Genomic DNA, 113,707 nt, shown 5'->3' on the forward strand with positions numbered 1-113,707 from the left:
CCCCTGAGACGCCGCGTCCGCGGGCTCGGGCCAAGCCCGCGAGGCCGAAGCGCAACGGCTTCTCCCTGGCCTCGCCCGGGGCCGCCCTCGGGCTCGCCGTGCTCGGCGGACTCGGTCTCGCCGTTCTTGGGCGGGCCACGGTGGTGCGGGCGATGCCGCAGAGCGCCGGCCTCTATGCCCGGGTCGGATTTCCGGTGAACCTGCGTGGCGTCGAGTTCCGCGACGTCGTGGCATTCCAGAGCCCGGGGGAGGGCGCGCAGGGCCAGCTCGTGGTGGAGGGGGATCTCGTCGGCGTCGCCGCCGAGGCCGCGGTACCGCCGATCGAGGTGGAGGTCCGGGACGGGCGCGACCAGGCGCTCTATCGCTGGCGCATCGCGCCCCCGCGCGCCGGCCTCGAGAAGAGCGAGACCGCGCGCTTCCGCGCGAGCCTGTCGGCGCCGCCGGCGCAGGGCCGCTCGGTCCGCGTGCATTTTGCCGCCGCCGAGGCGGGCGAGACCATGCCGAAGGCCGATGCCAGCGCCCCGGCCCCGTGATAAGGAACGCGGATGACCAGTGCTTCCCGACGCGTCCGCGTCCTCTTCGACGAAACCGCCATCGCCCGGCGCACCGAGGAACTCGCAGCGGCCATCGCCGCCGCCAATCCCGAGAACCTGCTCGTGGTGGCGGTGCTCAAGGGCAGCTTCATGTTCGCCGCCGACCTCCTGCGCGCCCTGCACCGGGTCGGGCTGGAGCCGCAGGCCGAGTTCGTCCACCTGTCGAGCTACCGCACCGCCACGGTCTCCTCGGGGCAGGTCGAGATCCTGCGCGACGTGGAGAGCGAGGTGCGCGGACGCGACGTCCTCCTGGTGGACGACATCCTCGAATCCGGCCGCACCATCGTGTTCGCCAAGGACCTGCTGATGGCGCGGGGCGCCAAGCGGGTGCTCACCGCCGTGCTCCTGGAGAAGCCCGGCAAGCGCGCCGTGACCATTGATGCGGATTTCGTCGGCTTCACCTGCCCGGACGTGTTCGTGGTCGGCTACGGCATGGATGTCGCCCATGCCTACCGCCAGCTGCCCTTCGTCGGCCTCGTCGATTACGAGAGCCGGGAGCCCGACCTGTTCGGCGGCACCTGAGGCGCGCCCGCTCACGATCCGCAGAATTTGCCGCGCGCGCGGAATTCGTCGTGCGTGCCGGAGAATATGAAACGATCTGGCTCTTAAAGAGCTTGCTGTGTCCGACGATCCCTTGACAGGGCGCGTCGGCGCTTGCGTGACTGAGCGCTCGGATCCGAGAGAGATACAGACGCACGATGGCCCGCATCCTCCTGGTGGATGACGAAGAGACGGTGCGGGGCTTCCTCAAGCGGGGCCTCGAGATCGACGGTCACGCCGTGGTCACGGCCACGGACGGCAGCGACGGCCTCGACCGGCTGACCGAGGCGGACGGCGCGTTCGACCTCATGCTCACCGACATCCGCATGCCGCTGATGGATGGGATCGCCCTGGCGCTCGCGGCCAAGCGCGACTTTCCCAATCTCACCATCCTGCTGATGACCGGCTTCGCCGACCAGCGCGAGCGCGCGCGGGGCCTCGATGCCATCGTGACCGATGTCCTGACGAAGCCGTTCTCCCTGGCCGACCTGCGCTCCACGGTGAATCGGGCGCTCGCCGCCTGAGACGCGCCGGGTCCGCCGCCTCGTACCCGGAAGCCCGCGCATGATCCTCCATTCCGACCGGCACTTGCCCGACCGTCCTCTGCCCGACATCCTCTCGGCCATCGGCGCCACGCCCCTGATCCGCCTGGCGCGCGCCTCCGAGGAGACCGGCTGCACCATCCTGGGCAAGGCGGAGTTCCTGAATCCCGGCCTCTCGGTGAAGGACCGGGCGGCGCTCTCCATCGTGCGCGATGCCGAGGCAAGGGGCGCCATCCGGCCCGGCGGCACCATCGTGGAGGGCACGGCCGGCAATACCGGCATCGGTCTGGCACTCGTGGCCTCGGTGCGCGGCTACCGCACGGTCATCGTGATCCCGGAGACGCAGTCGGCCGAGAAGAAGGAAACCCTGCGCCTGGCCGGCGCCCGCCTGGTGGAAGTGCCGGCGGTGCCGTTCGCCGACCCCAACAACTACGTTCACGCCGCCCGCCGGCTCGCCGAGCGCTTGGCCGAGACCGAACCGGCCGGAGCCTTCTTCGCCGACCAGTTCGACAACGTCGCCAACCGGCAGGCCCACGTGGAGACGACGGGCCCGGAGATCCTGGCGGCGACCGGTGGGGCAGTCGACGGCTTCATCTGTGCGGCCGGAACCGGCGGCACCCTCGCGGGGACCGCCGAGGCCCTGCGCGCCGCGCGCCCCGACGTGCGGATCGGCCTCGCCGACCCGGAGGGGTCCGCGCTGTACGCCCACTACACCACCGGCACCCTGAAGGCGGAGGGCTCGTCGATCACGGAGGGCATCGGCCAGGGACGGATCACCCGCAACCTCGCGGGCTTCGCCCCGGACGTCTCCTTTCGGATTCCCGATGCCGAGGCCCTCGAGATCGTCTTCCGGCTGATGCGGGAGGAGGGCCTGAGCCTCGGCGGCTCGTCCGGCATCAACGTCGCCGGGGCGATCCGGCTCGCCCGGGAACTCGGGCCGGGCCACACCGTCGTGACCATCCTGTGCGACGGCGCGGCGCGCTACGCCTCGAAGCTGTTCAACCCCGCTTTCCTGGCCGAGCGGGGCTTGCCGGTGCCGGATTGGCTGGGACCCGCATCGGAATCGCTGCCCGATTGGCGGGCCTGAAGTCGATCGGCGGAAAAACTCTGCCTTTGTGGGATTATGCCGCACGGACCGTTGAACGGAATCGCCACGGCGACGTTTGTACGGTCAAGCTCAAGCAATTCTGGTTGGGCGCGTGACGGAGTTCCCATCCATGACCCTGACGACCATTCTCCTCATCCTCCTGATCCTGATCGTGCTTGGCGGCGGTAACTTCCTCGGCGGCGGTGCTTACCGTGGACCGAGCTTCGGACTTGGCGGCCTGCTCGTCATCATCCTGATCGTCCTCCTCGTCACCGGGCGCATCTGACGATTCCGCTCACGGCTGGCACGTGACGGCCACCACCGCGCCCGCCAGGGCTGCGGCGGCTGCGCCCAGCGTGCCGGCCTCTTGGGGGCCGGCCCCGCTCGCGCCGGTTTCGCGCGGCGACGGGGCCCGGATGCCCGCCGCACCGAGAAAGGTCGCCAGCGCGGCCCCGGTCACGAGGCCGTAGCGCGCCGGCGGCACCACGCCCGCCACCTGCCGAGGCTGTGCCGAGACCGTCGGGACCAGGCCGACCACCGCGCCCGCGCGATCCAGGATCGGAGCGCCCCCCGCACCGGGCTGGAGCGGTGCCGTGATCCGTGCGCTCCCCACCGCCCCTCCTGTTCCCGCCTGATCCATGCCTGCCTGATCCATGCCCGTCTGATCCATGCCCGTCTGATCCATGCCTGCCTGTCCCGGCGCCACCGCGACGCCGCCCTCGCCATCGATGACGAGGGCCGCCACGGCCTCGCCCTCGGTCAGGCCGCGTCCGCGGACCGGCGGTGTGATCGCGGTCCGGCCCGCGAGGGGCCCCGTCTCCAAGAGCATCAGATCGGCCGTGGCGCCGGCGCCGACGCGCGCCGCTTGGCCCGCGACCAGGGGCACCCGGCATCCGGCCAGGGCCGCTGCGCTCGTCAGCACGCGCCCTGGCGCCACGAGGAGGCCGGTCGCAAGCGGCGCCGGACGGGTCCCGGGCAGGGGCGGCGGCGCGGGAGCCGGAACGGCGGTTGCCACCGGCGCCGCGACGGCGGCCGGAGCTGCATCGGGGAAGGGCACGAAGCTGTTGGCGATGGCGATGGCGAGGCGGTCGACCTCGCCGGCCAGGGCCTTGTCGTAGCCGAGGGTGAGGCCGCGCAGGCCCGCTTCGCCGGCGGCGTAGCGAATGTAGGACTTCCCCGTCGCGGTCTCGGCAGTCACCACCAGGAAGTCGGGCCGCAGGAGCTTGTAGGTCACTCGCCGGTCGGGGCTCGGCGCCGTAACGCGTGCGAAGACCGCCTCGAGCCCTGTCTCGCCGGCGGGAGAGGACTTCGTCTCCAGGGTGATTCGTCCGTCGGCGCTCTGCCAGCGGGTGCCGCCCGGCTGCGCCGCGCGCTTCGGCAGCACGCGTTCGGGCACGCCGAGCACCACGCCGCTGGCCGGGTCCGGCTTGACGACGAAGCGGGCGGCTGCGCGCGCCGCCGCGCCCTCCCTCAGCAGCGCGGCGCGTCCGGTCGCGTCCGGCAGGCCGGTCCCGCCGCTGCGCTCCGCATAGGCCTGGAGCGCCTCGAAGCTGCGCCGCCCGAAGGTGCCGTTGACCACGCTGTTGTAGTCGCCGGTCCAGACCAGGGCGTCCTGCAGGCCCTTGCGCTCGCCTTCCGGCAAGGCCTCGAACGCGGTCCGCGCCGCCTCGAAGGCCGGATCGGGCGCGGCCGGCTTCGTCCGCCCGGGGGCGGGTGCGGAGGGCGGGGGAGTGGATGGCAGGGGAGCGGCGGGCCCCTGGGCCGAAGCGACCCCCGCCATCATCCCCAGCATGAAACCGGTTGCGCTCCAGATGGACCGATCGCGTCGCGTCATGGTCGGGTCGCGCCTCTCCGCGAGAACCTGTCCGGTGTGGCAGAGCCCGTGCCCGAATTCCAGGCCGTTGCGGGCCATGCGCGAAGTGCTACGGTTCCGTCGGGCGCGCCGCATCGGCGTCCGGACGACGGGGTGGAAGCATGTCGGGATCAACCGGACACGGGCGCTCGCCCCGATCCGCGATCGGCGTCTCGGGCATTCTGCAGGCCCTCGCGCTCGCCGGGCTGCTGGCGTTCCCCGCCTCCGTCCAGGCGCAGGCTCCCGCCCCCCGCGCCGCGGCCAAGGTCGTGTCCACGCCCTCCGCTTCCAAGGCGGGCGCTGCCAAGACAGGGGCTCCCAAGACCTTCGTGCGCGAGGACCTCGCCAGCGACGGCGTGCGCCTCGAGGCCACGCTGAAGAGCGAGGCCGGCGCGGCGAAGCCCGACGCGAAGGTCGCCGCCAAGGCCCGCGCCGAGGGCGAGGCCCTGATCGAGGCCGAGAAGCCGGCCGACGCCCTCAAGCCCCTCGGCCTCGCCGTGGCGGGCGAGCCCGGCGAGCCGGCCAACTGGCTCGCCTATGCCCGGGCGGCGAATACGGTCGGCAACGACGGTCGGACGGGCGACTATGCCAACCGCCTGCGCCTGCGCCGCAACGCCCGGGCCGCCGCCTACCAAGGCTACCTGCGGGCGGGCGCTGCGGCGGCCGAGGCCGCGGCGCTCACCGTCCTCGGCGAAGTCTATGCGGCCGAGTCGGAGTGGCGCCCGTCGCTGGAGGCCTACCGTGCCAGCCTCGCCCTGGCCGACGACACGGAAGTGCGCGAGACCTATGAATCCCTGCGGGCCGAGCACGGCTTCCGCATCCTCAACTACACCGTCGATTCGGATGCCGCGGCCCCGCGCATCTGCTTCCAGTTCTCCGAAGGCATCGCGGCCAAGACCGATTTCACGCCCTACATCGCGGTCTCGGGTGCGGCCAACGCCGCCGTCACCGCCACCGGCCAGCAGGTCTGCGTCGATGGCCTCAAGCACGGTGAGCGCTATGCCTTCGTGGTGCGCTCCGGCCTGCCCTCGGCGGCCGGCGAGGGCCTGCTGAAATCGGCCGATTACGAGGTCTACGTCCGGGACCGCTCCCCCCAGGTCCGTTTCACGGGGCGCAACTACGTCCTGCCCCGCACGGGCCAAGCCGGCGTGCCCCTGGTCTCGGTGAACGCGGCCAAGATCGACGTCGAGGTGCTTCGGGTCGGCGACCGCGGCCTCCTGCCGTCCCTGCGGGCCGAGGACTTCCTGTCCCAGCTCACCGGCGCCACCGCCCGCACCATCGCCGACCAGAAAGGCCAGCGCGTCTGGAAGGGCGTGCTCGACACGGCCAAGGCCGAGTTGAATCAGGAGGCCGTCACCGCCTTCCCGGTCCTTCAGGCGGTCGGCAAGCTCGAACCCGGCATCTACATCATGCTGGCCCAGGCCAGCGGGGCTTCCGCCGCGTCCGCCGACGAGGAGGGCGGCTTCGAGACCCAGGCCACGCAATGGTTCGTGGTCTCGGATCTCGGCCTCACCGCCTTCAAGGGCCGCGACGGCGTCCACGTCTTCGCCCGCTCCCTGGCCTCGGCCGAGACCGTGCCCGGCGCCGAGATTCGGCTTGTGGCGCGCAACAACGAGGTCCTGGCCACGGCAAAGACCGACGGCCAAGGCCACGCCGCCTTCGCGTCGGGCCTCGCCCGCGGGGAGGGGGGCGCCGCACCGGGCCTCGTGGTGGCGCAGATCGGCGACGATTACGGCTTTCTCGATCTCGGCCAATCGGCCTTCGACCTCACGGATCGCGGCGTGAGGGGCAGGCCCCAGCCCGGGGCCGTTGAGGCCTACGTGTTTCCCGAGCGCGGGGTCTACCGCTCGGGCGAGACCGTGAACCTCACCGGGCTCCTGCGCGACGCCACCGGCCTCGCGGTGCCGGAGATTCCGCTCACCCTGGTGGTGAAGCGCCCGGACGGCGTCGAGTACCGGCGCGCCCAGCTGCCCGATGTGGGCCTCGGCGGGCGGGCCCTGGCGCTCCCCCTCCTGGCCGGCGCGCAGCACGGCACCTGGCGGGTGGCGGCCTATACCGACCCCAAGGCGCCCGCCATCGGCGAGGCGAGCTTCCTCGTGGAGGACTACGTCCCCGAGCGCCTGGAGGTGACCCTGGAGAGTGCGACGCCCAGCCTGACCCGGGGCGCGCCCGCCACCATCGACGTGGCCGCGCGCTACCTCTACGGCGCGCCGGGAGCCGGGCTCGAGGTCTCCGGCACCGTCCTGGTGCAGCAGGCCTCCGGCAGCGGCATCAAGGGGCTCGAGGGCTACTCCGTCGGCCTCGACGACGAGCGGGTGGAGGCCGCCTCGGCGGAGATCGACGCCCGTGCCATCACCGATGCGGCCGGCAAGGCCCGGCTCGTGGTGCCCGTGCAGGCGCTCGCCGCCCCGCGCCCCACCGAGGCGAAGATCACCCTGCAGGTCGGCGAGCCCGGCGGGCGGGCGCTGAGCCGCAGCCTGACCCTGCCGATCCTGCCCGAGGGGCCGGTGCTCGCCATCCGCAAGGGGTTCGGCGGCGATCTGACCGAGGGCAGCGTCGCCGGCTTCGACGTGGTCATGGCCGCGCCCGACGGCCGACGCCTGTTGCAGGGGAACGTCGCCTGGACGCTCCAGCGCGTCGAGAAGACCTATCAATGGTACCGCGAGGGTGGGCGCTGGTCCTACGAGCCGGTCACCAGCACCCGCCGCATCGCCGACGGCCGCCTCGACCTGACGCCCGACGCGCCGGGCCGCGTCAGCGCCACGGTCAGCTACGGCACCTACCGGCTGGAGGCGAGCGTGCCGGGCCGCCCGGCCGCTACGGCGAGCGTGACCTTCACGGTGGGCTGGAGCGGTGGCGAGACCGCGGACGTGCCCGATCTCCTCGACCTGCGCCTGGACAAGGCGGCCTACGCCACCGGCGAGACCCTGCACGCGCGCCTGCAGCCGAAGTTCAAGGGACAGGCGACGCTGGCCGTCGTCAGCGACAAGCTGCACGCGCTCCTTACCGTCGACGTGCCGGCGGCCGGCGCCACCGTCGACATTCCCGTGAAGGCCGAGTGGGGCTCCGGCGCCTACCTCGTGGCCACCGCCTACCGGCCCCTGGACCAGGCGGCCAAGCGCCTGCCGGGCCGGGCGCTCGGCGTCGCATGGTTCGGGGTCGACCGGGACAGCCGCACCCTCGGGGTCACCCTGGAGGCGCCGGCCAAGACCCGCCCGCGCGAGACCCTGACCCTGCCGATCCAGCTCGCCGGCCTCAAATCCGGCGAGGAGGCCCGGGTCAGCGTGGCCCTCGTCGATGTCGGCATCCTCAACCTGACCCGCTACGAGGCGCCCAACCCCTTCGGCTACTTCTTCGGCCAGAAGGCGCTCGGCCCCGAGATCCGCGACCTCTACGGATACCTGATCGACGGCATGCAGGGGACGCTCGGCGCCATCCGCTCCGGCGGCGACGGCGGCGCGGCCGAACTCGCCGATTCGCCCCCGACCCAGGCACCGCTGGCGCTCTATTCCGGACCTGTCACGGTGGGCCGTGACGGCCGGGCCAGCGTCAGCTTTCCCCTGCCGGCCTTCAACGGCACGGCCCGGGTGATGGTGACCGCCTGGAGCCGCGCGAAGGTGGGGGCGGCCCAGGCCGACGTCGTCATCCGCGATCCCGTCGTGCTCACCGGCACCCTGCCGCGCTTCCTCAATGTCGGCGACCGCTCGCGCGTCCACGTCGCCCTCGACAACGTCGAGGGACAGGCGGGCGATTACACGGTGGACCTCGACCTGGCCGGGTCCATCCTGGTCGGCGCCGAGGCGATGCACCGGACCCTGCGGCTGGAGACCGGGGCCAAGGGCGCCCTCGTCATTCCCATCACCGCCGCCGGGCCGGGCCTGTCACGAATCGACCTGACCCTGCGGGGGCCCGGCCTGCCCGAGGGCGTCGGTCAGAGCTTTGCCCTCACCATCGGTCCCGGCACGGGGGCGCTCGCCCGCCGCTCCCTGCAGGCGCTGGATCCCGGCGCGAGCCTGAAGCTCTCGGGCGAACTCCTGGCCGACATCCTGCCCGGCACCGGCACGGTCTCGCTCTCCGCCTCGAATCTCGCCGGCATCGACGTCCCGGCGCTGCTCCAATCCCTCGACCGCTATCCCTACGGCTGCTCCGAGCAGACGGTGAGCCGGGCGATGCCGCTCCTCTACGTCAACCGCCTCGCCGCCCTCGACAAGCTGGGTCTCGACGACAAGGCCGACGAGCGCGTGCGGCAGGCCATCGAGCGGGTGCTCGGGCGCCAGAACGCGGCGGGCGATTTCGGCCTGTGGTCCACGGATTCCGCGAGCGACACCTGGCTCAACGCCTACGTGACCGACTTCCTGACCCGGGCCCGGGAGCGCGGGTTCGCCGTACCCCAGACCGCCTTCGCCAATGCTCTCGACCGCCTGCGCAACGCGGTCGCCAACACCACCGAGGTTGGTGAGGGCGGCATGGACATCGCCTACGCCGCCTACGTGCTCGCCCGTAACGGCCGGCCCGTGATGGGCGACCTGCGCTACCTCGCCGACACCAAGCTCGCGGCCTTCGCCACTCCGCTCGCGCGGGGCCAGATCGCCGCCGCCCTGGCGCTCCTCGGCGACCGTGGTCGGGCGGCGAAGGCCTTCGACGCTGCGATGGCCAGCGTCCGGGAGACGGCCGCGAGCCCGGCCTACCGGCCGGATTACGGCTCGCGCCTGCGCGACGGCGCCGGCCTCCTGGCGCTGGCCGCCGAGACGGGGCTCGCCCGCGACAGCATCCAGCCACTGGGCGCCCTCATCGCGGCCGAGCGGGCCGGCGGCCGGCCGACCAGCACCCAGGAAGAGGCCTGGATGGTGCTCGCCGCGGAGGGCCTGAGCGCGGACTCCGACAACCTCCGCTTCACCCTCGACGGCCAGCCCGTGAGCGGCGCCGTGGCGCGCAGCTACCGGGCTGGCGCCCTGGAGGCCCGGCCCGTCACCCTGGTCAATGCGGGCAGCCAGCCCGTGCAGGCCGTGGTCAGCGTCAGCGGCAATCCGATCGCGCCGGAGCCGGCCGAGGCGCGCGGCTACACGATCGAGCGGCGCTACCACCGCCTCGACGGCACCCCGGTCGACCTCGCACAAGGGGTCCGCCAGAACGATCGCCTCGTGGTGGTGCTCACGGTGACCGAGGCCAAGGCCAGCGCCGGGCGTCTCCTCCTCGTTGACCGCCTGCCCGCCGGCCTGGAGATCGACAACCCGAAGCTCCTCGACGCCGACGCGCTCAGCGGGCTCGCCTTTGCCAAGTCGGAGGTGGCCCCCGTCCATACCGAGTTCCGCGATGACCGCTTCGTGGCGGCCTACGAGCGCAGCCCCGAGCAGTCGGCTTTCTTCCGGGTCGCCTACACGGTGCGGGCGGTCTCCCCCGGCACCTACGTCCACCCGGCCGCCACCATCGAGGACATGTATCGGCCGGAGCGCTTCGGTCGCACCGGCTTCGGTTCGATGACGGTGAGCGCGAAGTAGGATGGATCGTCCACGCGCTTCGCTGCCCCCCTCGGCGGAAGCGGGCGACCCGCGTCGCGGGTCGGGCGAGGGGACGACTGCTCCGGAGCCGGCGCAGGCCGCCCCGGCCCGCGCCGCAGGGACCCGCCGCCGCAGGCGGGGGAGGGGGCTTGCCGGCCTTGTCCTGCTCCACCTCGCCGCCCCGGTCGTTGCCCTCTGGCGCTTCGTCGACGCCCTGCCACCCCTCGACCTCGCTCCGGCCGGGCTCCGCTCGACGGTGGTGCTGGACCGGGACGGGCGGCTGCTGCGCCCCTTCGCCACCGCCGACGGGCGCTGGCGCCTGCCGGTGACCGGGGCCCAGGTCGATCCGCGCTTCCGCGCCATGCTCATGGCCTACGAGGACCGGCGCTTCGCGCGTCATCCCGGCATCGATCCGGTGGCGACCCTTCGGGCCGCGGGGCAGTGGCTGGCGGCGGGCCGCATCGTCTCGGGCGGCTCGACCCTGTCGATGCAGGTGGCCCGCCTCGTCGAGCCGCGGGCCGAACGCTCGCTCGCCGCCAAGCTGCGCCAGATGGTGCGGGCGGTGCAGCTGGAGCAGCGGCTCGGCAAGGACGGTGTGCTCGACCTCTACCTGGCGCTCGCTCCCTATGGCGGCCCGGTGGAGGGTCTGCGGGCCGCCAGCCTCGCGTATTTCGGCCGCGAGCCGGCCCGGCTCTCCTTCGCCGAGAGCGCGCTCCTCGTAGCCTTGCCGCAGGCACCGGAAGCCCGGCGGCCCGACCGCTTCCCCGGGGCGGCCCGGCGCGCCCGCGACCGGGTCCTCGCCATCGCCACCGCACAGGGCGTCGTCACCGCGGCCGAGGCGGAGGCCGCCCGGACCGAGCCCGTGCCGTCGGCGCGGAAACCCTTCCCGATGCTGGCCGCCCACGCGGCGGAGGCGGCCCACGCCGCCGACCCGGGCGCCCATGCGATCCGCCTCACCCTCGACGGCCGCCTGCAGGCGAGCCTCGAAACCCTGGCCGCCGAGCGCGCGGCCGCCCAGGGCCCCGGAATCTCGGCCGCCCTCCTGGCACTCGACAACCGCACCGGCGCGGTTCTGGCCCAGGTCGGCAGCCCCGGCTACCTCGATGCGAGTCGCGCCGGCGCCATCGACATGACGGGCGCGATCCGCTCGCCGGGCTCCGCCCTCAAGCCCTTCATCTACGCGCTGGCCTTCGAGACCGGCCTCGCCCATCCCGAGACGCAGCTCGACGACCGGCCGGTGCGCTTTGCCGGAGCCTACGCCCCGGAGAATTTCGACCTGGGCTACCAGGGCAGCGTCACGGCGCGGCGCGCCCTCCAACTCTCCCTGAACGTGCCGGCGGTGGATCTGCTGGAGGGGGTCGGCCCCGCCCGCCTCATCGCGCGCCTGCGGGCCGCCGGCGCCCGCATCGACCTGCCCCGCGACACCGCGCCGGGGCTGCCCGTGGCGCTGGGCGGTCTCGGGATCACCCTCACGGATCTCGCCCGTCTGTTCGCCGGCCTCGCCCGGCAAGGACTCGTGCCGAACCTCACCCGCCGTGTGGGCGACGCGTCGGGCGGAGTATCGGGCGAGGGGACGGGCGCGCCGCCGCAGGAGGCCCGCATCACGGAGGCCGTCGCCGCCTGGTACGTCGCCGACATCCTTCGGGGAGCGCCGCCGCCCGAGAACGCTCTGGCGGGCCGGATCGCCTACAAGACGGGCACCTCCTATGGCTACCGGGATGCCCTCGCGGTGGGGTTCGACCGGCGCGTCACCCTCGCGGTCTGGGTCGGGCGGCCGGACGGCAATGCGGTGCCGGGCCTCGTCGGTCGGGTGGTGGCGGCCCCGATCCTGTTCGATGCCTTCGCCCGCTTCGGCGGCGAGCCCGACCCCGTGCCGATGCCCCACGACGCCCTGGTGACCACCACGGCCGGCCTGCCGCCGCCCCTGCGCCATATCCGGCGCGACATCCCCAAGACCTTGTCGGCGGCACTGGGAGGCGCGCTCAAGATCGCCTACCCGCCCGACGGAGCCCGCATCGATCTGGGCCTGTCGGAGCCCGAACCCGCTCCGGCGCCGAGCCTCGCCCTGAAGGCGCTCGGCGGCGTGCCGCCCCTGACCTGGATGGTCGATGGACTGCCGGTGGCGGGGGGCGCGCGCCGGCAATCGGCCTGGGCTCCGGACGGTGCCGGCTTCGCGCGGATCTCCGTGATGGATGCCACGGGCGCCAGCGACAGCGTCATGGTACGCCTCGAGTGACGCCCCCGCCCGGGGTTCAAGCCGGAGAGCGGCTGGGCCCCTGGTCGGGCGGACGGCCGCCCCTACCTGCGAGCGGCAGAGCGAACCTTTGCCGTTGTCGGAGAACCTGCCCGTGGTCCACGAGGAACCCCGTTCGGGACGGCCGGCCCTGCGCCCGGCGGTGATGCTGGGCGCCCTCGGTATCGTCTACGGTGATATCGGCACCTCGCCCCTCTACGCCTTCAAGGAGGCGGTCCGCGCCGCGAGCGCCGGTGCCCCGCCGACCCCGGTCGCCGTCACGGGCGCTGTCTCGCTCATCCTCTGGTCGCTGATCCTGATCGTCTCCATCAAGTACGCCGTGCTGATCCTGCGCGCCGACAACCGCGGCGAGGGCGGCATCGTCGCCATGCTGGCGCTGCTCGGAGCCCGGAACGCCAAGCCCGGCTCCTGGGCCGGCATTCTCCTCGTGGTCGGCCTCGTGGGCGCCGCCCTCCTCTACGGCGACGGCGCGATCACGCCGGCGATCTCGGTGCTCAGCGCCGTGGAGGGCCTGAAGGTCGAGGCACCGGCCCTGTCCCGCTTCGTCGTGCCGATCACGGTGGTGATCCTGGTCGGGCTGTTCCTGGTCCAGAGCCGGGGTGTGGCCTTCATCGGCCGCATCTTCGGCCCGGTGATGTTCGTCTGGTTCGTCGTGCTGGCGCTGCTCGGTCTCGGCGGCATCTGGCACGCGCCCCAGATTCTCGCTGCGCTCAACCCGCTCAAGGCCGTCGAATTCCTGACGCATGCCGGATGGCACGTCAGCTTCGCCATGCTGGGCGCGGCCTTCCTCGCGGTCACCGGCGGCGAGGCGATGTATGCCGATCTCGGGCATTTCGGGGCCGGGCCGATCCGCGCCTCCTGGTTCGGCCTCGTGCTGCCGGCCCTGGTGATCCACTATTTCGGACAGGGCGCGCTGCTGTTGGTCGAGCCCGACGCCATCGAGAACCCGTTCTATCGCCTGAGTCCCGACTGGGCGCATTATCCGCTGATCGGCCTCGCCACGGTCGCCACCGTGATCGCCTCGCAATCGATCATCTCGGGTGCGTTCTCGCTCACCCAGCAATCGATCCAGCTCGGCTTCCTGCCGCCGATGCGGGTGGTCCACACCGCCCGGCACGAGCGCGGACAGATCTACGTGCCGATGGTGAACTGGCTGCTCGCCGCTGCGACCCTGAGCGCCGTCCTGGTCTTCGGCTCCTCGGATGCCCTGGCCGGCGCCTACGGCATCGCCGTCGCCTCCCTGATGGCGATCACCACCCTGCTCGCCGCCCTGGTGGCGCTGAAATGGGGCTACAACCCCGTGGCCGTGCTGGCGGTGAACGGGTTCTTCCTCCTCATCGACTTCGTGTTCCTCGGGGCCAACACGGTGAAGCTGTTCGAGGGCGGCTGGTTTCCCCTGATGCTGGCAGCCCTCGTGGCGTTCCTGATGCTCACCTGGCGCAAGGGCAACCAGCTCGTCGAGTCGGCCCGGGTCGCCCTGCGCCAGCCAGAGGTCGAATTCCTCGAGCAGCTCCGGCGCGATCCGCCGATCGTCCTGCCGGGCAACGCCGCCTTCCTGTCCTCGGCCACCAGCGCCATTCCCCTGCACCTGTCCCGCTTCGTCGCGCGCAGCCATGCCCTCCACAAGCGCATCCTCATCGTCACCGCCCGCTACGAGGAGGAGCCGACCGTCACCCGCGACCAGCGCGCCGAGGTCATCGTGATCACGCCCGACATCACCCGCGTGATCCTGCGCTACGGCTTCATGGAGGATGCCTCGGTGCCCGACGGCCTGCGCTGCGCCGTGGAGGCCAAGCGCCTGCCGGCCGAATGCCTCGAGGATCTCACGATCTTCATCGGGCACGAGACCATCATCCCGAAGAGCGACCAGCGCGGCATGGCGACGTGGCGGGAGGAGATCTACGCGTTCCTCCTGCGCAACGCGGAGCGCACCGGCGCGCATTTCTGCGTGCCGACGCGGCAACTGGTCGAGGTCGGCACCGAGATCGAGATCTGAGCCGGGCGCCGGCCATCAACTCTCGCGCAGACCGTGCCGTATGGCCTTGCGGGCAGCGCTCCGGGTGTCGCACAAGGAGGCCACGCGGGCGGGCGGCCCGGCCGCGCCGAATCCGGGACGTGTAGCGTAGCGATGACCGAACTGGCGCCGAAGGCCCTGGCGATCCGCCTGCGGCAGCAGGCGATCCTCTCCGATTTCGGGGTCGAGGCCCTGCGGGCCACCGAGCTGCTGCCCCTGCTCCAGCGCGCCACCGAACTCTGCGCCGAGGGCATGGAGGCGCAGTTCTGCAAGGCCCTGGAATACAAGCCCCACCAGGACTGCCTCCTCGTCTGCGCCGGTGTGGGCTGGGCCGAGGACGCGGTGGGCACCACCATCATCGGCGCCGACCTCGCCTCGCCGGCGGGGTATGCCCTGAAGACCGGCCGGCCCGTGATCTCGAACCACCTCGAGAACGAGACGCGCTTCCGCACCCCGAAGCTGATGGCCGACCACGGCATCCGCCGGGCGATCAACGTGCTCATCGCCAACCGGGACGGCAATTACGGCGTGCTGGAGGTGGACGACACCCGCGAGGGCCAGTTCGAGGAGGCCGACATCGCCTTCATGCAGGGGTTCGCCAACCTCGTCGGCGGCGCCATCGAGCGCCAGCGGGCCGAAGCACGGCTGAAGGCAGCCCTGGAGCGCCAGGAGCTCCTGTCCCGGGAGATGAGCCACCGGGTCAAGAACAGCCTCGCGGTGGTGGCGGGCTTCCTGGGTCTGCAGGCCCGGGGCTCCGACAACGACGACGTGAAGAGCGCCCTCGCCGATGCCCGCACCCGGGTCGAGGCGGTGGCCCAGGTGCACGACCAGCTCTGGCGCCAGCCGAGCCTCGAAGCGATCGACGTCGCGGGCTTCCTCGAGGCTCTCTGCGCCAAGCTGCAGGAGAGCGCACCGCGCCACCGCCTCGTCTGCCGCGCGGCCCGGATGAACATCCCCGCCGACCTCGCGATCCCCCTCGGCCTCTTCGTCAACGAGCTCGTCACCAACGCGATCAAGTACGCCTACGCGGACGGTGAGGGCGAGATCCGGGTCGAGGCCCGTCCCGACGATGCGGGCGGCCTGATCCTCGCGGTGGAGGATGACGGTGCCGGGCTGCCGGACGGGTTCGATCCCACGGCGGCGCGCAGTGCCAGCCTCGGCATGCGCATCATCAACAGTCTCGCCCGCCAGCTCGGGGGCGCCCTCGCGGTCGCCCCGGATGTGCAGGGTGCGCACTTCTCCCTGCGGGTGGGACCCGTGGCGTGAGGCGGTGCGCCCGAGAAGGGGCTTTCCCGTCCGCGCCTCAGGTCTCGGCCCGCGGCGTCGCGTTCATCTCGGCCCAGTCGAACTCCTCCTCCAGCACGTAGTAGGCGTCGTCGCCGATATCGCCCGAGCGGCGCAGGGCCAGCACCCGGTCGCGGGCCGCCTCGATGGCGCGCCGGCGGGCGGCATCGGCGGGCAGCGTCTCGGAGGCGAAGCCGGTGTCGCGGGCCTCGGCCTGCTCCAGAGCGATGCGGAACTCCTCGCGCAGGGCCTCGGAGGGGGCATCCTCGGCATCCTCCAGGGTCTTCAGGGCGGCCCGGTAGGCTTCGGTCCGGCCGTGCCCGACCTCGCGCCCGACGGGGTCGTTGTCCTCCAAGCCGAGCCGGCCGAGCAGCAGGCGCAGGGTCAGGCCCTGCACCGTCAGCGTGCCGATGATGACGCAGAAGGCGGTGAGCACGATGAGGTCGCGATAGGGAAAGCCCGGATCGCCATCGGGCAGGGCCAGGGCCGTCGCGATAGTGACGATTCCCCGCATGCCCGCCCAGGATACCGCGATTCCGGCCGAGAGGCCGCGGTCGCGGGTCTCGGTCCCGTCGGCTCCCAGGCGGGCGAGGTGGGCCGTGGGCAGGACCCAGAGGAAGCGCACCACCACCACGGTGAGGAACACCGCCGCGCCGACCAGCGCGTAGGAGATCTGCTGCTCCCGGGTCAGGCGCTCCAAGATCGGACCGATCTGCAGGCCGATCAGCACGAAGGCGAGCACGTTGAGCACGAACACCGCCGTATCCCAGACCGCGTAGGAGACGATGCGGGTCCGCGGCGGGGTATGGCCCGGGGCGATCCGCGCCACCGTGATGGCGAAGGTGACCACGGTGAGCACCCCGGACAGGTGGACGTGCTCCGCCCCGATCCAGATGCCGAAGGCGGCCACGAACTGCAGCACGATGACGCTCGGCGCGTCGGCCACCGGGCGCGTCGCGGCGCTGTAGAGGAGGGCGAGGACCGGCCCGGCGACGAGGCTGCCGAGGATGCCGACGACGAAGGTCGGCCCGATCTCGGCGGCCGAGAAAGTGCCGGACACCGCCGCCGTGACCCCGAGGCGGTAGATCAGCAGGGAGCCCGCATCGTTGAGGAGGCTCTCGCCGCGCAGGATCGTGGTGAGGCGGTGCGGCAGGGAGACGTGGCGCAGCACCGAGAGGGCCGCCACGGCGTCGGGGGGCGCCACCACCGCGCCGAGGACGATACAGGCGGCCCAGGGCATGTCCGGCACGAGCCACTTCACCACCACGGCCACGGCGGCCGTGGTCGCCACCACCGCCCCGAAGGCGAGGCCGGCGATCGGGCGCCAGTGGGTCCGCAGGTCCCGCACCGAGGTGTCGTAGCCGGCATCGAGGAGGACGGGCGCCAGGAACAGGGCCAGCGCCAGCTCCGGGTCGAGCACGAGGTTCGGCACGGCCGGGATGAAGGCGAGGCCGATCCCACCCAGCGCCAGGAAGACCGGATAGGGGGCCCCCACCCGGCGGGCGAGCCCGGCCAGGAGCACGGCGCCGAGAAGGACGCCGACCGTCCATTGGAAGATCATCATGTCGAGGGGAACGCACCATCACGGCGCCGGGATCAATCGCCCCGGCACGAAACCCGGCGCCGCCGGTCAGCCCTGCGCGAGGGTGACGGCCAGCTCCGGCTTGTGGTTCAGGGTCTGGAACACGACGCAGTAGCGTTCGGTCAGCTTCAGGAGCTGGTCGAGCTTGTCCTGGGGGGCGTCGGTGTCGAGGGCGAAGGCGAGGCGGATCGCGCGGAAGCCCACGGGCGCCGCCTTGTCGACCCCCAGGGTGCCGCGGAAGTCGAGGTCGCCCTCGGCGCTCACCGTGCCGGACCGGAGCTCGACGCCGATCGCGGTGGCGACCGCCTTCAGGGTGACGCCGGCGCAGGCCACCAGGGCTTCGAGCAGCATGTCCCCCGAGCACAGTTCGGCGCCGGAGCCGCCGGTGGCCGGGTGCAGGCCTGCCACCGCCAGGGCGCGTCCGGTCTCGACCTTGCAGGCGATCGCCGTGTCGTCGAGGCTGCCCCGGGCCCGCAGGGTCACCACGGCCGAGTCCGGGGCGTTGCGGTAGCGGTCCTTGATCGGGGCCTGGAGCGAGCGCAGGGTATCGGCGTCCATGGGCGTTTCCTTCTCCCGTCTTCCGGTTCTTCTTCTCCGGTCCTATCTAGGGCGCCCCGTCGGCGCGGCGAATGCGGACGGGGGTGAACGAACCTCGCGCCGGTCCGCGGGGTGCCCTATCTGAGGGCGTCGGCGGGGCCCTCGTCCTCCGGCCCCGTCCTGTCAGGAGAGTCCATGCGTCGTCCCAGCGTGAGTGCAGCCGCCCTGAGGGCGCGGATGGCCTTCCCCGGCATCGCCGTCGGTCTCGTCCTGTTCGCAACCGGAGCGGGGGCCGCCACGCCGATCACCCTCGCCAACCACCGGGCCGTCTACGATCTCTCCCTCGCCGAGAGCAGCGGCACGCGGGCTGTGGAGAGCGCGCGGGGGCGGATCGTCATCGATTTCACCGGGGATGCCTGCAAGGGCTACACGATGCAGACCCGCCAGGTGACGGTGCTGGAGAGCGGCGAGACCGGCAGCCGCACCTCGGACCTGCGCAACAGCACCTTCGAGAGCGGGGACGGGCGCAGCTACCGCTTCAAGACCAGCACGGTGCTCAACGGCACGCCCGGCCAAGCGGTGGACGGCACCGCCGAGTCAGGCGCCGACCTGCTGAAGGTCAAGCTGAAGGAGCCCAAGCGCGACCAATTCCAGGACGCGGGCGAGGTCCTCTTTCCCACGGTGCACATGCGGCGCCTGATCCAGGCGGCCCGCGACGGACAGACCACCGTCTCCGTCAAGGTGTTCGACGGCTCCGACGATGGGCACAAGGTTTATGACACCCTCGCGGTCATCGGCCGTCAGGTCCCGGCACCGGCGGCCTCCGACAAGGCGGCCGAGCGCGACAAGCCCCTGCGGGACGGGCCGATGGCGACCGTGCCGCGCTGGCCCGTCACATTGAGCTACTACATTCCCGGCGAGGGCGAGCGCACGCCGATCTACGTCCTCAGCTTCGACCTCTACGAGAACGGCGTCAGCGGCGCGCTGCGGCTCAACTACGGCGAATTTGCCGTGGTCGGCGACCTCACCCGCCTCGACACCCTGCCGTCGAGCACCGACTGCCATCCCTAGCCCATCCGACCGGGTCTGCGGCGGGTCCGCACCGATGCGGCGGACAAAATGTCCGAGCACGGACTTCTGCACGGAAATTGTGCATTCCGGGCCTTCCGGGGAGCCGTTGAATCAAATTCTCGACGTTCGGGTAAAGGAATGTCGGGAAGCGCCCCGTTTCATGACATCCGCAACCTCAGGATGGTCATGGGCGAATCCCTCACAGCAACGCAGACGAGACTGATCCTGCCTGCGCTCTGCTGGAGCCGGTATCGCGCCGATTTCTATGCCGTCACCGCCGATCTCTCCGTCACGGGTCTTCGCTTCCGTTCGTCCGTTGTGCCGTCTCTGGGCGAAATCCTGTCCTGCAGCATTCGGCATGCGGGCTCGATGGAGGCCCAGGTCATCGAGGGCGGCAAGGAGCAGTTCATCACGCGGGTGATCCGCGCCGAGGCCCCGCTGCCCGTCATCGTGCGTCGCCTGCTCGACCTCGCCGCCGAGCAGAACGGCGCCGAGGTGCCCCAGCGCGTCCATCCGCGCTTCGTGCCGGATTCGCCCGACATCCTCGTCACGATGTCCTGCGGCACCCGGATCCCGGCCCGCCTCCTCAACGTCTCGGCCTCGGGCGCGGCTCTGCGGATCGACATCCGCTTGGAACCCGGCACGCAGATCACCCTGGGTCGAACGCCGGCAACGGTCGCGCGCTGCTTCGACGACGGCATCGGCGCGGCGTTCCTCCAGCCCCTGCCGGCGGAGGATCTCGGGCCCCACGTCCTGTTGTGATGGGGTAGGTCGCTCGCGGGATGCGGGATCTCTCCGGTCTGTCCGAGGGCGGTCCGGTTCCTCCCGCGATCCGAGGAGGCGACGAGCTGGGCGGGGATATCCAGAGCCGCAATCGCGGCGGAACCACCCGCAAGGCTACAATTAAGTTTCTATCAAATGATCAGGACTAGCCTACGGCCTCGCCCTCCAGTCGGAGACTTGACGATGCGGTTCGCGGACGATGCGACCATCCCGGTTCCGTCGGGGCCTGTCCCATCGAGTCGATCCGGCAGGTTTCCACTGCTGGCGATATCCTGAAGATCGCCTCGCTGATGCCGCGTCCGCCCGATCCTGTCCTCGCCGGCCCTTCCCACCTGTCCGGAGCGCGCGTCTCACCCGCCGCCGGATCGCGAGCGCCCGAAGCGACGTGGGGACGCCGGGCGGGGGATCGCGTGCGCGCCGCGGCACCGAGCAGCCCGGAGCCGGCGTCGGAGGGGGCGCCGGCCCACGCGGCCGGCCGCAACACGAACCGCTACGATCTGGAGGCCCGGGCCGGCCATCTCGACGAGGTGCTGCAATTCGCGCCCTACCTGGCCCTGACCCATACGCTGGTCGTCGGGGCCGTGCTGCTGCTCTTCTGGAGCGAGGCGCACCGAACCTACCTGCTGGTCCTGTTCGCCAGCGTCGCCGGTCCCATCACCCTCGCGGCCATCGGGGCGCAGCGCTACCGCCGCCGGCGCCTGGGAGCGCGCGAGATCGTCACAGGGCATCGGCTCGCGGCCTTGTTCTCGCTGATTCTGGGGTTGGCCTGGGCCAGCATGCCCCTGGCCATCCTCCCGCCCGCAGGCACCCAGGACCAGACCTTCGTGGTGGCCATCGGGGTCGGCCTGATGGCCACCACCTACACCTTCGGGTCGCTCGCGCATCTCGGTCTGGTCTATTCCGCGCCGATCGCCTTAGGCAGCCTCGCGGCCCTGTTCCTCGTCGGCGGCCCCGCCAACTGGTGGCTGGCGATGCTGATGGGCATCTATTCGGCCTTCGTCGCCTTCACCGCCGGGCGGATGGGCCGCCTCTCGGAACAGCGGATCATCGATCGCGTCCGGGTCGGCGAGCAGAACGAGACGATCAGCCTGCTGCTCCACGATTTCGAGGCGAGCACCAGCGACTGGCTCTGGGAGACCGACCCGCTGGGACGGCTCCAGCACGTCTCCGAGCGCATCGGCCAAGTGTCGGGAGAGGACCCGGCGGTCCTGCACGAGGCGCCGTTCGCGGCCCTCTTCCTCGGCGTTCGCAAGCCCCGTCCGATGACCCCGGAACTCGCCGAGATCCTGGCCCTCGTCGCCGAGCGCAAAGCTTTTCGCGAGCGCGTCGTCGAGGTCACCATCGACGGACTCACGCGCTGGTGGCGCCTCAGCGGCAGGCCCATCACCGACGGCGCCGAGACCTTCCTGGGCTTTCGCGGGGTCGGCTCGGACATCACCGATACCCGGCAGTCCGAAGCGCGGATCGCCTATCTGGCGAGCTACGACCCGCTGACGGGCCTGGCCAACCGAACCCAGTTCCAGGGCGTGGCGACCCAGCTCTGTGCCCGGGCGCAGACCGGGGGCGAGGCCTGCGCGCTGCTCTACCTCGACCTCGACGGCTTCAAGTTCGTCAACGACACCTTCGGCCATGCCCTGGGCGATGTCCTGCTGGTCCGGGTGGCCCAGCGCCTGACCGGCACGGTCCCGCCCCAGGGGCTGGTCTCGCGCCTCGGCGGCGACGAGTTCGCCATTCTCCTGCCCGGCGGCGACGAGGACGCCCTGATCGGCTTGGCCCGGCGCCTCATCGCGGCCCTGAGCATACCCTACACCCTCGACGGGGTTCAGGTGGAGATCGGCGCCAGCGTCGGCCTCGCCCTGGCGCCGCGCGATGCCCACACCCCCGAAGGCCTCCTCAGCAAGGCCGATCTCGCCCTCTACCGGGCCAAGGCCACCGGCCGCGGCAACGTTCGGGTGTTCTCGCCCGACCTCGAGGCGACGATGCGCCTGCGGCGCGAACTCGAGGTCGATCTCAAGCGGGCGGTGGCGCAGGGCGAATTCAGCCTGCACTACCAGCCCCTGGTGAGCCTGGAGGACGGTCGGGTCCGCACCTTCGAGGCCCTGCTGCGCTGGACCCGGGGCTCCGGCGGCCCGGTCTCCCCCGCGGATTTCGTCCCCGTCGCTGAGGCCTCGGGCCTGATCACCGAGATCGGCCGCTGGGTCCTGATGCAGGCCTGCCGAGAGGCCGCGCGCTGGCCCGACGACATCCGGCTGGCGGTGAACCTCTCGCCGATCCAGTTCCGGAACACCGACCTCGTCGCCGACGTGACCCAGGCGCTGGAGGCCAGCGGGCTGAGGCCGGAGCGGCTGGAGATCGAGGTCACCGAGTCGGTGTTCTTCGAGATGAACGCGACGACCATCGCCAATCTCAACGAGTTACGCGCCCTGGGCATCCGCGTGGCGCTCGACGATTTCGGCACCGGCTACTCGTCGCTGAGCTACCTGATCCGGTTTCCGGTGGACAAGATCAAGATCGACCGCTCCTTCATCAAGGACATGGGCAGCCGGCCCGAATGCCTGGCGATCATCGAGGCGATCCTGACCCTCGCGCGCAAGCTCTCGATCACCGTCACCGCGGAGGGCGTCGAGACGATGGAGCAGGCGCAGATGCTCAGGGCGAGTCGCTGCGACGACATCCAAGGCTTCCTCTTCAGCCCAGCCCGACCGGCCGACGAGATCCCCCGTCTCATCGCGTCCCTGCCGGTGCGCTTCGGCGAGATTTTCCCCCTCCTGCCGCTCACGTTCCGCCGGGCGCCGGCGTGACGAGGCCGTCCGAGCTGCGCAGGCGCTCGGCCACCGCGGCGGCGGCCCGCGTACCCTCCTCGTACGCGCCCCCCGCCGTGCCCCATTGCAGGCGCGACAGGGCCTCGCCGGCGAACCAGACCCGGTCTGCCACGGGTGCCTGCAGGCGGGCCCGGGCGCCGGCATGGCCCGGCGGCACCACGGCCCAGGATCCGCGCGCCCAGGGATCGTGGCGCCACGCGCTCACCGCCGGGATGCTCAGGTCATGCAGGGCGCGGGCGCCGAAATGTGCGGCGAGCGCCGTCCGCACCAGGCGGCGGACCCCGTCCGGCCCGGCCCCGCGGGCGTCGAGGGCGGCGGCCATCGGCGCATCGAGCTCGAAGAAGTGGAACGGCGTGCCGTCGATCCGGGTGAGGAGGCCCGGACTCGGCTCGCGCCCGCCGACCAGGCTCGCGAGCCGGTCCGCTCCGCGGAACGGGCAGGAAGGCCAGTGCAGCACCGCGTGCTCGTAGATGCCGGTGGCGAACCCCGTGATCGCGTCCGCGACCTCCGGGGGGAGGGCGGGGGTGAAGAGCGGCGCGGCCCGAAGCACCATGGTGGGAATCGTGACGATGACGGCCCGGGCCGTGAAGCTCCGGGGGCCCGCCTGCACCCGCACGTCCGGGCCCGACCAGTCGATGCTGGTGACCGGCGTCCCGAGGGCGATGGGCAGCCCCTGGGCGAGGCGGGCGAGATAACCGCCGTAGCCACCGGCGATGAAGCGGTTGTCGCCGTACTCCATGCTCGGAAAATCCTGGAGCGAAACGCGGTCCAGCGACTGCCCCGAGACCAGGCCGTGGACGCGCTCGACCCGCCGGCCCCAGGGCCCGAGGCCCGGCGGCAGGGCGGTGGCGGCCGGCCGGTCGGGCCCCGCCCAGCCGGCCTGGGTGCTCATGGCCCGGTCGGCCACCGCGAAGGCCCGGCCGAGGGCCGCCGCCTCCGCCGGCCGGCCGCGCCGGCGCCCGACCCAGAGATGGCTCTCCTGCGCCGCCACCCGCAGGGGCTCCCCCCGCTGGGTGCCGAGCCGCACCAGCGGGTTGATCGGCCCCGCATGCAGCCAGTGCCCGCCGAGGTCGACGGGATGGCCCCTCAGGGCGACGGTGACGAGGCGGCCGCCGACCCGATCGCGTGCCTCCAGGACCGCCACCCGGACGCCCCGGGCCGCGAGGCCGCGCGCCGCCGCCACGCCGGCGGCGCCCGCCCCGACGACGATGACCTCCGGATCGTCGGGCAGGGGGGCCAGGCGCGGCGCGACGCTCGGGCGCCAGCGTTCATGGTCGGGGCGGGACGTCCTCATGGATGACGGTCTCGTTCCTGTCGGCGAAGGGTGGCGACGGGCCTAGCAGAGGGCGGTGCCGGGCGACACCGCGCCTCCGGTCGCAATCCGGTCACACGCCAGAAAACTCTGGTGTCCAGGATCGGCGCCGCGAATCGCCCATCCGCCGCCCGGCGGGACGGGGGGTGCAGCGATGGTCCGCACTTGCGCCGGCGCATCGCCGTAGCCAGAACCTCGGGACACGGCGCGCGCGGGGGCGACGCAGGCCGGGTCCTCGCGAACGGATCGATCCACGACCACGGGATTCCCAGGTATGCTCATCCAGGCCGCCTTCGCCGCCGTCCGGCAGGTGTTCTCAGCCCCCTTGCGCGCGATCCTGTGGAAGTCCCTCGGACTGACCGTGGGTATCCTCGTCGTCGTCTGGTTCGGGCTGACGCGGGCGATCAACTGGTTCCTGTCTCAGCACCATCTCTCGGTGGACTATCCCTTCCTCGATACCCTGGCGGTGTTCTTCGCCGGGGCCGGCCTGTTCGTGGGCCTCGCCTACGTCATGCCGGCCGTATCGATCCTGGTGGCGGGCTACTTCCTCGACGACGCGGCCGAGATCGTCGAGCGCACGGATTTTCCGGACGAGCCGCCCGGTCTCGCCCTGCCGCTCGGCACCGCGATGTTCTACGCCGTCCGCTTCGCCGGCCTCGCCCTGCTGGTGAACCTCGTGGCGCTGATCCTGTTCTTCGTGCCGGGGGTGAATCTGGTCGCGTTCTTCGGGGCCAACGCCTACCTGCTGTCGCGGGAGTATTTCGAACTGGCCGCCGGGCGCTTTCGGCCGATGGCGGAGGCCGGCGCCATGCGCCGCCACTACGGCGGCACCACGCTCCTCGCCGGCGTGCTCCTCGCCGGGCTGATGGTGGTGCCGGTGCTCAATCTCGTCACCCCGCTCTTCGGCATCGCCCTGATGGTGCACGTTCACAAGGGCCTCAGCCGGCGTACCCCGGTCGCCGGCCCGCAGCCCCAGCCGCGCCTGCGCTGAGGCCATCGGAACAGCCGGGTCCGAATTTCACCAGGCGGCCTCCCGTCTGGCCTGGAAGTGGTCTAGATACGCTGCACCTGGCTCAAGGACCGGCGCCGATCCATGCCCCGCAAGGGGCCGGACGGGCGCGGGCGCCGCTTTTCGAGACGCACGAGCGATGACCGGCTTCGAGACCCTCCCCCTGACCCGCCCCGCCGCGCAGCTCGTCACCGTGTTCGGCGGATCGGGCTTCCTCGGGCGCCACGTGGTGCGGGCGCTGGCCAAGCGCGGCTACCGGATCCGGGTGGCCGTGCGCCGGCCCGATCTCGCCCTGTTCCTGCAGCCCCTCGGCAAGGTCGGCCAGATCGTCGCCGTGCAGGCCAACCTGCGCTACCCGGAGTCCATCGCCCGCGCGGTCCAGGGGGCCGACATCGTCGTGAACCTCGTGGGCATCCTGCAGGAGACCGGCAAGCAGAGCTTCTCGCAGCTCCAGGCCGAGGGCGCGGGCGAGATCGCCCGGGCGGCGGCCGCCGTCGGCGCGCTCCTGGTCCATGTCTCGGCCATCGGCGCCGACGTGAACTCGCCCTCGCACTACGCCCGCACCAAGGCCCTCGGCGAGGCCCGGGTTGCCGAGGCCGGCGGTCCGCACGTGATCCTGCGGCCCTCGCTGGTGTTCGGCCCCGGCGACAGCTTCTTCAACCGCTTCGCCGCCCTGGCCCGCGCCCTGCCGGTGCTGCCGCTGGCCGGCGCCGCGTCGCGCTTCCAGCCCGTCTACGTCGCCGACGTGGCCGAGGCGGTGGCTCGCGCCGTGGAGGGCCAAGTGCCCGCCGGAAAGGTCTACGAGCTCGGCGGCCCCGAGGTGGAGACCCTCGAGGCGCTGGTGCGCTACATGCTCAAGGTGACGATGCGCAAGCGCGTGGTCCTGGGCCTGCCCCAGCCCGCGGCGCTGCTCCAGGCCCGCGCCCTGGAGGTGGTCGACACCCTCACGCTCGGCCTTCTGCCGGACAGCCTCAAGCTGACCCGCGACCAGGTCATCCTGCTCCAGAACGACAACGTCGTCTCCGAGGCGGCCAAGGCGGAGGGGCGCACCCTGGAGGGCATCGGCCTGCAGCCCACCGCCATGGAGGCCGTGGTGCCGGGTTACCTCTGGCGCTTCCGCAAGGCGGGCCAGTTCGCCAAGATGCAGGAGCACGAGAGCGCCATCCCCGAGACCCTGGCCCCGAAACCCTTCGTGCCCCGCAGCGGCAGCGGTCCGGCCCTGGGGCCGGATTCCAACGCTCCGAGCCGGATGGGCGTCCGCTGGGGTACCCGGGGCTGACGCATCCGCGCGTCACCGGAGTCCTCAGGCCCGTCGAAATGGGCTAGAGGGCGACCATGACCCAAGCCTCTCCACCCGAAGTCGCGTCGCCTGAAGTCGCGTCGTCCCGAGTCCCGTCGCCCGAAGCCGGCGCACCCCTGGTGCGCTTCGCGCCCTCGCCCACCGGCTACCTGCATATCGGCAATGCCCGGCCGGCGCTCCTCAACGCGCTCTTCGCCCGGGCGCGGGGCGGGCGCTTCCTGCTGCGCCTCGACGATACCGACCGGGAGCGCTCGACCGCGGAATTCGCCGCCGCCGTCTCCGAGGACCTCGCCTGGCTCGGGATCGTGCCGGACCTGTTCGCCCGACAATCCGACCGGGTGGCGATCCACGACGCGGCCGCCGCCCGCCTGAAGGCGATGGGGCGGCTCTATCCCTGCTACGAGACGCCGGAGGAGTTGGAGCGTCGACGCCGACGCCAGCTCGGGCGCGGCCAGCCGCCGATCTACGACCGGGCCGCCCTGACCCTGACGGAGGCCGAGCGGGCCGCCCTGGAGGCGGAGGGGCGCAAGCCGCACTGGCGCTTCAAGCTCGAGGCCCGCACGGTGGCCTGGGACGACCTGGTGCGGGGCGAGGCCCACGTGGATTGCGCCTCGCTCTCCGATCCGGTGCTGATCCGCGCCGACGGCAGCTATCTCTACACCCTGCCCTCCGTGGTCGACGACGCCGAGATGGGCATCACCCATGTCATCCGCGGCGAGGACCACGTCACCAACACGGGCGTGCAGGTTCAGATCTTCGAAGCCCTGGGCAGCGCGATCCCGGTCTTCGGCCATCACAACCTCCTGACCACCGTGGACGGGGAGGGGCTCTCGAAGCGCCTCGGCCACCTCTCGCTCCGAGGGCTGCGCGAGGCCGGCTACGAGCCGGGGGCGGTGCGCTCCCTCGCCGTCCTCACCGGCTCGGCGGAATCCGTCCGGGCCGTGGCGGGTCTCGACGAACTCGCCGGCCTCGTGGACCTGGCGCAGATCTCGCGGGCGCCGGCGAAGTTCGATCCGCACGAGCTCGACGGGCTCAACGCCCGCCTCGTCCATGCCATGGAGTATGCCGAAGTCGCGGACCGCCTCGCGGCGCAAGGGGTCGCGTCCGAGCGCGCGGCGGCGTTCTGGGAGGCGGTGCGGCCCAACCTCGCCAAGGTGTCGGAGGCGGGAGACTGGTGGCGCGTGGTCACCGGGCCCGTGGCCCCGGTCATCGCCGATCCGGCCTTCATCGGGGCCGCCGCCGCGCTCCTCCCGGCCGAGCCCTGGGACGCAGAGACCTGGAAGGCCTGGACGGGCGCCGTGAAGGCGGCCACGGGTGCCAAGGGCAAGGCGCTGTTCATGCCGCTGCGCCTCGCGCTGACGGGCCTGGAGCACGGGCCGGACCTTGCCGGCCTGCTGCCGCTGATCGGGCGGGACGTCGTCCTGCGCCGGCTGGCGGGAGAGGGCTGACGCCGGGTCCCTGCGGTGCATGCAGGCCCGACCCACCGGCACGGGTGACTGTCCCTGGCCGGGTGGCACGCCTATATGCGGGCCCGACGCCGTTTTCATCCCGAGCCCCAGATCCGAATGAGCACCGATCCCGCCCCGGCGGCACCGGCCGTGGCCGCGCCGCCCGCGCGCCCCGGCCTCGTCGCCACCTATCGCCGCCTCTGGCCCTATCTCTGGCCCCACGGCCGGCCCGACCTGCAGCGGCGCGTCTTCCTCGCCTTCGGCCTGCTGATCGTCGCCAAGTTCGTGACGATGGTGACGCCCTTCACCTTCAAGTGGGCCACCGACGCCCTGGTGGCGATGACGGATCCCAAGGCGGCCAGCGGCGTGCCGGGCGCGGCCGTGCCCACCGGCCTGCTCGCCGCCCCGATGCTGCTCATCGGCCTCTACGGCCTCTCGCGCATCCTGATGGCGGGGCTGACGCAGGTGCGTGACGGGCTGTTCGCCAAGGTGGCGATGCATGCGGTGCGCCGCCTCGCGCTCCAGACCTTCGAGCACATGCACCGGCTCTCCCTGCGCTTCCACCTGGAGCGCAAGACCGGTGGCCTGACCCGCGTGCTGGAGCGTGGGCGCGGCGGCATCGAGGAGCTCTCGCGCCTGATGGTGCTCACCCTGGTGCCGACCATCGTCGAGTTCCTGCTCGTGATCGGCGTCCTCGCCTACGAGTTCGACTGGATCTACTCGGTGGTCGTGTTCGTGATGGTGGCGGCCTACCTCGCCTTCACCTGGAAGGCGACGCAGTGGCGCATCGAGATCCGCCGGCGAATGAACAATTCCGACACCGATGCGAACACCAAAGCGGTGGACTCGCTGCTGAACTTCGAAACGGTGAAGTATTTCGGTGCCGAGTTGCGCGAGGCCGAGCGCTACGACGTCTCGATGGCCAAGTACGAGAAGGCCTCGACGCAGACCTACGTCTCGCTCGCGGTCCTCAACGCCGGTCAGGCGGTGATCTTCACGATCGGCATGACCGTCGTGATGTGGTTGGCCGCGCGCGACATCATGGCCGGGCGCACCACCCTCGGGGGCTTCGTGCTGGTCAACACGATGCTGGTGCAGCTCTCCATGCCGCTCAACTTCATGGGCATGATCTACCGCGAGATCAAACAGGCGCTGATCGACATCGACGACATGTTCCAGATCCTGCACCGCAACCCGGAGATCGCCGACAGGCCGGATGCGCTGCCCCTCGCTGTCTCGGACGGCGTGGTGCGCTTCGAGGACGTGCGCTTCGCCTACGACCCGGCCCGGCCCATCCTCAAGGGCGTCAGCTTCGAGGTCCCGGCGGGCAGGACGGTCGCCATCGTGGGCCCCTCGGGGGCGGGCAAGTCGACCCTGTCACGCCTCCTCTTCCGGTTCTACGAGCCGCAGGGCGGCCGTATCCTCATCGACGGCCAGGACATTTCGCGGGTCCGGCAGGCCAGTCTGCGGGCGGCCATCGGCATGGTTCCGCAGGATACGGTGCTGTTCAACGACACCATCGGCTACAACATCCGCTACGGCCGCTGGGACGCCACCCCGGCCGAGGTGCGCGCCGCCGCCGCCCTGGCGCAGATCGACCGCTTCATCTCCGCCCTGCCGGAGGGCTACGACACCCCCGTGGGCGAGCGTGGCCTAAAGCTCTCGGGCGGCGAGAAGCAGCGCGTCGCCATCGCCCGGACCATCCTGAAGGGACCGCCGATCCTCGTCCTCGACGAGGCGACCTCGGCCCTCGATTCCTTCACCGAGCGCGAGATCCAGGACGCCCTCGACACCGTGAGCCAGGGCCGCACCACCCTGGTCATCGCTCACCGCCTCTCCACGGTGGTCAATGCGGATGAGATCATCGTCCTCGACAAGGGCGTCATCGTCGAGCGCGGCGACCACGCCACCCTGCTGGAGCGAAACGGCGTCTATGCCTCCCTGTGGAGCCGTCAGCGCGAAGCCGATGCCGCCCTGGAGATCCTCCAGCGCAGCGAGGCGGCGCTGCCGTTGCCCAAGGAGCGACCGGCCCTCGTGCCGGAGCCGGTTCCCGCCGCGTAGGGGCCGCGCCGTCAGCCCCGCTTGTCGGGCTGCGGCACCGCCGCGGTCCCGTCGGTGGGCAGGACGAAGATCTGGCCCGGATAGATCAAGTCGGGATTGCGGATCTGCGGCTGGTTGGCGTCGTAGATCACCGTGTAGCGCGTGCCCTTGCCGTAGATGCGCCGACTGATCTGCCACAGGCTGTCGCCCCGGATGATCGTCGCGGTCCCGATCTCCGGGACGAAGACCGTGGGACTCCGCTCCGCCAGAGCCGGGGCCTGCATCCGGGCGGGTGTCTGGGCCGTCTCCGGACCAGGGCTTCGCAGCGCGGGCGCCTCGACTTGGGCGGGGGCGAGCGGCGTGATCGAAGCGGGGCGCGGTAGGGCCGGCGGCGTCGGCTGCTGCGACGAAGGCTGTCGCGAGGGAGATTCTCGTGAGGAAAGGGTTTGTGACGGAAGGTCTTGTGACGGAAGGTCTTGTGACGTCCGTGCTTGCTGCCCCGGCGTGAGGGTGGGGGTCGGGGCCGGTGGCAGTCCGGCCTCGGAATTCGCAGGGGGGAGCGCGGCTGGCGCCTTGGGGGCCGCTGCCCGGGGCGCGGCCGCCGGGGGCAGCGTGGCCGGGTTCTCCGGCGTTCCCAGGCGTGCGACCGGGCCCGGCACCGAGGCCACCGGCGGCGGATTGCCTTGCTGTGCGACCGGGGCCGCGCCCTCGGACGACCGGCCCGCCCCCGGTGCCACCGGCTTGGTCACGGCCGCGGGCACGTTGAAGGCGACCTCGGAGCGGGTCTTCACCTTGCCGGAGACGGGATCGACCTGATCCACCCGGACCTTGTAGTCGCCCGGCCGGACGCCGCGCCCGATGGTGAAGGCCACGCGCCCGTCCGCGCCGGCACTGCCGGGTGCCACCAGGGCGTCGTTCAGATAGAGCCGCACGGTGGCCCCGGGCGGGGCCTGACTCGTGACGTAGAGCCGTCCACCCTCTTCCGCCTCGACGCTGACGATCTTCACCGGCCCGGTGCGGTCCGCGTCGGCCTTGGCGGGGCCGGCCTCCGCCGTCGGGACCGGATTCTGGGGAGCGCGGCCGTCGGGCATGGTCGTTGCGAGGCCGCCATCGGCCTCGGCCGGGAGCTTCCTGCCCGAGACACCTTTGCTCGGGGCAACCTTGTCTGGATCGGTCTTGCTGGGGTCCGTCTTGCCGGCGTCCGACTTGCCGGGTTCGATGTTGCCTGAGGCGGGTTTTCCCGCCCCGCTCCTGCCCGCATCGGCAAGGGTGGTCCCGGGCGGCGTCGGAATCGGATCCGGCTGCGACAGCACGATGGTGGGCTTGCCGGGGGAGGTCAGGGCGATGAGGGGCTTGGCATTGCGATGGGGCGAGACCACGACCGCCACGCTGTCGCGCGAGATCCGGGCCTGACCGTCGGCGCCGAGCACCCGCAGGGTGATCTCACTGTTGCCGGTGGGCAGGGCCGGAGGCACGATGGCGAACTGGCCGGAGGGATCGACGAGCGCACGGGCAATCGGCTCGTTGTCGCGCAGAAGCTCGACGGTGGTGTTGGGCGCGGCCCGCCCGGCGATCACCGCTTCGCCATTCGGCTCGATCCGGATGATGTCGAAGGTTGGCGCCTCGCTGACCGGCGGGGTGCCGGAGGCCTGCCCCGGCGGTTGGCCCGGCTCCAGGGCCGCCAGGGGCTTTCCCGTCGGCGCCGCCCCCTCCCCGGGGCTCGCATCCCGCCGCACCGGCGGAGTCGGCTCGGCCGCACCGTCCGTCCGGACGGGGGGCTTGCCGGCGGGAGCAGCGCTCTCCTCGGTGGCACCGGAGCCCGCCGGGGACCCGAGGCCGCGCTTGAACAGGGTGCCTGCGCCGTAGAGGGTGACCACGAGGGCAAAGCCCGCCAGAAGCCCCACGCAGGCGAGGAAGATGCTCCGTCGCAACTCCGCCCTCATGACACGCCACTCCTTCGTCCACCGGCACGGCGGCCGAAATTCCATCGCCGCGGGATCGGGCCCGTCGACAAACCGGCGATTGATGGCGACATATTAGCGAACATGACCGGATCACCAAATCACACCCGCCGGATCGCGGCCGGATCCTCCGTAAAATCAGCAGTTTGGCGCGTGGACCGCGGCGTACGGGTCCTGTCCGCGGCGCATCAGGGAGGTCCGGCATGGCTCCGGTAAGGACGGTCTGCGTCTATTGCGGCTCGGGCTTCGGCGGCGATCCGGCCTTCACGGCCGCGGCCGTGACCCTCGGCAAGGCCCTGGCGGAGGCCGGGATCGGCCTCGTCTATGGCGGCGGCAATGTCGGCCTGATGGGCACCGTCGCCCGGGCGGTCCTCGAGAACGGCGGCCACGTCACCGGCATCATCCCCGACTTCCTGAAATCGCGCGAGCGCATGCTCGACGAGATCCAGGAGACCATCGTCGTGGACGACATGCACACCCGCAAGCGGCTGATGTTCGAGCGCTCCGACGCCTTCGTGGCCCTGCCCGGCGGCATCGGCACCCTGGAGGAGCTGGTGGAACAGCTCACCTGGGCGCAGCTCGGCCAGCACAACAAGCCGATCCTGCTGCTCTCGGTAGCGGATTTCTGGACGCCCCTCCTGACGCTCCTCGACCACATGCGGGGCCAGGGTTTCATCCGCGAAGGGCTCGACCTGAGCTACCTCGTGGCCAGCGAGGCGGCCGACGTGGTCGGCCTCCTGCGCGACGCGGCCGGATCGGTTGCGCCGGCGCCCGCCGCCGAGGCCCTGGTGGCGGAGCGGTTCTGACGCGGAGCCCGACTGGTGGCGGCCGCCCGATTCAGGTCGCCACGCTCCAGGTCGTCCCGTCCTTGCCGTCCTTCAGGGCGACGCCCATCGCCAGCAACTCGTCGCGGATCCGGTCCGAGGCGGCCCAGTCCTTGGCGGTCCGGGCCGCGCGCCGGTCCGCGATCAGCGCCTCCACCCGGGCGACGTCGACGCCGGCCGCCCGGATGGTACCCTGGTCGCGCGCCGACTTCGTCTGGGTGAGCAGGCCGAGGAGATTCGCGCCGGCCTTCAGCGCTGCCGGCTCGTCGAGGCGGTGCAGCTCGGCGAGCGCCGCGGCGGTGTTGAGGTCGTCGAGGAGCGGCTCGCGCACGCCCTCCGGGATCGCCTCGGCCGCGGCCACGTCGCCAACGACCCCGTACCAGCGGTCGAGCATCCGGGCCGCCTCCTCGAGGCCGCGCAGGGTCCAGTCGATCGGCTGGCGGTAATGGGTCTTCAGCATGGCGAGGCGTGCGACCTCGCCGGGCCAATCCTTCAGCACGTCCCGGATGGTGATGAAGTTGCCGAGCGACTTCGACATCTTCTCCCCCTCCACCTGGAGGAAGCCGTTGTGGAGCCAGACGTCGGCCATCACGTCGGTGCCGAAGCAGCAGCGTGACTGCGCGACCTCGTTCTCGTGGTGGGGGAAGATGAGGTCGATGCCGCCGGCATGGATGTCGAAGCGCTCGCCGAGATGCTTCCACGACATCGCCGAGCACTCGATGTGCCAGCCCGGCCGGCCCGGTTCCGCGATTCCGCAGGGGGAGGGCCAGGACGGCTCGCCGGCCTTCGAGGGTTTCCACAGCACGAAGTCGAGGGGCGAGCGCTTGTAGGGCGCGACCTCGACGCGGGCTCCGGCCTCCATCTCGTCGAGGGGGCGCTTCGAGAGGGCGCCGTACTCGGGCATCGACGGCACGTCGAACAGCACGTGGCCGTCCGCCACGTAGGCGTGGCCGCGCGTCACCAGGCCGGCGATGATGGTGTGCATCTCGGCGATGTGGTCGGTGGCCCGCGGTTCGACGAAGCGCGGGCGCTCGCCCGGCACATTGACGTCTTCGGGCATCAGCACGCCGAGTTCGCGAATGTCGGCGTGGAAGGCTTTCAGGGTGCCGTCGGTGAGTTCGCGGATGCTGATGCCGCGCTCGGCGGCCCGGGCGTTGATCTTGTCGTCCACGTCCGTGACGTTGCGGGCATAGGTGACGTGGGGCGCGCCGTAGAGTTGGCGCAGCAGGCGGAACAGCAGGTCGAAGACGATGATCGGCCGGGCGTTACCGATATGGGCCGCGTCGTAGACGGTGGGACCGCAGGCATACATCCGCACGTTCGTCGGATCGATCGGCGTGAAGGCGGCTTTCTCGCGGGTCAGCGTGTTGTAGAGCCGCAACATCGAGGCCATGAAACTTTCCTTACGTCCCGGGCCTCCATCCGGACCCGTCCGTCCCTGAAACACCGCAGCGCATTGGTTTCGCGCGGCTTTTGCCGCAGCGCACCCAAGCGCCCGCCACACCGTCGCCGCGTTCCGCCCGGGGCCCTGTTGCGCGAAGGCGACGGCCGGGCCGCCCGTCCTGCGCTACCTCAAAACCATGAGCAATTCGAGAACGACGCCAGACCGGCACGCCTCGGAAACGGCTGCCTCGAAAAGCACGACGCGGCGAAAGGGTTTGTTAACCCGGTGCCGTGAAATTTTCGCCCCATACGCTTCCGACATCAGCAAGGTTCTGCCCATGCGCCGCGCGGCCGCCAGTATCGGCGCTCTTCTCGCCCTCGCCCTCACCGCCCACGGCGTCCTGGCCTCCGACGGCGAGAGCCCGGCCAAGGCTCCCGGCACCGTCGAGAAGACGTTCCTGATCCCGTCGAGCGAGGGGTACGGCGTCGGCGACTGCCTCACCAACGGCGAGAGCGCCTGCGGCCAGGTTGTGGCCAATGCCTGGTGCGAGGCGCAGGGCTTCGCCTCCGCCGGCTCCTTCGGCGTCGCCGCGCAGGACGAATATACCGGCGCGATCCCGCCGGCCCCGGTGGCGAAGCCCGCCGAGCGCCCGATCCGAATCACCTGCCAGGACTGATCCATCACCTGCCAGGACTGATCCATCACCTGCTAGGACTGATCCGCAGGCCGGGCCGCCCCGTCGCGCGACGACCCGGTCTCCCGGCCTACTTCTCCATGAACGCGTCGCAGCGCGGCGGCGCTTCGGTGCCCCAGGGCATCAGCGGCACGGCCGAGGTGGAGTTCTTGGGCGAGCCCTGGATCACCTTGTCCGAATAGACCATGTAGATCAGCGTGTTGCGCTTGGTATCGCAGCCGCGCACGATCTGCATCGACTTGAAGATCAGCGACCGGCGCTCGCTGAAGACCACTTCGCCCTGCTTGAATTTCCCCTTGAACTGCACCGGGCCGACCTGGCGGCAGGCGAGGGAGATGTCGGAGACATCCTCCGCGAGGCCGAGGGTGCCCTTGATGCCGCCCTTCTCCGGCTGCGTGTACCAGCAGGCGACCCCTGCCACCGACGGGTCGTCGATCCCGTAGACCACGAGCTTGTCGTTGGGGGTCAGCGGCCGCCACACGGTCGACTTGTCGAAGATGCGGTCCGCATCGTCCGCCCGCGCCGGTTGTGCGGCGAGGCCGAGCCCCAGCGCCAGCGCGCAGCCTGTGAGACCCCGAAGCCACATCATCGTATCATTCCCCTCAGTTTGTTCCGGCCGGATGTGGGAAGGGTGTCGCGGTCGTGCGAGGGGCGCTAATAAACTTGTGTTGAGCCCGTTCGCCTCCGCTTCGTTGACGTTCCCTTCGGGGGACCTCGCGCGGCGGCGTCCCGCCATCCATTGCAATCAGGCCATGCCGCTGATCCCCTCCCAGATCCGCACGCTCGTCCGAGGGCTCGCCGGCGTCCTCGCCGTCACCACCCTGACGGGTATCGCCGAGGCGCAGACCTCCGCCTGCCTGCGCTACCGCTCCGAACTCGCCGGCCTCAGCGACGGGGCCAGCACGGCGCGGGCTCTGCAGAACGAGATCGGCCGCCTCAATACCTATTATCGCACCCTGAACTGCGAGGGGGGGCGGTTCCTCTTCTTCGATTCGCGCCCCCCGCAATGTGGCGCGGTGGAGCAGCGCATCCGCGCGCTCAACGCCGGCTACGGTGCCGAGAACGGTGAGGTGACCGCCGCTCGCCGGCAGCAGCTCACCGAGGCGATCGCCGCGGCCTGCACGGATCCGGCGAGCCGCAGCTTGATCAAGGCGGACGGGATTCCGGGCGAGGCGCGGGCGCGCGGCGGCGCGCAGGTGATCTGCGTGCGCAGCTGCGACGGCGCCTACTTCCCGATGACCAACCTGCCCGATGGCCGCGAGGGTGCCGACGAGCTCTGCCAGGCCCTCTGTCCCGGCGCGGAAGCGGCGGCCTATTCGATGCCGCACGGCGACGAAGCCCTGAAACAGGCCGCCACCGTGAAGGGAAGCCGCGCCTACACGGCCCTGCCGAACGCCTTCAAGTTCCGCACGTCCTTCACGCCGAACTGCTCGTGCAAGCGCGAGGGGCAGAGCTGGGCCCAGTCCCTGGTCAAGGCCGAGAGCATGCTGGTGCGGCACAAGGGCGACATCTTCGTCACGCCGATGCAGGCCGAGGCCCTGTCGCGCCCGCCGAAGGTCCGCCTGACCCTGGTGGGCCGGGCCGACAAGACGGCCGCGGGCCTCGCCGCCGACGCCGCCACGCGCCATGCCAACGTCGCCTCCGATGCGCCTCCGGAGCCGGCCGTCGCCGCCGCAGCGCCGGGAGCGGGCGAAGAGCGCCAGCCGGTGCGCATCATCGCTCCGAACCTGTTCTCGACCGCCGCGCGGCCGGGGAATCCCTGAGCGGACGGCCGGCGTCGCGCGGCCGGAAACGGGAACCATCCCGCTCGCATTCTGTTCCGAAGGCCTCATCAACGACGTGAGTGACCTTCGATGCGGAGCATCCGCCACCTCCTCCTGACCGGCACGGTCCTGCCTGTCCTGATCCTCTCCGGCCCGAGCCTGGCCCGGCAGGATTCCGCGTCGGGCGGCACCATCCTGCTGGCCCAAGCCGGGCCCGGCGAGGGACCCCGGGGTGGAGGTGCCGAAGGTCCGCGGGGCGGGCCGCCCGGCGGCGGACGCGAGCGTCCCGAGCCGCGTCAGGAACGCCCCGAGCCCCGTCCGGAACGACCGGCACCCCGCCCCGAGCCACGTCAGGAGCGGCCGGAGCCCCGTCAGGAACGCCCCGAGCCCCGTCCGGAACGACCGGCACCCCGCCCCGAGCCGCGCCAGGAGCGGCCGGAGCCGCGTCAGGAGCGCCCAGAGCCGCGCCAGGAACGACCGGCACCCCGCCCCGAGCCGCGCCAGGAGCGGCCGGAACCCCGTCAGGAGCCGCGTCAGGAGCGCCAGGAACGTGCGCCGGCCGCGCCGGCCGAGCGTCCCGCCGCTCGCCCGGAGTCGCGCCAAGAGCGTCCCGCCCGCGATGAGCGTCCCGCCCGCGATGAGCGCGGCCCTGGTGCGGACCGGGATCAAGCGCCGCAGCGCCGCTCCCCCGGGGCCGATGCGCCCGGGGAGCGTCCGTCGCCTCCGCCGGCCGCACGCGAGCGTGCCCCCGACCGGCCGAACACGCCCGAGCGCCCCGCCGCGCCCGAGCCGAGCCGTCCGGCGCCCACGCAGCCACGCCAGGCGCCGGCTCCGGCACAAGCTCCCGCTCCGGCGCAAGCTCCTGCTCCGGCGCAAGCCCCGACGCCGAACGCGCCCGAGATCCGCAACCCCGCCAACCCGAATGTGCCGGGCGCAGCCCAGCCAAGCCGTCTCAATGCCCCCGGCGAGCCGCGTGCCCCGGGCCAGCCGGCCCCGCCGGCTCCGCAGCCCGGCCAGCCCGGTGCAGCGGCACCCAATGCCCGTCCCGGCGTCCCGGGACGTCCGTTCGTCCCCCCCGGCGCCCCGAATCCGGACGCGCAGCGTTCCGACGGACGTCCGGGCGTGGGTCCCAGCCCGGCCGATGCCCGGCCGGATCGGGATGGGCCGGTCCCGGGCGGCCGGGATCCGCGAGATCCGGCCGCCCGGGATTCCGGGACCCGTGACCTGCGGCGCGACGGACCCGATCGGAACGGAATCGATCGGAACGGTCCCGACCGGCCCGGCCTCGGCCGCGACGACGCGGGCCGACCCGATCTCCGGCCTGGCGATGCCCGCCGCGACGATCGGAGCATTGATGATCGTCGCGAGGATCGCGAGCGGCGGGACGCCTTCGAGCGCCGCGACGCGCGCAGTGGCTTCAACGCGCCGGGGCGGCCGGGCTACGTGCCGGGCGGCTTCCGGGACGACGACGATGTGCGCGATTACGATCAGGTGCGCCGCGACCGGCGCGAGTTCTCGGAAGGGGGCCGGACCTATATCCGCGAGCCCGGCCGCATCATCGTGCGCGACCGCGACACCTACTTCATCCGCCACGACGAGAACGAGCGCTTCCGCGATCTCGACCGGCGTGCCTATCGCAGCGAGCGCCGCGGCGGCGATACCATCACGTATCTCGACCGGCCCGGTGGCGAGCAGATCGTCACCATCGTGGACGACGACGGCCGCCTCGTACGCCGGTCCCGTCGCTTCCGCGACGGGCGCGAGGTCGTCATCATCGACAACAGCTTCGGTGGCGGCGTCGCGCGGCCGATCTACGAGGACGTCGTCGAGTTGCCGCCGCCGGATATCCGCATCCCGCGGGATCGCTACGTCGTCGACTACGACGGCGCCGACGAGCGCACCGTCTACGAGGCCCTGTCGGCCCCGCCGGTGGTGGCGGTGGACCGGCGCTACACCCTCGATCAGGTGCGCTACAGCCCGCAGCTGCGGGCGCGCATGCGGAGTGTGGACATCGATACGATCAACTTCGACACCGGGTCGTTCACGGTGACGCCGGATCAGGCCGCGCGCCTCTCGACCATCGCGGCAGCCATGAACCGGGCGATCAAGGCCAATCCGCAGGAGGTGTTCCTGATCGAGGGCTACACCGACGCCGTGGGCGCCGACATCGACAACCTCTCGCTCTCCGACCGCCGGGCGCAGTCGGTGGCCACCGTCCTGACCCAGAACTTCCAGGTGCCCCCCGAGAACCTGACCACCCAGGGCTACGGAGAGCAGAACCTGAAGGTGAACACCCAGAATGCTTCGCGCGAGAACCGCCGGGTCACCGTCCGGCGCATCACCCCGCTGATCCAGCAGCAGGCCGAAGCCCCGCCGCGCTGACGGCGCCGTCCGACGAACCGGATCCCGGTTCGTCGGACGCACGGCTCCCAGCCGGTGACGCAACGTAACACCGGTGCGCTCCTGCCCCCGCACAGGTGCGGAGACGGTTGGCGCGGGATCACACCCGTCTTCGGCCCATCACTCCGAACCTCGCACCGGACCACAATTCTCTTCAGGGCGACGTTTATCGCTTTTTTAATCGCTGAGTTTATCAATATAGGCCGTATCTCAAGGCCTGTTGTGCTCTGCCCTCCGCGGATATGACAGTATCTCTAGCGCGCAGACTTGACAATGAACATCAGGCTCAAGTGGATATTGATCGCAATAATTGGTTCGATCGTTGCAGCTCTCTGTCTACAAGGTGTCATTGCGGTCAGTGGTCTGAGAAACGTCCGATCTGCTGCGACGGATATTTCAGGATCTTGGCTTCCAAGCGTAAGGAGCTTGGGAGAGATCAGGTTTGCAATGACGAACTTGCAACTGCTCAATGCGCGTTACGCCCTTGGCAGGGAACCGCTCGCAGCGCTCGACATCCTGAACGCACAACGTTCGAAGGCGGTCGAAACCGCGCTCCAATCCTATCAACCCTTCGTCACGTCTCCTGAGGAACGGGTGCTCGCCGATGATATCCTCAGGCGCTTTTCGGCTTACAACGGGCTGCGCGCCGACTTCCGGAACCGGTTCACGACCGGGGATCAGGCCGCGCTGGTCGCGGGCTACGAGGCCGTCCGGTCCGATTACCAAGGCCTGATGAAGGTCATCGATGACGACGTCGCGCTGAACAATCGCGGGGCTGTCGCTGCGGACGTCGCCGCGCAGGCCAGCTACGACGAGGCCCTCCGGCTCACGGTCGCGGTCAGCCTCATCTCCGTCCTGATCGGCCTGGGTGGCGCGCTGTTCGTCCTCTCCGGCGTGACGCGCCCGATCACGCGGATCACCGGCGCGATGCAGGCCGTCGCGGCCGGAGACCTGGCGGTGGAGATCCCGTTCGCGGCCCGCCGCAACGAACTCGGCGCGATGGCGTCGGCCCTGTCGGTCTTCCGCGACAACCTGCGGGAGACCGCGCACCTGCGCGAGCAGCAGCGGACGCGCGAACTCGCCGCGGAGGACCTGCGTCGGCAGGGGATGCACAGGATGGCGGACGGCTTCGAGACCGCCGTAAGCGACATCATCACCATGGTGACGTCGGCGGCGACGGAGCTTCACACGACGGCCCACAGCATGTCGGGGACGGCCGCCGAGACCGCCAGCCAATCCACCACCGTGGCGGCGGCGGCGGAAGAGGCGGCCTCGAACGTCAGTACTGTGGCGGCGGCGGCCGAGGAACTCGGCTCCTCCGTGCAGGAGATCGGGCGTCAGGTGGACGGCTCGGCCCAGCTCGCCCAGCGCGCCGTGGTCGAGGCGGAGCGCACGGTGACCCTGGTCCAAGATCTCAGCACCGCGGCGACCAAGATCGGCGACGTCGTCGCCATGATCTCCATGATCGCGGGGCAGACAAACCTCCTGGCCCTCAACGCGACGATCGAGGCGGCGCGCGCCGGCGAGGCGGGCCGCGGCTTCGCAGTCGTGGCGGCCGAGGTCAAGGAACTCGCCAACCAGACCGCCCGGGCCACGGACGAGATCGGGACCCAGATCGGTCAGATCCAGGGCTCGACCGGACAGGCGGTCACCGCCATCGACAGCATCACCCACCGCATCCGGGAGATCAGCGGGGTGTCGACCACCATCGCGGCCGCGGTGGAGGAGCGGGGCGCCGCGACCCAGGAGATCGTGCGCAACGTCTCGCAGGCGGCGGTCGGCACCGAGCGGGTGACCGCCAACATCGCGGGGGTGGCAGGCACCGCCGAGGAGACCGGCGCCGCGGCCGCCCAGGTGCTGTCCTCCGCGAGCGAACTCTCGCGCCAGTCCGAGCATCTCGGTGCCGAGGTCGCCTGCTTCCTCGCCACCGTGCGGGCAGCCTGAGCGGCCCGTCCGGCGCCGGACAGGCTCCGCGACATCCGGCATTTCCCGTCACGGCGCGCGCCGATGCGGTTTCCCCGCCGTCGGCCCGGCCTATATACCCGGCTCGGCAGCGCAAACCCTTGGGGATCCGCTGCCGTCTGGCCCCGTTCGCGCGGGCCGGTGGCCGGGCGAGATCATCCGCTGCGGCGTGTCACGGCCTCCGGGCCGACTCCGCAGGAGCATCCATGGACGAGGCGAGCGAGCGGTTGATCGAGGCCGGAACTCCGGCCTTCCGCCGCACCGCCATCGCGCTGGGGGCCGCCGGGTTCTCCACCTTCGCGGTGCTCTACGGCGTGCAGCCGCTGCTGCCCGTCTTCGCCGACGACTTCGCGGTCTCTCCGGCCGAGAGCAGTCTCGCCCTGTCGCTGCCCTGCGCCATGCTGGCGATCGCGCTCCTCGTGGTCAGTCCCCTCTCGGAGGTCTGGGGCCGCAAGCCGATCATGGTGGCCTCGCTGTTCGCCTCGGCACTTCTCACCATCGTCGCGGTGCTGGTGCCGAGCTGGCACGGCTTCCTCGCCCTGCGCGCGCTCACAGGGCTCGCCGCCTCCGGCCTGCCGGCCGTGGCGATGGCCTATCTCGGCGAGGAGATGCACGGGCGCGCCATCGGCCTCTCGATGGGCCTGCTGATCGGCGGGAACGCGGCGGGCGGCATGGTCGGCCGCCTGCTCGCCGGCATCATCGCCGACCATGCCTCCTGGCGCTGGGGCCTCGGCACCATCGGCGTGCTGGCGCTCCTCGCCGCCATCGCCTTCGTCTACCTGCTGCCGGATTCGCGCCGCTTCCGGGCGAACCGGATGCGCTGGCGCGAGGTGCCGGGCACCTTCGGTCAGCACTTCCGCGATCCCGGTCTGCCCTGGCTGTTCGCGGAGGCGTTCCTGCTGATGGGCGGCTTCGTCTGCATCTACAACTACATCGGCTTTCGCCTGCTCGATCCGCCCTTCTCCCTCAGCCAGAGCGCCATCGGGGCGATCTTCGTCGTCTACCTGTTCGGGACCGTCTCCTCGGCGCTGACGGGCGAGATCGCGAGCCGGCTCGGGCGGCGCAAGGTGCTGTGGCTCGCCATCCTCCTGGGCCTCGCGGGCGTGACCCTGACGCTGTCCGCGCATCTCGGGCTGATCATCCTCGGCATCGTCCTCGTCACCGTAGGCTTCTTCGGCGCGCATTCCGTGGCCAGCAGCTGGGTCGGGCGCCGGGCCTTGCGCGACCGGGCCCAGGCCTCGTCGATCTACCTGTGCCTGTACTATCTCGGCTCCTCGGTGCTCGGCACCGCCGGCGGCTGGTTCTTCGCCCATTCGGGCTGGATCGGCGTGGTGACGTTCTTCGCGACCCTCTACGGCCTCGCGCTGGCGATCGCCCTGCGGCTGGCCCGCCTGCCGCCCCTCGTCCAGGCCGATGGCTGACCCCCATCCCCGGTCCCTTGGAGGGGCCTCGCGCGTCCACGTCCTGAAACCGCGCTGGGAGGCCTCGCGCGTCCCTGATCCGAAACCGTATGACGGACGCCGCTCCGTGCCTTATGAGGGGGCCCCTGCCCAGGGAGCCTTCCGGGGGCGCCCATCAGACGAAAGCAGTCCGAAACACCCATGACCGATCTCCTCGAGACGATTCGCCGGACGCTCGTGCCGATTCACAAGGAGGGCTATCCCTTCATCGTCATCGGCATCGTGCTGACGGTGATCGGCGCCTACTTCGCGCAGTTCCTCGGCTGGATCTTCCTGATCCTGACCCTGTGGGTCTGCTACTTCTTCCGCGACCCCGAGCGCATCACTCCCGTGGGCGACGGCCTCGTGGTCTCGCCGGCGGACGGGCGTGTGAACCTCATCTCGACGGTGCTGCCCCCGCCGGAGCTCGACCTGCCACAGGAGCCGATGCTGCGCATCTCGGTCTTCATGAACGTGTTCGACTGCCACGTGAACCGCGTGCCGGTGACGGGCCGGATCGGGCAGATCCACTACACGCCGGGCCTGTTCCTCAACGCCGAGCTCGACAAGGCCAGCGACGACAACGAGCGCAACGGCCTCGTCATGGAGACGACCCACAGGGGGCAGCCCCTGCGCATCGGCGTGGTGCAGATCGCCGGGCTGGTGGCGCGCCGCATCGTCGGCTGGGTCCACGCCAACGACACCCTGAACGTCGGCGAGCGCTTCGGCCTGATTCGCTTCGGCTCGCGGGTCGACGTCTACCTTCCGGTCGGCACCCGCGTGCTCGTCGGCCTCGGCCAGAAGGCGGTGGCGGGCGAGACCGTGCTCGCCGATCTCGGCGGCGGGCCCGAGCGCACGTTCCGGCGCATCTGAGGGGTTCCCATGGACGACCTGTTCCCCCCCTTCGCCCCCGACGCCAACGAGCCCCGGCCGCGCCGCTTCAAGCCGGTGCCGTTCCGGATGATCGCGCCGAACATGATCACCCTGATGGCGCTCTGCCTCGGGCTGACGGCGATCCGGCTGGCCTTCGAGGGCAAGTTCGAGCCCGCGGTGATCTCCATCGTGGCCGCCGCCTTCCTCGACGGCATCGATGGACGCGTGGCCCGGATGCTCAAGGGAACCTCGCGCTTCGGGGCGGAGCTCGACTCCCTGGCGGACTTCGTCAATTTCGGCTGTGCGCCGGCGTTGATCCTGTACGGGTTCGCCTTGAAGGAGTTGCGCTCGGTCGGCTGGATCGTCGCGCTGATCTTCGCCATCGCCATGGCCCTGCGGCTGGCCCGCTTCAACGCGATGCTGGACGATCCCAACCGCCCGGCCTGGAAGAAGGACTTCTTCGTCGGCATGCCGGCGCCCGCGGGCGCCCTGACGGCCATGCTGCCCCTCTACCTCAACTTCCTCGGGCTGCCGATGGAGCATTGGGCGGCCCCCGTGGTGCTCGGCTACATGCTCTGCATCGCCCTGCTGGTGGTCTCCACCGTGCCGACCTTCTCGGGCAAGACCATGGGCAAGCGCGTGCCCCGGGACTGGGTCCTGCCGATCTTCCTCGTGGTGGTGGCGGCCTTCGGCCTGTTCATCAGCTTTCCGTTCGAGGCGATGGTGGCGCTGGCGCTCGGCTACCTCATCACCCTGCCGATCGGGGCGGCGCAGTATCGCCGCCGGGCCAGGGCGGAGGGGCAGGGCTCCGCCGGGATCGGCGCGGCCGACGATCTCCCCGAACCGGCGCAGCCCGCCCACGATCGGGCCGTGGACATCTGACGCGCGGCGCTGTCGCTCGCTGGTTGTCTTCGTCTAAGCTGATCGCGGCCCGAGCGTTTCGTTCGGGCACGACGCATGCGGGGGCGGGTCGATGCTCGAGGAGTTCAAGAAGTTCGCGTTGCGTGGCAACGTCGTCGACCTCGCCGTCGGCGTGATCATCGGTGCCGCCTTCGGAGCCATCGTGACTTCGGCGGTGCAAGACCTGTTCATGCCGATGATCGGGGCGATCACCGGCGGGCTGGACTTCTCGAACTACTACATCGCGCTGTCGTCGAGCGTGCAGAAGGGCGCGGCCTATGCCGACGCGAAGAAGCAGGGCGCGGTGATCGGCTACGGCCAGTTCATCACCGTGGCGCTGAACTTCATCATCGTGGCCTTCGTGCTGTTCCTCGTGATCCGGGCGATGAACCGCCTCGTGAGCAAGGAGGAAGCCAAGCCCGAGGCCGTGGCCGAGGTGCCAGCCGACGTGAAGCTGCTTTCCGAGATCCGCGATATCCTGGCGACGAAGCCGACGGTCTAGCGGTTGTCCGGGATAAGCAGGACCCGGTTATCCCGAAACGACAAACGTCGAGACAGGAATGTACGGTCAGTCTGGGTCACGATGAGCCTGACAGACCCTAGCGGGCTCCATCGGGCTTCGGGGCTGCCCCGAGGTCGCCCAGCAGGCCCTCCAAGGCCTGCTCCACCGCCACCGTGCCCTCCTCGTGGGTCTTCAGCCGCACCTCGAGCCGCTTGAGCTGGGGGGCGAAAGCCTCCGGCGCAGCCGGATCGCCGAGATAGTCCGGGACCGTCTCACCGGTGGTGAACACCGTCCGCAACTGCTGGCCCAGGTGATCGCGGACCGGCTCGGGGAGGGCGGGGTCGAGCGGGAGATCGTCTGCCATTGTCTGGGTATCCCTCGCGTCCATCGACAAATTCGTACCCACGCAATGCGTGCCGGGAAGAGTAACGGCCGAGATCGTCAAGTGTTGCACCGTTCATCGCCCGAAGGCTCCCCGGGGATCGAGGGGATGAACAGTTCCGAACAGAAAAAGGCCTCCGGCGAGGGCATCGCCGGAGGCCTCGATCCATCACCGCGCCTGGGGCGCGGTGGGGCGTCTTAGTCGATCACTTCGACGATGCGGTGGCTGCGGTCGACCAGCACCGGGCGCTCGTTGACGATGGTGTAGCGGGCGCCGCGGGCGTTGTACTCGGCGGGGACATCGTAATAGCTCACGCCCGAGCTCGGCAGCACGGCGCCCACGCGGACGTCGCCGTTGTAGTCGTAGGACGAGCGACGCTCGCGGGTGACGTACTGACGGAAGCGGGGACGGTCATCGACGCCGAGGATGCCGCCGACCGTGCCGGTGGCTGCACCGACGGCGCCACCGACGATCGCGCCGACCGGGCCAGCCGCATCCGCACCCTCTTGGGCGCCACGCTCGGCACCGCGGACCAGGCCCTGCGCCTGGGCGGCCATGGGCAGGCTGAGGGCGATCGCGGAGGCGGCGAGAAGGGTCTTGAAGTTCATCGTGAAGCTCCTGAACGAGTATCCCGCGACGCTGTGAAGCGCTGCCGGGTTCAGGGCAGTAACGTCCAACTCCCGGAAGGGATGCGTCGAAACTTCCGGGACCGGAGGGAGCGGACGGCATCCTCCGCCGCGCCCGCGCCCGCGGCCGGACCCTTTCACGGGCCGGGAGCCGCGGGCATCCGGGATCCGGCCTCCCGGGGTGGGATCAGGCGTCCTTGGGCATGGCCGACTGGATCAGCCGGTCCGAGCTCAGGTCCTCCTCGTCGTAGCCCAGGAGCTCGGCGAGGCGCCCGCGGGCCCGGCTGACGCGGCTCTTCACGGTGCCGACCTTGCAGCCCATGATGGCGGCCGCCTCCTCGTAGGAGACACCCTCGGCGCCGACGAGCACCAGCGCCTCGCGCTGGTCCGGCGGCAGCTTGCCCAGGGCCGTCTGCAGGTCCTCGACGTCGAGGCGGTCACCCTGGTGCGGAGCGGTGGCGAGGCGGGCGGCGTAGGAGCCGTCCTGGTCCTCGACCTCGCGCACGCGCTTGCGGTGGTCCGAGTAGAAGATGTTGCGCAGGATCGTGAACAGCCAGGCGTTCAGGTTCGTGCCCGGCTGGAAGCGGGCGCGGTGCTGCCAGCCCTTCAGCAGTGTGTCCTGAACCAGGTCGTCGGAGCGGGCCGGGTTGCTCGTCAGCGACAGGGCGAAGGCCCTCAGGGACGGCACGGCGGCGAGCAGGCCGTTGCGGAACTCCGGCTCGATCGCCTCGCCGCGCGCTTTCAGGGCGGCTTCCAGCTGCGCGATGAGTTCGGCGAAGCGGGTCGGCTGCTCGTCCGGCGCCAGGCGCTCGTAGATCGTGCGCAGGTGCTCGCCGAGATGGCTGCGGATGTTCGAGGACAGGTTCGGCCGGCCGTCGGCGGAGGCCGACAGGGCGTCGAGGTCGGTGTCGGTCACGTCGCGTGTCATGGCTCGTCGTAATCTGGGGCGGTCAGGTTTCGTGTCGGCCCGAGGCGTCCGAGAGCACCCGCATGGTCAACTGATATCGCGCGTTGTAGCGCATCTGGGCCGGCCACGCACCCCGCCGGACAACCGTGGCGGTTATGTGCTGTGCCGCATCAACAGCCGCAGGAGGACGGGACCCGGTCCGGGCGCGGGATCGCCGGGGCGGCGGCCGCTTTGGAGGGGCCTCCCCGGGCCTTGGCCGGCTTGAGGATGCGCACGGCGCCGTCGCGCAGGGAGAGCACGTGGCCGCGCTCCACGTCGATCCAGCACTCGTCGCGGGTGAGGGCCTTCGTCGCGATCACCGTGACGACATCCTGCGCGCCGGTCTCCTGCGCGAAATCGACCCGCCAGTCCTCGTCCACCAGGGTCGCGGTGCCGAAGGGAGCGCAGCGGGTCAGGTAGCACAGGCGCTTGCCGCAATGGGCGTAGAGGGTGCGGCTGTCCGACAGAAGCATGTTGAACACGCCGAGGCCGTGCAGCGCGGCGCAGAGGTCGGCCACGGCCCGGTCGATGCGCGCCGGGCTCGGCAGGTCGGGCCAGCGCTGCTGCAGCTGGTCGAGCATCCAGCAGAAGGCATGCTCGCTGTCGGTGGAGCCCACCGGCTTGAACCCCGTCAGCGGCCACTTCTTCACGCCCTTGAGCTGGCCGTTATGCGCGAAGGTCCAGCGCCGGCCCCACAATTCGCGGCTGAAGGGATGGGTGTTCTCGAGGTTCACCCGCCCCCGATTGGCCTTGCGCACGTGGGCGATGACGATGCGGCTCTTGATCGGCGTCCTGCGCAGGAGCTTGGCGAGCTCCGACTGCGCGCTCGGCTCCGGCTCGTGGAAGGCGCGGGCGCCGCGTCCCTCGTAGAAGCTGATGCCCCAGCCGTCGGCATGCGGGCCGGTCTCGCCCCCGCGCCGCGCCAGGGCGGCGAAGGAGAAGCGGATATCCGTGGGCACGTTCGCGCTCATGCCGAGCAGTTCGCACATGGAGGTTCGGGGGACTTCGCGTGGGACGGAGGGAGGACGGTGCGGGGCGGCGAACTCCTCTGAGGGCGCCGGGCGACTCACTCTAGAGGATTTTCCCGCCCGCGGGAGCCGCTAATCCGCCTGAAGCGCCCCGCTCCGCGCACGGGAGCCCCGGACGGCTCCCGAACCGCGTGCCGCCTCGAACCTCGCATGGGTCCCGATGCGCGAACGCCGCCGGACCCGTGGGATCCGGCGGCGCGTGTTCCCGCGCTGGCGTCGGGTCGGCTCAGAACCGATAGGTGAAGTTGCCCTTGACGGCGTGGTCCTGGGCGCGTGCGCCGACCTGGCCGGTATAGGCCAGGCCCAGGGTGGTGTCGCGCGCCACCCGCAGGTCGAGCCCGGCCTCGGCCACCAGCGCGTCCCGGCTGATCGGCGTGCCGGCCACCAGGAACCCCGGGCCCGTGCCGAAGCTCAGGAGCGCCTTGGGCACCACGTCCCCGTAGGCCCGGCGGTAGCCCACCAGCCCGTGCAGCGAGACCGGCGCGGCGACCCCCCAGTCCAGGCTCGCCTGCCCGCGCAGGCCCAGCGTCGAGGTCGCCACCGCATTGGTCTGCGCCGCCCCCGTCAGCGCCGCCGGCCCGCCCGTCTCGGCGAAGCGGTCGCGCCCGATCGACACGTAGGCCCCGCCCACGAAGGGCTCGAGATAGGCCGGCTGCATCGGAACCGCGGCGAGCGCTCCGAGGGCCAGCGGCCCGGGCTGCTGCCCTCCCAGGACGATCCGGTAGCCGAGCTCGCCGAAGCCCTGCACGGTGGCGCCGCCGTAGCGGGCCGCGGCGCTGTCGGCGAACCCGACGAAGTGCACGGCCCGGCGCAGGCGGCTCGCCTGGTCGGAATAGACCGCGCCGAGGCGCAGGCTCACGGGCCCCTGCTCCAAGCCGCCGTAGACGCCCCCGAAACCGCTCTCGATCGTGCCCGAGGCGCGCTGCCCGGCGCTGTCGAGGCTGGTGGCGGTGTAGCCGCCCGCCACGCCGAGGCGAAAGCCCGTCTCCAGGCGCGCATCCGCCCCGAGCACGAAGCCGGAGGTCTGGCGCGCCAGGGACGCGGCGTTGCCGTCGCTCCGGGCCTGGCCGAAGCTGCCGAAGCCCTGGCCCCAGAGCCCGAACACCCGTGGGTCGAGGACCCGTACCGGCACCGGCGCGGCGGGGGCGGCCCGGCCGGGCAGGTCGGCGCTGTAGGCCACCGGCAGGGCGCCGTCATCGGCGAGCTCGGCCGCGCCCGGGCTGGCGCCCCAGCGCAGGCGGTCGAGGACGGCCTCGCGCACGAAGAAGGCGGTCTCGAACTGGGCTCCGGCGGCGCTGGCGTGGATGTCGCCGGTGAGCGCCCCGAAGGCGGCGCGCGCCTCGGGCGTGGTCAAGCCGACGGTGCGCCCGTAGAGGGCGGCCCCCGCGCCGGCGGCCTGGACGGCGTCGGCGACGCTGGCCTGGTTGCGGCTCTGGGCGATGCTGGCGAAGGCGATGTCGTTGCGCGTGAGCGTCAGGTCGACGGCGCTGGGGGCGTAGCGCAGGGTGGGGGTGAGGAAGGCGAAGTTGGCGCTGACGCCGGCGAACTGGCCCTGCACGCCGCCCTGCGCGGTGAGGACGGTGTAGCGGGTGCGCGGGTCGTAGGTCCCGGCCGCAGCCTGGACCTGGACGGTGCCGCCGGTGAGGGTGGCGGTGCCGGCCACCGCCAGGCGGTCGGCCTGGCCGGCGGCGTCGGTCTCCACTTGGAAGGTCGCGCCCGGGGCGAAGCTGGCATTGCCCGCGACCGAGAGGGTGCCGATGGAGTTGCCCGGCGCCACCACCGCCCCGGACTGGGCCGCCAAGCCGCCCACCGTGCCGGTGCCGCCGAGGCTGGCGCCGGAACCGACCGTCACCACCGAGCCGGCGAGGCTGCCGTTCACGGCGAGACGGCCCTGGGCCACGCCCGTGGCGCCGCTGAAGCTGCTGGTGCCGGTCAGGCTGAGGCTGCCCGCGCCGGCCTTGGTCAGGAGCCCGCTGCCCGCGATGGGATTGGCCAGCGTACCGTCGCTGGCCTGGTCCAGGATCAGGCTGGCATTGTCGACGATGGCGCCCGAGCCGAGGCCGGCGGCGGAGGCCACGAGGGTGCCGCCCACGATGGTGGTGCCCCCCGAATAGGTGTTCGTGCCGGTGAGCTCCAGGGTGCCGCTGCCCGCCTTCGTCAGGGACCCCGTGCCGCCGATGTCGTTGCGCCACGCGTCGCTGGCGTCGTACCCGCCCTTCGCGGCATCCATCGTCACCGTGACGGCGCCGTTGAACGCGCCGTAGCCGTCCACACCCGAGACCAGGTTCAGGCGGCCCCAGCCGTCGTAGGTGTTGCCGCTGAGCAGCGGATAGCCGGCAGGCAGCCCCGTCGTCGCCAGGACCTCGCGGCGCTGCGCGTCGCTGAGGTAGGGGAAGCGGGTGAGGAGGAGCACCTGCGCCTGGATCGGGACCTCCGCGGCCGTGAGCGGCGTGCCGGGTCCGGTCGGCTGGAAGCCGTAGGTCATCCGGGCGGTGTAGTCCGCCTTGTTCTGCGCGGCCCTGCCGAAGGGATCGGCGGTCCCGTCGGGCGCGGTTCCGGCGAGGCAGCCCGCCACGGTTCCGGCCGCGCAACTCGCGGCGAGGTAGGCCTGCGTCTGCTGGTAGGCCTGATAGACCGCGTAGGCGCCGGCATTGGCCGGATTGGTCCAGTCGATCCGGTTGCCCGCGGCGTCGTAGAGGCTGGCGTAGATGTTGGTGGCGGCGATCGCCGTCGCCTGCATCCGGCCGCCCATCACGTCGAGGGGCGAGTGCATGCCGGCCAGGATGCGGTTGTTGCCGAGTTCGGAGGCGCGGGTCAGGAGCGCCTGCATCCGCTGCGGGACGAGGAAGCCGACGCCCAGGCTCTGCAGGTAGCCGGAATTGGTGTGGCCGCTCGGATAGCCGCCATCCGCGTAGGCGTTCGTGGTGTTCTTGCGCGGATTCAGCAGCGCCGGCGTGGCGACGTCGGTGGTGACGCGGTAGGGGCGGGGCGCCGTCCCGATGCCCGGAACGTAGGCGCCGACCCCGAAGGTCGCCGCGGTGAAGATGCCGGCCGCGTTGTAGGATCCGACATCGGGCGCCGTCAGGGGGCGCCCGCCATTGGCGTCGATCATCGCCTGGGTGACGGTGAAGCCCTTCACCCAGCGCTCCGTCGTCCCGCAGACGGCCGGCGCAGGGAAGTTGGAGAGGTAGCTCGGGACGGCGAACGCCGCCGTGTCGGCGGCGGACAGCGCCGTCTTGTTCGTGGTGGCGCTGTAGTCGTTGAACCGCGCGGCCAGGGGATCGATGGCCGGATTCGGGCCCTGGTAGCGTCCGAAGACGCGCTTTGCCGGTTCCGTCGAGGCATTGCCCCGGACCGTGTCGTCGATGAAGCGGACGGCGGCCGCCAGGGGCGTCGCCGTGCCGTTGCCGAAGGTCGTGGCGCCCGCATTCGCGTTCGCGCCGGTGTTGAGGTTGGCGGCGTAGTCCGCGAGCGTCGTCGTGGCATAGGAGGTCGGCACCTGGCTCGCCGGCCGGGTGCCGGTGAACGAGGCCCCGGCCCCCGTGAGGTAGGCCGAGGTGAGGGACCCGAGCCCGTTGAGGATGCTGTAGGCCTGCCCGGTGCGGTCGTCATGGATCGCCGCGAGGGTCTGGTCCGCGGTCCGGCCCTGCGTCAGGCGCACCACCGTCTGGTAGTTCTGGGTCATGACGGCGGGATTGGCCGTCATCAGGCCGACGTAGCTGTCGAGGATGCGCGGGACGACCGTTCCGGGACTGACCGCGGTGCTGTTGTTGAACCCGACCCCTGGCGCGGTCGGGATCTGCTGCGCCGCCGCGCCGACAGGCAGGAGGCAGGTGGCGGCGAGCAGGGCGGTCTTGAGATGTCCGGACACGAATCCTCGCACGGAAGCAGGCAGGCGCGGTGTTGCGAGGCAGCGCTAGCTTGGCCGTAAGACGCGTCCGTGACGGATCCGGCTCCCGCGCCCTCTTCGGCGGGAGGACCGGTTCGCGCGTGGCGGGTGTGGCCGGATTGCCGCAACCGGATCGCCGGTTGCCGCGCGGAAGCGGGCCGATGGTCCGCCGAGGTGCGCCCCCGCGCTTTCGCCGCCGGAGACGATCCTCTAAGCCGCTCCCCGGGCCCCGTTCCGGGGCATCGTGGACAGGGTGCCGATGGACCGCGATCCGATCGCCTTCACCTGGCGGACCGCGCGGCGGGAGCATGCCGCGGCGATCGGGCTGGCGCTCGGTCTCGGCGGACCCCTCGCGCTGCTCGCGCTCCTGTGCCTGCGGGATCTCGTCGGCGTGCAGGTGCACGACACCGATCCCGCGAGGCCGTTCCTGCGGATCGCCGCGGCCCTGCCCTGGCGTCCCGATGCCGAGGGGCCCTTCGTGGCCTTCGCCGGCTGGATCCTGCCACACGGCGAACTCGTGCGCGCGGCCTTCCTCGGCCTCGCGGCGGCGGCCCTCGCCTCGGCCGGGCTCGGCTGGGCCGTGGCGCGCCTCTGCTTCCATGCCCAGACCCGGACGGTGGCGGCCCTGCAGGGTCGGGTCACCGAGGCGATCCTGCGCGCGCCGCCCGGCGCCCGCGACGAGGCCCGCGCCCTGGCCCAGGCCATGGGAGACCTCCTCGCCCGCCTCGACACGCTGTTCGGCCTGGCGATCCTGGTGCCGGCGCTGGCGGTCGGCGGCACCGTCCTCGCCCTCGTCCTCGCCGGCCTCGCCGCGCCGCGCCTCGTGCCCACGGTCGCCGCCGGGCTCCTGGCCGCCGGCCTCGCCCGGGCGCTGATCCAGCGGCGGATGCAGGATCGGGCCGCCCTGCGCCTCCGGGCCGGTGGCGCCGCCGGGCGGGCCCTGTCCGACCTGATCCGCCGCATGCCGGCGGTGCGGGCGCACGGGGCCGCGGCCTTCGAGCGAGGGCGTCTCGCGGCCAAGGGCGCCAGCACGCGCGACGCCCTCGCGGCCTCGGAATCCGCCCTGGCCTATGCCCGTGCGCCCTCCATGGCGCTGGCGATCCTGCTGCCCGCGATCGTCGTCGCGGTGGCGCTGTGGCGCGGCCATGACGGCACCACCGAGCCGGTGGAGCCCGGGGCGCTGCTGGCCGCCGCCGGTGGCTTCGCCCTCGCGGTGGTGGCCCTCACCGTGACCCTGCGGATGGCGAGCCTGCACCGCACCCTCGCCGGCCCGTTCCGCGACGTCGCCGTCGCGGTTCCGGCCCTGGAGGGCCGTGCCCCGGCCCGCCCCGGCACGGTGACGGCCCTGCCGGAGGCGGGCGACCTGGTGGCGCAGGGGGTCGGAGCCTACGATCCCGCCACCGGCGAGCGGCTGGCCGGCGTCGACGCCACCCTGCCGATGCCCGGCCACGTCGCCATCCTGGGCGAGCGCGGCAGCGGCAGCCGGGTGCTCGCCGCGATCCTGGCCGGGCAGCTCGAACCCTCCGCCGGCGCGGTCACCTATGGCGGCATCGACCTGCGGGCCTTCGAGCCGGAGGCACGGGCCCGGCGCATCGCCCTGGCGGGGGCCGAGGCCATCCTCATCGAGGGATCCCTGCGCCAGAACATCCTCTACGGCGCCTCCGGGACGCCCGATCCCGACGACCTCATCGCCACCCTGCGGATCACCGGCCTCGATGCCTTCGCGTATGCGCGCGGCCTGGAGGGCACCGTCGACCCGGCGGCCGAGCCCGAGATCGCCCGCGCCGTGGTGGCCGCCCGCCACGCGGTCCGCGAGGCGCTCGCCGCCGACAAGGCCGGCCGCCTGGTCGAGCCCTTCGATCCGGCCCGCTACAACCACCAGGCCACGGTGGGCGAGAACATCCTGTTCGGCGAGGCGGTGGGGCCGGCCTTCGCCCCCGACCACATCGCCGCGCACCCGTATCTCCGCGCCGTGCTGGAGGCGGAGGGCCTCAGCCGTCCCCTCACGGAGATCGGGCTCCAGGTCGCCCGCAGCCTCGTCGAGATCTTCGCCGACCTGCCCGACGATCATCCCCTGTTCGAGACGTTCTCGCTGTTCCCGGCCGCCGAGCGGGGCTTCTTCGAGGATCTCGTCGGTCGCCAGCCCGAGGCCAAGGGCTGGCGCCGTGGTCCGGCCGGCCAGCGCGACCGCAAGCGCCTGATCGGCCTCGCCCTGCGCTACAGCGAGACGCGGCACCGCTTCGGCCTCATCGACGCCGCCTTCGAGGAGCGGCTGGTGGATGCCCGCCGCTCCTTCGCGCGCCTGATGCCGGCCAACCTGCGGGGAGCGGTCGAGTTCTACGATCCGGACCGGCTCACCGCCGCCGCGAGCCTGGAGGAGAACATCCTGTTCGGCCGCATCAACGGTGAGGAGGCCGGCGCCGAGGCGCGGGTGCGGGCCCTGGTGCGTCGGGTGCTCGCCGACGAGGGCCTGGAGCCGGCCGTCTACCGCCTCGGCCTCGCGAGCCGGGTCGAGCCCGGCCTCGCGGGGGGCGGGTCCAGCCTCGGCGAGAACGCCATCGGCCCGCGCGAGCGCATCGCCATCGACCTCGCCCGCTGCCTCGTGCGCCGGCCGGACATCGTCGTCGTCGCCATCGCCCTGGAGGACCGGAAGGGCGACGAGATCCGCGCGCGCCTCGCGGCCCTGCGGGCCGCCCGGGCCGGCTGCGGCCTCATCGTCTGCCTGCCCGATGCGGAGGTTCTGGCCGGGGTCGCGCCCTTCGACGCGGTGCTGCGCATCGAGCGCAACACGGTGCTGGCCGCCTGATCGCGGGTGAGAACCGGGCCTTCCCCGGCTTTCGGGGGCCTTCCCCTATTGCCGCCCCATTGGGATGCGATAGGCAGAGCGGTGTGCATCGTGCACGGGCGTCCGCCCGCCAGCGGACGGGTCGCTCTTCAGGACCCCGCATGGTCTTCCTGTCCTGGGGTCCGCTCCGCCGCGCGGCGTCGGCCCTTCTCGCCCTCGCGACCCCGATCCTCGCCCTCGGCGCCGTGATCGCGGCGTCGCCCGCCTCGGCCGAGCCGTCCAAGGCCTTCGCCCCGATTCCGGCCGCCACCCTGGCGCTGATGCAGGCCCGCGGCACCACTGCGGCGGCCCCGGTGCTGTTCCGGGCCTACAAGAAGGAATCCGAGATCGAGGTCTGGAAGCGGGCCGGCACCGGCCGCTTCGTCCACGTGAAGACCTTCCCGATCTGCCGCTGGTCGGGCCAGCTCGGCCCCAAGCGCAAGAGCGGCGACCGCCAGACCCCGGAGGGGTTCTACACGGTGCCCCAGCGCCAGATGAACCCGAACTCGCGCTACTATCTCTCCTTCGACGTCGGCTACCCCAATGCCTATGACCGGGCCCACGGCTCCACCGGCTCGGCCGTGATGGTGCACGGGGTCTGCTCGTCGATGGGCTGCTTTGCCATGACGGACCAGGTGGTGGGCGAGATCTACGCCATCGCCCGGGAGGCCTTCGCCGGCGGACAATCCGCCTTCCAGTTCCAGTCTTTCCCGTTCCGGATGACGGCCGCGAACATGGCCCGGCACCGGACCGATGCGAACATCGATTTCTGGCGCCAGCTCAAGGAGGGCGCCGACCGGTTCGACGCCATCGGCGAAGAGCCGGCCGTCACCGTGGCCGGCGGTCGCTACGCCTTCGCGCCCGCGAAGGATCCGGTCAAGGAGGCCCAGGTCGTGGCCTATCACCGGACCGAGGAGGCGCGCATCGCCACCCTGGTGGAGGAGGGGAGTGCGGCCGTGCGCACCACCTATTCCGACGGCGCGCAACATCCGTTCTGGGCGGCGCTCGCGGCCAAGGGGACCTCCCTCGGCGACGTGAGCCGGCCGGAAGCCCTCGCGTATGCGGGCCAGGAGGTGGTGGTCATCGCGGCCCGGCCGCGCCCGGTCCAGGTGGCCGAAGCGGTGTGGTCGCGCTGGGTCGCGCCGGACTCGCCGCTCTCGCGCACCCGGATGCCCGGCTTCGTGCCCGCCTATGAGCGCAAGGCCATGCTCTTCGCGCCCCTGGCCACGGCCGCTCCCGGGGCGGAGGCCTATCCCGTCGCCTGGCCGCGCCTGGTGCGCCTCAGCCTCTCGGGCCACCTGCCGGCGCCCGGTCCGACCCGGGGCGCCATCGACGTCCTGGCGCAGCGGTGAGCGGGCCGGTGGCCGGGTCGACACAGTTCGCCGGCGAAGTTCCGGGCCGACGGGCTCCTCACCCAGCCATGTGCGGGCTCGCACATCGGGGGGGCAGGCGGCTTACTACCTCAGAGCAGTTCCACTTCGATCCCGGCACCCGCTTATCGCCGACCAGCGAGGATTGGATCGCGCCGGTGCGACGAAGGGCACCCGATCCGCGTTGGGATCGGGGCATATGGTAATCGAACGATGACTTTCTCCTCCCGTCCCTTCGCGGATGACGGCCTCACCCTGACCTTCTGGGGTGTACGCGGTTCGACGCCCGTCAGCGGCCCGGATTACATCGAGTTCGGCGGCAGCACGCCCTGTCTCGAGATCCGGTGCGGCGAGCGGCTGTTCCTGCTCGATGCGGGCTCGGGGCTGAACGCCTGCGGCCGCCATCACCGCGATGCGATGCCCAAGGAGATCGATCTCCTCTTCAGCCACCTGCACCTCGACCACACCGCCGGTCTGCCGTTCTTCAAGCCCGTCGTGCTCGACCCGGAGCGCACCCTCAACACCTATTGCGGCAATCTCGACGGAGAGAGCGCCGCCGTGGCCCTGGACCGGCTGTTCTCGCCGCCGCTGTTTCCCGTCACCCTCGACATCATTCCCTGTCGGCTGGCCCATCACGGCTTCAAGGCCGGCGAGCGGCTGACCTTCCCGGACGGCGCCACCGTCGACACGATCCTGCTCAACCATCCGCAGGGCTCGGTGGGCTACCGCTTCGAGCATGCGGGCCGGCGGCTCTGCGTAATCAGCGACATCGAGCACAGCGATCCGTGGCCGGACACGGCCCTGATGGACTTCGTGCGCGACGCCGACCTCGTGGTCTATGACGGCATGTTCACCGAGGGCGAATACCCGGTCTGCCGGGGCTGGGGCCACTCGACCTGGCAGAAGGGCGTGGAACTGGCGCAGGCCGCCGGGGTGAAGGCCCTCGCCATCATCCATCTGCATCCCTGCCACACCGACGCGATGCTGCGCAGCGTCGAGGCCGACATGCAGGCGGCGATGCCCACCGCCTTCATCGCCCGCGAGCGCCAGACCGTGGCGGTGGGCGAGCCGGTGCGCAGCGCACCCACCCTGGCCCTGGCGCGCACCGCCTGAGGCGCGCGGTCCCTCGCCCGGACGGGGAGGGACCTTTCGGCGCGATCAGGCCGCTTCCTCGCGCCCGATGCGGCTGTGGCGCCGGCTCCAGCCGAAGTAGATCACCAGCCCGATGGCGAGCCAGACGACCAGCCGCAGCCAGGTCTCCCCGTCGAGGGACACCATCATGGCGAAGCAGCTGACGATGCCGAGGATCGGCACCAGCGGCACCAGCGGCGCGCGGTAGTCGCGGCGCGCGTCCGGCTGGGTTCGGCGCAGGATGATGACGCCGACGCAGACCAGGATGAAGGCCAGGAGCGTGCCGATACTGGTCATGTGGCCGAGTTCGGAAATCGGCAGGAATCCGGCGAAGGCGCTGGTGAACACCATGAAGAACAGGTTCGAGCGGTAGGGCGTCTTCCAGGTCGGGTGGATCTTGGAGAAGAAGCCCGGCAGCAGGCCGTCCTGGCTCATGGAGTAGAACACCCGGCTCTGGCCGAGCAGCAGCACCAGGATCACGGTGGAGAAGCCCGCGATCACGCCGAGCGTCACGAGGCTGCGCAGCCATGGGAACGGCGTCTGGCCGATGGCGGTGTTCACCGGGGCGGCGTCGCCCTTCATCTGGTCGTAATGCACGAGGCCGGTGAGCACGCCCGCGAAGGCGATGTAGATCACCGTGCAGATGGCGAGCGACCCGAGGATGCCGATCATCATGTTGCGCTGGGGGTTCTTGGCCTCCTGCGCCGCCGTCGAGACCGCGTCGAAGCCCACATAGGCGAAGAACACCACGCCGGCGCCCCGCATGATCCCGCTCCAGCCGTACTCGCCGAAGGTGCCGGTGTTCTCGGGGATGAACGGCACGTAGTTCTGCGCCTTGATGTAGAACAGGCCGACCCCGATCACGACAGCCACCACGGCGAGCTTGATCAGCACCACCACGGCGTTGACCCGGGCCGATTCCCGGATGCCGATCATCAGGAGCGCCGAGGCCGCCACGATGATGAAGATCGCCGGCAGGTTGACGAGGCCGTGCGCCAGGGTGCCGTCGGGAAGCGCATAGGTCTCGAACGGGGAGCGGATCAGGCTCGGGGGCAGGTTGATGCCCAGGGTGTCGTGCAGGAAGCGCGTGACGTAGCTCGACCAGCTCACCGAGACGGTGGCGGCGCCCACCGCGTATTCCAGCACGAGGTCCCAGCCGATGATCCAGGCCACGAACTCGCCCATGGTGGCGTAGGAATAGGTGTAGGCCGAGCCCGCCACCGGGATCATACCGGCGAGTTCGCTGTAGCACATGCCGGCGAAGGCGCAGCCGATGGCGGCGATGGCGAAGGAGATCACCACCGCCGGGCCGGCATACTCGGCCGCCGCGATGCCGGTGAGCGAGAACAATCCGGCCCCGATCACCGCGCCGATGCCGAGGGCGATCAGGCTCCAGGGACCGAGGGTGCGGGCGAGCTTGTTCTCGCCGCCTTCCGCGTCGCGGTTCAGCCGGTCCAGCGATTTCGTGCGGGTGAGGTCGCCCGCGAAGCCTGCCGCCATGGGTGTGTCCTATCCTGGTTGGGAGCGAAGATCCGCGCGAGGCCGCGCCGATCGGGAATGCGATGATCGGGTGGGAACCGTCTTGCGCGAGGCCTCCGTATGCCCGACTTCTGCGATCTCGGCGCCTGCCCGCCTGAGTGGTATGCGCCCGGGTCCGCACCTGCAGATTTCGGGCCGGACCCCCGTCACGGGCTCGTGGACATTGCCGCTGCCGCCGCGTCCGATCCGGCGATGAGCGGGCCGAGGATCGCCCGCGCCCGGTCGGTGATGGCCGGGCCGGCCGTCTCGGGCGTTCCGGCCGCGAACGGCGGCGCCGGGGCGTACTCGGCCACGAGCTGGCTCGTGCGGGCCGCATCCGCACCGGCGAGGCGCGCGGAGAGCGCCAGGGCGAAGTCGAGCCCCGCCGAGATGCCGGCCGCCGTCACGCGGTTGCGGTCGAAGACGACGCGCTCATCCACCGGGATGGCGCCGAGGCGCGGCAGCACCCGGTCCCGCACGCACCAGTGCGAGGTGGCGCGATAGCCCTGCAGGAGGCCGGCCGCCCCGAGGATCAGCGAGCCGGTGCAGACGCTGGTGATCCAGCCGGCCCGCGCCGCCCGGTCGCGCAGGAAGGCCAGGGTTTCGGGATCGCGCATCTGCGCGGGCGTGCCGTCGCCTCCCGGCACGAACAGCACGTCGAGGTCACGCGGGCAGGTCTCGAAGCTGTCCCCGGCCAGGAGGGCCAGACCGGTATCCGACGCGACGGGGCCCGCCGTGCGCGCCACGAGGTGCAGCCCGCCTCCGGCGATGCCGGCGAGGAGGGCCTGCGGGCCGACGAGATCGAGGGCGGTCATGCCCGGATAGAGCAGCATCGCGATGCGCAGCGTCGGGGCCTGCGCGGGCTCCGCATCGGACGCCCCGGCCGCGGACGCGCCGACGGCGGTCAGCGCGGCACCCGCGAGCCCGGCGACCGCGACGGCGCGGCGGGTGGGGCCGGGGGGCTGGCTCACGCGTTCGGCCTGACCTCGAAGGATTCGATGGCCTTGATCAGCGTCGCCGCCCGGTAGGGCTTGGTGAAGAACACGCTGCCCTCGATCAGGCGGGGCGGCGTCTGCGAGAATCCCGTCGCGTAGATGACCGGCAGGTCGGGACGCAGGGTCCGGGCGGCCTCGGCGAGCTGCCACCCGTCCATCAGGCCAGGCAGCCGGATATCGGTGAACAGGATGTCGACGGACGCTTCCACCTTGAGGATGTTCAGGGCGATCTCGGCGGTCGCCGCCTGGAAGACGGCGAAGCCGGCATCCTCGAGATCGGCCGTGATGACTTCCAGCAGCAGAGACTCGTCCTCCACCATGAGGATTCGTGGTTTGGCCGAGCCGCTCATCGTCGTGGCGTTCCGTCAGGCGTAGCCCAGGCGTGGTGCGCGACCGAGTCGGGACGCCTCACCACTCGGATAAGGGGACGATAACTCGGTTCGATCGCGAGGCAAGTAGATCCAGACTGTCGTGCCCCGGCCCGGTTCGCTTTGAATCTCGACATGCCCATCGGATTGCTTGGCAAAACCGAACACCTGGCTCAGGCCGAGGCCGGTGCCCTCACCCACCGCCTTGGTGGTGAAGAACGGCTCGAAGGCACGGGCGAGCACCTCCGGGCTCATGCCCTGGCCGCGATCCGCGATCTCGATGGCCACGTGATCGAGGGGGCGCAGGGCGGGAATCTGCTCGGCCTCCGCTGCGGGAACGTTGCGCGTGCGGATCACCACGCGCCCGCCCGTCTCGGTCGCATCCCGGGCGTTCACCGCGAGGTTCAGCAGCGCGTTCTCCAACTGATTGGCGTCGACGCACACGGGCCAGACCTGGGGCGCGAGGGTCATCTCCGGGCCCTCCACCGCGCCGAGGGCTCCGCGCAGGAGTTCGGACAGGTCGCGGATCAGCCGGTTCGGGTCGACCCGCGCCGGCTGGAGGGGCTGGCGCCGGGCGAAGGCGAGCATCTTCTGCACCAGGGCCGCGGCGCGCTCGGCGCCCGTGAGCGCGCCGTTCAGGGAGCGGCGGGCCCCGCTCTCCGGAGGCAGGAAGCGCTCGATCCGGTCGAGGTTGCTGATGACGACGCCGAGCAGGTTGTTGAAGTCGTGGGCGACGCCCCCCGTGAGGGCGCCGATGGCCTCCATCTTCTGGCTCTGGCGCAGCATCGCCTCGGCCCGGTCGCGCTCGGCATGAGCGTCCTGCAGGGCGGCCAGTGCCGCGTCGCGCTCGCCGATCCGCGCCAGCAGCTCGGCATTCGCCCTGCGCAACTGTTCGGGCGAGGGCAGGGCGAGGGCCCGTGGCAGCAGGACCCAGAGCAGGATCGCCGTCACGATCGAGGCGGCGGCCGTGACTGCCTTGATCGCGGCCTCGGCCGCGTAGTCCGGCACCCACAGGGTCCAGATGCCGAAGAGGTGGGTGGTGCCGCAGGCGAGGATGAACAGGGCGAAGGCCCAGAACATCCACCCGAAGGCGATGTCGCGCCGCCGGGTCACGAAGACCCCGAGCGCGACCGGGATGGTGAAGTAGGCGAAGGCGATGATCGCGTCCGAGACGACATGCGTCCAGATCAGCTCCGGGCGCCACAGCAGGCAGATCCCGTGCGGTGCCAGGCTGGTGCGGTCGAGGAAGCCGCTCAGGATCGTGAGCATGTCAGGTCTCGGAGGCTCCGGGTTCTGCCGCTTCCGACCGGGCAGGTTCGGTGGGCATGATCTGCGCGGGATTATAGCCTGAACGACGCTTGACGTCCCAGACAAAAGCGCGTGTTGACTTTGAGCTATTAAGGGTCACGACTGGGCGAGCGCTGATTTATTATGGCTCCGCGCGTGGGAATTGCGGCGCTGCGCGGGTTTGGCACGAGGTCTCGGCCCGCGTGTGCTGGCCATCATGTCGCGTCGGCCTCTTGGCGTCTCGGTCGAGGCGGAGGATCCGATGGTCCGCGGCAGGCCGAAACTCCCCGACAGGGGCACGGCGGGCGCCGGCGGCCGATCGCTCCACTGCGATGGCTGAGGCCCGAAGGCGGCGGGCGAAACCGGAGCGCGGAATCCTGCCCCGGAATCCTGCCCCGCACGGCCGGGCCCCGACCGGCGCCGCACTCCGATCGCCTCTCGCCGCGCCCGTCGCGCGGTGCACCTCTCGCCCGACGCGTCTATTCCACCACGACCTTGTAGGTCTGGCCCGTCCGCAGGGTGGCGCCGCGCTCCAGGCCGTTCAGCACGAGGAAGCGCTCCACCGGCTTGTCCGGAACCACCATGCGCTGTGCCAGGGACTCGACGGTCTCGCCGGCGCCGGCCGTCACCACCACGAGGCGCAGGGGCCGCAGGGTCCGGGCCTCGGCCGGATCGATCGCGGACAGGCTCTCGGTCCAGCGCCGGAAAGCGCCGTCCGGGTCGGTGCTGCCCTTGGCCGCCATGATCATCCGGAAGGTGGTCTCGCCGACCCGGATCACGGCGAGGCGGAAGGTCCAGTCCTTGCCGCGGGACAGGGCCGTGGCCGCCGGGTAGCCGGCGACCATCCGGTTCTCCAGGGAGCCCGGCTCGACGACATCGTTCCAGGTCGCCTTCAGCACCTCGTCGAGGCCCTGGCCCGGATTGCTCTCGACCTGATCGAAGAGCAGGCGCCGGCTGCCCTCTCCGGTGGTGCCCAGGACCGCGTTCCGGGTGTTCTCGATCGAGAAGCCCTCCGGCACCTCGAAGGCGATGCCGAGGGCGGGATGGAGGAACCTGCGCCCGCGCACGACGCCGTCGCCCGGATTGTCGCCGTAGGCGATGCCGTCGATGGCCGCGAGGTAGCGGGCGCGCTCGTCGACGCCGAGGCCGGGGGCACCGATCAGGCGGGCGGCGCGGGTCACCAGGGTGATGCGCTCGGTGGTGCCCGGATGGGTCGCCAGCATGTCGGGTTCTCCGGCCATGCCGGTGCCGGTCTTCAGGGCCGTGGTCCGGCTCAGGGCCGTGAGGAACCGGCCGGCGCCGAAGGGATCGTAGCCGGCGCGTGCCAGGGTGCGCACCCCGACGCTGTCGGCCTCGAGTTCCTGGTCGCGGGAGAACCGCGCCAGGGCGAACTTCGACTGGCTCTGGAGCTGGGCGCCCGTCACGGGATCGTTGAGCACGTCGGCCACGACCTTGCTGACCAGCTGCGAGCGCAGCGCCAGCTCGGTGCGCGCCGTGGCGTGGCGCAGGGTGACGTGGGCGATCTCGTGGGCGAGGACGGCGGCCACCTCCGAGGTGTCGCTCGCCAGCGCCAGCAGCCCGCGGGTGACGTAGAGCCGGCCGCTCGGCAGCGCGAAGGCGTTGATGACGGGCGAATCGAGCAGGGTGACCGCGTAGGTCTCCTCCGGGCGCTCGGTCGCCTTGACGAGGCGGTCGGTCACGTCGCTGACGAGACGGAGCGTCGCCGGGGACCGGTACTCGCCGCCGAAGGAGGTCACGAGCTTGGCGTGGTCGGCGTCCGAGGCGGTGCGCTCGCGCCCCGTCGTGCGCGGAGCCTCGCGGGGCACGGCCAACGCCGCCTTCTGCACGACGGCACCGGTCTGGTCGCCGATGCAGCCCGTGAGCAGCAGCCCGAGGAGCGGCCAGGCTGCGGCCTGCCGGCCGAGCCGGAGCCGGGCCGCCGGCGAAGGAGCGGCCATCGCGCGCATCGTAAGGCGGAGGATCGAACCCATGCCGTTCAGCGCCGCTGCGCCTGCTCCCCGTCCAGAATTTCAATCATGTCGGCACTCGCGATGTCGAGGGTCGGGCCGCGCCACGCCTCGACCATCCCCCGGACCCGGACCTGCCGCCCGCGCAGGGAGGCCGCACTCAAACCACGTTCCTGCAAGACGCGCCAAGTGCGTTTCGACACGGTCACGGTCAGCCCCTCCTCGCCCCGGCGTGCGAAGTCGAGATACGTCCGGCGCGGGCGCTCGCCGACCCACCGCACCGCCCCCTGCACCACGAGGAAGTGACCCAGTCTGGCGCGCAGGGCCGGGCCGTCCCGGACGTCCGGACCGGCTTGGCGCCAGAGGCCGATGCCGCGTCGTCGCGCCCCGGCCTCGACCGCCAGGAGGGCCGGCCGGCACAGGGTGTCCCGCTCGCCCGCGTCGACCGCCACGAGGCCGAGGGCCACCAGCCCGGCCGCGAGGTCGGGCGTCGCCGCTTCGGGGTCGGTCTCGGCCACCGTGGCGTCGACGTGGGACCGGCCCCAGCGATCGCTCTCGCCCCGGGCGACCAGCGTCAGGGAGCGTCCGTTCCGGGCAAGCAGCCAGGCACGGGCCTCCGACGCCAGATCCGCGTCTTCAGGCCAGCGCACACCGTCCAGCACGGCCCGCTGGCCCGAGGCGAGGATCAGCTCGCCCCGCGCGTCGAGACCGGCGAGACGCTCCGCCCGAGCCGGCGCCTCACGGCACTCGGGCGCCACCGCGCCGGCCGGGCTCGGCAGCGCGAGGACCGCGCCGACGGCTAGGCCGAGACGCCGTGCTTCCCGCGGGCGGGGCGATCGTCGCTGTGCGATCGTCACGAAAACCGACTCCCCGGCGATGGTGTCCGACGATGGTGCGAATCCCTCGCCATTGTCGCCCCGTACGGGGCGGAGACAAGGAAGAGCGTCGGCGCAGAGGCCGGTTCATGCCGCATTGCGGCAAGATGGCCACAGCGCCATGACCGCAGCGGGAAGGTCCCAGGGGGCAGGACGGTCTGCCGGGGAGGGGCCGATGGGCCGAGCCTCGCGGCGGACTGGTGACGGCATGCATCCCCGGTTGGCGGGTCCGGACGATGATGCTAGGAACGCCCCCGGTGAGTCTCCGTAGCTCAGCTGGACAGAGCACAGGTTTCCTAGATCACAATTGGGCGTCGCGAGGGGAAACCGCGCGGCGGATCCGCTCAAATTCGGGGAACGCTCAACGTGTGCTCCTGGCGCACGCAGCCAATCCCGAGCCAAGCCCGGTACCCGCATCCGCGGGTTTCGGGACGGTGTAGAGACTAGACGGGCGGCACCTAAGGGGTTCGGCGACGAAGCCTACGGTGAAGGGATAGTCCAGACCACGAACGGGCGTCTCCGGGCGCGCGGCGGCGGAAGCCGAAGTGGGATGAAACCTGGGGTCGCAGGTTCGAGACCTGCCGGGGACGCCACCACATACGCGCCGTGTCCGACTTGCGGAGGCGGTGACGTCACACAAGAGCTCGAAGGCCGCGCGAAGGCCTGGGCCGCTGCGCCGCCCTCACCCATCTCCGCCATGGCAAGACCCGACCCGTACGGGTCCGCCTGTCGGGGAGCGCGCCAGCGAAACGCGCGTTGAACCGGCGAACAAGGTGGGCGGGCGGGAAAGCTTCGGCCCGATCTCCTGAGGCGCGATCTCTTGAGGGACGCGCGGTTCGGAGGGGCTGCCCTAGGGCTTGCGGCTTCGCGCGTCTTCCTCGATGGCCGCCTGATGATACCAGCTGTCGTGGTAGGCCACCGGCGACGGGCGCTGCCCCTTGGTCGCGCCGTCCGTCTTGCCGATCGCGGGTACGCCCTGTGCCGCGGAGACCCGTGGGTTGCGGAAGGGCAGGATCGTGGCCGTCTGTTGATGATGTCCCATAGTCATGGAGGGAGAGGTCCTTTCATGCGCTGCCTTCGCAGCGCCGTTGGACGAGAGTATAGGTCTGTCTGATACGTTTTGCATCACAAGGACCCGGTGAAATCCTTCAGATGCGAGAAATATAGGCTTGCCGCATATTCTTTCAGGATTGGTCAAGGTCTCTGACCGTTCGAGGCGCGAAATCGGGCATGACCGCTTCTTGACCTGGCGTTTCTTCACGCGCCGCACCAACGGGTGCGATCGTGCCGTCTACCCCGGGGCTCGACCGCGCCTCTTGCCTGGGCGTGGTCGCGGTGCGGGAAATGTGGGGTCTGCGGCTTGTCCACATGATCGCTCGGCCGCCCGGTCCCCGGGGTGGCGGTTCGGTTTGACGCCTGCGGGAGGGGGCCATACCGTCCCGCCGGGCGAACGGAAGGCAGGTCGTCTCCGCAGCGAAGCCTGCGTTGAGGGCGACGGGTCCGGACGTGGTCAGGCCCTGGCGCTGCAAGGGCTCGCAGCAGAGCGTGGGACGGGCGAGATGGCTGGGCAGAAGACCGACGCACGGGATGTTCATGTGGGGCAGCGCATCGCGGAGCAGCGCAAGAGGGCGTCCCTGACCCAGAAGCGCGTCGCCCAGAGCTTCGGGATGTCGGCCGCCCAGTTGCAGAAGTACGAGAAGGGCACCAACCGCATCAGCGCCCTCCATCTCGACACCTTCAGCCGGCTGACCGGGGTGCCGATCGCCTACTTCTTCGACGGGCTGGAGCACGAGGGTGCGGTGCCGTCCGGCGGCGAAGCGGGGCCCGGGTTCTCCGAGGCGTCCCAGCAGGCCTACGCGGCCGACAATCCCTGGCTGGGCCTGACGGATGTGGTGGTGCAGCACGTGAACGCCCATTTCCCCGAACCCGAGCGCCGGCGATTCGCCGCGATCCTGCAGGCAATCGGGCGCAAGCTCGACGGCTGATCTATCGTCCGATTCGTTCGCTTTGGCGGATTTATCCGCTCTTCCGGCTTGACCCTGCGGGGCCGTCCTGCCAGACACTCGCGCCTGATCAATTGGAAACGGCGCCGCAAGAGCCTGGCGCCCGGAGCATCGGGGGCCTCAATGCCGCGTTCAAATTACCTGTTCACGAGCGAGTCCGTCTCGGAAGGCCATCCCGACAAGGTCTGCGACCGGATCTCCGACACCGTCGTGGACGCCTATCTCGCGGCCATGCCGGAGGCCCGCCTCGGCGTCGAGACCCTGGCCACCACCAACCGCATCGTCATCGCGGGCGAGGTGCGCGGTCCCGATTCCGTGACCTTCGACCATCTCACCGAGCTGACCCGCGCAGCGGTTAAGGACATCGGCTACGAGCAGTCGGGCTTCCACTGGAAGAACAACGACATCGCCATCTACCTGCATGCCCAGTCCGCCGACATCGCCCAGGGCGTGGACTCGTCCGGTAATAAGGACGAGGGCGCGGGCGACCAGGGCATCATGTTCGGCTACGCCTCCGACGAGACGCCCGAGCTGATGCCGGCGCCGATCTACTACGCCCACAAGATCCTCAAGGACCTCGCCGACGCCCGCAAGGCCCGCCAGGGCGACGCCGCCAAGCTCGGCCCCGACGCCAAGAGCCAGGTCACCGTCCGCTACGAGAATGGCCGTCCGGTCGGCGTCACGCAGATCGTGCTCTCGACCCAGCACCTCGACGAGTCGCTCGACTCCGCCGACGTGCGCGCCATCGTCGAGCCCTACATCCTGGCCGCCCTGCCGCAGAACTGGGTCTCCGAGGAGACCGCCTGGCACGTGAACCCGACCGGCAAGTTCGTGATCGGCGGCCCCGACGGCGATGCCGGCCTCACCGGCCGCAAGATCATCGTCGACACCTACGGCGGCGCGGCGCCCCACGGCGGCGGCGCCTTCTCGGGCAAGGATCCGACGAAGGTCGACCGCTCGGCCGCCTACGCGGCGCGCTACCTCGCCAAGAACGTGGTGGCGGCCGGTCTCGCCACCCGCGCGACGATCCAGCTCGCCTACGCCATCGGCGTCGCCAAGCCGCTGTCGATTTATGTCGACCTCCACGGGACCGGTCAGGTCGACGAGGCCCGGCTCGAGGACGTGCTGATGAACGCCTTCGACCTGTCGCCCCGCGGCATCCGGACGAAGCTCGGCCTTAACAAGCCGATCTACGCCCGCACCTCCGCCTACGGCCATTTCGGCCGCGCCCCGGAGGCCGATGGCGGCTTCTCGTGGGAGCGCACCGACCTGGCCGACAGCCTCAAGTCGGCCCTGGCCTGACCCCATGAACCTGGGGCGGGACCAATTCCCGCCCCAGACGGGCGGGCACGAGCCACCGGAGGGCGCCGACCGGGCCTTCTACGGCCGTCGCAAGGGCAAGCGCCTGCGGGCCGGCCAGGAACAGCGCCTGTCGGAGTTGCTGCCGACCCTTCGGCTGACCCTGCCGCCGGCCGGCGAACGGCTCGATCCACCGCGCCTGTTTCCCGTCCCGGTGGACGAGGTCTGGCTCGAGATCGGCTTCGGCGGCGGCGAGCATCTCGCCGCCCAGGCGGCCGCCCACCCTCGCACTGGCATCATCGGTGCCGAGCCCTTCGTCAACGGCGTGGTCAAGCTCCTGCGCGCGGTGGACGAGGCGGCCCTCCGCAACGTCCGGATCTGGGACGAGGACGCGACCGCCCTGCTGGCGGCCCTGCCCGATGCCAGCCTGGCCCGGGTCTACCTGCTCTATCCCGATCCCTGGCCCAAGCGCCGGCAGCGCAAGCGCCGCTTCGTCTCGGACGGCGCCCTCGCGGAGATCGCCCGCGTGCTCCGGCCCGACGGCGTGTTCCGCTTTGCCAGCGACATCGACGACTACGCGGGCTGGACCCTGGTGCGCGCCGCGCGCTGTCCGGATCTCGCCTGGACCGCCGAGGCGGCCCGGGACTGGACGCAGCCCTGGTCGGGTTGGCCGGGCACGCGCTACGAGGCCAAGGCCCTCGCCGCCGGCCGGCCGCCGAGCTACCTCGAGTTCCGCCGGGTCGGACCGGCCTGAGCGCGCGGGCCTGCGCCCCGGCGTAACCCGGTTTGCCGACATCCTTGTGATGGGGTTGTTCGGGAAACACGCATCCCCATCTCAGCCCGGCCTTGTTCCGCCCGGTCTTCGGTTGTCTGATAGGCACCGATGACGCGCGAGCCTTCCGGTGGAGCGCGGCCGCGCGTCGGTGACATGAGGCCGGACGCGCCGAGCGAGGATCTGGCGTGCACGACGCTTCGGACAAGTCTTCCATGGGCACGTCTTCCATCGCGGGCGCCGGGACGGACTTGGCGCCGGAGCCCGCTCCGGGACCGCAGGCCGGGCCAGGGCCCGACCTGCACGGGACGGCCTTCGCGCAGGCGCCGATCGGCATCCTGGTCGTCGATGGGGCCGGCCTCATCCGCGACGCCAACCCCCATCTCTGCGAACTCCTCGGCTATGAGCCGGGGGCGCTCAACGGGCGGGCCCTCTCGGTCCTCGGCGCCGTGGCGCAGCGGGCCTGCATCCGGCGCTGGCTCCGGGCGGACGGCACCGGCCTCGACATGCGCATCCGTCCGTCGAAGCGGCGCGACGACCTGCAGATCCTCGTGGTCGAGGCCGTCGATCCCGACGAGGTCGTGCGGGCCGAGGAAAACCGCGCCGCCCTGACGGCGGCGGGCCTGGGCGAGTGGCGCTACGACTTCGCCGACGGCCGGGTCGTCCTGTCGCGCCGGGCCGCGCATCTCCTCGGCTATGCCGCCGACGATCCGGTCACCTGGGACCGCCTGCAGGCCGCGATGGACAGCGGCGAGGTCGTCCGCATCCGCGCCCAGATCCGCGCCTCCTTGCGGGACGGCGCGCCCTTCGCCTTCGAATGCCGCCTGCGCCGTGCGCCGGACGGCACCACGATCGACGTCGGGGTCCGGGGCCAGGCCATCCCGGCGGGGGAGGGCGGCCGGCCCATGGCCCTGGTCGGCGTGGTCGAGGACGTGACCACCCACGTGGAGGCCCGCAACGCCCTGCGGGACGGCGAGCAGCGCCTGCGCATCGCCACCTCCCTGGCGGCCCTGGGGATCTTCGAGTGGCACATGCTCGACGACCAGGCCATCTGGGAGAACGAGCGCATGTTCGCGATCTTCGGGCGCAGCGCCTCCGACGGCGCCCTGGGCAAGCGCGAATTCCTCGAGACCGTGCTGCACCCGGACGACCGCCCGGCCTTCCGCGCCGCCATCACGCAGGCCCTGCGCGAGGACAGCACCCTGGCGGTCTCGGGGCGCATCCGCCGCCGCAGCGACGGGGCGTGGCGCACCCTCGACTTCGCCGGGCGCTTCGAGCGCGACGCGCCCGACCGCCTGCCCCGGCGCCTGATCGGGGTCGTGGCCGACGTGACCGAGCGCCGGCTCGCCGAGGAGCGCCAGACGCTCCTGATCCGCGAGCTGCACCACCGGGTGAAGAACACCCTGGCCACGGTCCAGGCCATCGTCGGATCGACCGCCCGCACCGCCTCCAGCATCGAGAACTTCTACGAAGCCTTCGTCGGCCGGATCATGTCGCTGGCCCACACCCACTCGGTCCTGACCGAGGACACCTGGCAGACGGCGTCCCTGCGCTCCCTGCTGGCCAACGAGCTGAAGCCCTACGCGGAGGGCTCCCTGAACGGCGCGGAGGAGCGGGACGCCCGCATTCAGCTCTCCGGGCCCCCCGTCGACATGGCGTCCGAGGTCGCGGTGCCGATCGGCATGGCGATCCACGAGCTCACCACGAACGCCGCCAAGTACGGGGCCCTGTCGACCCGGGACGGCCGGGTGGCGATCACCTGGGCGCTCGAGCCCGGCGGTCCGGCCGGGACGCTGCACTTCACCTGGGTCGAGAGCGGCGGCCCACCGGTCGCGCCGCCCAAGCGGCAGGGCTTCGGCTCGCGCCTGCTGCAGCGGGTGTTGACGGCCCAGGTGCGGGCCGAGGTCTCCATGGATTATCCGCCGGAGGGGTTCACCCTGACGATGCGGGCCCCCCTGCCGGTCCGCAACGCGGCGCTGAATCCCCTGGCCTGAGGGCGCGCCCGCGCCCGGGGCCTGCGATCAGGCGGCGCCGCGGCTGTCGGTCTCCCCGCCCGCCTCGACGAAGGCCTTGAGTTCGTCGAGGGAGCCGAAGGTGAAGCGGCCGCGCGGCGTGTCCGCCTCGATCACGCCGGTGGAATACATCACGTAGGTGTTCCCCCCCGAGGCATAGGTGCCGACCACCAGCGGTTCCTCCGCGGCGGGAGGCGTGGGCTCGGCGGCCGGCGGCTCCGGGGACGCTTCGGGCTTGTCCTCGGGAGCCACGAACCCGGCCGTCTCGACGGGGGACGGGGGCGGGGGAACGAGGTCGGGCACGCTGTGGGGCACCGCCTCGGCCTCCACGAAGCGAGGGGCGCTCTCGGGGGCGGGCGCCGGCTCGGGCTCGGTTGCCCGCGCGCGAACGGGTCCGTGGAACAGGTCGTCGGCCGTGACCCGGATCTCGGGCTCCGGCGCAGCGTCGGCGATGCGCGGCTCCGGACGGTCGTGGGGCGCGTCGGCCGGCAGCAGGTTCGGCAGCAGAGGCTCGGCGGCCGAGGGCTCCGGGGATGGCGGGGCAGGATCGAAGAAGCTCGGTTCCAGGCCGGGGCGGGTGGAGGCGGCGCCTCCCAGGCCGGCGCCGGTGCCCACGCCCGTGCCGGCGCCCAAGCCCGTGTCCGCGCCTAAGCCCGCCCCGAGGCTCGCGGCGGTGGCGGCGAGGCTCGGCCGGGCCCGCTGGGAGGCGCTCAGGTCTGCTGGCCCGCCGGGGGCCAACTCGGTGTCCGCCAGGGGAGGCTGGATTGCCGGCCGCGCCTCGCGAAAGGCGCGCTCCAGGCCGCGCAGGCGGCCTGCCACGATGGCCAATCCCAGCACCACGGCCCCGGCCGACGCCGTGGTGGCGCCCGCGATGGTCATGGCGAGACCGCTCTCCAGCCGGACGAAGGGGAAACCCTGGATGACCGATACGATTCCGCCGACGATCATGACGGCGGCCAGCGCGAACAGCGCGATATTCATGGATGTCTCGACAAACGCCTGCACCTTCAGGTGCGGCGCGCACACTAAAGGCCTGGGGGGCATTTGCAAAACGCACAATCGTGCGTCGGGCGCGGCCGCACACCGCGCGGCCGCCCGGATCGTCGCCACCCGGGGCATGAAGGTCCCCCGGGCATCGACTTCACCCGGGCATCGACTTACGTAACGGCACGTTGGTGACAGGGTCGCGCGCCGGTCGCGCGATGCCTTGCGTCCAATGTCTCACGAGCCGGAGAGTTGCCCATGACCTTCACCCTGCCCGAACTGCCCTACGCCTACGACGCGCTCGGCCCCTACATGTCGAAGGAAACCCTCGAGTTTCACCACGACAAGCACCACAAGGCCTATGTCGACACGGGCAACAAGCTGCTCGAGGGCACGGGGCTCGAGGGCAAGAGCGTCGAGGAGGTCCTGACCTCGGCCTACGGCAACAACCAGCCGCTCTTCAACAATGCCGGCCAGCACTACAACCACATCCACTTCTGGCAGTGGATGAAGCCCAATGGCGGTGGTGCTGCCCCGGGCGCGCTCGCCAAGAAGATCGACGAGGATCTCGGCGGCTTCGAGAAGTTCAAGGCCGACTTCATCCAGGCCGGTGTCGGCCAGTTCGGCTCGGGCTGGGCCTGGCTCGCGGTCAAGGACGGCAAGCTCGCGATCATGAAGACCCCGAATGGTGAGAATCCGCTCGTGCACGGCGCCAAGCCGATCCTCGGCGTCGACGTCTGGGAGCACTCCTACTACATCGACTACCGCAATCGCCGCCCCGACTACCTCAAGGCGTTCATCGAGAACCTGGTGAACTGGGAGCACGTCGAGAAGATGTACGGCGAGGCCACCGCGTAAGGCCCCACGATCTTACGACCGCGTCGCGAGGCTCGGGACAGGCTCTTCCGCGCGAAGGACAGGCTCTTGCGCGCGAAGGACAGGGCTGCCGCTGACGGAGACCGGCCGACCGGGGTTCGCCAGCGGCCCGCCGTCATCGCGGAGCCGCGCAGCGGCGTCCGGGATCCAGGAACGCAGGGGGTGCGAGGGTTCGCACGGTCGGCGGCCCTGGATTCCGGGCTCGCCTCCGGCGACCCGGAATGACGGCGTGATGTCCTGGGCGATGGCCCCGTCGAAGGCGCGGGGACCCGCTTCGCAGGGGCGGATCGGCCCGGTCCGGCGATCGCCGACCGCGGACCGTTCGTCGCGGCGAGGTGCAGGGCGGCTGTCCATCGAACGGTTCCGCGTTTGCGCCACGCGCGGCGGCATGGTCTAGGGCTCGCCCGACACTCCCAGCCCCCCGTCCCGGCAGTCCTGATCCATGATCCGCAGCATCCTTTCCGTCGGCGGCTGGACGCTGGTCTCCCGCGTCACCGGCTTCGCCCGCGACGTGGTGATGGCGGCGATCCTGGGGGCCGGTCCACTCGCCGACGCCTTCGTGGTGGCGTTCCGCCTGCCGAACCACTTCCGGGCGATCTTCGGCGAGGGCGCCTTCAACACCGCCTTCGTGCCGAGCTATGCGGGCCTGTCGGAAACGGAGAAGGCCGCGGCGGGCGCGGCGCGGCGCTTCGCCGATCGCATCTTCACCCTAATGCTCCTCGTGCAGATCGCCTTCCTAGCGCTCGCCATGCCGGCGATGCCCTGGGTCGTGCGCGCCCTGGCGCCAGGCTTCTCGGAGGACCCGGAGCGGTTCGCGCTGGCCGTCTCGCTGACCCGGATCACCTTCCCCTACCTCCTGTTCATGACGCTGGTGACCCTGTTCTCCGGCATCCTCAACGCCCATCGGCGCTTCGCGGTGGCGGCCGGCGCACCGGTGCTGCTCAACCTGTCGATGCTGGTCGCCCTGAGCCTCGCCGCGCTCTTCCCCAACGCCGCCTACGCCGCCGCCTGGGGCGTCACCGTCTCGGGCGTGCTGCAATTCGCCCTGGTCTGGTGGGCGTGTCGGCGGGCGGGCATCGCCCCGACCCTGACGACCCCGACCCTGGGCGACCCGGCCATGCGGCGATTCTTCAAGGTGCTGGGGCCGGCGGTGATCGGCTCGGCCGGATTCCAGATCGCCTCCTTCGCCGACACCATCATCGCGAGCTTCCTGCCGACGGGCGCGGTCTCGGCCCTCTATTACGCCGACCGGCTCTATCAGCTGCCCTTCGGCGTCATCGCCATCGCGGCGGGCACGGTGCTCCTGCCGGAGATGAGCCGGCGCATCGCCGCCGGCGACGTCGCCGGGGCGCACGCGGCCCAGAACCGGGCGGCGGGCTTCTCCCTCGCCCTGTCGGCGCCCTTCACGGTGGCCTTCCTCACCCTGCCGGCCCTGATCATGACGGCGCTGTTCCAGCGCGGCGCCTTCGGGGCCGAGGATGCGGCGCGCGCGGCCTCGGTGCTCGCCGCCTACGGCCTGGCGCTGCCCGCCGTGGTGCTCCTGCGCAGCGCCCTGGCGAGCTTCTATGCCCGGCAGGACACGATGACCCCGCTCATCGCCTCCCTCACCGCCATCGCCATCAACGTCGCCCTCAAGGTGGTGCTGACCGGGCCCTACGGCGTCACCGGCCTCGCGATGGCCACCGCCATCGGCCAGTGGGTCAACCTCGGCATCCTCGTGGCCCTGGCCTGGCGACGGGGCTGGATGGCGCCGGGGCGCACCCTCGGGGTCACCGTCGTCGGGGTGGTGGTGGCCTGCATCGCCCTCGCGGCCACCGCCCGTTACGGCCTGCCCCTGGCCGACGCCCTGGTGCCGGCCCTGCCGCGCCTGCGCGAGATGGCGGTGCTGGGCCTGCTCGGGATCGCCGGAACGCTGGTCTACGCCGTGCTGTTGTTGGGGACGCTGCGCCTGTTCGGGCTTCGCCTGCGGCGCGCCTGATCCCGCCGCCCGACCGCAGCGGCGCGGGATCCGCTGCGCCGGCGCGGCGCCCGCTTCCGCCGTCCCGGAGGGGTCGACCGGATCCGACACGAGGAGCCCGCATGTCCGAATCCCCCCGCATCGCCGTCTTCGACGCCTACGGCACCCTGTTCGATGTCCACGCGGCGGTGGCGCGACACGCGGACGCGATCGGGCCGGACGCGGCGGCCCTGTCCGAGACCTGGCGCGCCAAGCAGCTCGAATATTCCTGGGTGCTCGGCCTGATGGGACGCCACGCCCCGTTCTGGGGCCTGACCGAGCAGGCCCTGGATTATGCCCTGGCCCGGTACCCGGCGGTGGACCGGGCGCTGCGGCCCCGGCTCCTCGACGCCTATCGCGACCTCGATGCCTATCCGGAGGTGCCGGGCACGCTCCGAGCCCTGCGCGCCGCGGGATGGCGGACCGCGATCCTCTCCAACGGCGACGCGGCAATGCTGGAGCGCGCGGTGGCCTCGGCGGAGCTGGCGGACCACCTCGACGCGGTGCTCTCGGTGGAGTCCGCGCGAACCTTCAAGACCGCGCCGGCCGCCTACCGCATCGCCACGGACCGCTTCGGCGTCGGACCCGAGGCGGTGCTGTTCTGCTCCTCGAACCGCTGGGACGTGGCCGGGGCGGCCGCGTTCGGCTTCCGGCCCGTCTGGGTCAACCGCAAGGGGCTGCCGGACGAGTATGCCGATCAGCCCCCCGAGCGGGTGATCGAGAGCCTCGACGCCCTGCCCTGAGGGCGGGGCTCGGGCTACCTAACCAGCGGAGCCTCAGGCCGCCCGGGATGCGGCCGTCAGGCCGCCCGGATGGTGGCGAGGAACTGCGAGACCTGACCGCCGAGATGCTCGGACTGCCGCGACAGCGCCGAGGCCGAGGCCAGCACCTGGGCGGCGGCCGCACCGGTCTCCTCGGCGGCGCCCGCGACGCCCGAGACGTTCTGCGTGACTTCGCCGGTGCCGATCGAGGCCTGGGCCACGTTGCGCACGATCTCCTGGGTCGCCGCCCCCTGCTCCTCCACCGCCGCCGCGATCGAGGCCGCGACGTCGCTGATCTCGCGGATGCGCCCCGTGATGGCGCCGATCGCCGCCACCGCCTGGCCCGTCGAGCCCTGGATGCGGGCGATCTGGCCGGTGATCTCGTCCGTGGCCCGGGCGGTCTGGTTGGCGAGTTCCTTGACCTCAGCGGCCACCACCGCGAAGCCCCGACCCGCCTCGCCGGCCCGCGCCGCCTCGATCGTCGCGTTGAGGGCGAGAAGGTTGGTCTGGCCCGCGATGGTCGAGATCATCGCCACCACGTCGCCGATGCGCTGGGCCGCCTCGCTGAGGTCGCGCACGAAGGTGGCGGTCTGGCCGGCCTCCGTCACCGCCTCGCGGGAGAGCTGGGCCGAGCCCTGGACCTGACGGCCGATCTCGTCGACCGAGGAGCCGAGCTCCTCGGCCGCGGCCGCCACTGTGGTGACGTTCGCCGAGGCCTGGTCGGCAGCGGCGGCCACGGAGACGGAGCGCTGCGCCGTCTCGCTGGCATTGGCCGACATGCTGCGGGCCGTGTCCTGCAGCTGCGCCGCGGCCGTGCCGACCTGCGCCACGACGCTGCCCACCGCGGCCTCGAACTGATCGGCCAGGCCCCGCAGGGTCTCCCGGCGCAGGGCCTCGGCCCCGGCCCGGGCCGCCTCGGTTTCGGCCTCCAGGGCGCGGGTGCGAAGGATGTTGTCCTTGAAGACCAGGACGGCGTCCGCCATCGCGCCGATCTCGTCCCGCCGCTCGGCGCCCGGCACGGCGACGGCCGTGTCGCCGGTGGCGAGCCGCCGCATCGCCTCGGTCATCCGGTGCAGGGGGCGGCTGACGCCGAGGGCGAGGGCGAGGGCCGCGCCCGCCGCGATCAGCATCCCGAGGCCCACGAGGAGGGCGGTGGTCAGGACGGCGGTGTCGTAGGTGTCCTGGGCGAGGGCGCCGCTGGCGCGGGCGCTGCCCTCCTCGAGGTCGACGAGCTTTTGCAGGGCGCCGAGGACGCCGTTGATGCGCGTCGACATGTCGGTGTTGTAGGTGCGCTGGGCGCCCGCGAGGTCTCCGGCCTGCGCCTGGGTGACGATCCCCTCCTGCAGGGTCCGGTAGGCGGACCATTCCGTCTCGAACGTGCGGTAGAGGGCCTGCGACTCCGGGCTGGCTCGCAGCGCCGCGTAGGCGGCCTGCGCGGCGCGCATCTCGGCCTCCCGCTTGGCCAGGGCGGCCGAGACGTCGGTGCGGGCCGCCGCCGTATCGGCGGTGATCAGGCGACCGCCATTGACCCGCTGGCGCAGGACCAGGACCTGGATCTTGCCCAGGAGCTGCACGTTCGGGAGGCGCTCGTCGCGCATCTCCCGCGCCACCGCGTTGACGGCGCGCAGCTGCATCAGGGCCGACCCGCCGATCACCGCCATGAGACCGAAGACGAGACCGAAGCCAAGAAACAGCTTGGTGCGGATCGACAGGGCGGGAAAGGACATGCAGCGAGGAGCCCGATGGGAGGGGAGGCCCCACATCATTCGCGACAGGCGTTAAAAATTCCCACGGGTCTTCATGTCGAGGGGCGAAACTTGTCGCGAATGATCATCATCTATCGTCGCCCGTGATTGAATAATCAGGGTGAGAGCTTCCAGTTCGACTGGTGAATGACCAGCGTCATTCCGCGCCCGTCCGGGCTCTTCACCGACTGGCTCGTATAATCCGCCGTGCCCGACATCCCGGCGTATTTGCCGGTTCCGCCGACGAAGACATGCGTGCCCTTGGCGCCCTTGGCCTCGTAGGTGGAAAAGATCTGGTCGCCATCGGCGTCGCTGTCGATGCAGGAGCCGCGGTTGAGCGCCTCGCCGCCGACGACCTCGCGCATCCCGAGGCAGCGCGTGCCCATGTTGTTGAACATCGGGCCGCCGGACTCGTTGCGGGTGATTCCGGAGCTGTCGTAGGTCGTCACGGTGCGCTCCCCGAGCTTCATCGTGACGAAGGCGGCGGTGACGTAGGTGGTGGAGTAGCTGTCGGTGCCGCTGCGGGGCAGTTCGGCGGCCCGCGCAAGGGGCGCGGCCAGAACGGCCGCCGAGAGAAAGACCCAACGTCGTGACATGATGATCAGGCCTCCGTCTGAGAACAGGCGCAGAGACATTCGCATCGATTCGATGTCGATCGATCATGAGCGCGACGCGCGTGCCTGACAACTGTCGGGTCTGCCATTTTCACTAACGAAAAGGTTTATCTCCCTGTCGGTGACTGTAAATGACCGTGCGGCGGGTGTTCTGTCCTAGCGGCAATCCTGGCGCGATCCGCCCGGGGGGTTCGGCTCCCCGCGCGGGTCAGGATCGCCCGAGGGCGGCCGCGATCAGCCTGACGCCGTCGGGGCTGTCCCACTCGGCCGGTCCCTTCATCACCCCGAGGGTGCAGCCGGCGCCGTCGACCAGGAGGGTGGTGGGCAGGCCGAGGGAGCCGGTGGCCTTCTGGATCGCCGGCAGGACCCGGCCGCCGGGATCGGCATAGTAGGCCAGCCGCGCGATGCCGTTCTGCTTGAGCCAGGCGGGCGGCGCCTCGAGGTTGCGGGTGTCGACGTTGATCGCCACGACGCGGAAATCCGGGCTACCGAGCCGGGCCTGGAGCCGGTCGAGGGCCGGCATCTCGGCCTTGCAGGGCGCGCACCAGGTCGCCCACAGGTTCACGAGGCGCAGGCCCGTCACGCCGTCCAGGGTGGCGTCGGTTCCCTCCGGCCCCTTGAAGGCCAGGGCCGGCGCGGGCACCGGCGCGGTCGCGACCTGGAGGGCGGCGACCTCGCCCCGGGCCAGGGGGGCGATGCGGGCCGCCGCCGCGGCCGAGCCCGCGCAGGGGCCGGCGGAGTTGCCGCCGGTCGAGCCCGTCCCGTATACGGCAAGCCCCGCACCGAGTGCGGCGACGAGGACGGCCCCGGCGATCAGCGCAGATCTGCGGCCGGGCATCATCGTTGCGTCCGGGGGCGGGCGGGCAGGGCGGCTGGAAGGACGACTGAGAACATGAGCAACCGGATGTGGGGCGGGCGCTTCGCGAGCGGCCCCGCCGAGATCATGGAGGAGATCAACGCCTCCATCGGGTTCGACAAGCGCCTCGCGCCCCAGGACATCCGCGGCTCGCTGGCGCATGTGGCGATGCTGGGTGCGGCCGGCATCCTGCCATCCGCCGATGTGGCCGCGATTCAAGACGGCCTCAAGGCCGTGCGCGACGAAATCGAGGCGGGCGGCTTCGTGTTCAAGCGCGAGCTCGAAGACATCCACATGTCCGTCGAGAGCCGGCTCACCGAGATCGTCGGCCCGGCGGCCGGGCGCCTGCACACCGCGCGCTCGCGCAACGACCAGGTCGCCACCGACATGAAGCTGTGGGTGCGCGACACCCTGGACAGCCTCGACGGGCAGGCCGCCGACTTGCAGCGGGCGCTGGCCGAGAAGGCCCTCGCCCATGCCGGCACGGTGATGCCGGGCTTCACCCACCTGCAATCGGCCCAGCCCGTCACCTTCGGGCACCATTGCCTCGCCTACGTGGAGATGCTGGCCCGCGACCGGGGCCGGTTCCGCGATGCCCGGGCGCGCCTGAACGAGTGCCCCCTCGGCGCCGCGGCGCTCGCCGGCACCTCCTTCCCCATCGACCGGCACGCCACGGCCGCGGCGCTCGGCTTTGACCGGCCGACGGCGAACTCCCTCGACTCGGTGGCCGATCGCGACTTCGCCCTGGAATCGCTCGCCGCCGCCTCGATCTGCGCGGTCCACCTCTCGCGCTTCGCCGAGGAGCTGGTGGTCTGGACCTCGGCGCAGTTCAACTTCGTCCGGCTGTCCGACGGCTACACCACCGGCTCGTCGATCATGCCGCAGAAGCGCAACCCGGACGCGGCGGAGCTGGTGCGCGCCAAGTCCGGCCGCGTCATCGGTGCCCTCACGGGCCTGCTCATCGTGATGAAGGGCCTGCCGCTCGCCTATTCGAAGGACATGCAGGAGGACAAGGAGGGCACCTTCGACGCCCTCCAGGCGCTCTCCCTGTGCCTGGCCGCCATGACCGGGATGGTGCGCGACCTCGAGCCCAACGCCCCGGTCCTGGCCCGTGCCGCCGGCTCCGGCTACGCCACCGCGACCGACCTCGCCGACTGGCTGGTGCGCGAGCTCGGCCTGCCGTTCCGCGAGGCCCACCACGTCACCGGGCGCCTCGTCGGCGCCGCCTCCGCCCGCAACGTCGGGCTGGAGGAGCTCTCCCTGGCCGAGATGCAGGCCGCCGAGCCGCGGATCACGCAAGCGGTCTACGCCGTGCTCGGCGTCGAGAACTCGGTTTCGAGCCGCACCAGCTACGGGGGGACCGCGCCCGACAACGTACGGTCGCAGGCGAACCGCTGGCTCGCGGCACTCGCGCAGGCGTGAGGCGAAAAGAACCGGACTCGGGGCAGGTGCGTTCACGGCTCAGCTATGTGATGCTGTGTAGGACCCTGTCCCGAGCCCCTCGGAGATCTTCTCATGCCCGCTGAAAGCTGGATTGCGCCGGATGACGTCCCCGCCCTCGCGGTTGAGGCCACGGCGCTGATCGACGCCACCTTGCGCCGCCTGCCCGAGGCCGACCGGGTCGCCTTCTGGGCCTCGGTGCGCAAGTGCTACAACACGCCCTACAACGATCCGAAGCCCCGCGCGCTGCCGCGCGTGCGGATGCCCGAGTCCTCCGAGGCCTCCAAGTTCTCCGAGTCCTCCGAGTCCTCCGAGGCGACGGGCCCGGCCCCCACGGAATCCGCCACCCTGTCGGCTCTGGCCGCGCCCGCCCTCGCGAGCGTGATGGCGGCGCTGCCGGGCGTGTTCTCCGCCGAGCCCCACGCCGCCTGAGGGCTGCGGGACGCGCATTCCTGAAACCGGCGCCACGCGGCGCCGCACATCCGGACGGTCGGCCGGGTCTTCCGGTCCGGCGACGTCCCGAAGGGTCTTCCATGGTTCCTGTTCTGCGACGCGGCCTCCGGCTCGGGGCCGCCATCCTCGTCCTGTCCGGTCCCGCCGCCCTGGTCGGCGTCCCCCATCCCCTGGCGGTCGGCCCCGCTCAGGCCCAGGAGGCCGCCCCCGAGGAGGCGGAGGCCCCAAGCCGCAAGAGGTCCCGCCGCGGACGCGAGCGGGCCCCGAAGGCCGCCATGACGGCCCCCGGCATGCAGCAGGCCACCCCGGTGGCGATCTTCGGCGACTGGAACGTCTTCGCCAACGGCCAGGGCAAGACCCGCGTCTGCTACGCCATCGCCCAGCCGCAGGCGCGCTCGCCCAAGACCCTGAAGCGCGACACGGCCTACCTCTTCGTCACCGTGCGCAAGGCCGAGAACGTGGCCAACGAGGTCGCGGTGATGCTCGGCTTCCCGGCCAAGCCCGCGAGCAGCCAGGCCAAGGCCAATGCCGGCCCGGCGCCCACCGACCCGACCCTGAATCTCGGGGCCACGCGCTACGGTCTCGTCACCAAGGACAACAACGCCTGGCTCCAGAACCCGGCGGAGGAGACCCGGGTGGTCACCGAGATGGCCCGCACCCCGAAGCTGCAGATCAAGACCACCTCGCTGCGCGGCAATCCCACCAGCGACGATTACGCCCTGGCGGGGTTCGGCGACGCGATGAAGCGCGCCCGCGAGGAGTGCAAGTAAAGGAACCAGTAGGGGAAGCGGGGGACCCCGGGGCTAGGTCACCGCCCGGGCCGCCTCGGCGCGGATCGCCGCCAGGGTGAGATGGGCCGCCGGACCGTCGCCCGTGAGGTTGAGCCCGTCGGCGCCGGTGGCGAGCAGGAGGGCCAGGGCCTCCCGCAGGGACGCCCCGGCCGCGATCGCGGGGGCGTCCGGCAGGGGTCCGGGGCTCGCCAGGCGCTCGGCGGCGATCAGGGCGAGGCGGCGCAGCGCCCGGTCCTGCCCGACGAAACTCGCGACGAAGGGATCGGCCGGCGCGGCCAGGAGGCGCTCGGGCGGATCGGCCTGGACGATGCGGCCGTCCCGCATCAGCACGACGCGGTCGCCCATCCGCATCGCCTCGTCGATGTCGTGGGTGACGATGAGCACGGTCTTGCCCAGGCGCCGGAGAATGGCGCCGATCTCGGCCTGCAGGCGGTCGCGGGCGACGGGGTCCACCGCGCCGAAGGGCTCGTCCATGAGCAGGACCGGGGGATCGGCGGCCAGGGCCCGGGCGACGCCGACGCGCTGGCGCTGGCCGCCGGAGAGCGCGTGCGGGCGGCGCGCCCGGTACAGCGCCGGGTCGAGGCCGACGAGGTCGAGCATCGCGTCGACCCGGTCGGCGATCCGGGCCCGCGTCCAGCCCAGCAGGCCCGGCACGGTGCCGATGTTGTCGGCGACGCTGCGGTGGGGAAACAGGCCGACTCCCTGGAGCACGTAGCCGATGCGCCGGCGCAGGGCGACGGGATCGGTCCGCATCACGTCCGTGCCGGCCACGAGCACGCGGCCGGCATCCGGCTCGACCAGGCGGTTGACCATGCGCAGCGTGGTGGACTTGCCGCAGCCGGACGGGCCGATCAGGGCGCAGACGCTGCCCTCGGCGACGACGAGGTCGAGGGCGTCGACGGCCGGGCGTTCGGCCCCGGGGAACCGCTTGCCGACGCCTTCCAGGCGGATCATGGGGCCCGGGCCGGCGCGCGGTTTGGCCGCCTGCGCCTCAGCAGCCCTTGCAGATCGAGCCCATGGTGGTGCGCATCTTGGTGTCCCAGGCCTTGTCGCGAGCGGCCGAGGCGCGCTGGGCCTTGGCCATGTCGGCCTCGGTGGAGGCGCGGGTATAGGGCGCCTTGCCCGCATCCGCGCGGCCCGGCGGCTTGGTCACCCCGGTGGGAGCGACGTTGCGCGGGGGGGCGCCCGAGGACGGCTGCGCCAGGACCGGCGCGGCGCCGAGGAGGAGGGCCAGGGTGGAAGCGGCGGCGAGGCGGGACAGGAGGGCGCGGGACATGAGGACGACGGATCCCTGACAGGTGACGAGGCGTCGGGACGATCGGACGTGAACGACGTCGCGCCCCGATGATCCCGTTCATCTACGATGGGGACCGTTCAGGATTATGGCACCTCGGCCGGATGGCGCGAAGGTGGCGGGCGGCAGGGCGTGCGAAATGGCACCCGGTTCGGCGCGCGCGGCTCCGAACCGCCTTCAGGGACCGCTGAGGAAGCCGATCCGCTCCCGCGCCGGCTGTCCGAGCCAGAGCAGGACGGCCCCGATCACGAGCCCGATCAGGGCAGCGGGCGCCAGGGTCAGGGGCAGGACCAGGATCTTCCACAGCCACGGGGCGATGCTCTCCACCGTGCCCTGGAGGGCGTTCGCCCGGTCCTTGAACAGGGTGAAGGCGAGGTCGCTGACGCTGGTGACGCGCAGGGTGTTGTTCGCGACGGAGCGGGCCCCGTCGTAGACGAGGCAGACGAAGCCCGCCGCCAGGAAGACGAGGCCGAGGAAGCGGCTGAGGAAACGGACCATCGCACCCGATCGCACCCGCCGGCATCCGCGCCGGCCCTGAGGCTGAGTAGGAGGGCGCGCCGACGGGCGCAAGCCACCGATGCCGCGGCCGCGGGCGCCCCGGGGCCCGCGCAGGCGGGCCGCGCGGTTTGCGCCGGATCGCGTTCGCGCCATATGCGGGCTGGGGCCGCGCGGCAGGCGGGGCCCGGCCGCAACCCGAGACCCGACCCAAACCCATGCGCGACGCCTCCCCCCTCCTCCCCCCGGTGCCCGCGCCCGGGGAGACGGCCCCACCCCTCGCGCTGGTGATCTTCGATTGCGACGGGGTGCTCGTGGACAGCGAGCCGATCAGCCTGGCGCGCCTCACCGCCGGGCTCAACCGCATCGGCGTGCCCATCGACGTCGAGACCGTGCGGGCGCGCTTCGCCGGCACCTCGATGGTCTCGATCATGGGTCACATCGCGCAGGATTACGGGATCACGGCGCCGGAGGGCTTCGTCGAGGCCGTGAAGGCGGACACGCTGCGCGCCTTCGACACGGAGCTGCGGGCGGTCGCGGGCGTCGCCGCGGCGGTCGCCGCCCTGGAACTGCCGTCCTGCGTCGCGTCCAGCAGCGACCCCGTGCGCCTGCGCCACTCCCTGGGTCTGACGGGGCTGCTGCCGCTGTTCGAGGGGCGGATCTTCTCCTCGACCCTGGTGGCGCGGGGCAAGCCGGCGCCGGACCTGTTCCTCCACGCCGCCGCCGCGATGGGCGTCGCCCCCGAGGCCTGTCTCGTCATCGAGGACAGCGTGCCCGGCGTCACGGCGGCTCGCGCCGCCGGCATGCGCGTCGTCGGCTTCAGCGGCGGCGGGCACTGGCAGCACGACCCGGCGGCGGCGGACCTGACCCGCGCCGGCGCGTCCCGGATCTTCCGCGATTACCGGGACCTCGCCGCCGTCATCGCCGCCGCCTGACCCGGGCTTGCGAAGGCAGCGCGCGCGCCGGGCACCGGGCGGGGCCGTTTCTGCCACGGAGTGTGTTGCATTCGGAAGATCGATCCGTTGACGAACCGCAACGGGATGAGCATCTTCGAGAGGTTCGGCGATGCCCCTGGGTGTCGTTGCACCGCGGTGATTTGAAGTGTGTAGCTTGCGCCGCGTCACCAAACGCTAAAGCACCGCGATGCGCTCGCGCCTCGTGGTCCTTCTTGGAAAGGATGACTTGCCGTGACTGTCTGCACTGTCCGCTTCCAGCGGGGCAATGCCCCGAGTCTCCGGTCCCAACACGGCTGTTGTCGACGCTGACCATCCCGTCGCGTCCCACCGTTCGTCTCGTGCCGGCCCAGCGCCGGCCCCCGGAGTCCTTGTCATGCCACTTCTTCAGATCGAGGCCGAGCGGGCGCTGAATCGCCTGCCCGCGGCCCCCGGCCTTGCGGAGCATCGGGCGGAGCGCGCCCGCACCCCCCTCCAGGCCGAGCCCGCCCCGCCGCGGATCATCGAGATCGGCGAGATCACCGCCGGCATCGCCGTTCCGGAACCCGGCGGCGTGCGCTTCTTCGCGTCGAGCCGCGACTTCGCCCCCCTCGACGGGACGGTCTACCGCAGCGTCGAGCAGGCGGCCCGCGCCGCCCGGGACCGGTTCCGCAACCGGACCCGTCCCGGCACCGGCGCGCGGGCGCCCCGGCTTCAGGCGATCTGACGGGTTCGGTTTCTCGCCTCAGACCGGCCAGGCCGCCCCGCGATAGGCCCCGTCCCAGAACAGGTATTCGAGGCGGGTGGCCTGGGTGTAAGCGCGGTGCATCCGGGCCCGGACCTCCGACGAGGCGCCCTGGGCCGCCTCGTCGGTCGCCGCGATCATGGCGGCGACCGCCTGCGCGAAGTCCTCGCCCGCATAGGTGTCGATCCAGGCCCGGTAGGGATTGTCGGCCTGCGCCCGGGAAAAGATGTCCCGGCCGATCTCGGCATAGATCCAGAAGCAGGGCAGCAGCGCGCCGAGCACCACCTCGTAGGGCTCCGCATAGGCGGTGGCGACGAGGTAGGCGACGTAGTGGTCGCAGGGCGGCGAGAGCGGGGTCCCGGCGAAGGTCGCGGCGTCGATGCCATAATCGCGGAAGAAGCCGCCGTGGAGGGAGCGCTCCACCACGATGGCGGTCTCGGCCGCCCGGGCGAACTGCACCATCCGGTCGGGGTTCGGCGCCTTGGCGGCGGCCAGCGCCAGGGCGCGGCCGAAGCCCACGAGGTAGTGGGCGTCCTGCACGATGTAGTGGATGAAGCGCGCCTGCGCGAGGCTGCCGGCGGCGAGCTCGGCATTGAACGGCATGGTGCGGATGGCCTCGTAGGCCTCCGCGTTGCGCGCCCAGGCCTGTACCGAGAAAGCCTCCGCCGAGAAAGCCTCCACCGAAAAAGCCTCCGTCATGCCCGGCTCTCCCGCTCGAACGACAGGGTGACCCCGTGGCGCGCGCGGCCCCCCGGTGCCAGCAGGCGCTGGGAATCCCGGTCCGTGAGGTCGCCCGCGAAGCCGGCCCAGTCGGCGTGGCCGGTCCAGCACTCCAGCGACAGGAAGGGGGCCGTCGGCTTGGTCCAGACCGCGAGGTGGGGGAAGTCCGACACCGCCAGGCGGATCGCCGCGCCGTCGGGCCCGGTGAAGCGCATCCAGCGGCTCGCCGCATCCCGGAAGACCAGGGCCTCGGTGAACAGGTCCGGATCGAGGGGGAGGGTGTCGCCCTCCAGGGGAATCGGCCGCTCGTCGCGCAGGAGCAGGCCGCCCGCCCCGACCTCGGGGGCGAAGGGGCGCTCCGGGTGCTCGAACCGGACGGCGTAGCCGCCCCCGGCCGCGCGGGTGCCGCCCGCGAAGGGCCAGGGGAAGGCCGGGTGGAAGCCGAGTCCGTAGGGCAGGGGCACGGTGTCGGTGTTCTCGATCCAGATCTCGAGATCGAGGCGTCCGGGGCCGACCCGGGCGGTGATGTCGAGGCGGAAGGCGTAGGGGTAGTGCACCCGCGTCTCGGCGCTGTCGGCGAGGCGCAGCGCGACGCTGTCGCCGGACCGCTCGATCACGGTGAACGGCAGGTCGCGGGCAAAGCCGTGCTGCGGCATCGGGTAGGCCGCGTCGCCGACATGGACCGTGCCGTCGGTAGAGGCGCCGACCACCGGGAAGAGCCACGGGGCGTGCCGGTTCCAGTGCGCGGGATCGCCGCTCCAGAGATACTCGCGTCCGCCCACCTGCCAGGAGACGGGCTCCGCCCCGTCGGCGTCGATGACCGCCTGCGTGCCGTCGCCGGCCGTGATCGTGATCCGTTCGCCCATCGGTGTCCTGTCGTCCGGCTGGCCGCCCCCGCGGTGGGGGCGGCGGGAGAGGTCCTCAGCGCGCCTTCAGCACCGCCCGGCAGGCGGCGGGAAGGGCCGCCATCGTCATCGGCGGCTTCGGGCGCGGCGGCTTCGTCGCGGGCTTCGGATTCATGATCGCGTCGCTGAACCAGTAGGCCAGCTCCTCGCCGCAGCCGTCGCCGGCGGGCGGCGGGGCCTGGTCGCCGCACTGGTCCTGGCCCGCCGGGCAGGAGAGCCGGATGTGATAGTGATAGTTGTGCCCGTACATCGGCCGCACCTTCGAGAGCCAGGCGCGGTCGCCGCCGGCCTCGCGGCACAGGGCCTTCTTGATCGCCGGGTTGACGAAGATGCGCGCCACCTCGCGCTCCTGCGCCGTCATCCGGATCAGCTTGAGGTGCTCGGGGGTCCAGACCTGCGGGTCAATGTCGAGGCGGTCGGGGCGGACCACGTTGGTGGCGGAGGTCTCCTCGCGCTCGACCCGGCTCATGCGGTGGTCCGGCATCGGGGTCAGCCAGATGTCGGCGTCGAGGCCGAGCTGGTGCGAGGCGTGGCCGGTGAGCATCGGGCCGCCGCGGGGCTGGGACATGTCGCCGACGAGGAGGCCGTTCCAGCCGATGCGGGGCGCCTTGGCGGCCAGGCGCTCCAGGAACTCGACGAGGGGCGGGGTGCCCCACATCCGGTTGCGCGACAGGCGCATCACCTGCCAGTTCGGCCCGTCGACGGCCAGCGCCTCGCCGCCCGAGAAGCAGCCCTTGGCATAGGAGCCGTAGGCGTGGGCGGGGCCGGAGGCCGGGGTGGTGGCGCGGCCGAACAGGGCTTTTGCCGGCGTGTCCGGCGCGTCCGGGTTAGCCAGCGGCGGCAGGGGCTTCGGGTTGACGGTGCCCCGGTCCTGGGCCGCAGCGGGCAGGCCGAGACAGGAGCCGAGGAGCAGGAACGTCGCGAGGCGGAGGCGAAGGGTCAGCGGAGGGCTCCCGGGATCGCGTCCCCGCCGGGCGGGGCGCCGAGGATCGTCTGAGGCGAAGGTTCTGGGTCTCGCGCCCACGCTAGTCCATCGGGGATCGCCCCGTCGAGGGTCCGCGGTGCCGCCCTATTCCACCGGCGCCACGGCGATCCGGATCGTGTCGGCGGGCGCACCGCTGACCAGGAGGGTGATCGGCGCGGTGCCGAGCTGGAACCGCACGCTCTTAGCGAGCATCGGGCAACCGGGGCGCATCGTGCTGGCGGTCGGTGGCCGCGGGGTCTTGCCGTCCTGGCTCACGTCGATCCAGGCCCGGTCCGACAGGGTGACCTGGTAGGCGCCCGGGGCCAGGGGCGCCTCGAGGTGCAGCACGCCGCCATAGGAGCCGGGCTTCGGCTCCCGCGAGGGCGCGAAGGGCGGGGCGACCGCGTCCTGCGGCTTCAGGACGAGGATCGCGGCCGGCATCGCGGCCGCGAGGGTGCCGCCGGAGTCCAGCCGCGGCAGGCTCGCGGCCGAGAACCAGGCCTGCTCGCGCAGGAGCGACCAGTCGAACTGCGTGCAGGCCGCCGGGTCCGCGGCCGGCAACGCGCCGGACTCGCGGGCGGGCTGCGCCTGCCCCCCTTCGGCGGACAGCGCCAGGAGAGAGGCGGAGAGCGCGATCGCGGCGAGCCGGCGCATCGTCCTCAATCCACCGCGACCAGGACGTCGGAAGACTTCACCACGGCATAAGCCTCGCCGCCCACGGTCAACTTCAGGCTGTCGACGGATTCGTTGGTGATCGAGGCGGTGACCAGCTGGCCGCCGGCGATCTCGATCTTCACGTGGGCCGTGGTGGCCCCCTTCTCGACCGAGACGACCTTGCCCTTGAGGACGTTGCGTGCGCTGATCTTCATGACGATGGGTTCCCTCCACTTGGCCCGGCCCGGACGAATGGGCCGGCGCGGCGGGACGATGCCGTTCGCGCCGGCGCGTTGCAACCCGTCCGGATGCAACCCAGTACCCAAGCCCACGCGACCGTGATCGGGCTCACGGGGCTTCGTCCGCCTCTTCCTCGTCCGGCGCGGTCTCCTCCTCCGAGACCCGGCGGCGCGAACCCCACGCCGCGAGGGCGGCGTTGAGGTCGTCGCGGATGAAGTGGCGGGCGCTGTCGCGGTCGTAGCCGTCCGCCAGCAGGTCGTCGTACTCGGTGAAGACGTGGCGGGCATAGGCCACGAGGGCGAGCCAGGCCGCGTTGTCCGGGCGCGCGTTGCGCAGGCCCGGGCTCGCTAGGGCGCGATCGATCACCGCCTCGGTCTCGAATTCGGGCAGGCGCGGAGCCACCTGCGCCAGGGCCGCCGCCACCGCCTCGCGCCGGTTCATCGCCCGTCCTCCGTCATCGCCGCCCTCCGCCCGATCCGAGTCGGGCCGGCACGAGGTGCGCGACCACGGCGCAAAAGTCCACGACCGACGCCCGGCCGCCGGCGCACCGGCGGCCGGGCGTCGGCGATTCACCTGCCCCACGTCGTCGCAGGCGCCAACGGCCGCATGAACCTCCGCCCGGGGCGACGGCATCGAGAGGTTGACAAGCTCTCGGCGCGCTCGCGTTGCCTGATCTGTGCCGAAATGGGATTTTGTCTGCGCCGACACCGGTCGCTCATCCGCAGAAACCACGTAGAGGAAGCGCCACGACTGCCTAATGCTTTGTCGTGAATTGTTCGATAATGTTTTGCTGTCAAATGTTGAGGGTCGGGCTCGGATGCCGGACCGCGCACCAGGTTGACGGACCCGCTCGTGACACAGGACAATTCCGTTCTCATCGTTTCGGACAGGCCGCAGCTGGCGGCCCTGCTCTGCCGCGCGGTCGAGAACGTGGTCACCTGCCGCTGCATCGAGCCCCGCGAGGCCCTGCCGGCGGTGCTGCCCCTCGTCGCCGTGGTCGACATCAGCGGCGACGCGCGCCTGGCCGCCGCCTGGATCGCCCGGCTCCACGGCTCCCGGGTCGCGAGCCTGCAGCTCACCAACCAGCCCCCCGCCGCGCGCGGCCGGTCCGCCGTTGCAACCCGAACCCTGCCGGCGGATGCGCCCCGCACGGCGGTCCTCGCCACCCTCTTCGCCCTCGTGGACACCTGGCAGGCCGCCCGCCGGAGCGCCGTCGCCGCTCCCGCCCGCAAGGTCCGGGACATCGCGGAGCGGGCGCGGGCCGCCGTCAGCCTGGTGGCGGGCGCCTTCGAGGCGGCCGAGGCCGGCCGTCCCGTGAGTGCGGAGGGCGTCGACGCCGGCACCGAGCTGATCCTGGCGGCCGTCTCCGAGTCCGGCATCCGCACCTGGCTCGAGATCATTCAGAGCCACGACCAGCAGCTCTACCAGCACTCCCTCAGCGTCGCCGGCTACGCCGCCGCCTTCGGGGCCGGCCTGCGGCTCGCCCGCGCCGACCAGAAGCGCCTGGCGCGCGCCGCCCTCCTGCACGATGTCGGCAAGGCGAAGATCCCCCTGGCGATCCTGAACAAGCCCGGCCGCCTCACCGCGGAGGAGATGGCGGTGATGCGCACCCATCCGGCCATCGGCGCCGACCTCCTCGCCGCCCAGGGCGGGTTCGACGCCGCGACCCTCGCGGTGGTGCGCTCGCACCACGAGATGCTCGACGGCAGCGGCTATCCCGACCGCCTCGCGGGGGCGGCGATCCCGGACCTCGTGCGCCTCGTCACCATCTGCGACATCCACTCGGCCCTGACCGAGCGGCGCCCCTATCGCGATCCGCTGCCCCACGGGGACGCCCATGCCCTGATGCAGGGCATGCTGCCCAAGCTCGATGCCGACCTCCTGGCGGCGTTCCGCCGGGTCGTGCTGCAGGGCACGCTCGACGACGCGGTCGTCTGAGGCGCGAGCCCGGGCGCCGTCCGGCCGGACGAGGCCCGGCAGCGTCCGGCACGCGGAATCGCGGCACGATAATGCCTGTCGAACGGGATCATCTCCCGGCGGCGCGCACCCCGGAGAGATCCTCTCCGCGGTGGCACGCATTCAAAAGAACGTTTCATTGATTCTCGTGCGGGCAACGGGCACGTTTTCGTCAGAACGACGTCACGGAAAACCCGTGGCAACGCCCGTTTACCAGAGCAAAGATCTCTAGAACTGCCAGTGTTGACCGACGCTCGTCTTGGGCGATGGCGCAGTCACGTCTGGAGATCTTGGCGCATACGAAAGTCACCCTATGTCGCTGCCCCGCATCGTCGGTTTCACCGCCAATCTCCAGCGCCCCTCGAAGACCCGGGCGCTGGCCGAGTCCCTGGCCGAGGCGGTGGGCACGCACCTGCGGGCCGAGATCCGCCTGTTCGACATGGTGGATGCCGGCCCGGGGCTCGGCGCCGCCTGGTCGCGGGACCTGCTGCCGCTGCCGGCCCGCCGCATCGTCGAGGCCATCGAGGGTGCCGACGCGCTCATCGTCGGCTCGCCGGTCTACAAGGGGGCCTATACGGGGCTGTTCAAGCACCTGTTCGACTTCGTCGATCCGGCGGCCCTCGTGGGCAAGCCCGTGATCCTCTCGGCCACCGGCGGCGGCCCGCGCCACGCCCTGGTGGTCGAGCATGCCCTGCGTCCGCTCTTCGGGTTCTTCAGCGCCCACACCATCCCCAGCGCGGTCTACGGCTCGGACGGGGATTTTCGCGACGGCGTCCTCGTCGACCCGGGCGTGAAGGCGCGCATCGCCGACGCGGCGAGCCAGCTCGCGGAGCTGCTCCAGTCCCGGGCCGCCCGGATCGCCGCACCGGAGGCCGCGGCTCCGGTCGCCGCCTTCGCCAGCGCCGGCTGAGGGCGCCCCGCCGATGCTGTCCCGACGCACCCTCCTGGCCGGCGCCCTGGCGGCCGGCCTGCCCGTCCCAATCCTGACCAGGAAGGCCCTGGCCGGGGAGGCCGGCACCTTCCGGATCGGCTACCAGAAGAACGGCATCCTCGTCGTCGCCAAGCAGCAGGGCAGCATCGAGCGGGCGCTGAAGCCCCTGGGCGTGGCCGTGCGCTGGACCGAGTTCTCGTTCGGTCCCCCCGTCCTCGAAGCCCTCGGCGTCGGCGCCATCGATTTCGGCCAGACCGGCGCGCCGCCCCCCGTCTTCGCCCAGGCCGCCGGCAACACCCTGCTCTACGTGGCGGCCCAGGATGCGGGGGGCTCCGGCGAGGCGATCCTCGTGCCGCAGGGCTCGCCCCTGACGACGCTCGCCGACCTCAAGGGCAAGCGCGTCGCCTTCGCCAAGGGATCGAGCGCCCATTACCTCGTCGTCCGCGCCCTGGAGAAGGCGGGGCTGGCCTATACGGACATCGAGCCCGTGACCCTGGCGCCCGCCGATGCGGCGGCGGCCTTCGCGCGGGGCGCCGTCGACGCCTGGGCGATCTGGGACCCGTACTTCGCCATCGCCGAGCGCCAGCCCGGCACCCGCATCCTGGCCAGCGCCGTCGAGATCGAGAAACCCACCAACTTCTTCCTCGGCAACCGCGACTTCACGAACGCCAACGCCCCCGTGGTGCAGGCGGCGATCGGCGCCCTGGCCGAGGTGGCCGCCTGGTGCGAGGCCCATCGCCCGGAGGTGGCCGCCCTGCTCGCGAAGGGCACCGGCGTGCCCCTCGACGCGACCCGGCGCGCCGTCGACCGCAGCGTCTACGTCATCGCGCCGCTCACCGAGGCGGTCATCGCCGGCCAGCAGCGCGTGGCCGACCGCTTCCAGGCGCTGGGCCTGATCGCCAACCCCATCCGCATCCGCGAGGCCGTGTGGACGCCGCCCGCGCCGCCGGCGAGCAAGGGCTGACACCCGATGATCCCCTCCGTCCGCACCCGCATCCTCGAGCGCCTGACGCCCTGGCTCGTGCCCGCCGCGATCCTGCTCGGCTGGCAGGCCGCCGCGTCGACGGGCCTCGTCTCCACCCGGTTCATGCCCGCCCCCTCGGGGGTCGTCGCGGCCGGCTGGCAGGCGGCCCGCAGCGGCGAGCTCTGGAGCAACCTCTCGATCAGCTTCGCCCGGGCGGCCGTCGGCTTCCTGATCGGCGGCGGCATCGGCTTCGCCCTCGGCCTCGCCAACGGCCTGTCGCGGCTCTCCGAGCGCCTCACCGACACCACGCTGCAGATGATCCGCAACATCCCGCACCTGTCGCTGATCCCCCTGGTGATCCTGTGGTTCGGCATCGACGAGGGGGCCAAGCTCTTCCTCGTGGCCATCGGGGTGTTCTTCCCCGTCTACGCCAACACGCTGCACGGCATCCGCTCGGTGGACCCGCAGCTCGTCGAGATGGGCCGGGTCTACGGCATGTCGCCCGCCACCCTGTTCCGGCGCGTGGTCCTGCCGGGTGCGCTGCCCTCGATCTTCGTGGGCCTGCGCTACGCCCTCGGCATCATGTGGCTGACGCTCATCGTGGCCGAGACGATCTCGGCCTCCTCCGGCCTCGGCTACATGGCGATGCAGGCCCGCGAGTTCATGCTGGTGGACGTCGTGGTGCTGGCGATCGTGATCTATGCCGGCCTCGGCAAGGCCGCCGACGCCGTGACCCGGCTGCTGGAGCGCCGGTTCCTGGCCTGGAACCCGGCCTACCGGAACGCCTGACGCGCGCCCTTCGACGAGCGCCGGCACGGGGCCAGCCCGGCGGCGCTCGCACCGATCCCCCTCTTCCCTCCGACGGTCCGTCCCATGCTCGCCACCGCCCTTCGCGTCCCCGAGGACGCCCAGACCCGCGATCCGAAACCGCGCGAGGTCGCCGCCTCCAGGGCGCCGGCCCGCGCCGCGCCGCCCTCCGCCACGGGCATCGGCGTCACCCTGCGCGACCTGCGCAAGGACTTCGACGACCACACGGTGATCGAGGGCCTCGACCTGCACATCCCGGCCGGGCAGTTCGTGGCCGTGGTCGGGCGCTCGGGCTGCGGCAAGAGCACCCTGCTGCGCCTGATCCTCGGCCTGGAGCAGGCGAGCGCCGGCCGGATCGCCCTGGAAACCCGGGCGGTGCGGACCCCGCCGAAGCGGATCATGTTCCAGGAGCCGCGCCTGCTGCCCTGGGCCCGGGTCGTCGACAACGTGGCGGTGGGCCTCGGCGAGGGCGGCTCCCGGGCGGAGCGCCGCGCCCGGGCCGAGGCGGCGCTGGCCGAGGTCGGCCTCACCGAGAAGGCCGGGAACTGGCCCGCAACCCTGTCGGGCGGCCAGCGCCAGCGGGTGGCGCTGGCCCGCGCCCTCGTCAGCCGCCCCGGGCTGCTCGCCCTCGACGAGCCGCTCGGCGCCCTCGACGCCCTGACCCGCATCGACATGCAGGCGATGATCGAGCGGATCTGGCGGGCGCAGGGGTTCACCGCGATCCTCGTCACCCACGACGTCGCCGAAGCCGTGGCGATGGCCGACCGCATCCTCGTGGTGGAGGCCGGCCGCATCGCCCTCGACGTCGCCGTGGACGTGCCGCGCCCGCGCCGGCGGGGCGATGCTGACCTCGCGGCCCTGGAAGGCCGCATCCTCGACCACCTGTTGTCCGAGCGCGCGCCGTCCTGAGCGCCGCTTCCAGCTTCAAGAAAGAGTTCCCATGACCGGACAGACCGACGTTCTCTGGTTCCTCCCCACCCACGGCGACGGCCGCTACCTCGGTGCCCAGGACGGCGCCCGCGACGTCTCGCTCGCCTATCTGCGCCAGATCGCCCAGGCCGCGGACGCGCTCGGCTACTACGGCGTGCTCCTGCCCACGGGACGCTCCTGCGAGGATTCCTGGGTGGTGGCCTCGGCGCTGGCGCCCCTGACGAAGCGCCTGCGCTTCCTCGTGGCCGTCCGCCCCGGCCTGCAGGAGCCCGCCGTGGCGGCCCGCATGGCCGCGACCCTCGACCGGATCTCGGACGGGCGCCTGCTCATCAACGTCGTCACGGGCGGCGACCCGGTGGAGCTGCGCGGCGACGGCGTCTTCCTCGACCACGACGAGCGCTACGTCGTGACGGACGAGTTCCTGCACATCTGGCGCGGGCTGATGTCGGGCGAGACGGTCAGCTACGAAGGCAAGCACCTCCGGGTGGAGGAGGGCCGGGTGATCTTCCCACCCGTGCAGGCCCCCTATCCGCCGCTGTATTTCGGCGGCTCCTCGCCGGCCGGCATCGACGTCGCCGCCGAGCATTGCGAGGTCTACCTGACCTGGGGCGAGCCCCCGGCCGGGGTCGCCGAGAAGATCGCGCGCGCCAGGGAAGCCGCCGACCGCAAGGGCAAGACGTTCTCCTACGGCATCCGCCTGCACGTCATCGTGCGCGAGACGGAAGGGGAGGCCTGGGCGGCCGCCGAGTCCCTGATCTCGCGCCTCGACGACGCGACCATCGCCAAGGCGCAGGCCACCCTGAAGCGCCAGGATTCCGTCGGCCAGAGCCGCATGATGGCCCTGCACGGGGGCGACCGCACCAAGCTCGAGGTCTCGCCGAACCTCTGGGCCGGGGTCGGCCTCGTGCGCGGTGGCGCCGGCACCGCCCTGGTCGGCTCGGCAGACCAGGTTGCCGACCGGATGAAGGAGTACATCGACCTCGGCATCGACCGCTTCATCCTCTCGGGCTACCCGCACCTGGAGGAGGCCTACCGCTTCGCCGAGCTGGTCTTCCCCAAGCTCCCCTTGCGCGCCACCACCGGCGTGGCGGCCACGAACGCCCGCAACAACGGCCCGTTCGGCGAGGTCATCGCCAACGACATCGTTCCGAGCCGCCGCATCGCGGCGCATTGAGGGGGCGACGTCCGCGGGCGACGAGAGCCTGGCGGACACGAGAGCCACCGTGATTCCGGGGCGCCGCGGGCGAGCCCGGACCCGAAGGGCCGCGCCGGAGGCGTGCAATCCAGAGCCGCGACAGCGTCGAATGCTGCGCCCTCCGTGTTTCTCGATCCCGGGCTCCGCTGCGCGGCCCCGGGATGACGGAGCGCGGAGGGACGCCGAGCGGCTGGGTTCATTCATCGAAGATCGCGCCAGAGCATCCCCGCCCGAAGGAGCCTCCCATGCCCGCCGCCACCCACGCCCTCCGCACCGACGCCACCCGCCGCGCCTGGGTCCTGCTCAGCGCCCTGGCGCTGCTGACCTTCGGCATCCTGCACGCCCGCGCGGACGAGCGGGTGATCCGGATCGGCTACCAGAAATACGGCACCCTGGTCCTCCTTAAGGGCAAGGGCCTGCTGGAGCAGCGCCTGAAGCCCCTGGGCTACCGCGTCGCCTGGGCCGAGTTCCCCTCGGGGCCGCCCCTGATGGAGGCGCTGAACGCCGGGGCGGTCGATCTCGGCTCGGCCGGCGAAGCGCCCCCGATCTTCGCCCAGGCCGCTAACCCGGACCTGCTCTATGTCGGCCACGAGCCGGCCGCGCCGAAGGGCGAGGCGATCCTGGTGGCCGAGGACGGCCCGATCCGCACGGTCGCGGACCTGCGCGGCAGGAAGATCGCCCTGAACAAGGGCTCGAACGTCCACTACTTCCTGGTCCGGGCCCTGGAGCAGGCGGGCGTGCCCTACGCGGCGGTGACGCCGACCTTCCTGGCGCCGGCCGACGGCGCCGCCGCCTTCGCGCGGGGCGCCGTGGACGCCTGGGCGATCTGGGACCCCTACCTCGCCTCGGGCGAGCGCAGCACCGGCGGCCGCATCCTCGTCGACGGCACCGACCTCGTGCCCAACCGCCAGTTCTACCTCTCGACCCGCGCCTTCGCCGCCGCCAACGGCCCCGCCCTCGACGCGACGCTGGCGGCGATCGGCGCGATCGACGCCTGGGCCAAGGATAACACCGACGCGGTGGCGGCCGAACTCGCCCCCTCCGTCGGCATCCCGGCGCCGATCCTCACGGTGGCCCTGCGCCGCCTCACCTACGGGGTCACGCCCCTGAACGCCGAGACCACCGCCGACCAGCAGCGAGTCGCCGACACCTTCCACCGCCTCGGCCTGCTGCCGAAGCCCGTGGACGTGGCCGCGGCGGTGAGGAAGCCTGGGAGCTAGGTCGAGGCGGTTTCGGCTATTCCGGTCTGTACACCCCTAGGTTGAGAGTTCGCCGACGGAGAGCTATCGTGCCGAAGCCGATGAGGTGAAAGACTGCATCCAATCCATGGTGGTGCTCGTGGAAGGTCGGATCGTCGTTCGAGTGTTAAGTGGCGCCGTCGTGCTCGCGCTCGGCATATTGGTCGCGGTGCCGATCTGGGCGCTCCAGGCCGCCGTGCCGGCGATCACGAAGCCTCCCCTCGTCCGGGGGCTGCCGGACAAATTTGACGAGGCCAGTGACGCCTTCCAGACGCGCATCGCCGAAGTCTTTCCGCCGGGATTTCCGGAGCCCGACATGATCCAGCGCCTGCGCACCGAAGGGTTCACCCAGCCCGTCTTCGAAGAGTCGGGCATGCGACGGGCGGTTCTCCAACTTTCGATGCCGGGCTGCATGATGACGTGGCGCGTGCGCTGGCAGGCGCGGAACGGCTATCTCGTCTCGGCGGCGGGAGATCAGGGCGCAACATGCCTGTGAGAAGTCATCCTCCCGGATCACGACCCCGACAGTTCCGCGTCCGCGCGATCCGATGCCCTCGCGTCAGCCCGGCAGCACCGGCGCCTTGACCCCCGGCAGGCGGTTGAGATCCGCCGCGCTGAGATGGGTGTGCGCCGCCACCAGGGCGTGCGGGGTGAGGGCGAGCCACTGGCGCAGGGAGATGTCGGCGTAGGTCGGGCTGCGGAACATCTCCAGGAAGCTCAGGGGCGTCGTGCCGGTGTTCTCGATGTAGTGGCCCATGGCGAAGGGCACGTAGCCGACGTCGCCGGCCTGGTAGTCGAAGGTGCGGGCCTTCGATTCCGAGCCGAACACCGTCATGCGGCCCTGGCCCGCGATGTAGAACTGCCACTCGTCGCCGTTCGGGTGCCAGTGCAGCTCGCGGATGGCCCCGGGCTGCAACTCCACCAGGGCGGCCGCGATGGTCTTCGAGGCCTTGAACACCGAGGAATCGGTGATGCGCACGGTGCCGCCCGGCAGGCTCAGGGGTGCCTGGGCCAGCATCCGGTGGCTGAAGGGCTCCGGCACCGGGCCGGCGCCGCCCATCCGGTCCGCGTCCAGGGGGCCGGGCGTCGGCCCCGGGAAGATGTAGAGCTCCTTCTCCGGCACGCCCGCGAAGGCGCTCTCCGGCAGGCCGAAGTTCTTGGCCAGGATCTCCTTGGGCGTATGCGCCAGCCAGTCGGTGAGCAGGAAGGTGGAATCCTCCGAGAATCCGCCGTCGTCGAAGACCAGCAGGAACTCGCAGCCGTCGACGCCGTCGGCGGACAGGCCCTGGATCGCGTGCGGGATGCCCGAGGGGAAGTACCAGAGGTCGCCCTCGCCGACATCGTCCGCGAAGGTCCGCCCCTGCGCATCCACCGCGGTGATCCGGGCCCGGCCCTTCAGCATGTAGGCCCACTCGGCCTCCTTGTGCCAATGCATCTCGCGCACCACCCCGGCGCCGAGCCGCATGTTCACCCCCGCCATCGCCTTCGACACCGGGAGTTCGCGGATCGTCGTCTGCCGGGCCCAGCCGCCCTCTTCGAGGCGCATGTGGCTGTCGGCGAAGGACCATTTCAGGTTCGGCATCGTGCCGTGGTCGGTCCGGGGCGGGCGCAGGGTGAAGGGGTCCTCCGCCTCCCGGGCCGGATTGCGGGGCCCGAGGATCGAAGCGCCGTCCTTGCCCCGGATCGGGCTCTGCGCCGCGGGCGCCGCGGGCTGGCCCTGCGCGCCCGCCACGGTGAGGAGGGATCCCCCGGCGGCCGTGGCGGCCAGGAGGCTTCGGCGGGACAGGTCGGTCATGAGCGGCGGGTCTCGGGCATTCAGGTCTCGGGTGGCAACCGGGGGCGCCGCTGGGCGCCCCCTTGCCTCCGGTCAATCGGCCCCCGGCGACGGCCGTTCCGTGCCTCACGCCCTCGTGCGCGCGCCGCTCAGGCCGCCGCGGCCGTAACGGCCGGCGCCGGTCGCTCGCCCTGCGCCCGAAGCCGCTCCAGGAAGGCGGCGGCGAGGCGCCCGCGCGTCGCCGGATCTTCGCTACCCTGGCGCAGGAGCACGCGGTTGTCCTTGCGCACGATGTGGGCGTGGACCGGAACCTGCAGCGGCGGCGCGCTCGGACGCAGGTCGGCGGCCAGCCCCTGCGGTCCGCCGCTGAGGCGGTGGATGCCCAGCCCCAGGCAGCCGACCCGGAGCCGGGCCAGGGCGATCAAGTCCTCGAACGGGGCGGGCGGCGGGCCGAAGCGGTCCACCACCTCGCTGCACAGGGCCTCCACCTCCTCCGGGTTCGTGAGGCGCAGGAGACGGGTGTAGAGGCTGAGCCGCACCTCGGGCTCGGGCACGTAGTCGGCCGGCACGGCACCCGAGAGGCCGAGGCGGATCTCCGGGTTCCAGTCCTCGGCCGGCTCGCCCTTGGCCGCGCGCAGGGCCAGGTGCAGCAGGTGCTGGTAGAGCCCGAGCCCGATGAGCTTGACGTGGCCGGCCTGGTTCTCGCCGACGAGATCGCCGGCCCCGCGCAGGTCGAGGTCCCGGGCGCTGATCGCGAAGCCCGCGCCGAGGCGGTCGAGGGCTTCCAGCGTCCGCAGGCGCTTCTCGGTGGCGGGCGTCAGCGGCCGGTCGGGGCGGCTGAGGAGGTAGACCACGCCGCGGCGCTGGCCGCGCCCGACCCGGCCGCGCAGCTGGTGCAGCTGCGACAGGCCGAAGCGCTCCGCATCCCAGACCAGCATGGTGTTGGCGCGCGGCACGTCGAGCCCGCTCTCGATGATGCTGGTGGCCAGCAGCACGTCGCCCTCGCCGTCGGCGAAGCGCACCATCACGTCGTCCATCTCGGCGGCGTTGAGCTCGCCATGGGCCACCCGGGTCTGCAGGTCCGGCACCAGCTTGGCGAGGCGCGCGGCCATCGGGGCGATGTCCTCGATGCGCGGGCAGACGACGAAGCTCTGGCCGCCGCGCCGGTGCTCGCGCAGCAGGGCGTCGCGCATCGCCTCGTCCTCGAAGGGCGCGATCACGGTGCGGATGGGCTGGCGCACGGACGGCGGCGTGGCGATGACGCTGAGGCTCTGGAGCCCCACCAGCGCGCTCTGCAGCGTGCGGGGGATCGGGGTCGCCGTGAGCGTGAGCACGTGGCCGTCGCCCGCCGCCTCCCGCAGCCCCTGCTTGATCCGGGCGCCGAAGCGCTGCTCTTCGTCGATGACCATCAGGCCGAGATCGGCGAAGCCCACGCCCTTGGCCGCCAGGCAGTGCGTGCCGACCACCAGGCGGATCGTGCCATCGGCCAGCCCCGCCTTCACCCGCTTGGCCTCGGCGGCCGAGACGAGGCGGGACAGGTGGGCAACCGCGATGCCGAAGCGGGCGAAGCGCCGGGTGAAGGTCTGCACGTGCTGGCGCGCCAGCACGGTGGTCGGGGCGACGATCGCCACCTGCTTGCCGGCGAACACCGCGGCGGCCGCGGCGCGCAGGGCCACCTCGGTCTTGCCGAAGCCGACGTCGCCGCAGACGAGGCGGTCCATCGGCCGGCCCGAGGCGAGGTCGGCGGCCACGCCGCTCACCGCCGCCGCCTGGTCGGCGGTCAGGGCGAAGCCGAAGCCGGCGGCGAAGCGCTCCATCTCCCGGTCCGGCGGCACCAGCACCGGCGCCCGGATTTCCCGGCGCTTCTCGGCATCGGCCAGCATCACCCGGGCGGCCCGGGCCATGCAGGCCTCCGCCTCCAGGCGACGGCGTCCCCAGGATCCTTTGGCCCAGCTTCCGCCCTCCAGCTTGTCGAGGGTCACGGCCTCGGCCTCGGAGCCGTAGCGCCAGATCCGGTCGGCCTGCGAGACCGGCACCATCAGGATGCCGTCGCCGGCAAAGCGCAGGCGCAAGGCGTCCTCGCTTCCGCCGTCGCCGGTGCTCACCGCCTCCAGGCCCTCGAACACGCAGAGCCCGTTGTCGCGGTCGACGGCGACGTCGCCGATGCGCAGCTCGACCTCGCCGATGGGCAGGATGGCGCTCGGGCCCCCGGCCGCGACCGTTGCGGCGCGGGCGCCGAACAGGTCGGCGGCGGCCACCACCGCCATCCCCGCGCCGGGCACCCGGAAGCCCGCCTCGATCGGGGCCTCCAGGCTGAGGAGCGCGCCGGGCTTGGCCGCGACGGCCTCGGCCCAGTCCCGCACCGTCCGGGCCTTGCGGCCCAGCGCCCGCTCGGCGATGCGCACCAGCCGCGCCAGGGGCTCGGCCGGCCCCGTGAGGAGGATGCGGTCGCCCGCCTTCAGGCGCTCGCGCAGGGTCTCGGCCAAGGCCGTGTTCGGCCGGGCCTTGCGCACGAAGGCCGGCATCGTGAGATCCTCGGCCCCCTGAGCCCCCTGAGCCCCCTGAGCCCCTTGAGCCTCCTGGGCCTCGGCGACCCGGCGTGCCGCGAGCTGGGCCGCCCAGTCCTCTGGACCGAGGTAGAGGCCGCCGTCATCGGCCCCGCCGCGCCGGGACCGGGCCGCGGCCTCGCGGCCCTCGGCGATCTGCTCGAAGAAGGCCTGCGCCCGCTCCTCAGCCCCGTCCTCGACCACGAGGCGCGCCTCGGGCACCTGGTCGAGGACGGTGACGAGGGACGGGTAGAACCGGGCGAGGCCGTGTTCCTGGCCGGTGAAGGGCGCGAGCCGGCTCTCCGAGCCCTCGGGCAGGACGATCTCCGTGGCGGGGTCGATCACGAGCAGGTCGGCATCGGCCAGCGAGCGCTGCGAGACCGGATCGTAGGAGCGGATCGCGGTGACCCGGCCCGCCTCGTACTCGATGCGGCAGGGGCGGTCGGCGGCGGCCGGGAAGACGTCCACGGTCCGGCCCCAGACCGCGACCTCGCCGGGCTCGTCGACCCGGTCGTCGAGGATGTAGCCGAGGCGCTGCAGGAAGGCCGAGACGGCGCACGGATCGAGGGCATCGCCGACCCGGACCTCCAGGCGCGCCTGCGCCCAGGTCTCGGCCGGGGGCACGCGCTGGATCAGGGCGGGGGCGGTGGTGAGGACGATGTCGGGCAGGGCGGCCGTGTCGGTGAGCCAGCGCAGCACGCCGGTGCGCGCGCCCATCACCCCGCGCGAGGGCGACGCCCGGTCATAGGGCAGGCAGTCCCATTCCGGGTAGATCGCGACGCTGCGCTCGGGCGACAGCGCCCGCAGGATCTTCGCGATGACGTCGAGCCGGTGGCTCTCGCGGGCCATGTGGACCAGGGGCTTGCCCGTCCGGGTCAGGTCCAGGAGGGCGACGGCCAGGGCACCGGTGGGCACCAGCGGAGCCACGATCTCGGGGCCGCCCGGGGCGGCCTGCGCGGCTGCCGGGCGGTCCGTTCCGGGTTCCTTGCCGGCGGCTTTGCCCGGTGCCTTGCTGGTTTCCGAGCTCGAGTCCGGGCCGGATGCCTCCCGGGACACCGGCTCGGCCGCCGTCCCCGCAGCCTTGCGGGAGGCGGATTTCGGGGCCGCCTTGGCGCGGGGCGCCCTGGTCGCCGCCCTGCTCGGTACTTGGCTCGATTCCTGGCTCGGTACTTGGCCCGATTCCTGGTTCAGTTCCTGGGAAGTCACGGTCGAAGCGGGAGACGACGCGGTCCTGCGTTTTGCCATCTGGGGTGTGCGCTGCCCGGCTCGAGGAGAGGTCTCGGGAAACGCGTCCGGGGGGCCTCGGGCTCCGTGCTTTGGCCCGCCGTCCCCAGTTTGTCGCAGGCCTGTGGATTACATCTCCGGGTCGGGGGCCGCCTCCAGGCGGCCCTGCGCGATGGCCGCCTGGAAGGCCGCGAAGTCGGCCTCGTTCTGGTCGCCATAGGCGAAGGCCCAGTCGGCCAGGGCCTCGCGCAGGTCGCAGTGCCGGTCCCGTCCGCAATAGCCCGCGATGGCGGCGGCATCCCCCGTGCGGGCATGCGCCCGCGCCAGCAGGGCACCGTAGGCCCAGGAGAAGTAGATCAGCGGCTGGCCGGTAAGGCCGGCCACGGGGATGTCGCCCTTCATGTTCTTCATCTGGCGCACGTAGAACGGCCGGCCCTCGATCGTGGTCCAGCCCAGCAGCGGGTCGCCCACGGCCTGGAGCAGGCGCTGGCCGTAGATCACCCGCTCGCCCTCGTGGTCGCCATAGGCGTCCGGCATGCCCGCGAGGTAGGGGGCATGGGCCGGCGTCACCGCCTCCTTGACCTGGAGGAAGAGGACGTCCTGGTCGGAATTGCCGCACAGGAGGGCGACGTAGGCCCGGGTGCCGACGCTGCCGACCCCGACGACCCGGTGGGCCACGTCCACCACGTGGTAGCGGCTCAGCATGAACCGGCGTTCCCGCGGCAGGGTCTCGGCATAGTGCTCCAGCCCGCCGATCACCGCCTCGCGCGTCTCCGCATCGACGCCCGTGAGGATCGGGGGCTCCTCCTTGAAGCGCCAGCCGCCGTCGGTGCGGCGCTCGCCGACCCGGGCGAGCAGGCTCTTGTTGTGCTTCTTGCGCGCCTTCTCCACCGCCTTGGTGATCACCGCCTCGGAATGGGCGTCGATGGTGAGGCCGGCGAAGTCGAGCTGGTCGGCCCGGGCCGCCTGGTGCCAGACGTCGAGGGGCCCCTGCGGCGCCAGCTCGGTCATGGTGTGCTGGTAGCCCGCCACCGCCGCGAGGGCGGCCTCGCGGCGCTCGGCCTTGGCGACCCCGTCGGTGCGCGCCGCCACCTCGATGCTGGCCACGAGGCGCTTCAGGTCCCATTCCCAGGGGCCGATCGTGACCTCGTCGAAGTCGTTGAGATCGAGCACGATGTCGCGCTGGGGCGTGCCGAACAGGCCGAAATTGGCCAGGTGCGCGTCGCCGTTCATCACCACCGTGATGCCGCTGCGCGGGGTGTGGGCGAGGTCCCAGGCCATGACGTGGGCGGCCCCGCGCAGGAACGCGAAGGGCGAGCTCGCCATGCGGGCGACCCGCAGGGGAATCAGGTGCTCCTGGCGTCCGCGATGGGCGGCCTCGATCAGGGCGACGGGGTCGGGCCGGTGGTCCGGCGGGGTCCAGGGCGCGTGGGCGGCATGGGGCACGACCTCGCGCAGGGCCTTGCCGGCGTGCCGGCGCTTGTCCCACGGCTCGCCGGCCTCGCGCAGGTTGATGCGGGGGATGTCGGCCAGGGGAGCCAGCAGGATGTCCTCGGCCTCCTGCTGGATCGCCTCCTGCTGGAGGCCCTCCCGCTGGAGACCGGTCGCGCTCGACCCGTCAGCGCGGAGGCTGACATCCTGGGGGCATTCCATACACGGTCCTCACACGCGACTTCGTGAAGGACAAATCTTGACCGTTTGCGATCGTTCCCGGGGCAACACGTCTCAGGACCGGGATTCATCCCGGGGCGGAGGCACGGCCGGGACGACCGCCGGGACGATGGGATGCAGGTGAGCGTTGCGCCGGCCTGCGTTCCGCCCCGTCGTCCGCCCGGATCGGGAGGATGAGGATCGACGACGCGCCGTCACGGCGCGGACGTGCAGGCTGGAGGCCGGGGTCCGGATTTGAACCGGACGTACGAATCCTTGCGGGGATCCTGGCTCGACACTCACCCACCTGGCCGAGATCCAAGAAGCATGGATTTCGCGGCGCGACAAGTCGAATGTGCTTTGAGGAGAGCGGCGTTGTTAGCGAAATCTTAAGAGCATCCCGGTCTTCGCCGGTTGCTTCATCTTGCCTGTCCGCCCGCCATCGGCGCGATGCTTGCCTGGACGGCCGGTGCCCCTGCGAGCCGGCGCCGATTGACCCGCAGCGGCAAACCGCGTTCTTGAGCGCGGCGATTCAGGAGTGCTTGAACGATGTCCGTAACGTCCGTCCCGACGACGCCCTATGACGACCAGAAGCCGGGCACGTCCGGCCTGCGCAAGAAGGTCCCGGTCTTCCAGCAGGCGCACTACGTCGAGAACTTCGTCCAGGCGATCATCGACTGCATTCCCGACCGGGCGGGCGCGACCCTGGTGCTCGGCGGCGACGGGCGCTTCCTGAACCGCCAGGTGGTGCAGACCACCCTGAAGATCGCGGCCGCCAACGGCTTCGCCCGCGTGCTGGTGGGCCAGGGCGGCCTGCTCTCGACCCCGGCCGCGTCCTGCGTCATCCGCAAGCACGGCGCCATCGGCGGCATCATCCTGTCGGCGAGCCACAACCCGGGCGGGCCCGACGGTGATTTCGGCATCAAGTTCAACACCGCCAATGGCGGCCCGGCCCCCGAGACCGTCACGGCGGCGATCCACGCCCGCACCCAGGCGCTGACCGAATACCGGATCGTCGAGGGACCCGACCTCGACCTCGACACGGTCGGCGAGACCCGGCTCGGCGACATGACCGTCGCGGTGATCGACCCCGTCGCCGACTACCTCGCGCTGATGCGCGAACTCATCGACTTCGACGCGATCACGCGCCTGTTCGCCGGCGGCTTCCGCATGCGCTTCGACGCCATGAGCGCGGTCACGGGCCCCTACGCCCACGCCATCCTGGAGGGCGTGTTCGGGGCCGAGCCCGGCACCGTCCTCAACGGTACGCCGCGGGAGGATTTCGGCGGCCACCATCCGGACCCGAACCCCGTCCACGCCCACGACCTCTACGCGCTGATGCTGAGCCCCGCGGCGCCGAACCTCGGCGCGGCCTCGGACGGCGACGGCGACCGCAACATGATCGTGGCCCCGGGCCTGTTCGTGACGCCGAGCGACAGCCTGGCGATCCTGGCCGCCCATGCCCACCTCGCCCCCGGCTACGCGCGAGGCCTGGCGGGCGTCGCCCGCTCCATGCCGACGAGCCGGGCCCTCGACCGGGTCGCGGCGTCGCTGGGCATCCCCGCCTACGAGACCCCCACCGGCTGGAAGTTCTTCGGCAACCTGCTCGATGCCGGCCTGATCACCCTCTGCGGCGAGGAGAGCGCCGGCACCGGCTCGAACCACGTCCGCGAGAAGGACGGGCTCTGGGCCGTGCTGATCTGGCTCAACATCCTGGCGGTGACGGGCAAGCCGGCCCAGGACGTGGTGCGGGGCCACTGGGCCCGGTTCGGGCGCGACTACTACACCCGGCACGATTACGAGGAGATCGATTCCGAGGCCGCCAAGCGCCTGATGGAGGGCCTGCGGGCCAAGCTCGCCACCCTGCCGGGCACGACGTTCGGCACCCTCACGGTCGCGGCGGCGGACGACTTCCGCTACGTCGATCCCGTCGACGGCTCCGTCACCGCGCAGCAGGGCGTGCGCGTCACCTTCGCGGAGGATGCCCGGGTGGTCTACCGCCTCTCCGGCACCGGTACGGCGGGGGCGACCCTGCGGGTCTACATCGAGCGCTACGAATCCGCCCCCGACCGGCTCGAATTGCCGGTGGCGGAGGTGCTGGCCCCGGTGGTGGCGGTGGCCAACGACCTCGCCGACATCGCCGCGCTCACCGGCCGCTCCGAGCCGAGCGTCATCACCTGAGGCCTAGGGTCCCCCATCGGGGCCCGTGATCCGGCGTCGCGGGCCGGAACAGGTCCGGGCGCCGGTCCCTTGTCCCCGCATCGATTCGAACGGTGCGAGGAGACGGGCTGACATGACGCTGCAAGGCAAACGCGCGCTGATCACGGGCGCGGATTCGGGCATCGGGCAGGCGACGGCCGAGCTGTTCGCCCGCCAGGGCGCCGACGTGGCGATCACCTACAACACCGACGCGGACGGTGCCCGCGAGACCGCGCGCCGGGTCGAGGCGGCGGGCCGCCGCTGCCTCGTGATCCAGAATGACGTCGGCGACCCGGCCTCGGTGGAGGCGACCTTCGCGCAGGTGGCCCAGGAGCTCGGCGTCCTCGACATCCTGGTGAACAATGCCGGCCAGGCCATGAGCGGCATGCCGGTGGCCGAGATGGACGACGGCAAGCTGGAGCAGATCCTGCGCGTCAACCTGATGGCCCCGGTCTTCTGCGCACGGGCCTTCATCAAGGTTCGCCGGGCCCAGGGCGGGCGCGGCAAGATCGTCATCGTCTCCTCGGTGGCCCAGCACCTGCCCACCCCGGAGAGCGCCCCCTACGGCATGTCCAAGGCGGGCGTCGGTTCCCTCTGCCGCAGCCTGGCGCGGGAGCTGGCCGAGGACCGGATCAACGTCAACAACGTGGCACCCGGCCTGATCGAGACGCCGATGACTCGCGACCGCTTCGAGAACCCGGACAAGCTCGCCCAGTCCCTGGAGCGCATCCCGTGGCACCGGGCCGGCCAGCCGGACGAGATCGCCAAGGCGATCCTCTACCTCGCCTCGGACGATGCCGACTACGTCACCGGCCACACCCTGGTGGTCGATGGCGGCCTGACCATGCAGTGGGGCGGCGCCTGAGGCGCCCGGCGCGGCGGCCGGGCGCAGGCCACGCGGCGCGTCAGGCGGCCGCGATCGCGGCCGCACGGTCGCGATAGGTCCGCAGGGGGCGGCCCAGGAGCGCGGTGAGGCGCGCGACGTCGCCGGGCTCCGGGACCATGCCGTCGGTGAGGAAGCGCTCGGCCATCAGGCGCATGTCGTAGGCCATCCAGCCCGGCATGAACGCCTGCAGGGTCCGCTCGAACCCGACGGTGTCGTCGCCGCCATAGGCGACCGGGCGGCCCAGCACCTCCGACCAGATCCTGGCCACCGCCTCGCCCGTCAGGGTCTCGGGGCCGACGACGTTGATCCGCTCGCACGGAATTGGACCCTCGGCCTGCGCGCGGCGCAGCAGCGCCAGGGCGGCCACCTCGGCGAGGTCGCGCTCGTCGACCATGGCGAGTCCCTTGGCGCCGATCGGCATCGGGTAGATGCCGTGCTGGAGGACGACGTCCTTGATCGTGTGCTCGTTGCTCATGAAGTAGGCGGGCCGCAGGATGGTGGCCTCGAAGCCCATCGCCTCGATCATCCGCTCGACTCCGAACTTGCCCGCGAAGTGCGGGACGTTCACGTAGACGTCGCTGTGGATCACCGACAGGTAGACCACCCGCCGGATCCCGGCCTCCTGAGCGACGTTGAGCGCGATCAGCGCCTGGGTGACTTCGTCCGCCGCCACCGCGTTGAGCAGGAACAGGGTGGAGGCGCCCGCGAAGGCGCGGCGCAGGGACTCGACGTCGAGCAGGTCGCCCGGGACGACGGCGACGCCGGCCGGGAGGGCGGCCTTGGCCGGATCGCGCACCAGGGCGCGCACGTCGGCGCCCCGTCGAACGAGCTGGTCGACGACCGCGCGACCGATGGTGCCGGTGGCGCCTGTGACGAGGATGGTGCCTGTGGTGCGGTTGGGCATGGGGATTCTCCAGGTTGCCGTGGTGACGGTCCCGGAGATGCGTGATCCACACAGATGCCGAAAGTCGCTCAATCTAGACGGTCCGTCTCGCAGGTGGAACACTGGGTCGGGGAACACGGGGCGGGGGAACACAGGTGGCGGACCGCATGGATCTCCTCGCCCTCGCCGACTTCAATCTCGTCGCCCGCCACGGCGGGTTCGGGCGCGCCGCCCGGGCGGCCGGACGTCCGAAGGCGACCCTGTCGCGCCGGGTCTCGGAGCTGGAGGCCGCCCTCGACCTGCGCCTGTTCGAGCGCGGCGGCCGCACGCTGACGCTCACCGAGGAAGGGCGCGCCCTCCACGCGCGGACGGGGGTGTTGCTGGCCGAACTCGACGAGACCGCGGCGGCCATCGCCTCGGGCAGCGCGACGCCGCGCGGCCGCCTGCGGATCAGTGCGCCGCTCCTGTTCTCGCAGGTCGCCATGGGGAAGCTGGCGGCCGCGTTCGCGATGACCCACCCGGAGGTCCGGCTCGAAGTCACCACGGAGGACCGGGCCGTCGACATGGTCGAGGAGGGCTACGACCTCGCCATCCGGATCGATCCGGAGGCCGATGCGAGCCTGGTCGGGCGCATCGTCCTGCGCGACCACCTGGTCGTCGTGGCGAGCCCGAACCTCGCCCGGCCGACCGGCGACCGGCCCGTGCCGGCCGTGGTGCGCGGCTCGGGCGGCGGCGATGCCTGGTCCGTGCGCACCCCCGGCGGACCGTCGCCCCTCGCCTTCGAGCCCGTGCTGCGCCTGTCGTCGCTCATCATGGTGCGCGATGCGATCCGGGCCGGCATCGGCGCGGGCCGGCTGCCGATCTCGCTGGTCAGCCGAGACCTGGCTGCCGGCACCCTGGTGCGGTGGGGCGACATCGACGGCCCCGACATCGCGCTCTGGGCGCTCTATCCCTCGCGCCGGCTGCTCAGCGCGCGGGTCGCGGCCTTCCTCGATCACCTGAAGCGGGCCTTTCCCCACGGCACGCCGGAGGAGCTGGCCGCCTATGTGGGGCCTGAGTCAGAGGTGTGAGGTCGGGGGCGTGAGGTCGGGGCGCGGCGGCCGCCGTGCCCGTGCGTGAATCGCCCCGCGACCGACCGGCCGCGCAGGGCCCGCCGCTGCGGACCCGGCTAGCGCGGGTTCTGCCAGGTGGTCGCGGCGGGCGCGGTGAGGACCGGGGTCAGGCTGCCGGTGGCGGCCGGGGCAGCGGGGCGCACCGGCGCGGCGCGCTCCTCGGCCACCCGCAGCTTGCGCGGGGCGACCGCGGCCCGCCGAGCGGCGCGCACCCGGCGGCGGCGCGGGCGGGGGCTCTCGGAGGTGGCGCCGATATAACCGCCGACGATGCCGCCCACGACCGCACCCACCGGTCCGCCGACCAGGGCGCCCGCCACCGCGCCGGTGCCCACGCCCACCGTGGTCTTGCTCGCGGCCATCGCGGCCTGCGGCGCCGCGAGGGCGCCGATGAGCAGCAGTGCGGAGGTCAATGCCTTCATGGTCCCCGTAACCCCTTGAATCCGGCTGCGGTCCCTGGCGGGGCACCGTGACCAAATCGGGGCCGCACCGTGCCGGGGCGCGGTTTCGGCCCCTCGACGCCGACGCCCGGCCGGGCCTGTGCCTTCCGCACATCAGTCGTCGCGGCCGGCGCCCGCGGTCTCGGTCGGGAGAAGGGCGAGAAGATCGGAGAACGCCGGGCGCGCGCCGAGATCGGGCCCCGTGCAGGCCCGCTCCAGGTCGCGCCAGGGGCCGGATTCGAGGCCCGCAAGGGTGAGGAGTTCGCCCAGGAGCAGTCCCCAGGCCCGCACTTCGATCCGGCGCAGGGCCGCGCCGGCGGGGCCCTCGGGCAGGGTCGAGGCGGCGCCGAAATCGCTGACCACGGCGGCGCCGTCCGTGCCGTCCCACAGGATGTTGTGGCCGTAGAGGTCGCCGTGCAGGATCCGGCGGGCGTGGAGATGGGCGCAGGCCTCCGCTGCGCCCCGGGCGATGCGCAGGGCCACCGCCGGCGTCAGGGCGAGGCCGGGCGCGTAGACGTCGCGGCTGCAGCTCTCCAGGCTCGGGGGCCCGGCGAGCACCCGCCACGCCGCCGGCAACAGCCGCATCAGCAGCCCCTCCGCCCCCGCCGGGTGATCGACGATGCGCCCCAGGGCGCCGGTGAGGTGCGGGTGCGCGCCGGCCGCGAGGCAGGCCGCCATCTCGCGCTCGGGCAGGCCGTCGCTGGTCATGGTGCCCTTGAACAGCTTCAGCGCGACGGCCTCGGCCGGGGCTCCGTCGCGGCGCCAGAGCGCCCGGTAGACGCGGCCCGAGGCGCCCTCGCCGAGGAGGTCGCCGGGTTCGAGCGCGTGCCAGGGCACGCCCGGCACGTCGCGGCACCCGGGCGCGTCGTCGACGGGATTGCCCGCGAAGGAGGTCCAGGCCAGGGCCGGCAGGGCGGTCAGCCAGGACGGCAGCGCCTCCAGGCGGTTGGCGGCCAGGCGCACCAGTTCGAGGTTCGGCGCTCCCGCCAGGCTCTCGGGCAGCGCCGTCAGGGCATTGCCCGAGAGCATGAGCTTCTGCAGCCGCGGGCGCTGCCCGAGGGCGTCCGGCAGGGTGGCGATCCGGTTGTCCGTGAGGGTGAGCCAGCGCAGGGCGGGGGGCAGGGCTTCGCCCGGCACCTCCACCAGCCCGGTGCCGCGAAAGCCGACCTGGCTCAGGGCCGGGCATTCCCCCAGGACCGGCGGCAGGCGGGTGAAGCGGCTGCCCGAGCAGAACAGCACGCGCAGGTGCCGCAGGCGGCCGAACTCTGCTGGCAGCGCCGCGAGGTGGCTGCCGCTGAGATCCAGCAGCTCGAGGGTGTCGGCGAGCCCGAAGATCTCGGGCGGGAATTCGGCGAGGCCGGGGGGGAAGCGCAGGGCCCGGGCCCCGGCGCAGTCGCCCCGGCGCAGGGCCGTCAGCAGATCCTGGGTCATGTCGGGGACGCGGGGAGGGGGAGCCGGATCATGCCCCCGGTTCTAGCGCGGGCGCGGGGCCGGGCGCACGGCTTTTCGCGCGCAGGGCCGCGGCCCGGCCGGCACCGGCGCGCGGATGGGCGGCGTCGAAGGCCTCCATCAGGCGGGCGGCGTCGATCTTGGTGTAGAGCTGCGTCGTGGCGAGCGAGGCGTGGCCGAGCAGCTCCTGGATCGCCCGCAGCTCGCCCTGGCGCGCCAGGAGGTGGGTGGCGAAGGAGTGGCGCAGGGCGTGCGGCGTCGCGCTCGGGGGCAGGCCGAGCCCGCCGCGCATCGCCGCCACGGCGTACTGGATGACCCGCGGCGAGAGCGGGCCGCCCTTGGCGCCGACGAAGAGCGGGCCGTCCGGCGCCAGGGCGTAGGGGCAGGCCGCGACATAGGCCGCCACCGCCGCGGCGACCACCGGCAGCACCGGCACCATCCGCATCTTGCCGCCCTTGCCCAGCACCGTGACGGCGTCGACCCCCGGCACCGGCGCGTCCCGCGCGGTCAGCCCGAGGGCTTCCGAGATGCGCAGGCCCGAGCCGTAGAGCAGGGCCAGCACGGCCGCGTCGCGGGCCAGGATCCAGGGCTCGCGGGTCTCGCCGGCCCGCAGCTCCGGCCCGGTCATCGCCCGGGCGGCGTCGATGGGGATCGGGCGCGGCAGGCGCCGCTCCACCTTGGGCGAGCGCACGGCGCCCAGAGCCGCCACGGTGCCGTGGCCCTGGCGCTCGAGGTGGCGGGCGAAGGAGCGCAGGCCCGCCAGCGCCCGCATCAGCGAGCGTCCGCCGACCCCGTCCGCCCGGCGCGCGGCCATGAAGGCGCGCACGTCCCGGGGCTTGAGGGCGACGAGCTGGGCGATGCCGGGGCGGCCGTGCCGCCCGGCGCGATGGGCCAGGAACTGGCGCAGGTCCCGTGCATAGGCCTCGACGGTGTTGGGCGAGAGGCGGCGCTCGCGGGCGAGCTCGTCCTGCCAGGCCCGGGCCTCGGCGAGCAGGCCCGCATCCCCCGGAAACGCCAGGGCGTCGGTTGGCAGGGGGGACGGGTCGGGTGCGGAGGAGGCCATCCCGCCATTGAAGCCCGAGAGGCGTTGACGCTCCGTTGCCGAAGGGCCGCGCGGGCGGGGCGGGGCGTACCGCCCGGGAGACCGGGCGGGCGATCGCACGGCGTTACGCCGCTCCCCGCAAGGCCTCCGGTGCCGGCTCCGCGATCGCCCCGGATTGCAGGACGGTGGCCAGCAGACTGTCCATCTCGGCGAGGGGGCGAGGCTTGCTGAAAAGGTAGCCCTGCAGCTCGTCGCAGCCCTCGACGCGCAGCATCTCCCTCTGCTCGTTCGTCTCGACACCCTCCGCGAGGACTTTGATGTTGAGCGCTCGACCCAGACCGATGACCGCGCGGATGATCTCGATACTGCCTTCGTCCTTCGCCATGCCCTGGACGAAGGAGCGATCGATCTTGATCTTGTCGAAGGGAAACAGGCGAAGGTAGCTCAGGGACGAGTACCCCGTCCCGAAGTCGTCCATCGAGATCCGGATGCCACGGGCGCGCATCGTGTGCAGGGTGTCGAGCGTGGCCTCACCGTCCTGCATCAGCACGGACTCGGTGATTTCGAGCTCCAGCCGCTGGGCGGCGAGACCGGAGGCATCGAGGGCGCTCCAGACATGGTCGAGAAGGGTGCTTCGGGTGAACTGGACCGGCGAGAGATTCACCGCCACCCTGAGCTCCGGCGCCCAGCCCATGGCATCCGTACACGCCTGCTTCAACACCCAGGCGCCGATCTCGTGGATGAGGCCGATTTCCTCGGCGATCGGGATGAAGGCGGCCGGTGGCACCATCCCCCGCACGGGATGTTTCCAGCGCAGGAGCGCCTCGAAGCCCACCAGGCCGCCCGCACCCGCCTCGAGGAGGGGCTGATAGAAGACCTCGAATTGCTGCTTGGCGAGCCCCGCGCGAAGATCGCGCTCCAAGGCCAGGCGCGCGAGGCGCTCGCCATCCATCTCCGGGCTGAACAGCTCCCAGGTTCCACGCTGGCGGACTTTGGCGCGGTAGAGCGCGATGTCGGCGTTGTGCAGCAGCGTCTCCGCGCTTTCTTCGGCATCGGTCGTCAGCGCGATGCCGATGCTGGCGCCCACGTGAACGGTCCGGCCCTCCAGCTCGAAGGGGTGCTGCAGGGTGGCGATCAGCTGCTCCGCGAGAGCCGCGGCGTGTTCCGGTCGTTCGCCGCCGCAGGCGACGACGGCAAACTCATCGCCGCTGAGCCGCGCCGCGAAGATCGACGCGCCGGCGGCGGCCGAGAGCCTTTTTCCGACGCCCTTGAGCAACGCGTCGCCGCAGGCATGACCGAAGCTGTCGTTCACGGCTTTGAAGCCGTCCAGATCGAGGTACAGCAGCGCGACGGCGCCGGGCCGACGGCTCCGCTCCAGGACCTGTCGGAGATGCTTGCCGAACATCAGCCGGTTCGGAAGTCCGGTGAGCAGATCGCGCTCGGCGAGGAACAGGGCGTGCCGGCGCTCGTCGTCGAGTTCGCGGGTCCGCTCGGTGACGCGCTGCTCCAGGTTCGCGTTCAGCTGCGCCAGGGAGCGGTTCAGCTCATGAAGCGCCAGGCTCTTGCTCTCCAGCAGGGTCTCCGCCTGCTCCCGGGCACTCGTCTGACGCGCGAGGCGTCGTTCCAGGCGTCGGACTTGGTCGAGCAGGACCGCTGTCGGCGCGTCGGTGGCGAGGGACATGTCAGGAGTCCAGGAGGGTGATCGTGATGCGCGTGTAGGCGCCGCGGGCGTTGGTTGCGGGCTCGCACGCCATGTGGACCGGCTGCTGGACGTGAGCGGCCGCGCCCTTGATCACGCCGACGGCGAGCGCCGACAGCGGCTTGCAGCTGTAATAGCCCAGGGTGAGCTGACGTTCGGTCCGCTGCTCCGACAGGAAAGAGGGAAGCTCAGCGTCTGGATAGAGCTTCCGCACCTCCGTTTCGTGGAAGTCGTCGATGCCCTCGAGGATGTCGAACAGCCCGCGCTGCTGCGTGAAGAAGTGCGGAGCGTAGTTGACCCAGCGCTCGAAGCAGTGGGTGCCGAAGGCGTCGAGGGTGTCTGGCAGCGATTTGCCCGTGGCGCGCGTCAGCGCCACCAGCAGCGCCACCGCCTCCTGGAAGGGATAGCTTCCGATGCTGGTATAGCCGCCATCATGCGGCAGCTGGGCGGCCTCGATGATGTCATCCACCATGTTGGCGCCATGCAGGGCCTCGACATGGCGGAACAACTCCGTGAAGACCAAGCCCTTCATATGCCTAACCCGTATTGACGTTCTCGTTTCCGCTTTGCATAGACGCGAGACTCTTAACGTCGTGTAATGCCGGTATTCATCGCGGCTCTTGGCAAGTTCGGCGCCGGCGAAAGCGTCGTTAATAAATTGAGATCGGGTTCAGTCGGGTGACGACGCGGCGCCTATCCCGGGTCAATGCTGCAGATCCACCGGCATGCGCCGCCGCGACGTCCCGGAACCCCGTGTCTCGGCGCAGCGCCAAGCCCCGCCAAGCCCCGCCGACCCTCGTCGAGGCCTCAGCGTCAGCGGCACGCCCCGGACGGAAACGGACGGGCCGAAAGCCCCCTTCCCGGACGGACAGGCCCGGGCCCGGCTCCTCTCCGAAGCGACGCCCCGCAGCGCCTCCGGGCCGCACGGAGGCTGGCGGCGCTGGGTCCGGAGCGCGCCGCGCTCCCGGGCCTTCACCCCCGCCCCATCCGCGCCGCCAGAAATTCCCAGATCCGCGCCTCGGCCCGGCGGGATTCCGGCAGGCCGAGGAGGGGGTAGACGTGCATCAGGCCGGGCTCCTCGTGATAGGCGAGGGGGACCTCCTCCGCCCGGGCGCGGGCGGCGAGGCGGCGGGCATCGGCCACCAGGATGTCGTGGGTGCCGCAGACGAGTGCGATCGGCGGCAGGCCCCGCAGGGTGCCGAAGAGGGGGCTGACCCGCTCGTCCGTGGGGTCCCAGGCGCCCGCGTACCAGCGCCCGAGGGTCCGCACGCCCGGGCGCATCAGCATCACGTCCCGGGGTTCGATCCGGGCCTGGGACGGGTCCGAGGTGGTGACGTCGAGCCAGGGCGCGATCAGCACGAGGCCGGCGGGGCCGAGGAGACCGGCGGGGCCGGCCTCACGGACCTGCATCGCCAGGGACAGGGCGAGGCCGCCCCCGGCGGAATCGCCCATCAGGACGATCGGCGCCTCGGGGTCGGCCTCGGCGCAGGCCCGGTAGACCGCCATCACGAAGGCGCTCGCCTGCGCGCAGGCATGCTCCGGCGTCAGCGGGTAGAGCGGCACCGTGACGGTGAGGCCCGTGGCCGAGACCAGCCGGGCGATGAAGCGCCAGTGGATGCGGGTGATCGGGCTCGTATAGGCGCCCCCGTGCAGGTAGATCACCCGGCCCGCGCGGGCTCCCGGGCTGGGGCCCCCCGTGCGCGGCGCCCGCGCCCCCGTGCGCGGCGCCGGTGCCCCCCTGCGCGGCGCGAGGGTGTA

Annotated in this window: 93 protein-coding genes (2 of these 93 cut by a window edge); 51 read left to right on the forward strand and 42 right to left on the reverse strand. The window is 71.9% G+C overall.

The features are described from left to right. From CRT23_RS00265 to CRT23_RS00285, 5 genes are all read left to right on the forward strand, one after another. A protein-coding gene (locus tag CRT23_RS00265; RefSeq protein ID WP_103708169.1) for a zinc-ribbon domain-containing protein crosses the window boundary here: on the forward strand, window positions 1–533 show its 3' portion. 274 nt of this gene lie to the left of the window's left edge; only the last 533 of its 807 coding nucleotides appear in the window; the start codon falls outside the window, past its left edge; the stop codon is at window positions 531–533. 12 nt (window positions 534–545) lie between these two features. After that, window positions 546–1,115: a hypoxanthine phosphoribosyltransferase gene (gene hpt / locus CRT23_RS00270; RefSeq protein WP_055946865.1), complete on the forward strand. Its 570-nt coding sequence runs from the start codon at window positions 546–548 to the stop codon at window positions 1,113–1,115. A 176-nt stretch (window positions 1,116–1,291) separates the two neighbouring features. After that, window positions 1,292–1,657, forward strand: coding sequence for a response regulator (locus CRT23_RS00275; RefSeq protein WP_055946868.1), 366 nt, complete (start codon window positions 1,292–1,294; stop codon window positions 1,655–1,657). 40 nt (window positions 1,658–1,697) lie between these two features. Further along, window positions 1,698–2,762, forward strand: a complete 1,065-nt coding sequence (locus CRT23_RS00280) for a cysteine synthase A (RefSeq protein ID WP_103708170.1) — start codon at window positions 1,698–1,700, stop codon at window positions 2,760–2,762. Window positions 2,763–2,892: 130 nt separating this feature from the next. Beyond that, entirely contained in the window at window positions 2,893–3,048 is a 156-nt protein-coding gene (locus CRT23_RS00285) for a DUF3309 domain-containing protein (RefSeq protein ID WP_103708171.1), read from the forward strand. A gap of 9 nt (window positions 3,049–3,057) precedes the next feature. Here CRT23_RS00285 and CRT23_RS00290 read toward each other — a convergent pair whose 3' ends face one another. Next, entirely contained in the window at window positions 3,058–4,674 is a 1,617-nt protein-coding gene (locus CRT23_RS00290) for a serine protease (RefSeq protein WP_245435880.1), read from the reverse strand. Window positions 4,675–4,736: 62 nt separating this feature from the next. Here CRT23_RS00290 and CRT23_RS00295 point away from each other — a divergent pair, with 62 nt between their 5' ends. The 4 genes from CRT23_RS00295 to CRT23_RS00310 all read left to right on the forward strand — a co-directional run bounded on the left by CRT23_RS00295 (window position 4,737) and on the right by CRT23_RS00310 (window position 15,646). Next, window positions 4,737–10,112 (forward strand): alpha-2-macroglobulin, encoded by a 5,376-nt coding sequence (locus CRT23_RS00295; protein WP_103708172.1) that lies wholly within the window; start codon window positions 4,737–4,739, stop codon window positions 10,110–10,112. 1 nt (window position 10,113) lies between these two features. Further along, window positions 10,114–12,348 carry a penicillin-binding protein 1C gene (pbpC, locus tag CRT23_RS00300; RefSeq protein WP_245435881.1) on the forward strand — a complete coding sequence of 745 codons (2,235 nt, stop codon included), beginning with the start codon at window positions 10,114–10,116 and terminating at the stop codon, window positions 12,346–12,348. 163 nt (window positions 12,349–12,511) lie between these two features. Continuing rightward, the gene (locus CRT23_RS00305; RefSeq protein WP_103708519.1) at window positions 12,512–14,362 is read left to right on the forward strand and encodes a KUP/HAK/KT family potassium transporter; all 1,851 of its coding nucleotides are present in this window, start codon (window positions 12,512–12,514) and stop codon (window positions 14,360–14,362) included. Window positions 14,363–14,494: 132 nt separating this feature from the next. Further along, window positions 14,495–15,646, forward strand: a complete 1,152-nt coding sequence (locus CRT23_RS00310) for a histidine kinase dimerization/phosphoacceptor domain -containing protein (protein ID WP_055946872.1) — start codon at window positions 14,495–14,497, stop codon at window positions 15,644–15,646. A 37-nt stretch (window positions 15,647–15,683) separates the two neighbouring features. Here the strand turns inward: CRT23_RS00310 and CRT23_RS00315 are convergent, their stop codons facing one another. Both CRT23_RS00315 and CRT23_RS00320 read right to left on the reverse strand, forming a co-directional pair. Continuing rightward, window positions 15,684–17,228: a sodium:proton antiporter gene (locus CRT23_RS00315; protein ID WP_055946874.1), complete on the reverse strand. Its 1,545-nt coding sequence runs from the start codon at window positions 17,226–17,228 to the stop codon at window positions 15,684–15,686. Between the two features lie 66 nt (window positions 17,229–17,294). Further along, window positions 17,295–17,804, reverse strand: a complete 510-nt coding sequence (locus tag CRT23_RS00320) for an OsmC family protein (RefSeq protein WP_055946876.1) — start codon at window positions 17,802–17,804, stop codon at window positions 17,295–17,297. A gap of 174 nt (window positions 17,805–17,978) precedes the next feature. On the opposite strand from CRT23_RS00320, the gene CRT23_RS00325 reads away from it, so the two are divergent. From CRT23_RS00325 to CRT23_RS00335, 3 genes are all read left to right on the forward strand, one after another. After that, complete coding sequence (locus CRT23_RS00325) at window positions 17,979–18,854, forward strand: cell envelope integrity EipB family protein (RefSeq protein ID WP_245435882.1); 876 nt, start codon at window positions 17,979–17,981, stop codon at window positions 18,852–18,854. A 186-nt stretch (window positions 18,855–19,040) separates the two neighbouring features. Continuing rightward, complete coding sequence (locus CRT23_RS00330; protein ID WP_103708520.1) at window positions 19,041–19,616, forward strand: PilZ domain-containing protein; 576 nt, start codon at window positions 19,041–19,043, stop codon at window positions 19,614–19,616. Between the two features lie 431 nt (window positions 19,617–20,047). Then, window positions 20,048–22,438 (forward strand): EAL domain-containing protein, encoded by a 2,391-nt coding sequence (locus tag CRT23_RS00335; protein ID WP_181017213.1) that lies wholly within the window; start codon window positions 20,048–20,050, stop codon window positions 22,436–22,438. On the opposite strand, the gene CRT23_RS00340 is transcribed toward CRT23_RS00335, so the two are convergent. Further along, window positions 22,413–23,753: an NAD(P)/FAD-dependent oxidoreductase gene (locus tag CRT23_RS00340; protein WP_103708175.1), complete on the reverse strand. Its 1,341-nt coding sequence runs from the start codon at window positions 23,751–23,753 to the stop codon at window positions 22,413–22,415. The genes CRT23_RS00335 and CRT23_RS00340 overlap by 26 nt on opposite strands. A gap of 292 nt (window positions 23,754–24,045) precedes the next feature. On the opposite strand from CRT23_RS00340, the gene CRT23_RS00345 reads away from it, so the two are divergent. The 4 genes from CRT23_RS00345 to CRT23_RS00360 all read left to right on the forward strand — a co-directional run bounded on the left by CRT23_RS00345 (window position 24,046) and on the right by CRT23_RS00360 (window position 29,589). Continuing rightward, complete coding sequence (locus tag CRT23_RS00345) at window positions 24,046–24,762, forward strand: sulfate transporter family protein (RefSeq protein WP_103708176.1); 717 nt, start codon at window positions 24,046–24,048, stop codon at window positions 24,760–24,762. A 157-nt stretch (window positions 24,763–24,919) separates the two neighbouring features. Beyond that, complete coding sequence (locus tag CRT23_RS00350; RefSeq protein ID WP_103708177.1) at window positions 24,920–26,059, forward strand: complex I NDUFA9 subunit family protein; 1,140 nt, start codon at window positions 24,920–24,922, stop codon at window positions 26,057–26,059. Window positions 26,060–26,115: 56 nt separating this feature from the next. Then, window positions 26,116–27,528, forward strand: coding sequence for a glutamate--tRNA ligase (gene gltX / locus CRT23_RS00355; protein WP_103708178.1), 1,413 nt, complete (start codon window positions 26,116–26,118; stop codon window positions 27,526–27,528). 117 nt (window positions 27,529–27,645) lie between these two features. Further along, window positions 27,646–29,589 carry an ABC transporter ATP-binding protein/permease gene (locus CRT23_RS00360; protein WP_055946890.1) on the forward strand — a complete coding sequence of 648 codons (1,944 nt, stop codon included), beginning with the start codon at window positions 27,646–27,648 and terminating at the stop codon, window positions 29,587–29,589. A gap of 11 nt (window positions 29,590–29,600) precedes the next feature. Here the strand turns inward: CRT23_RS00360 and CRT23_RS29540 are convergent, their stop codons facing one another. Continuing rightward, a complete protein-coding gene (locus CRT23_RS29540; protein ID WP_181017214.1) occupies window positions 29,601–31,511 on the reverse strand; it encodes a LysM peptidoglycan-binding domain-containing protein in 1,911 nt (636 codons plus the stop codon). Window positions 31,512–31,732: 221 nt separating this feature from the next. On the opposite strand from CRT23_RS29540, the gene CRT23_RS00370 reads away from it, so the two are divergent. After that, on the forward strand, window positions 31,733–32,335 hold the full coding sequence (locus CRT23_RS00370) for a TIGR00730 family Rossman fold protein (RefSeq protein ID WP_103708179.1): 603 nt from the start codon (window positions 31,733–31,735) through the stop codon (window positions 32,333–32,335). A 31-nt stretch (window positions 32,336–32,366) separates the two neighbouring features. Here the strand turns inward: CRT23_RS00370 and cysS are convergent, their stop codons facing one another. Continuing rightward, window positions 32,367–33,746 (reverse strand): cysteine--tRNA ligase, encoded by a 1,380-nt coding sequence (gene cysS, locus CRT23_RS00375; protein ID WP_103708180.1) that lies wholly within the window; start codon window positions 33,744–33,746, stop codon window positions 32,367–32,369. A gap of 328 nt (window positions 33,747–34,074) precedes the next feature. Between cysS and CRT23_RS00380 the strand changes: the two genes are divergently transcribed. Then, window positions 34,075–34,413 (forward strand): hypothetical protein, encoded by a 339-nt coding sequence (locus tag CRT23_RS00380; protein WP_103708181.1) that lies wholly within the window; start codon window positions 34,075–34,077, stop codon window positions 34,411–34,413. A gap of 88 nt (window positions 34,414–34,501) precedes the next feature. Here the strand turns inward: CRT23_RS00380 and CRT23_RS00385 are convergent, their stop codons facing one another. Beyond that, window positions 34,502–35,017: a CreA family protein gene (locus CRT23_RS00385; protein WP_103708182.1), complete on the reverse strand. Its 516-nt coding sequence runs from the start codon at window positions 35,015–35,017 to the stop codon at window positions 34,502–34,504. A 166-nt stretch (window positions 35,018–35,183) separates the two neighbouring features. Here CRT23_RS00385 and CRT23_RS00390 point away from each other — a divergent pair, with 166 nt between their 5' ends. From CRT23_RS00390 to mscL, 7 genes are all read left to right on the forward strand, one after another. Beyond that, window positions 35,184–36,194: a DUF2865 domain-containing protein gene (locus tag CRT23_RS00390; RefSeq protein ID WP_103708183.1), complete on the forward strand. Its 1,011-nt coding sequence runs from the start codon at window positions 35,184–35,186 to the stop codon at window positions 36,192–36,194. Between the two features lie 90 nt (window positions 36,195–36,284). Then, window positions 36,285–38,576 carry an OmpA family protein gene (locus CRT23_RS00395; protein WP_103708184.1) on the forward strand — a complete coding sequence of 764 codons (2,292 nt, stop codon included), beginning with the start codon at window positions 36,285–36,287 and terminating at the stop codon, window positions 38,574–38,576. A 291-nt stretch (window positions 38,577–38,867) separates the two neighbouring features. Continuing rightward, entirely contained in the window at window positions 38,868–40,538 is a 1,671-nt protein-coding gene (locus tag CRT23_RS00400; protein ID WP_103708185.1) for a methyl-accepting chemotaxis protein, read from the forward strand. 224 nt (window positions 40,539–40,762) lie between these two features. Further along, entirely contained in the window at window positions 40,763–41,977 is a 1,215-nt protein-coding gene (locus tag CRT23_RS00405; RefSeq protein ID WP_055946905.1) for an MFS transporter, read from the forward strand. A gap of 180 nt (window positions 41,978–42,157) precedes the next feature. Beyond that, window positions 42,158–42,868 carry a phosphatidylserine decarboxylase gene (locus CRT23_RS00410; protein WP_103708186.1) on the forward strand — a complete coding sequence of 237 codons (711 nt, stop codon included), beginning with the start codon at window positions 42,158–42,160 and terminating at the stop codon, window positions 42,866–42,868. A 9-nt stretch (window positions 42,869–42,877) separates the two neighbouring features. Then, complete coding sequence (locus tag CRT23_RS00415; protein WP_055946909.1) at window positions 42,878–43,750, forward strand: phosphatidylcholine/phosphatidylserine synthase; 873 nt, start codon at window positions 42,878–42,880, stop codon at window positions 43,748–43,750. A 91-nt stretch (window positions 43,751–43,841) separates the two neighbouring features. Then, entirely contained in the window at window positions 43,842–44,270 is a 429-nt protein-coding gene (mscL, locus tag CRT23_RS00420; RefSeq protein ID WP_055946911.1) for a large conductance mechanosensitive channel protein MscL, read from the forward strand. A gap of 97 nt (window positions 44,271–44,367) precedes the next feature. Here the strand turns inward: mscL and CRT23_RS00425 are convergent, their stop codons facing one another. The 5 genes from CRT23_RS00425 to CRT23_RS00445 all read right to left on the reverse strand — a co-directional run bounded on the left by CRT23_RS00425 (window position 44,368) and on the right by CRT23_RS00445 (window position 51,123). Continuing rightward, window positions 44,368–44,634 carry a hypothetical protein gene (locus CRT23_RS00425; RefSeq protein ID WP_181017215.1) on the reverse strand — a complete coding sequence of 89 codons (267 nt, stop codon included), beginning with the start codon at window positions 44,632–44,634 and terminating at the stop codon, window positions 44,368–44,370. A gap of 215 nt (window positions 44,635–44,849) precedes the next feature. Beyond that, window positions 44,850–45,260, reverse strand: coding sequence for a DUF1236 domain-containing protein (locus CRT23_RS00430; protein WP_055946915.1), 411 nt, complete (start codon window positions 45,258–45,260; stop codon window positions 44,850–44,852). A 205-nt stretch (window positions 45,261–45,465) separates the two neighbouring features. Further along, window positions 45,466–46,206, reverse strand: a complete 741-nt coding sequence (locus tag CRT23_RS00435; RefSeq protein ID WP_055946916.1) for a sigma-70 family RNA polymerase sigma factor — start codon at window positions 46,204–46,206, stop codon at window positions 45,466–45,468. Window positions 46,207–46,355: 149 nt separating this feature from the next. Next, window positions 46,356–47,213: a class II glutamine amidotransferase gene (locus CRT23_RS00440; RefSeq protein ID WP_082512778.1), complete on the reverse strand. Its 858-nt coding sequence runs from the start codon at window positions 47,211–47,213 to the stop codon at window positions 46,356–46,358. Between the two features lie 265 nt (window positions 47,214–47,478). Further along, on the reverse strand, window positions 47,479–51,123 hold the full coding sequence (locus tag CRT23_RS00445) for an autotransporter domain-containing protein (protein WP_245435883.1): 3,645 nt from the start codon (window positions 51,121–51,123) through the stop codon (window positions 47,479–47,481). Between the two features lie 277 nt (window positions 51,124–51,400). Between CRT23_RS00445 and CRT23_RS00450 the strand changes: the two genes are divergently transcribed. The 3 genes from CRT23_RS00450 to CRT23_RS00460 all read left to right on the forward strand — a co-directional run bounded on the left by CRT23_RS00450 (window position 51,401) and on the right by CRT23_RS00460 (window position 56,448). Continuing rightward, window positions 51,401–53,947, forward strand: a complete 2,547-nt coding sequence (locus tag CRT23_RS00450) for an ABC transporter ATP-binding protein (protein WP_103708188.1) — start codon at window positions 51,401–51,403, stop codon at window positions 53,945–53,947. A gap of 140 nt (window positions 53,948–54,087) precedes the next feature. Further along, window positions 54,088–55,317 carry a murein L,D-transpeptidase family protein gene (locus CRT23_RS00455; RefSeq protein ID WP_146056302.1) on the forward strand — a complete coding sequence of 410 codons (1,230 nt, stop codon included), beginning with the start codon at window positions 54,088–54,090 and terminating at the stop codon, window positions 55,315–55,317. A 231-nt stretch (window positions 55,318–55,548) separates the two neighbouring features. Further along, window positions 55,549–56,448: an MBL fold metallo-hydrolase gene (locus CRT23_RS00460; protein ID WP_055946922.1), complete on the forward strand. Its 900-nt coding sequence runs from the start codon at window positions 55,549–55,551 to the stop codon at window positions 56,446–56,448. 45 nt (window positions 56,449–56,493) lie between these two features. Here the strand turns inward: CRT23_RS00460 and CRT23_RS00465 are convergent, their stop codons facing one another. From CRT23_RS00465 to CRT23_RS00495, 7 genes are all read right to left on the reverse strand, one after another. Then, the gene (locus CRT23_RS00465) at window positions 56,494–57,966 is read right to left on the reverse strand and encodes an amino acid permease (RefSeq protein WP_055946923.1); all 1,473 of its coding nucleotides are present in this window, start codon (window positions 57,964–57,966) and stop codon (window positions 56,494–56,496) included. 185 nt (window positions 57,967–58,151) lie between these two features. Next, a complete protein-coding gene (locus tag CRT23_RS00470; protein ID WP_103708524.1) occupies window positions 58,152–58,817 on the reverse strand; it encodes a DJ-1/PfpI family protein in 666 nt (221 codons plus the stop codon). Window positions 58,818–58,951: 134 nt separating this feature from the next. Beyond that, the gene (locus CRT23_RS00475) at window positions 58,952–59,329 is read right to left on the reverse strand and encodes a response regulator (protein WP_055946925.1); all 378 of its coding nucleotides are present in this window, start codon (window positions 59,327–59,329) and stop codon (window positions 58,952–58,954) included. 15 nt (window positions 59,330–59,344) lie between these two features. Continuing rightward, on the reverse strand, window positions 59,345–60,616 hold the full coding sequence (locus tag CRT23_RS00480; RefSeq protein ID WP_055946927.1) for an ATP-binding protein: 1,272 nt from the start codon (window positions 60,614–60,616) through the stop codon (window positions 59,345–59,347). A gap of 497 nt (window positions 60,617–61,113) precedes the next feature. Then, the gene (locus CRT23_RS00485; RefSeq protein ID WP_181017216.1) at window positions 61,114–62,592 is read right to left on the reverse strand and encodes a M48 family metalloprotease; all 1,479 of its coding nucleotides are present in this window, start codon (window positions 62,590–62,592) and stop codon (window positions 61,114–61,116) included. Between the two features lie 38 nt (window positions 62,593–62,630). Continuing rightward, window positions 62,631–63,458: a DNA-binding protein gene (locus CRT23_RS00490; protein WP_103708189.1), complete on the reverse strand. Its 828-nt coding sequence runs from the start codon at window positions 63,456–63,458 to the stop codon at window positions 62,631–62,633. Between the two features lie 868 nt (window positions 63,459–64,326). Continuing rightward, window positions 64,327–64,524 carry a DUF2735 domain-containing protein gene (locus CRT23_RS00495; protein WP_146056303.1) on the reverse strand — a complete coding sequence of 66 codons (198 nt, stop codon included), beginning with the start codon at window positions 64,522–64,524 and terminating at the stop codon, window positions 64,327–64,329. A 511-nt stretch (window positions 64,525–65,035) separates the two neighbouring features. Here CRT23_RS00495 and CRT23_RS00500 point away from each other — a divergent pair. The 4 genes from CRT23_RS00500 to CRT23_RS00515 all read left to right on the forward strand — a co-directional run bounded on the left by CRT23_RS00500 (window position 65,036) and on the right by CRT23_RS00515 (window position 69,544). Continuing rightward, window positions 65,036–65,461: a helix-turn-helix transcriptional regulator gene (locus tag CRT23_RS00500; RefSeq protein WP_055946934.1), complete on the forward strand. Its 426-nt coding sequence runs from the start codon at window positions 65,036–65,038 to the stop codon at window positions 65,459–65,461. A gap of 141 nt (window positions 65,462–65,602) precedes the next feature. Next, window positions 65,603–66,781 (forward strand): methionine adenosyltransferase, encoded by a 1,179-nt coding sequence (gene metK, locus CRT23_RS00505; protein ID WP_055946935.1) that lies wholly within the window; start codon window positions 65,603–65,605, stop codon window positions 66,779–66,781. 4 nt (window positions 66,782–66,785) lie between these two features. Further along, window positions 66,786–67,532 carry a tRNA (guanine(46)-N(7))-methyltransferase TrmB gene (locus tag CRT23_RS00510; RefSeq protein ID WP_103708190.1) on the forward strand — a complete coding sequence of 249 codons (747 nt, stop codon included), beginning with the start codon at window positions 66,786–66,788 and terminating at the stop codon, window positions 67,530–67,532. A gap of 233 nt (window positions 67,533–67,765) precedes the next feature. Next, window positions 67,766–69,544 (forward strand): HWE histidine kinase domain-containing protein, encoded by a 1,779-nt coding sequence (locus CRT23_RS00515; RefSeq protein WP_103708191.1) that lies wholly within the window; start codon window positions 67,766–67,768, stop codon window positions 69,542–69,544. Between the two features lie 27 nt (window positions 69,545–69,571). Here CRT23_RS00515 and CRT23_RS00520 read toward each other — a convergent pair whose 3' ends face one another. After that, complete coding sequence (locus CRT23_RS00520) at window positions 69,572–70,543, reverse strand: hypothetical protein (protein WP_103708192.1); 972 nt, start codon at window positions 70,541–70,543, stop codon at window positions 69,572–69,574. Window positions 70,544–70,804: 261 nt separating this feature from the next. Here CRT23_RS00520 and CRT23_RS00525 point away from each other — a divergent pair, with 261 nt between their 5' ends. The 3 genes from CRT23_RS00525 to CRT23_RS00535 all read left to right on the forward strand — a co-directional run bounded on the left by CRT23_RS00525 (window position 70,805) and on the right by CRT23_RS00535 (window position 74,161). After that, entirely contained in the window at window positions 70,805–71,404 is a 600-nt protein-coding gene (locus CRT23_RS00525; RefSeq protein WP_055946939.1) for a superoxide dismutase, read from the forward strand. A 460-nt stretch (window positions 71,405–71,864) separates the two neighbouring features. Beyond that, complete coding sequence (gene murJ / locus CRT23_RS00530) at window positions 71,865–73,400, forward strand: murein biosynthesis integral membrane protein MurJ (protein WP_103708193.1); 1,536 nt, start codon at window positions 71,865–71,867, stop codon at window positions 73,398–73,400. 101 nt (window positions 73,401–73,501) lie between these two features. Beyond that, on the forward strand, window positions 73,502–74,161 hold the full coding sequence (locus CRT23_RS00535; protein ID WP_103708194.1) for a haloacid dehalogenase type II: 660 nt from the start codon (window positions 73,502–73,504) through the stop codon (window positions 74,159–74,161). A 56-nt stretch (window positions 74,162–74,217) separates the two neighbouring features. Here the strand turns inward: CRT23_RS00535 and CRT23_RS00540 are convergent, their stop codons facing one another. The 3 genes from CRT23_RS00540 to CRT23_RS00550 form a co-directional block, all read right to left on the reverse strand. After that, window positions 74,218–75,906 carry a methyl-accepting chemotaxis protein gene (locus CRT23_RS00540; RefSeq protein ID WP_103708195.1) on the reverse strand — a complete coding sequence of 563 codons (1,689 nt, stop codon included), beginning with the start codon at window positions 75,904–75,906 and terminating at the stop codon, window positions 74,218–74,220. A 134-nt stretch (window positions 75,907–76,040) separates the two neighbouring features. Beyond that, complete coding sequence (locus CRT23_RS00545; RefSeq protein WP_146056304.1) at window positions 76,041–76,520, reverse strand: hypothetical protein; 480 nt, start codon at window positions 76,518–76,520, stop codon at window positions 76,041–76,043. A 226-nt stretch (window positions 76,521–76,746) separates the two neighbouring features. Then, window positions 76,747–77,376, reverse strand: coding sequence for a TlpA disulfide reductase family protein (locus CRT23_RS00550; protein ID WP_103708526.1), 630 nt, complete (start codon window positions 77,374–77,376; stop codon window positions 76,747–76,749). A 54-nt stretch (window positions 77,377–77,430) separates the two neighbouring features. On the opposite strand from CRT23_RS00550, the gene argH reads away from it, so the two are divergent. From argH to CRT23_RS00565, 3 genes are all read left to right on the forward strand, one after another. Further along, window positions 77,431–78,816: an argininosuccinate lyase gene (gene argH, locus CRT23_RS00555; protein ID WP_055946947.1), complete on the forward strand. Its 1,386-nt coding sequence runs from the start codon at window positions 77,431–77,433 to the stop codon at window positions 78,814–78,816. A gap of 93 nt (window positions 78,817–78,909) precedes the next feature. Then, window positions 78,910–79,266 carry a hypothetical protein gene (locus tag CRT23_RS00560; protein ID WP_103708196.1) on the forward strand — a complete coding sequence of 119 codons (357 nt, stop codon included), beginning with the start codon at window positions 78,910–78,912 and terminating at the stop codon, window positions 79,264–79,266. A 101-nt stretch (window positions 79,267–79,367) separates the two neighbouring features. Further along, complete coding sequence (locus CRT23_RS00565) at window positions 79,368–80,057, forward strand: invasion associated locus b family protein (protein ID WP_103708197.1); 690 nt, start codon at window positions 79,368–79,370, stop codon at window positions 80,055–80,057. A 33-nt stretch (window positions 80,058–80,090) separates the two neighbouring features. Here the strand turns inward: CRT23_RS00565 and CRT23_RS00570 are convergent, their stop codons facing one another. The 3 genes from CRT23_RS00570 to CRT23_RS00580 all read right to left on the reverse strand — a co-directional run bounded on the left by CRT23_RS00570 (window position 80,091) and on the right by CRT23_RS00580 (window position 81,870). Next, window positions 80,091–81,032, reverse strand: a complete 942-nt coding sequence (locus tag CRT23_RS00570; protein WP_103708198.1) for an ATP-binding cassette domain-containing protein — start codon at window positions 81,030–81,032, stop codon at window positions 80,091–80,093. A gap of 37 nt (window positions 81,033–81,069) precedes the next feature. Further along, window positions 81,070–81,354, reverse strand: coding sequence for a hypothetical protein (locus CRT23_RS00575; RefSeq protein ID WP_055946955.1), 285 nt, complete (start codon window positions 81,352–81,354; stop codon window positions 81,070–81,072). 195 nt (window positions 81,355–81,549) lie between these two features. Further along, window positions 81,550–81,870 carry a hypothetical protein gene (locus tag CRT23_RS00580; RefSeq protein ID WP_055946958.1) on the reverse strand — a complete coding sequence of 107 codons (321 nt, stop codon included), beginning with the start codon at window positions 81,868–81,870 and terminating at the stop codon, window positions 81,550–81,552. A gap of 215 nt (window positions 81,871–82,085) precedes the next feature. Here CRT23_RS00580 and CRT23_RS00585 point away from each other — a divergent pair, with 215 nt between their 5' ends. Further along, window positions 82,086–82,802 carry an HAD family hydrolase gene (locus CRT23_RS00585; RefSeq protein WP_103708199.1) on the forward strand — a complete coding sequence of 239 codons (717 nt, stop codon included), beginning with the start codon at window positions 82,086–82,088 and terminating at the stop codon, window positions 82,800–82,802. 394 nt (window positions 82,803–83,196) lie between these two features. Next, a complete protein-coding gene (locus tag CRT23_RS00590) occupies window positions 83,197–83,526 on the forward strand; it encodes a hypothetical protein (RefSeq protein WP_245435885.1) in 330 nt (109 codons plus the stop codon). Between the two features lie 18 nt (window positions 83,527–83,544). On the opposite strand, the gene CRT23_RS00595 is transcribed toward CRT23_RS00590, so the two are convergent. The 6 genes from CRT23_RS00595 to CRT23_RS00620 form a co-directional block, all read right to left on the reverse strand. Continuing rightward, window positions 83,545–84,243, reverse strand: coding sequence for a TenA family protein (locus tag CRT23_RS00595; protein WP_103708200.1), 699 nt, complete (start codon window positions 84,241–84,243; stop codon window positions 83,545–83,547). Further along, window positions 84,240–85,130: an aldose 1-epimerase family protein gene (locus CRT23_RS00600; protein WP_103708201.1), complete on the reverse strand. Its 891-nt coding sequence runs from the start codon at window positions 85,128–85,130 to the stop codon at window positions 84,240–84,242. Before CRT23_RS00600 ends, CRT23_RS00595 begins: the two co-directional genes overlap by 4 nt. Before the next feature lie 55 nt (window positions 85,131–85,185). Then, the gene (mepA, locus tag CRT23_RS00605) at window positions 85,186–86,112 is read right to left on the reverse strand and encodes a penicillin-insensitive murein endopeptidase (RefSeq protein ID WP_055948657.1); all 927 of its coding nucleotides are present in this window, start codon (window positions 86,110–86,112) and stop codon (window positions 85,186–85,188) included. A 126-nt stretch (window positions 86,113–86,238) separates the two neighbouring features. Continuing rightward, entirely contained in the window at window positions 86,239–86,787 is a 549-nt protein-coding gene (locus CRT23_RS00610) for a hypothetical protein (protein WP_103708202.1), read from the reverse strand. 5 nt (window positions 86,788–86,792) lie between these two features. Further along, window positions 86,793–87,002, reverse strand: a complete 210-nt coding sequence (locus CRT23_RS00615) for a TOBE domain-containing protein (RefSeq protein WP_055948660.1) — start codon at window positions 87,000–87,002, stop codon at window positions 86,793–86,795. A gap of 133 nt (window positions 87,003–87,135) precedes the next feature. Continuing rightward, entirely contained in the window at window positions 87,136–87,468 is a 333-nt protein-coding gene (locus CRT23_RS00620) for a DUF2293 domain-containing protein (RefSeq protein ID WP_082512782.1), read from the reverse strand. Between the two features lie 411 nt (window positions 87,469–87,879). Between CRT23_RS00620 and CRT23_RS00625 the strand changes: the two genes are divergently transcribed. From CRT23_RS00625 to CRT23_RS00660, 8 genes are all read left to right on the forward strand, one after another. Continuing rightward, a complete protein-coding gene (locus tag CRT23_RS00625) occupies window positions 87,880–88,965 on the forward strand; it encodes an HD domain-containing phosphohydrolase (RefSeq protein ID WP_055948663.1) in 1,086 nt (361 codons plus the stop codon). Between the two features lie 331 nt (window positions 88,966–89,296). Continuing rightward, on the forward strand, window positions 89,297–89,893 hold the full coding sequence (gene msuE, locus CRT23_RS00630) for an FMN reductase (RefSeq protein ID WP_181017217.1): 597 nt from the start codon (window positions 89,297–89,299) through the stop codon (window positions 89,891–89,893). Window positions 89,894–89,906: 13 nt separating this feature from the next. Beyond that, window positions 89,907–90,878, forward strand: coding sequence for an aliphatic sulfonate ABC transporter substrate-binding protein (locus tag CRT23_RS00635; protein ID WP_103708203.1), 972 nt, complete (start codon window positions 89,907–89,909; stop codon window positions 90,876–90,878). 6 nt (window positions 90,879–90,884) lie between these two features. Continuing rightward, window positions 90,885–91,667: an aliphatic sulfonate ABC transporter permease SsuC gene (gene ssuC / locus CRT23_RS00640; protein ID WP_055946974.1), complete on the forward strand. Its 783-nt coding sequence runs from the start codon at window positions 90,885–90,887 to the stop codon at window positions 91,665–91,667. A gap of 84 nt (window positions 91,668–91,751) precedes the next feature. After that, window positions 91,752–92,594 carry an ATP-binding cassette domain-containing protein gene (locus CRT23_RS00645; RefSeq protein WP_103708204.1) on the forward strand — a complete coding sequence of 281 codons (843 nt, stop codon included), beginning with the start codon at window positions 91,752–91,754 and terminating at the stop codon, window positions 92,592–92,594. A 31-nt stretch (window positions 92,595–92,625) separates the two neighbouring features. Next, window positions 92,626–93,789, forward strand: a complete 1,164-nt coding sequence (gene ssuD, locus CRT23_RS00650; RefSeq protein WP_103708205.1) for an FMNH2-dependent alkanesulfonate monooxygenase — start codon at window positions 92,626–92,628, stop codon at window positions 93,787–93,789. A 266-nt stretch (window positions 93,790–94,055) separates the two neighbouring features. Then, complete coding sequence (locus CRT23_RS00655) at window positions 94,056–95,030, forward strand: sulfonate ABC transporter substrate-binding protein (RefSeq protein WP_103708206.1); 975 nt, start codon at window positions 94,056–94,058, stop codon at window positions 95,028–95,030. A gap of 106 nt (window positions 95,031–95,136) precedes the next feature. Further along, window positions 95,137–95,544 carry a hypothetical protein gene (locus CRT23_RS00660; RefSeq protein ID WP_146056305.1) on the forward strand — a complete coding sequence of 136 codons (408 nt, stop codon included), beginning with the start codon at window positions 95,137–95,139 and terminating at the stop codon, window positions 95,542–95,544. A 63-nt stretch (window positions 95,545–95,607) separates the two neighbouring features. Here the strand turns inward: CRT23_RS00660 and CRT23_RS00665 are convergent, their stop codons facing one another. The 3 genes from CRT23_RS00665 to CRT23_RS00675 all read right to left on the reverse strand — a co-directional run bounded on the left by CRT23_RS00665 (window position 95,608) and on the right by CRT23_RS00675 (window position 102,245). After that, window positions 95,608–96,843, reverse strand: coding sequence for an oxalate decarboxylase family bicupin (locus tag CRT23_RS00665; protein ID WP_103708208.1), 1,236 nt, complete (start codon window positions 96,841–96,843; stop codon window positions 95,608–95,610). Between the two features lie 128 nt (window positions 96,844–96,971). Further along, a complete protein-coding gene (locus CRT23_RS00670; RefSeq protein ID WP_245435923.1) occupies window positions 96,972–100,217 on the reverse strand; it encodes a helicase-related protein in 3,246 nt (1,081 codons plus the stop codon). Window positions 100,218–100,721: 504 nt separating this feature from the next. Further along, window positions 100,722–102,245 (reverse strand): DUF2252 domain-containing protein, encoded by a 1,524-nt coding sequence (locus tag CRT23_RS00675; RefSeq protein ID WP_103708209.1) that lies wholly within the window; start codon window positions 102,243–102,245, stop codon window positions 100,722–100,724. 546 nt (window positions 102,246–102,791) lie between these two features. Here CRT23_RS00675 and CRT23_RS00680 point away from each other — a divergent pair. Together CRT23_RS00680 and CRT23_RS00685 are read left to right on the forward strand one after the other, a co-directional pair. Next, window positions 102,792–104,423, forward strand: coding sequence for an alpha-D-glucose phosphate-specific phosphoglucomutase (locus CRT23_RS00680; RefSeq protein WP_103708210.1), 1,632 nt, complete (start codon window positions 102,792–102,794; stop codon window positions 104,421–104,423). 112 nt (window positions 104,424–104,535) lie between these two features. After that, entirely contained in the window at window positions 104,536–105,306 is a 771-nt protein-coding gene (locus tag CRT23_RS00685; protein WP_055946983.1) for a glucose 1-dehydrogenase, read from the forward strand. A gap of 40 nt (window positions 105,307–105,346) precedes the next feature. Here the strand turns inward: CRT23_RS00685 and CRT23_RS00690 are convergent, their stop codons facing one another. Continuing rightward, a complete protein-coding gene (locus tag CRT23_RS00690; protein ID WP_103708211.1) occupies window positions 105,347–106,231 on the reverse strand; it encodes an NmrA family NAD(P)-binding protein in 885 nt (294 codons plus the stop codon). A 146-nt stretch (window positions 106,232–106,377) separates the two neighbouring features. Between CRT23_RS00690 and CRT23_RS00695 the strand changes: the two genes are divergently transcribed. Continuing rightward, window positions 106,378–107,280: a LysR family transcriptional regulator gene (locus CRT23_RS00695; protein ID WP_103708212.1), complete on the forward strand. Its 903-nt coding sequence runs from the start codon at window positions 106,378–106,380 to the stop codon at window positions 107,278–107,280. A gap of 98 nt (window positions 107,281–107,378) precedes the next feature. Here CRT23_RS00695 and CRT23_RS00700 read toward each other — a convergent pair whose 3' ends face one another. The 6 genes from CRT23_RS00700 to CRT23_RS00725 form a co-directional block, all read right to left on the reverse strand. Continuing rightward, window positions 107,379–107,741, reverse strand: coding sequence for a hypothetical protein (locus tag CRT23_RS00700; protein ID WP_181017218.1), 363 nt, complete (start codon window positions 107,739–107,741; stop codon window positions 107,379–107,381). 132 nt (window positions 107,742–107,873) lie between these two features. After that, entirely contained in the window at window positions 107,874–109,190 is a 1,317-nt protein-coding gene (locus CRT23_RS00705) for a leucine-rich repeat-containing protein kinase family protein (protein WP_103708213.1), read from the reverse strand. 28 nt (window positions 109,191–109,218) lie between these two features. Further along, window positions 109,219–110,271 carry a tyrosine recombinase XerC gene (locus tag CRT23_RS00710; RefSeq protein ID WP_103708214.1) on the reverse strand — a complete coding sequence of 351 codons (1,053 nt, stop codon included), beginning with the start codon at window positions 110,269–110,271 and terminating at the stop codon, window positions 109,219–109,221. A 103-nt stretch (window positions 110,272–110,374) separates the two neighbouring features. Beyond that, window positions 110,375–111,931: an EAL domain-containing protein gene (locus CRT23_RS00715; protein WP_103708215.1), complete on the reverse strand. Its 1,557-nt coding sequence runs from the start codon at window positions 111,929–111,931 to the stop codon at window positions 110,375–110,377. Window position 111,932: 1 nt separating this feature from the next. After that, a complete protein-coding gene (locus tag CRT23_RS00720; protein ID WP_055946995.1) occupies window positions 111,933–112,481 on the reverse strand; it encodes a heme NO-binding domain-containing protein in 549 nt (182 codons plus the stop codon). Between the two features lie 440 nt (window positions 112,482–112,921). Continuing rightward, on the reverse strand, window positions 112,922–113,707 hold the 3' portion of the coding sequence (locus CRT23_RS00725) for an alpha/beta hydrolase (RefSeq protein WP_103708216.1). 186 nt of this gene lie beyond the right edge of the window; only the last 786 of its 972 coding nucleotides appear in the window; its start codon lies beyond the right edge, outside the window — the gene reads right to left on this strand; it ends in the stop codon at window positions 112,922–112,924.

Source organism: Methylobacterium sp. V23 (genome assembly GCF_002917135.1).
GTDB lineage: Bacteria > Pseudomonadota > Alphaproteobacteria > Rhizobiales > Beijerinckiaceae > Methylobacterium.

Coding starts and splice junctions, on each gene's coding strand:
- hpt (WP_055946865.1), top strand. CDS start 546: ATGACCAGTGCTTCCCGACGCGTCCGCGTCCTCTTCGACGAAACCGCC.
- CRT23_RS00275 (WP_055946868.1), top strand. CDS start 1,292: ATGGCCCGCATCCTCCTGGTGGATGACGAAGAGACGGTGCGGGGCTTC.
- CRT23_RS00280 (WP_103708170.1), top strand. CDS start 1,698: ATGATCCTCCATTCCGACCGGCACTTGCCCGACCGTCCTCTGCCCGAC.
- CRT23_RS00285 (WP_103708171.1), top strand. CDS start 2,893: ATGACCCTGACGACCATTCTCCTCATCCTCCTGATCCTGATCGTGCTT.
- CRT23_RS00290 (WP_245435880.1), bottom strand. CDS start 4,674: ATGGCCCGCAACGGCCTGGAATTCGGGCACGGGCTCTGCCACACCGGA.
- CRT23_RS00295 (WP_103708172.1), top strand. CDS start 4,737: ATGTCGGGATCAACCGGACACGGGCGCTCGCCCCGATCCGCGATCGGC.
- pbpC (WP_245435881.1), top strand. CDS start 10,114: ATGGATCGTCCACGCGCTTCGCTGCCCCCCTCGGCGGAAGCGGGCGAC.
- CRT23_RS00305 (WP_103708519.1), top strand. CDS start 12,512: ATGCTGGGCGCCCTCGGTATCGTCTACGGTGATATCGGCACCTCGCCC.
- CRT23_RS00310 (WP_055946872.1), top strand. CDS start 14,495: ATGACCGAACTGGCGCCGAAGGCCCTGGCGATCCGCCTGCGGCAGCAG.
- CRT23_RS00315 (WP_055946874.1), bottom strand. CDS start 17,228: ATGATGATCTTCCAATGGACGGTCGGCGTCCTTCTCGGCGCCGTGCTC.
- CRT23_RS00320 (WP_055946876.1), bottom strand. CDS start 17,804: ATGGACGCCGATACCCTGCGCTCGCTCCAGGCCCCGATCAAGGACCGC.
- CRT23_RS00325 (WP_245435882.1), top strand. CDS start 17,979: ATGCGTCGTCCCAGCGTGAGTGCAGCCGCCCTGAGGGCGCGGATGGCC.
- CRT23_RS00330 (WP_103708520.1), top strand. CDS start 19,041: ATGGGCGAATCCCTCACAGCAACGCAGACGAGACTGATCCTGCCTGCG.
- CRT23_RS00340 (WP_103708175.1), bottom strand. CDS start 23,753: ATGAGGACGTCCCGCCCCGACCATGAACGCTGGCGCCCGAGCGTCGCG.
- CRT23_RS00345 (WP_103708176.1), top strand. CDS start 24,046: ATGCTCATCCAGGCCGCCTTCGCCGCCGTCCGGCAGGTGTTCTCAGCC.
- CRT23_RS00350 (WP_103708177.1), top strand. CDS start 24,920: ATGACCGGCTTCGAGACCCTCCCCCTGACCCGCCCCGCCGCGCAGCTC.
- gltX (WP_103708178.1), top strand. CDS start 26,116: ATGACCCAAGCCTCTCCACCCGAAGTCGCGTCGCCTGAAGTCGCGTCG.
- CRT23_RS00360 (WP_055946890.1), top strand. CDS start 27,646: ATGAGCACCGATCCCGCCCCGGCGGCACCGGCCGTGGCCGCGCCGCCC.
- CRT23_RS29540 (WP_181017214.1), bottom strand. CDS start 31,511: ATGAGGGCGGAGTTGCGACGGAGCATCTTCCTCGCCTGCGTGGGGCTT.
- CRT23_RS00370 (WP_103708179.1), top strand. CDS start 31,733: ATGGCTCCGGTAAGGACGGTCTGCGTCTATTGCGGCTCGGGCTTCGGC.
- cysS (WP_103708180.1), bottom strand. CDS start 33,746: ATGGCCTCGATGTTGCGGCTCTACAACACGCTGACCCGCGAGAAAGCC.
- CRT23_RS00380 (WP_103708181.1), top strand. CDS start 34,075: ATGCGCCGCGCGGCCGCCAGTATCGGCGCTCTTCTCGCCCTCGCCCTC.
- CRT23_RS00385 (WP_103708182.1), bottom strand. CDS start 35,017: ATGTGGCTTCGGGGTCTCACAGGCTGCGCGCTGGCGCTGGGGCTCGGC.
- CRT23_RS00390 (WP_103708183.1), top strand. CDS start 35,184: ATGCCGCTGATCCCCTCCCAGATCCGCACGCTCGTCCGAGGGCTCGCC.
- CRT23_RS00395 (WP_103708184.1), top strand. CDS start 36,285: ATGCGGAGCATCCGCCACCTCCTCCTGACCGGCACGGTCCTGCCTGTC.
- CRT23_RS00400 (WP_103708185.1), top strand. CDS start 38,868: ATGAACATCAGGCTCAAGTGGATATTGATCGCAATAATTGGTTCGATC.
- CRT23_RS00405 (WP_055946905.1), top strand. CDS start 40,763: ATGGACGAGGCGAGCGAGCGGTTGATCGAGGCCGGAACTCCGGCCTTC.
- CRT23_RS00410 (WP_103708186.1), top strand. CDS start 42,158: ATGACCGATCTCCTCGAGACGATTCGCCGGACGCTCGTGCCGATTCAC.
- CRT23_RS00415 (WP_055946909.1), top strand. CDS start 42,878: ATGGACGACCTGTTCCCCCCCTTCGCCCCCGACGCCAACGAGCCCCGG.
- mscL (WP_055946911.1), top strand. CDS start 43,842: ATGCTCGAGGAGTTCAAGAAGTTCGCGTTGCGTGGCAACGTCGTCGAC.
- CRT23_RS00425 (WP_181017215.1), bottom strand. CDS start 44,634: ATGGCAGACGATCTCCCGCTCGACCCCGCCCTCCCCGAGCCGGTCCGC.
- CRT23_RS00430 (WP_055946915.1), bottom strand. CDS start 45,260: ATGAACTTCAAGACCCTTCTCGCCGCCTCCGCGATCGCCCTCAGCCTG.
- CRT23_RS00435 (WP_055946916.1), bottom strand. CDS start 46,206: ATGACACGCGACGTGACCGACACCGACCTCGACGCCCTGTCGGCCTCC.
- CRT23_RS00440 (WP_082512778.1), bottom strand. CDS start 47,213: ATGTGCGAACTGCTCGGCATGAGCGCGAACGTGCCCACGGATATCCGC.
- CRT23_RS00450 (WP_103708188.1), top strand. CDS start 51,401: ATGGACCGCGATCCGATCGCCTTCACCTGGCGGACCGCGCGGCGGGAG.
- CRT23_RS00455 (WP_146056302.1), top strand. CDS start 54,088: ATGGTCTTCCTGTCCTGGGGTCCGCTCCGCCGCGCGGCGTCGGCCCTT.
- CRT23_RS00460 (WP_055946922.1), top strand. CDS start 55,549: ATGACTTTCTCCTCCCGTCCCTTCGCGGATGACGGCCTCACCCTGACC.
- CRT23_RS00465 (WP_055946923.1), bottom strand. CDS start 57,966: ATGGCGGCAGGCTTCGCGGGCGACCTCACCCGCACGAAATCGCTGGAC.
- CRT23_RS00470 (WP_103708524.1), bottom strand. CDS start 58,817: ATGCTGCTCTATCCGGGCATGACCGCCCTCGATCTCGTCGGCCCGCAG.
- CRT23_RS00475 (WP_055946925.1), bottom strand. CDS start 59,329: ATGAGCGGCTCGGCCAAACCACGAATCCTCATGGTGGAGGACGAGTCT.
- CRT23_RS00480 (WP_055946927.1), bottom strand. CDS start 60,616: ATGCTCACGATCCTGAGCGGCTTCCTCGACCGCACCAGCCTGGCACCG.
- CRT23_RS00485 (WP_181017216.1), bottom strand. CDS start 62,592: ATGGCCGCTCCTTCGCCGGCGGCCCGGCTCCGGCTCGGCCGGCAGGCC.
- CRT23_RS00495 (WP_146056303.1), bottom strand. CDS start 64,524: ATGACTATGGGACATCATCAACAGACGGCCACGATCCTGCCCTTCCGC.
- CRT23_RS00500 (WP_055946934.1), top strand. CDS start 65,036: ATGGCTGGGCAGAAGACCGACGCACGGGATGTTCATGTGGGGCAGCGC.
- metK (WP_055946935.1), top strand. CDS start 65,603: ATGCCGCGTTCAAATTACCTGTTCACGAGCGAGTCCGTCTCGGAAGGC.
- CRT23_RS00510 (WP_103708190.1), top strand. CDS start 66,786: ATGAACCTGGGGCGGGACCAATTCCCGCCCCAGACGGGCGGGCACGAG.
- CRT23_RS00515 (WP_103708191.1), top strand. CDS start 67,766: ATGGGCACGTCTTCCATCGCGGGCGCCGGGACGGACTTGGCGCCGGAG.
- CRT23_RS00520 (WP_103708192.1), bottom strand. CDS start 70,543: ATGAATATCGCGCTGTTCGCGCTGGCCGCCGTCATGATCGTCGGCGGA.
- CRT23_RS00525 (WP_055946939.1), top strand. CDS start 70,805: ATGACCTTCACCCTGCCCGAACTGCCCTACGCCTACGACGCGCTCGGC.
- murJ (WP_103708193.1), top strand. CDS start 71,865: ATGATCCGCAGCATCCTTTCCGTCGGCGGCTGGACGCTGGTCTCCCGC.
- CRT23_RS00535 (WP_103708194.1), top strand. CDS start 73,502: ATGTCCGAATCCCCCCGCATCGCCGTCTTCGACGCCTACGGCACCCTG.
- CRT23_RS00540 (WP_103708195.1), bottom strand. CDS start 75,906: ATGTCCTTTCCCGCCCTGTCGATCCGCACCAAGCTGTTTCTTGGCTTC.
- CRT23_RS00545 (WP_146056304.1), bottom strand. CDS start 76,520: ATGTCACGACGTTGGGTCTTTCTCTCGGCGGCCGTTCTGGCCGCGCCC.
- CRT23_RS00550 (WP_103708526.1), bottom strand. CDS start 77,376: ATGCCCGGCCGCAGATCTGCGCTGATCGCCGGGGCCGTCCTCGTCGCC.
- argH (WP_055946947.1), top strand. CDS start 77,431: ATGAGCAACCGGATGTGGGGCGGGCGCTTCGCGAGCGGCCCCGCCGAG.
- CRT23_RS00560 (WP_103708196.1), top strand. CDS start 78,910: ATGCCCGCTGAAAGCTGGATTGCGCCGGATGACGTCCCCGCCCTCGCG.
- CRT23_RS00565 (WP_103708197.1), top strand. CDS start 79,368: ATGGTTCCTGTTCTGCGACGCGGCCTCCGGCTCGGGGCCGCCATCCTC.
- CRT23_RS00570 (WP_103708198.1), bottom strand. CDS start 81,032: ATGATCCGCCTGGAAGGCGTCGGCAAGCGGTTCCCCGGGGCCGAACGC.
- CRT23_RS00575 (WP_055946955.1), bottom strand. CDS start 81,354: ATGTCCCGCGCCCTCCTGTCCCGCCTCGCCGCCGCTTCCACCCTGGCC.
- CRT23_RS00580 (WP_055946958.1), bottom strand. CDS start 81,870: ATGGTCCGTTTCCTCAGCCGCTTCCTCGGCCTCGTCTTCCTGGCGGCG.
- CRT23_RS00585 (WP_103708199.1), top strand. CDS start 82,086: ATGCGCGACGCCTCCCCCCTCCTCCCCCCGGTGCCCGCGCCCGGGGAG.
- CRT23_RS00590 (WP_245435885.1), top strand. CDS start 83,197: ATGCCACTTCTTCAGATCGAGGCCGAGCGGGCGCTGAATCGCCTGCCC.
- CRT23_RS00595 (WP_103708200.1), bottom strand. CDS start 84,243: ATGACGGAGGCTTTTTCGGTGGAGGCTTTCTCGGCGGAGGCTTTCTCG.
- CRT23_RS00600 (WP_103708201.1), bottom strand. CDS start 85,130: ATGGGCGAACGGATCACGATCACGGCCGGCGACGGCACGCAGGCGGTC.
- CRT23_RS00610 (WP_103708202.1), bottom strand. CDS start 86,787: ATGCGCCGGCTCGCCGCGATCGCGCTCTCCGCCTCTCTCCTGGCGCTG.
- CRT23_RS00615 (WP_055948660.1), bottom strand. CDS start 87,002: ATGAAGATCAGCGCACGCAACGTCCTCAAGGGCAAGGTCGTCTCGGTC.
- CRT23_RS00620 (WP_082512782.1), bottom strand. CDS start 87,468: ATGAACCGGCGCGAGGCGGTGGCGGCGGCCCTGGCGCAGGTGGCTCCG.
- msuE (WP_181017217.1), top strand. CDS start 89,297: ATGTCGCTGCCCCGCATCGTCGGTTTCACCGCCAATCTCCAGCGCCCC.
- CRT23_RS00635 (WP_103708203.1), top strand. CDS start 89,907: ATGCTGTCCCGACGCACCCTCCTGGCCGGCGCCCTGGCGGCCGGCCTG.
- ssuC (WP_055946974.1), top strand. CDS start 90,885: ATGATCCCCTCCGTCCGCACCCGCATCCTCGAGCGCCTGACGCCCTGG.
- CRT23_RS00645 (WP_103708204.1), top strand. CDS start 91,752: ATGCTCGCCACCGCCCTTCGCGTCCCCGAGGACGCCCAGACCCGCGAT.
- ssuD (WP_103708205.1), top strand. CDS start 92,626: ATGACCGGACAGACCGACGTTCTCTGGTTCCTCCCCACCCACGGCGAC.
- CRT23_RS00655 (WP_103708206.1), top strand. CDS start 94,056: ATGCCCGCCGCCACCCACGCCCTCCGCACCGACGCCACCCGCCGCGCC.
- CRT23_RS00660 (WP_146056305.1), top strand. CDS start 95,137: ATGGTGGTGCTCGTGGAAGGTCGGATCGTCGTTCGAGTGTTAAGTGGC.
- CRT23_RS00665 (WP_103708208.1), bottom strand. CDS start 96,843: ATGACCGACCTGTCCCGCCGAAGCCTCCTGGCCGCCACGGCCGCCGGG.
- CRT23_RS00670 (WP_245435923.1), bottom strand. CDS start 100,217: ATGGCCCGCGAGAGCCACCGGCTCGACGTCATCGCGAAGATCCTGCGG.
- CRT23_RS00675 (WP_103708209.1), bottom strand. CDS start 102,245: ATGGAATGCCCCCAGGATGTCAGCCTCCGCGCTGACGGGTCGAGCGCG.
- CRT23_RS00680 (WP_103708210.1), top strand. CDS start 102,792: ATGTCCGTAACGTCCGTCCCGACGACGCCCTATGACGACCAGAAGCCG.
- CRT23_RS00685 (WP_055946983.1), top strand. CDS start 104,536: ATGACGCTGCAAGGCAAACGCGCGCTGATCACGGGCGCGGATTCGGGC.
- CRT23_RS00690 (WP_103708211.1), bottom strand. CDS start 106,231: ATGCCCAACCGCACCACAGGCACCATCCTCGTCACAGGCGCCACCGGC.
- CRT23_RS00695 (WP_103708212.1), top strand. CDS start 106,378: ATGGATCTCCTCGCCCTCGCCGACTTCAATCTCGTCGCCCGCCACGGC.
- CRT23_RS00700 (WP_181017218.1), bottom strand. CDS start 107,741: ATGAAGGCATTGACCTCCGCACTGCTGCTCATCGGCGCCCTCGCGGCG.
- CRT23_RS00705 (WP_103708213.1), bottom strand. CDS start 109,190: ATGACCCAGGATCTGCTGACGGCCCTGCGCCGGGGCGACTGCGCCGGG.
- CRT23_RS00710 (WP_103708214.1), bottom strand. CDS start 110,271: ATGGCCTCCTCCGCACCCGACCCGTCCCCCCTGCCAACCGACGCCCTG.
- CRT23_RS00715 (WP_103708215.1), bottom strand. CDS start 111,931: ATGTCCCTCGCCACCGACGCGCCGACAGCGGTCCTGCTCGACCAAGTC.
- CRT23_RS00720 (WP_055946995.1), bottom strand. CDS start 112,481: ATGAAGGGCTTGGTCTTCACGGAGTTGTTCCGCCATGTCGAGGCCCTG.